This window comes from Streptomyces sp. NPDC006309 (assembly GCF_040613095.1).
Lineage (GTDB): Bacteria > Actinomycetota > Actinomycetes > Streptomycetales > Streptomycetaceae > Streptomyces.
This window is the reverse complement of the sequence record NZ_JBEXRO010000009.1, coordinates 114690-228901: the sequence shown is the minus strand read 5'-3', so window position 1 is coordinate 228901 and position 114212 is coordinate 114690. Positions and strand designations below refer to the sequence as shown.

The window sequence follows — 114212 nt, the reverse complement described above, 5'->3', positions numbered from 1 at the left end:
CCAGCTCCTCGCTGAGGTTGGCGTCCGTGCCCGGGATGCCCAGGTCGGAGGCGCGCTTGTCGGCCATCGCCAGCAGGCGGCGGATGCGGCCCGCGACCGCGTCCTTAGTCAGGGGCGGGTCGGCGAGCGCGCCCAGCTCCTCCAGGGAGGCCTGCTTGTGCTCCATGCGCAGCCGTCCGGCGGCGGCGAGGTGCTCCGGCACCTCGTCCCCGAGGATCTCCAGGGCGCGCTGTACCCGGGCCCCGGCGGCCACCGCGGCGCGGGCCGAACGGCGCAGATTGGCGTCGTCGAAGTTGGCGAGCCGGTTGGCGGTGGCCCGCACCTCCCGGCGCATCCGGCGCTCCTCCCAAGCCAGCACCGACTCGTGGGCGCCCAGACGGGTGAGGAGGGCGCCGATCGCGTCACCGTCCCGGACGACCACCCGGTCCACGCCGCGCACCTCCCGGGCCTTCGCGGCGATCGACAGTCTGCGGGCCGCGCCGACCAGCGCGAGCGCGGCCTCCGGACCCGGGCAGGTCACCTCCAGGGAGGAGGAGCGGCCGGGTTCGGTCAGCGAACCGTGCGCCAGGAAGGCCCCGCGCCAGGCCGCCTCCGCGTCGCAGGTGGCCCCGGAGACCACCTGCGGGGGCAGTCCGCGGATCGGGCGGCCCCGGCCGTCCACGAGCCCCGTCTGGCGGGCCAGCTGGTCCCCGCCCGCGACCACGCGCACCACGTACCGCGAGCCGCGGCGCAGCCCGCCGGGCGCCATCACGATCAGTTCGGAACTGTGGCCGAAGATCTCCAGGATGTCCCGCTTGAGCCGGCGCGCCGCCATCGCGGTGTCCAGCTCCGCCTCGATCACGATGCGCCCGCTCACCAGATGGAGGCCGCCGGCGAACCGCAGAACGGCGGAGACCTCTGCCTTCCTGCAGCAGGTCCGGGTGACGGGGAGCCGGGAGATCTCGTCCTTCACCGCTGCCGTCATCGCCATGGGCCGATCCTTCCATGCATCCGAAAAATACGGTCGTACGCGGCGGCCAACAGCTCCGGGTCGTGCCGGGGCGTTCCGTCGGTCCGGGCCACCGGCGCCAGCTCGACCGCGGCTCCCAGCCGCTTGGCGGCCTCGGTGAGCAAGTCGCGGTCGGGCACGGCGGCCTCGTCGGCCAGCACCACGTCCAGGGCGAGTTTAGGGGCGTGTCGCCCCAAAACCTCCAAATGACGCTGCGGTGAGAAGCCTTCGGTTTCTCCCGGCTGCGGCACGAGGTTCAGGGAGAGCACACGGCGGGCCTTGGTCTCGGTGAGGGCGTCGAGCAGCTCGGGGACGAGCAGGTGCGGGATCACCGAGGAGAACCACGAGCCGGGGCCGAGGACCACCCAGTCCGCGTCCAGGACCGCCGCGACGGCCTCCGGCACGGCCGGCGGGTCGTGCGGCACCACGTGCACCGACTGCACCTCGCCGGGCGTGAGGGCCACGGTCGCCTGCCCGCGGACGGTGTCCACGTCGTCCGGCCGCTCCGGGTCGTGCCCTCTGACCAGGGCCTGGAGTTCCAGCGGCACGGCCGACATGGGCAGGACCCGCCCGTGCGCCCCGAGCAGCCTGCCGACCAGGTCCAGCGCCTGGACATGGTCACCGAGCTGCTCCCACAGGGCCACGATCAGCAGGTTGCCGACCGCGTGGTCGTGCAGGTCGCCCTTGGAGTGGAAGCGGTGCTGGATGACCCGGGACCAGGTCTGCCCCCAGTCGTCGTCCCCGCACAGCGCGGCCAGCGCCTTGCGCAGGTCGCCGGGCGGCAGCACACCCAGCTCGTCCCGGAGCCGGCCGCTGGAACCGCCGTCGTCGGCCACGGTGACGACGGCGGTGAGATCGCCGGTGATCCGGCGCAGCGCCGCGAGCGACGCGGACAGGCCCATGCCGCCGCCGAGGGCGACCACCTTGGGCTGGGCGCCGCGCCGCCGGGCCCGGGCCCCGCGGACCTCGGCCGGGCGGCCGGCACGGGCCTCGGGCACCATCCGGCGCAGCCTGCCCAGCCGCGGTGTACGTTCCGTCATTCCCGTCCCATGTCCCGGTGTACGACCACCGTCTCCACGCCCTCGGCCGCGAGCCGCGCGGCGAGCTTCTCCGACATCGCGACCGAGCGGTGCTTGCCGCCGGTACAACCGATGGCGATGGTCACGTACCGCTTGCCCTCGCGGCGGTAGCCGGCCGCGATGAGCCGCAGCAGCTCGGCGTACCGGTCGAGGAACTCCTTCGCGCCGGGCTGGTTGAAGACGTAGGCGGCGACCTCCTCGTTGACGCCGGTGTACGGGCGCAGCTCCGGGACCCAGTGCGGGTTCGGCAGGAACCGCATGTCCGCGACCAGGTCGGCGTCGACCGGCAGGCCGTACTTGAAGCCGAAGGACATCACGGTGGCCCGCAGCTCGGGCTCCTCCTCGCCGGCGAACTGGGCGTCCATCTTGGCCCGCAGCTCGTGGACGTTCAGGCTGGAGGTGTCGATCACCAGATCGGCGTCGCCGCGCAGTTCGCGCAGCAGCTCCCGCTCGGCGGCGATGCCGTCCACGATGCGGCCGTCGCCCTGGAGGGGGTGCGGCCGGCGCACCGACTCGAAGCGGCGCACGAGTGCCTCGTCGGAGGACTCCAGGAAGACGATCCTGCGGGTGACGCCCCGGGTGTCCAGGTCGGCCAGCGACTCGCGCAGGTTGTCGAAGAAGCGCCGGCCGCGGACGTCCACGACGACCGCGATCCGCGCGACGTTGCCCTGGGACCGGGCGCCCAGCTCCACCATGGTGGGGATGAGCGCGGGCGGGAGGTTGTCCACGACGAACCAGCCGAGATCCTCCAGACACTTCGCGGCCGTGGATCTGCCCGCTCCGGACATGCCGGAGATGATCACCAGCTCGGGGATGGCCGCCTCGGGGGCCCCGGCTGTCTCGCTGCCCGTACTCACCTGTGCTCCGTTGTCCTCGCCCGCTCCCTGGCCGGCGTCCTGCCGGACGACATCGTCGCCCGTGTCGCCGTGCGCCTGTTCCCGCCGCGCTGTGGGCTGTGCGTCGTGCTCTGTGGGCTGTGCGTCGTGCTCTGTGGGCTGTGCGTCGTGCTCTGTGGGCTGTGCGTCGTGCTCGGTCATGTCTCCTGCCCCCGTCGTCCGTCCGGGGGACCCGTGGTCACGGGCTCCCCCGAGGAACCCCCCGTCGTGCCGGGTTCCTCGTCCTCAATAATCTCTCCGGTCGCCGTGTTCACGGCGGGTGCGGCCGGAGCCGCCCGGGCGAGGGCCACGGCGATGGTCTCGGCCGTCTTCCGGCCTATCCCGGGCACTTCCTGGATCTGCTCGATGGTGGCGGACCGCAGCTTCTTCACCGAGCCGAAATGCTTGATGAGCGCCTGCTTGCGGGTCTCGCCGAGCCCGGGCACGTCGTCCAGCGGGCCGGCCCGGAAGCGTTTGGCCCGCTTGGTCCGCTGGTAGGTGATCGCGAACCGGTGGGCCTCGTCACGGACCCGCTGGAGCAGGTAGAGGCCCTCGCTGGTGCGGGGCAGGACCACCGGGTCGTCCTCGCCGGGCACCCAGACCTCTTCCAGACGCTTGGCGAGACCGCAGACCGCGATGTCGTCGATGCCCAGCTCGTCCAGGGCGCGGCGGGCCGCCGCGACCTGCGGCTGACCGCCGTCGACGACGACCAGCTGCGGCGGGTACGCGAACTTCCTGGGACGCCCGTCGTCGTCCTTAAGGGAGTCCGTGACCACTTCCGTGCCGGTGAGCGCGCCGTCGCCGTCGGTGAGCACCTCCTCGGTGCCGGCGCCGTCGGCCCACTCCCCCGTCCTCTCCTTCTCGGCCAGGTAGCGCCTGAAGCGCCGGGTGATCACCTCGTGCATGGAGCGGACGTCGTCCTGGCCGGCGAAGCCCTTGATCTGGAAGCGGCGGTACTCGTTCTTGCGCTGGAGGCCGTCCTCGAAGACGACCATGGAGGCCACCACGTCGTCGCCCTGGAGGTGCGAGATGTCGTAGCACTCGATCCGCAGCGGGGCGCTGTCCAGGTCGAGGGCCCCGGCGATCTCCTCCAGCGCGCGCGAGCGGGTGGTCAGGTCGGAGGCGCGTTTCGTCTTGTGCAGGGCGAGGGACTGCTGGGCGTTGCGCTGCACGGTCTCCATGAGCGCCTTCTTGTCGCCGCGCTGCGGGATGCGCAGCGAGACGTTCGAGCCGCGGCGGGCGGCCAGCCACTCCTGGACCGGCTCGACCGGCTCGGGCAGGGCCGGGACCAGCACCTCCTTGGGGACCGCATCCCCGGTCTCCTCGCCGTACAGCTGCTGGAGGGCGTGCTCGACCAAGGCGCCGGTGGTGACCTCCTCGACCTTGTCGGTCACCCAGCCACGCTGGCCGCGGACCCGGCCGCCGCGGACGTGGAAGATCTGGACGGCCGCCTCCAGCTCGTCCTCGGCGACGGCGATGAGGTCGGCGTCGGTCGCGTCGGCGAGCACGACCGCGTTCTTCTCCATGGCCTTCTTCAGGGCCCCTATGTCGTCGCGCAGGCGGGCCGCCCGTTCGTACTCCATCTCCTCGGCCGCCTCCGTCATCTGCTTCTCCAGGCGGCGGAGGTAGGTGCCGGTGCGGCCGGTCATGAAGTCACAGAACTCGTCGGCCAGGTCCCAGTGCTCCTCGGGGGTGATCCGGCCGACACAGGGGGCGGAGCACTTGTCGATGTAGCCGAGCAGGCAGGGGCGGCCGGTACGGGCGGCGTTCTTGAAGACACCGGCCGAGCAGGTGCGCACCGGGAAGACCCGCAGCAGCAGGTCGACGGTGTCCCGGATCGCCCATGCGTGCGCGTACGGCCCGAAATACCGGACGCCCTTCTTCTTGTGACCGCGCATCACCTGCACGCGCGGGAACTGTTCGTTCATCGTCACCGCGAGGTACGGGTAGCTCTTGTCGTCGCGGTACTTGACGTTGAACCGGGGGTCGTACTCCTTGATCCAGGAGTACTCCAGCTGGAGCGCCTCCACCTCCGTGGACACCACGGTCCACTCCACGGACGCGGCGGTGGTCACCATCGTCCGGGTGCGCGGGTGCAGGTTCACCAGGTCCTGGAAGTAGTTCGCCAGGCGCTGGCGCAGGCTCTTCGCCTTCCCGACGTAGATCACCCGGCGGTGCTCGTCACGGAACCTGTACACCCCGGGAGAGTCCGGGATGTCTCCCGGCCTGGGGCGGTAGCTGGAGGGATCGGCCATGTCTCACACCCTACTGGCGAGCGCCGACACCGCGTCGCGCCTGTGGACAACGCCCGGCCCCGTCCGGCGCCCCGGGAGTGCGTCGGCGGCTCCCGCGCCGCGATGTCCGCCCGCCTGTCCACCGGCCCTCCTGACCGGCGCCCGACCGGCGCTCCCACCGCGCCCTCTCCCCCGCCGCACCCACCCGCACCCGGCCGCGAGACGGTGACGTCCGGCCAGTCGCCGGCATCGGCCGGACGCCAGGTGTTGTCGGGTTCTGGTCAACACGCTTCAATGCGGGGGAACTCGGGGCCGTGCACGCATGCACACGGACGCCGCGGAGTCCGGCCACGGGCGTCCGTGGCGCCCACGGGGGTGGCCCGCGGACTCGCACGGACGGTCTGACCAGCCGGAGTGACACCTCACAGAAAGGCCCCTCGGCATGCGGCATGCCACAGAGCACGCGGACGTCCCCACCGCGGAACTCGACACGGCCCTGCGCGGCGGCCCCTTCCACGTGGCGCTGCGCGCCGCGATCGCCGCACGCGGACTGCCGCTCCAGCGCGTGCAGCACCACCTGTCACGCCGCGGGGTCACGGTGGGCGTGACCAGCCTGAGCTACTGGCAGCAGGGCGCCCGCCGCCCGCAGCGCCCGGAGTCGCTGCGCGCCGTACGAGCGCTGGAGGAGATACTCCAGCTCCCGGACGAGTCACTGATCCGGCTGCTCGCCGAGGCCGACGAGCGCACGACGGCCGGCGGCCCGGGGGGCCGCACCTACCGTTCCCTGGTCGAGGCCTCGGACGTCCTGGACCGGCTCACGGCCGACCTGGGCTGGTCCATGGACGGCGGCCTGCACACCCTCGGCCACCACGAATGCGTCCGGATCGGCGCCCGGCGCGAGCTGGCCGGCCGCGAGGCCCACCACATCGTGCGGGCCCACCGCGACGGCGTCGACCGCTTCGTCGCCGTCCACCACGGCGACCGGGGCTGCGATCCGCGCCGGATGACCGTGCGCGCCCTGGAGAACTGCCGCACCGGGCGCCTCCGCTGCGACCAGGACACCGGCGTGCTGGTGGCAGAGCTGTTGTTCGACACCCGCCTGCGCTCCGGCGACACGTTCCTCTTCCGGTACGCCGTCGAGGACGGCACGGCCGGGGCCGCCCGCGAGCACCTCCAGCGGTTCGGCTCCCCCGGCGGTCAGTACGCGCTCCAGGTGCGCTTCGACCCGGCCGCCCTGCCGGTGCGCTGCCACCGCTTCGCCCAGCACTCGCCGGCGGCTCCGCGCAGCGGCCGGCAGGAACTCGCCGTGACCGGCCTGCACCACTGTGCCCACGTGGTCGAACCGCGCATCCGGCCGGGCATCGTGGGGATCGCCTGGGAGTGGGAGTGACGGCATCCTCCCCGCCCGTACCCCTCGTGCCCGGAACCATCCGACGGGCCGCCGCGCCGAGGGCGACCGGGGCCGGTGTGCTGCATGCTCGGCAGCGTTGCGCGATGGGGGGACGGGTTGACGGGTTGACGGGTTGACGGGTTGACGGAGTGGCGGCTGCGAGGGGCGGTCCGGGCGGCTCCGGGGGGCCGGGCATCTACAGGGGGGGACCGCCGGCCTGAGCGGTTCCGGGCGGGCGGGCCGAGGGCGGGCGAGCGGCTGGAGCCGGGTGAGCGGGCTTCGTGGGCCCGGGCGGCGCGCCTTCGACCGCTCCGGGTGACCGGCGGACGGCTCCGGGCGAGCGGCCTTCCTCACTCCGGGCGCGCGATCTGGAGCCGGGCCGACCGGGCCCCGTCCCTCCGGGCGACCGGCGGACGGCTCCGAACGAGCGGCTTTCCTGGCTCTGGGCGGAGGTCTGGGACCGGGCGCCCGGGCCGCGTCACTCCCGAACGCCGGTGGACGGCTTCCGGCCGGCCCTGGCGGCTCCGGGCGGCCCTTCGTCAGGCCGCCGGGCCAGCGATGATCCTGCCGTTCGCGGCCTTCACCGACAGTTCGCCCAGGGGCTCGGTGGCCGGCGCCTGGACCACCTTGCCCGTCAGGGCGTCGAACTCGCTGCCGTGGCACGGGCAGACCAGAGTCGTCCCCCGCAGTTTGTTGATGGGGCACCCGGCGTGCGTGCAGATCGTGCTGTACGCCTTCAGCGTGCCGTTCCGGTCGCGGCTGACCACCACGTTGTGGTCCTGGTAGAGCTGGGCGCCGCCCTTCGGGACCTCACTCTCGGCACCGAGATCGAACGGTGCGGTCGGCGTGGCCGCGGCCGCCCCGCTCCCGCCCGGTGCCGAGCACGCGGCCAGGCCGAGCCCGGCGACCGGGGCAGCGGCGGCCCCTCGAAGGACGGTACGGCGGCTTGCCGAGGAGCGGGCGGGCATCTGGGTCTCCACAGGTCAAAGGGTGTGCGGGCCGACGATACCCGGGGGAAGGAGGCGCGCCGGACCCCGGGGGCGGCGGGTGCTCACGCACCCGTTTACGCGGGATGGGACGGTGAGATACCGTCCCGGTTCGGCCGGCCCCAGACGCAGGCGCAGGCGCAGGCGCAGGCGCAGGCGCAGGCGCAGGCGCAGGCGCAGGCGCAGGCCGGGAAGGATCGGTCGGCGGCAGGGGGGCGGTTGCGTCCGCACCGCCTCTACAGGGAGCCGGCGGCGGGACCGGGCCGGCTCACGCCTCAGCCGGCGCAGGGACCGGGCCGCTCACTACTCGGGTCCGCCAAGGAGGGAACCACCTCATGATCGTCGTTGCCGGTGAGGCACTGATCGACCTCGTACCGCAGGGCCCCGGTGCCCTCGCGGTGCTGAAACCGGCCCTCGGCGGTGGCCCCTACAACACCGCCGTGGCCCTCGGGCGGCTCGGCTCCCGCACCGCCTTCTGCTCCCGGGTGTCGGACGACGCCTTCGGTGAGGCCCTGCTGGACGGGCTGCGGCGGGCCGGGGTGGACGTGTCCGGCGTGCAGCGCGGGCCGGAGCCGACGACCCTCGCGGTGGCGACGGTCGACACCGCCGGCTCGGCCGCCTACTCCTTCTATGTCGACGGCACCGCCGACCGTCTGTTCTCCGGCCCGGTGACTCTGCCCGCCGGTACGCGCGCGGTGTCCTTCGGTACCTGTTCGCTCGCCCTGGAGCCGGGAGCGAGCGCCTATGAGGATCTGATGCGTACCGATGCGGGACAAGGGCTCTTCACCGCTCTCGATCCCAACATCCGGGCGGGGCTGATCCCGGACGCGGACGCCTACCGGACGCGTTTCGAGAGCTGGCTGCCCTCGGTGACGCTGCTGAAGGTGTCCGAGGAGGATGCCGCGTGGCTCGGCGGCACCCCGCGCGCATGGCTGGCCGCGGGACCGTCGGCCGTGGTGGTCACCCGGGGCGGCGACGGCCTGACCGTGTTCACCCAGGACGGCGGGGAGCATTCCGTGCCCGGTGAGAAGGTCAGTGTCGTGGACACCATCGGCGCCGGTGACACGGTGAACGCGGCCTTGCTGCACGGACTGGCCGTGCGGGACGCGCTGACGCCGGAAGCGCTCGCCGCCCTCGGGACGGAGGGCTGGGCCCGGCTGCTGCGCTTCGCGGCCCGCGCGGCGGCGGTCACCTGCTCGCGGGCGGGGGCCGAGCCGCCGTACGCGGCCGAGCTGGGCGGGCCGGCCGCGTGGTGAGCGGTCCGTTCTCCCTGTGCTGTTGACAAGGTACGGCCGGCCCTGCGGTGTGCGGGGATCTGTCGGACCGCAGAACCGGGCCGGCTGTCGAGAGAACGAACAGCGCCCCACGAGGAGTTCCCGCGGGGCGCCGCATTTCTGATGTTGTGTCAGCCGGAGCCGGAAGGCGCTTCCGACCGCCTCCCACACCGGGACCGGCTCAGGCCTTGCGGGCCCGTGCGGCCTTCTTCGCGGGCGTCGCCTTTTTGGCCGTGGCCGTCTTGTTGGCCGGAGCGCTGTTGGCCTTGACCGTCACCGTCTTCTTCGCCGGTGACTTGGCGGCGGCCGTCTTCCGCGCCGTCGTGGCCCGCGGCGCCTTGACCGGTTCGGCGTCGCTGACGCGGTCGGCGCCGAGGACCTCGCGCAGGAACTTGCCGGTGTGGCTGGCCGGAACCCCGGCGACCTCCTCCGGCGTACCCTCCGCGACCACCAGGCCACCACCGGCGCCGCCCTCCGGACCCATGTCCACGATCCAGTCGGCGGTCTTGATCACATCGAGGTTGTGCTCGATGACGATGACCGTGTTGCCCTTGTCGACCAGCCCGCCGAGCACCGTGAGCAGCTTGCTGATGTCCTCGAAGTGCAGACCGGTGGTCGGCTCGTCCAGGACGTAGACCGTGCGTCCCGTGGACCGCTTCTGGAGTTCGCTGGCGAGCTTGACGCGCTGCGCCTCACCACCGGAGAGGGTGGTGGCCGACTGGCCGAGGCGGACGTAGCCGAGACCGACGTCGTTCAGCGTCCTCAGGTGCCGGGAGATCGCCGGGACCGCCTCGAAGAAGTGCATGGCCTCCTCGATCGGCATGTTGAGCACCTCGGCGATGGACTTGCCCTTGTAGTGGACCTCCAGGGTCTCCCGGTTGTACCGGGCGCCGTGGCAGACCTCGCACGGGACGTAGACGTCCGGCAGGAAGTTCATCTCGATCTTGATGGTGCCGTCACCGGAGCAGTTCTCGCAGCGGCCGCCCTTGACGTTGAAGGAGAAGCGCCCCGGCAGGTAGCCGCGGACCTTCGCCTCGGTGGTCTCGGCGAACAGCTTGCGGATGTGGTCGAAGACACCCGTGTACGTCGCCGGGTTGGACCGCGGGGTGCGGCCGATCGGCGACTGGTCGACGTGCACCACCTTGTCGACCAGGTCGTCGCCCGCCACGCGCGTGTGCCGTCCGGGGACGGTCCGGGCGCCGTTCAGCTCGCGGGCCAGGTGCGTGTAGAGGATGTCGTTGACCAGCGTCGACTTGCCGGACCCGGAGACGCCGGTGACGGCCGTGAACACACCGAGCGGGAAGGAGACGTCGATGTCCTGCAAGTTGTTCTCGCGGGCACCGTGCACGGTGAGCTGCCGCGACGGGTCGAGCGGGCGGCGCACGTCCGGAAGCGGGATCGACTTGCGGCCCGAGAGGTACGCGCCGGTCTGCGACTCGGTGTTGGCGAGCAGTTCCTTCACGGAACCGCTGTGCACGACCCTCCCGCCGTGCTCGCCGGCGCCGGGACCGATGTCCACGATCCAGTCGGCGACCTTGATGGTGTCCTCGTCGTGCTCGACGACGATGAGCGTGTTGCCCATGTCACGCAGCCGGACGAGGGTCTCGATCAGCCGGTGGTTGTCCCGCTGGTGCAGGCCGATGGAGGGCTCGTCCAGGACGTAGAGGACGCCGACGAGGCCGGAGCCGATCTGGGTGGCCAGACGGATGCGCTGGGCCTCGCCGCCGGAGAGGGTGCCGGCCGCGCGGTTGAGCGAGAGGTAGTCCAGGCCGACGTCGACCAGGAAGCGCAGCCGCTCGTTGACCTCCTTCAGGACTCGCTCGGCGATCTTCTTGTCGCGGGCGCTGAGCTTCAGTTCGCCCAGGAAGTCGGCGCAGTCGCTGATCGACATCGCGGAGATCTCGGCGATCGACCTGCCCATGATCGTGACCGCGAGGACGATCGGCTTAAGGCGCGTGCCCTCACAGGAGGGGCAGGGCACCTCGCGCATGTAGCCCTCGAAGCGCTCGCGGCTGGCGTCGCTCTCGGCCTCGCTGTGCCGGCGCTTCACGAACGGCACCGCGCCCTCGAAGGGCGTCGTGTAGACGCGCTCGCGGCCGTACCGGTTGCGGTACCGCACCTCGATCTGGGTCCTGTGACCCTGGAGCAGGGCCTTCTTGGCGCGCTGCGGCAGACCGGCGAAGGGGATGTCCGTGCGGAAGCCGAGGGCGTCCGCGAGAGCGCCGATCAGGCGGCTGAAGTAGTCCTTGGTGTGCCCGTGCGACCAGGGGTGGATGGCACCCTCGTCCAGGGACTTGTCGGGGTCCGGGACGATCAGCTCGGGGTCGACCTCCATGCGCGTGCCGATGCCGGTGCACTCGGGGCAGGCGCCGAAGGGCGAGTTGAAGGAGAAGGAGCGGGGCTCCAGCTCCTCGAAGGAGAGGTCGTCGTACGGACAGTAGAGGTGCTCCGAGTACATGCGCTCGCGCTCGGGGTCGTCCTCGGGGAGGTCCACGAAGTCGAGCACGACCATGCCGCCGGACAGACCGAGGGCCGTCTCCACGGAGTCGGTGAGGCGGCGCTTGGCGGAGTCCTTCACCGTGAGGCGGTCCACGACCACCTCGATGGTGTGCTTCTCCTGCTTCTTCAGGGTCGGCGGCTCGGAGAGCTGGACGGTCTGGCCGTCGACGCGCGCGCGGGAGTAACCCTTGGTCTGGAGGTCGGCGAAGAGATCGACGAACTCGCCCTTGCGCTCGCGCACCAGCGGGGACAGCACCTGGAAGCGGCTCCCCTCGGGGAGCTCCAGGACCCTGTCCACGATCGCCTGCGGCGACTGGCGCGAGATCGGGCGGCCACACTCGGGGCAGTGCGGCTTGCCGATGCGCGCGAAGAGCAGACGCAGGTAGTCGTAGACCTCGGTGATCGTGCCGACCGTCGAGCGGGGGTTGCGGGAGGTCGACTTCTGGTCGATGGAGACCGCCGGGGAGAGGCCCTCGATGAAGTCGACGTCGGGCTTGTCCATCTGCCCGAGGAACTGCCGTGCGTACGAGGAGAGCGACTCCACGTAACGGCGCTGGCCCTCGGCGAAGATGGTGTCGAAGGCCAGGGAGGACTTGCCCGACCCGGACAGGCCCGTGAAGACGATGAGCGAGTCACGAGGCAGGTCGAGCGACACGTTTTTCAGGTTGTGCTCGCGCGCGCCACGGACGATGAGACGGTCGGCCACGCCGGTCCGCACCTTTCTAGAGAAGTGACAGGGGCGGGGCCCCCGAGCTTTCTCAGACTAGGGGGAGCCACTGACAACGCCGGTCGGATTGCCCGGTTGCATAACAACCCCCGACCCTCCAGCATGCCCGACGCCACCTTCGACGATATAGCACGTGCTTTCGATTTGCGGGCGAGGTTCCTCACCTTCACCCGAAGGTGTGGCGGGACTAGGGTCAGCACCATGATTGATCACGCTCATGACCTGGCCCGTGTACGTGACGCGACCGGCCGGCTCCTCACCGCGGTCGCCGAACTGGACAACGCGTCACTCGCCCTGCCGTCACGGCTTCCCCGCTGGAGCCGTGGGCATGTACTCGCCCACATCGCCCGCAACGCCGACGCGCTCGTGAACGTCCTGGAGGGGCGTCCCATGTACGCGAGCGCCGAGCGGCGCGACGCCGACATCGACCACGGCGCCCCGCGTCCCGTGGCGGACCACCTCGCCGACCTGCGGGAGAGTGCGGCCCGCTTCCAGGCGGCCGGGGACACGCCCGCGGACTGGACGCGCACCGTGGAGCTGCGCAACGGGGTCACCGACTCGGCGGCCCGGATCCCGTTCCGGCGATGGGCGGAGGTGGAGCTGCATCACGTCGACCTCGGGACCGGGTACGAGCTGGAGCACCTTCCGGCGGAGTTCCTGGAGCGGGAGACCGGCTTCCTCGCACAGCGGTTCGCCGGACACGAAGACGTCCCCGCGACCCGGATCACGGACGGCACGCGCGCGTGGAGCACCGGCCGCGAGGCGGAGGTGGCCGAAATCACCGTCACCGGACAGCCGGCCGATCTGCTGGGCTGGCTCGCCGGGCGCCGCGACGGGGCGGCGCTGGAGGTGCGGGGCGGCGCGCTGCCGAAGCTGCCCCCGCTGTAGGACGGCAGCGTCCGCGGGCTTGCGCCGCTATAGGCTGGCCGTCATGACGTACTCCGGAGAGGTCAAGGTCGGCGGGCCGGCGGACGTGCACGAGCTGAAAGACCTGATGATCACCAAGATCGCGGTCGGCCCGATGGACAACAACGCCTATCTGCTGCGCTGCCGGGCCACCGACGAGCAGCTCCTGATCGATGCCGCCGACGAGGCGCGGACACTTCTGGGGATGATCGGTGACGACGGCATCGCGTCCGTCGTCACCACCCATCAGCACGGCGACCACTGGCGGGCGCTCGCCGAGGTCGTCGCCGGCACGGGCGCGCGTACCTATGCCGGCCGCGACGACGCCCCCGGCATCCCGGTGCCCACCGACGTCCTCGTCGACGACGGTGACGTCATCACGGTGGGCCAGGTACAGCTCACCGCGCGCCACCTGGTCGGGCACACGCCCGGTTCCATCGCGCTGATCTACGACGACCCGCACGGCCATCCGCACGTCTTCACCGGTGACTGTCTCTTCCCCGGCGGGGTCGGCAACACGCGCAAGGATCCGCAGGCGTTCGCCAGCCTGATCCACGACGTGGAGACGAAGATCTTCGGCGCGCTGCCGGACGAGACGTGGGTCTACCCCGGACACGGCGACGACACCACACTGGGCGCGGAACGGCCGCACCTGCCGGAGTGGCACGCGCGCGGGTGGTGAGCCGCACGCGGACGCTCACAGCGGCGCACGCCCCCTGCCTTCGCGCGGGGCGTGCGCCGTGCTCGTACGCCCGGCGTGCGGCACGTACACCGCGCCCCGTGTGAACATTTCGCACGCGCCCAACGCGCGTGCGCGCTCCCGTGACGCGGGTGTGAGGCGGTCAACTGGTGACAGCCCTCGCAGGATGACGGCTCGTGAGCGGCAGGGCCGCCGGTCTTCCACCCCGCCCTCGGCCGGCGGCCCAGCCTCCGGGCACGCGCGTGAGGGGCTGTATTCTCCCGCGTTCACACGGTGGCAACACCCGTTCCCAGTATGCGGACATCCACCGCCGTGACCTGGACATACGCGTCGTTCGCTGCCACTCTCCGGCCATGCATCCTGCTCCTCGCCTCCTGCGCCGCGCGGTAGCCGCCGCGACCACAGCTCTGCTCGCCACCGCTGTCGGCTGTGCGCCGCAGCCCGAGGACAACGCGTCGGCGGCCCCGTCCGGACCGGCCGCCGAGAGCTGCGCGAAGGGGGGCCTCGCCACCAAGACGCCGGGAAAGCTGACGGTCGCGACGGACGAACCGGCGTACGAGCCCTGGTTCAAGGACGGCAAGCCCGCCGACGGCAAGGGCTACGAGTCGGCGGTCGCCTACGCCGTGGCGAAACGGCTGGGGTACGGCAGGAGCGCGGTCGTATGGCAGAGCGTGCCGTTCAACAAGGCGTTCGCGCCAGGGGTGAAGACCTTCGACTTCGACATCAACCAGGTGTCGATCAGTGCCGAGCGCAGGAAGGCCGTGGACTTCTCCTCCGGCTACTACGACGTGCGTCAGGCCGTCATCGCGCTGAAGGACGGCAAGGCCGCCGGGGTGACGGACATCGCCGACCTGAAGAAGCTCAGGCTGGGCGCCCAGGTGGGCACGACGAGCCTGGACTACATCACCGACGTGGTGAAGCCGGCCCGGCAGCCCGCCGTCTACGCCAAGAACGACCAGGCCAAGTCCGCGCTGCGGAACGGGCAGGTGGACGCCATCGTCACCGACCTGCCGACCGCGTTCTACATCACCGCGGCCGAGGTGACGGAGGCGAGAATCGTCGGCCAGTTCGAGAACCAGGGCGGCACACCCGAGCAGTTCGGGCTCGTCCTGGACAAGGGCAGCGCACTGACCCCGTGCGTGACCCGCGCCGTCGACGCCCTGCGCAAGGACGGCACGCTGGCCCGGATCGAGAAGCAGTGGCTCTCGGACGCCGTCGACGCCCCGGTGCTCAAGTGACGGTCACCCGGGGCGAACCGGCGCGGGAGGGCGCGGACGACAAGGGCGACACGGCCGACGCCTCCGAAGACGGCGTTCCCGGTGCCGGCGCCCCGGCTGACGGCGTTCCCGGTGACGGTTACGTGCCCTCCGAGCGGCGCCGGGCGCGCGAGCGCCACCAGCGCGCGCGTGCCCGGCGCGCCACGGCCGTCGCGGCCCTCTCGACGCTCGTCACGGCCGCCGTGCTGTACCTGGTCGTAGTCGGCGCGCCGGGCTGGCCGCGCACCAAGGAGACCTTCTTCAGCGCACACTACGCACGCGAGGCGTTCCCGAAGGTCCTCGAAGGCCTGTGGCTGAACGTCCGCCTGCTGCTGATCTGCGGTGTCGCCGTGCTGGTCCTCGGCATGCTGATCGCCGTCGCCCGGACCCTGCGCGGCCCGGTCTTCTTCCCGCTCCGGGTGCTGGCGGCGGCGTACACCGACTTCTTCCGCGGCCTTCCGCTCATCATCAATCTGATGATCGTGGTCCTCGGCGTCCCCGCGCTGCGGCTCCAGGGCGTGACGGTCGACCCGGTCCTGCTCGGCGGTACGGCGCTGACCCTGACGTACTCGGCGTACGTCGCGGAGGTCTTCCGGGCGGGCATCGAGTCCGTCCACCCCTCACAGCGCGCGGCGGCCCGCTCGCTGGGCCTCACGAACCGGCAGGCGCTGCGCTACGTCGTCCTGCCCCAGGCGGTACGCCGGCAGGTGCCGCCGCTCCTCAACGACCTGGTGTCGTTGCAGAAGGACACCGGCCTGGTCTCGATCGGCGGCGCGGTGGACGCCGTCCGCGCGGCCGACATCATCGTGGGCCGCAGTCTGAACTACACGCCGTACATCGTCGCCGGGCTGGTGTTCGTGGCCCTGACCATCCCGATGACCCGTTTCACGGACTGGGTGACGGCCAGGACGGACAGGCAACGGGCTCAGGGAGGGTCCCTGTGAGTACCTGCGGAGGATCCCTGTGAGCACCACTGCGAGCATCCCGGACAGCGGCGCGCCCGTGCTGCGGATGGAGTCCGTCCGCAAGACCTTCGGCGGTTCGGTCGTCCTGCGGGACGTCGGCCTGGAGGTCGCCCCGCACACCGTGACCGCCCTCATCGGCGCCTCCGGGTCGGGCAAGTCCACGCTGCTGCGCTGCGCCAACCTCCTGGAGGAGATCGACGACGGCGCGATCTGGCTGGACGGTGAGGAGATCACCGACCCGCGGGCCGACCGGGACGCGGTGCGCCGCCGTATCGGCGTGGTCTTCCAGGCTTACAACCTCTTCCCGCACATGACCGTGCTCGACAACATCACGCTCGCGCCGCGCCGGGTGCACGGCGTCTGTCGGCAGGAGGCCGAGGAGCGGGCCAGGGGGCTGCTGGAGCGCCTCGGCCTGGCCGGCAAGGCGGATGCGTACCCGGACCGGCTCAGCGGCGGCCAGCAGCAGCGGGTGGCGATCGTGCGGGCTCTGGCCGTCCGGCCCCGGCTGTTGCTGCTGGACGAGGTCACGGCCGCGCTCGACCCCGAACTCGTGGGCGAGGTACTGGAGGTGGTGCGCGGCCTGAAGGACGAGGGCATGACCATGGTGCTGGCGACGCACGAGATGGGGTTCGCGCGGGACGTCGCCGACCAGGTCTGCTTCCTCGACGGCGGCGTGGTGCTGGAGCGCGGCACGGCAGAGCAGGTCTTCGGCGACCCGCGGCAGGAGCGCACCCGGCGCTTCCTGCGGCGGATCGTGGAGGCGGGCCGGCTGTAGCGCCCCCGCGCGGGGGCTAGGCGTCCGCCCGCGCCGCCCCCAGCAGGGCCGCGACCCGCTCCACGCCGAACACGTAGCCCTGCACCCCACAGCCGGCGATGACGCCGTCCGCGCGCAGCGACACGTAGGAGTGGTGCCGGAACGCTTCGCGCTGGTGGATGTTGGAGATGTGCACCTCCAGGACGGGCATGCCGTCGCAGGTGTTCAGCGCGTCCAGGATCGCCACCGACGTGTGCGAGTACGCCCCGGGGTTGATGACGATCCCGCAGTGGCCCAGCCGTGCCTCGTGGATCCAGTCGACCAGTTCGCCCTCGTGGTTGGACTGCCGGAAGTCCACCGTGCCGCCGTGCGCGGCCGCCGCCTCGGCACACCGCGCTTCCACGTCGGCCAGCGTGTCCCTGCCGTAGATCTCGGGCTGGCGCCGGCCGAGCAGGTTCAGGTTGGGCCCGTTGAGAATCATGATCGGGGCGTTGGCCAGGGTGCGGGGCACGGTTCCTCCGGGTCCGTTCGGGGCGGTGCGTCGACGACCGCTGCTCGCACCCGGTCTATCACGGTGGCCGGAGCGGACGGGGAGCCCTGCGCGCCGGTCACCACGGCGCGTGCCCCGGCTCCGCGCGGTGCTTCCGCACGCCCCGTGACTCCTGATCGTTCCAGGCGGTTGACGCGGTATGCACGAGGTACGCCGCGTCAGCACACCGTCCATGCCGCGGCTCGCCGCCGCCTCACTCGCCGGGACGGCGATCGAGTTCTACGACTTCTTCGTCTACGGCACCGCCGCCGCACTGGTCCTGGGACCACTGTTCTTCCCGACGTTCTCCCCGGCCGCGGGGACGCTGGCGGCGTTCGGGACGTTCGGGATCGGCTTCGTGGCCCGGCCACTGGGGGCGGTGGTCTTCGGGCACCTCGGGGACCGGCGCGGACGGCGGCCCGTGCTGGTCGTCTCCCTGCTGCTCACCGGCGCCTCGACGGTCGCCGTCGGCTGTGTGCCGTCGTACGGGGCCATCGGGGTCGCCGCACCCGTGCTGCTGCTCGTCCTGCGCTTCCTCCAGGGCCTGGGGCTCGGCGGGGAGTGGGGCGGGGCGGTGCTGCTGACCGCCGAGCACGCGCCCGCCGGACGGCGCGCCCTGTGGTCGAGTTTCCCGCAGGTGGGGCCGGCCCTCGGCTTCGTACTGGCCAACGGCATCGTGCTCGCGCTGTCGGCGACGCTGTCCGCCGCGGAGTTCGCGCGGTGGGGGTGGCGTGTGCCGTTCTGGGCGGCCGGCGCGCTGGCGCTGGCCGGTCTGTGGCTGCGTTCGTCGCTCACGGAGAGCCCGCGGTTCCTGGAGATCGACGACCACGCGCGCGTGCCGCTCATCGAGCTCCTACGGCACCACGGGCGGCTGGTGCTGCTGACGGCCGGGGCGCTGGCCGCCGGGTACGCGGTGTTCTACACGGTGACGACCTGGTCGCTGGCCTACGCCACGGAACGGCTCGGTGTGAGCCGCACGGTCATGCTGACGTGTGTCATGGCCGCGGTGCTCGTGATGGGCGCGCTCACACCGCTCGCGGCACTGCTCGGTGACCGCTACGGGCGCCGGCCGATGTGTCTGACCGGGTGTGCGGCCAGCGCGCTGTGGATGTTCCCGATGGTCGCACTGCTGGCGACCGGCGAGCCGCTGCTGATGTTCCTGGGCATCCTGGGCGCCCTGCTCGCCTTCATCACCATGTTCGCGGTGATCGCCGCCTACTTGCCGGAACTCTACGAGCCGCGGGTGCGCTGCACGGGCGCCGCCGTGGGCTACAACCTCGGCGGGGTGCTCGGCGGCGCGCTCACCCCCCTCGTGGCCACGACGCTCGCCGAGCGGGGCGGGCGTGTTCCCTGGGGGGTGGGCGCGTATCTGAGCGGCATGGCCCTGCTCAGCCTGGCGTGCTTCGCGCTGCTGCCGGAGACGCGGCCGGTGCCCGTGGCGGTGGCGGAACCGGTGACGAAGCCCGTGACGGGCTGACCGGACGCGCTGCGGGTGCCGGCGGGCGAGAGGTGGTGGGCCGGGCGCCGACGGGCCAGGGGAGATGCTGGGCTACGGGTGATGGCACGGGCTCATGGGTTGATCGCCAGCTCCAGGTAGGCCGCGAACAGCACCAGATGCACGCCGCCCTGGAGGGGCGTGGCCCGGCCCGGCACCACCGTCAGGGAACTGACGACCACGGTCAGCAGCAACAGCAGCATGTGGGTCGCGCCGAGGCCGAGGACGAGCGGCCCGGACAGCCAGACCGAGGCGAGCGCCACGGCCGGGATGGTCAGGCCGATGCTGGCCATCGCGGAGCCGAGCGCCAGATTGAGGCTGGTCTGCACCCGGTCGCGGCGGGCGGAGCGCAGGGCGGCGATGGTCTCGGGCAGCAGGACGAGCAGGGCGATGATCACACCGACGACGGCGGGCGGCAGGCCCGCCGCCGCCACACCCGACTCGATGGTGGGCGACACGCCCTTCGCCAGGCCCACCACGCCGACCAGCGCCAGCCCGAGCAGGGCGAGGCTGGTCCAGGCGGTGCGTGCGGACGGAGGGCCCGCGTGGTCCTCCCCGGTGATGACCTCGCCCTGACGGGTGATGGGCAGGAAGTAGTCGCGGTGGCGCACGGTCTGGGTGGTCACGAACAGGCCGTACAGGATCAGTGACGACAGCGCCGCGAACGTCAGCTGGACCGTGGAGAACTCCGGTCCGGGTTTGCTGGTCGTGAACGTCGGCAGCACCAGGCTGAGCGTGGCGAGCGTCGCCACGGTGGCCAGTGCCGCACCCGTGCCCTCGGGGTTGAAGACCGCCGTGCCGTGCCGCAGGGAGGCGACGAGCAGACAGATCCCGACGATGCCGTTGCAGGTGATCATCACGGCGGCGAAGACGGTGTCCCGGGCCAGGGTGGAACTCTTGGCACCGCCGTCGGCCATGAGGGTGACGATCAGGGCCACCTCGATGATCGTGACGGCGATGGCGAGCACCAGCGAACCGAAGGGTTCGCCCACCCGGTGGGCGACCACCTCGGCGTGGTGCACGGCCGCCAGGACGGCGCCGGCGAGAACGACGGTCGCCAGGGCGACGACCGCGCCGGGCAGGTGCCGGCCCCAGGTGAGGACCAGCAGGACGATCGCGAGCACCGGCACGAGGATCGTCCAATGCCGGGTGAGCGACCGCAGCCGAGTGGTCATGCGGCGATGCTCGCAGAGGCTTACAGGATTCGCATTCCGTTCTTTTCGGATCCTCTCGTCCCTTCCGGTGCGGGCCCGGTACCGGCGCGGCCGGGTGCCGCACCGGCCGGATCACCGGGCGGGATCGGGGCCCCACAGGGCCGTCAGCGCGGTCAGGCGTCGGCGTTCTCCCTCGGAGTGCCTTCGCCCACGTGTGCCGCTTCCACGGCCGCCTGCTTCCGCGAGGCCATCAGGCTCGTGATCGTGGTGACGGCGAGGACGGCGCAGATCACGCCGAGCGAGACCGGAATGCTGATCTCCGGCACGTGCACGCCGGACTCGTGCAGGGCGTGCAGCACCAGTTTGATCCCGATGAAGCCGAGGATGATCGACAGTCCGTACGACAGGTGGACCAGCTTCCTGAGCAGTCCGCCGATGAGGAAGTACAGCTGGCGCAGTCCCATCAGGGCGAAGGCGTTGGCGGTGAAGACGATGTACGGGTCCTGGGTCAGGCCGAAGATCGCGGGGATGGAGTCCAGGGCGAACAGCACGTCGGTGGTGCCGATGGCGAGCATCACGACCAGCATCGGGGTCATGACGCGCTTGCCGTTCTGCCGGATCCACAGCTTCGTGCCGTGGTACCGGTCGGCCACGCCGAACCTGCGCTCCGCGGCCTTCAGCAGCTTGTTCTCCTCGAACTCCTCGTCCTCCTGGTCCGCCCGGGCCTCCTGGACGAGCTTCCAGGCGGTCCAGATCAGGAAGGCGCCGAAGAGGTAGAACACCCAGGAGAAGCTGCCGAGGATCGCGGCTCCCGCGGCGATGAAGACGGCCCGCAGGACCAGGGCTATGAGGACGCCGACGAGCAGGACGCGCTGTTGGTACCGGGTGGGCACCGCGAACTTCGCCATGATCAGGACGAAGACGAAAAGGTTGTCGACGCTCAGCGACTTCTCGGTGATGAAGCCCGCGAAGAACTCGCCGGCCGGTCGCCCGCCGCCGAACACGAGGAGGCCGAGGCCGAACAGTCCGGCCAGGGTGATCCAGACGACGGTCCAGACACCCGCTTCCTTGACCGACACCTCATGGGGCTTGCGGCCGATGAAGAAGTCGACGGCGATCAGGGCGGCGAGGCCCACGATGGTGAGGACCCACAGGGTCAGGGTGACTTGCACTGCACCTCCGGCATTACGTCACGGCAAATACGTCAGCGTCGTCGCTGCCGGAGGTCTCTTCCACCCACGATGGGCCGGCGTCCCGGGACCGGAACCGGTCCGTATTGACGGGTGCGCCGCAGTCAGGGAGTACTCCCCTCCGCACAAGAGACAGTATCCCAATGACCAAGGGGAGGTAAAGAGAAATGTAAAGAATTCTCTAAAAGACCTGCTCACGAGGCTTTACTCGTACTTGGGCAGGGCGGCTCTGGCCACTCCTGCGAGCACCTCCGGCAGAATCCGGCTGCCGGCCGGGATCCGGCGGCGTCCTCCCGGTCCGCGACCAGCAGGAGGTGCACGCCGGCGGCCGGCCCCTCGTCGGCGAGACAACGCAGCCGGGTCACCGCCCGGTCGTCGAGCCCGTGCGGGAAGTCGTGGACGATCAGAAGTTGCTGCCCGGTGCCGACATCGGACGGCAGCGCCCCGGCCGCGCCGGCACGCACTGCCATCTCGACCAGGTCGACGCGCCGGGCGAGGTGCTCCAGCACTCGTGTGACCCCCGCCGCCCCGGCCGCGGGCGGCGCCGCCAGGGCTCCCGACCGCGTCAGCGGCACGTGGTGTCCCGCGTGCCGTGCCCGCGGTGGCCGGCCGGTCCTACAGGTGGGGCAGGATCGCCGGCATCAGGTCCTGGAAGGTGCGGCCGCTGGCCGGGGCGCCGATGGCGGTCATCGTCCAGCCGGCGCCGGCGCGGTGCACCTTGGCCATGATCTGGGCGGTGTAGTCGCCCCCGCCGGCCAGGGTGTAGCGGGCGAGTTCCTGGCCGTTGGTCTCGTCCACGAGACGGCAGAAGGCGTTCTGCACCTCCTGGAAGGTCTGGCCTGTGAAGGAGTTCACGGTGAAGACGATCTGGTCGACGTGGACCGGGACGCGCTGGAGGTCCACCAGGATCGCCTCGTCGTCCCCGCCCTGACCGGCGCCGCCGACGCGGTTGTCGCCGGTGTGGCGCACCGAACCGTCGTCGCTCACCAGGTGGCGGAAGAAGACGACGTCCATGGGTTCACCGCCGGCGAAGAGGACCGCCGAGGCGTCCAGGTCGATGTCGCGGGTGCGGGAGCCGAACAGGCCGCGCCGTTTCGCCGCCTGCCAGCCGAGGCCCATACGGACCGCGGTCAGGGTGCCCCCGTCCTGCTTCTCCAGGCTGATGGCCTGACCCTTGGACAAGTTCACGGACACGGCTGATTCCCCTCTCGACAGTCCCCTGTTGCCGCGCCGAAGTGCCACGCGGTTGTCAAGACCCTACGCAGCGGCGGCGACGGCGCCGAACCCCGAACCGCGCTTTGTGTCGGTGTTGCAACACTTGGCACGGGGAGCGGGGTCCGGCGCGGTGGCGGAGGTCAGGCGAGGCCTGCCTCCCGCATCTGGCGCAGCTCCTTCTTCATCTCGGAGACCTCGTCACGCAGCCGGGCCGCGATCTCGAACTGGAGCTCCGCGGCGGCGGCGCGCATCCGTTCGGTCATCTCTTCGATCTGTCCGGCGAGTTCGGCCGCGGGCCGGTCCGTCGGGACCGTCCTGCCCTTCGCGGCCTTGGCGTTCTTGCCGGCCTTCGCGCCCTTGGCCGCCTTGTCCCCGAGCGACGGGACGGGCGCCTTGGCGGCCTTGCCGTCCTTCGCCGCGCGGTAACCGGAGCCGAGGAGCTGTTCGGTGTCGACCTCTTCGCGGGCGATCTGCGCGACGATGTCGTTGATCTTCTTCCGCAGCGGCTGCGGGTCGATGCCTCGGGCCTTGTTGTAGGCGACCTGCTTCTCCCGGCGGCGGTTCGTCTCGTCGATGGCCTTCTCCATCGCCGGGGTGATCTTGTCGGCGTACATGTGGACCTGGCCGGAGACGTTTCGTGCGGCGCGGCCGATGGTCTGGATCAGTGAGGTGCCCGAGCGGAGGAAGCCCTCCTTGTCGGCGTCCAGGATCGCCACGAGGGACACCTCGGGCAGGTCGAGGCCTTCACGGAGCAGGTTGATGCCGACCAGGACGTCGTACTCACCGGAGCGCAGCTCGCGCAGCAGTTCGACGCGGCGCAGGGTGTCGACGTCGCTGTGCAGATAGCGGACCTGGATACCGAGTTCCAGGAAGTAGTCGGTGAGGTCCTCGGCCATCTTCTTGGTCAGCGTGGTGACGAGGACCCGCTCGTCCTTGTCGGTGCGCTTGCGGATCTCGTGCACCAGGTCGTCGATCTGGCCCTCGGTGGGCTTGACCACGACCTCCGGGTCGACCAGGCCGGTGGGGCGGATGATCTGCTCCACGACACCGTCCGAGCGGGACAGCTCGTAGGCTCCCGGGGTGGCCGACAGATAGACGGTCTGACCGACGCGCTCCTGGAACTCCTCCCACTTCAGGGGACGGTTGTCCAGGGCCGAGGGCAGGCGGAAGCCGTGGTCCACGAGGGTGCGCTTACGGGACGCGTCGCCCTCGTACATCGCGCCGATCTGCGGGACGGTGACGTGCGACTCGTCGATGACGAGCAGGAAGTCGTCCGGGAAGTAGTCCAGCAGGGTGTTGGGCGGGGAGCCGGGCAGGCGGCCGTCGAAGTGCATCGAGTAGTTCTCCACGCCGGAGCAGGTGCCGATCTGGCGGAGCATCTCGAGGTCGTACGTGGTGCGCATCCGCAGGCGCTGGGCCTCCAGGAGCTTGCCCTGCTTCTCCATCTCGGCGAGGCGCTCCCCCAGCTCCTTCTCGATGTCGTTGACGGCCCGCTCCATGCGCTCGGGTCCGGCGACGTAGTGGGAGGCGGGGAAGACGTACAGGTGCTGGTCCTCGCTGATGATCTCGCCGGTGAGCGGGTGGAGCGTGGACAGCGCCTCGATCTCGTCACCGAACATCTCGATGCGGACGGCCAGCTCCTCGTAGACCGGGAAGATCTCGATGGTGTCGCCGCGCACCCGGAAGGTGCCGCGGGTGAAGGCCATGTCGTTGCGGGTGTACTGGATGTCGACGAAACAGCGCAGCAGCTCGTCCCGGTCGACCTCGTCGCCGACCCTGAGCGGGACCATGCGGTCCACGTACTCCTGCGGCGTACCGAGGCCGTAGATGCAGGACACCGACGCGACCACGATGACGTCACGGCGGGTGAGCAGCGAGTTGGTGGCCGAGTGGCGCAGGCGCTCGACCTCCTCGTTGATGGAGGAGTCCTTCTCGATGTAGGTGTCCGACTGGGGGACGTAGGCCTCGGGCTGGTAGTAGTCGTAGTACGAGACGAAGTACTCGACGGCGTTGTTCGGGAGCAGCTCGCGGAATTCGTTGGCGAGCTGGGCGGCGAGTGTCTTGTTCGGCGCCATCACGAGCGTGGGGCGCTGAAGCTTCTCGATCATCCACGCGGTGGTGGCGGACTTGCCGGTGCCGGTCGCGCCCAGGAGGACGACGTCCTTCTCACCGGCCTCGATGCGCTTGGCCAGGTCGGCGATGGCCGCCGGCTGGTCGCCGCTGGGCTGGTAGGAGCTGACGACCTCGAAAGGCGCCACCGTGCGTTCGATGTGGGAAACGGGCCGCATGTCATCCACCGTACGACCCCCCACTGACAACGGGCCCCGGTCAGCGGTTCTGCGGGGTGCGGTGACCGTGGTGCTCGGGCCGGTGTCCCCCGTGGAGGGCGGGCCGGCGGTCGGTGTGGGAGGCGACGGCGGCGGCCGGCACGCCCGGCTTGTCCTCGACGGGCGTCCAGTCGGGGCGGCCGGTGACCATCAGCGGATCGAAGATCACGACGACGCCCGCGAGGAGCAGGAAGGCGAGCGGGCCGATCAGCATCGGCGCGAGCACGGACGCCTCGGGCGCGCCCGCGGTCGCGTGGGAGACAGCGTCGAGGTGAACGCCCAGAGCGGCCATCCCGGTGTAGTGCATGCCGCTGACCGCGAGTCCCATGACCAGGCTCGCGCCCACGCTCCACAGGAAGCCCCGGACGCGGCCGGCGGCCCACAGGGCGGCGGTGGCGGCGACGACCGCTATGACGACGGAGGCGGCGACGGTGAAGGTGTTGTAGGTGAACCGGCCGTTGAAGCGGACGCCCGCCATGCCGAGGTAGTGCATGGAGGCGACGCCCAGACCGGTGATCGTGCCGCCGGTGAAGAGCGGGGTACCGGTGGCGCCCCGGTAGCCGACGATGAAGATCCCGACACCGACCATGACGATGGCGAGAGCGAGACTCGCGTAGGTCATCGCCCCGTCGTAGTGGATCGGCGCCCCGTGGATGGAGAAGCCCATCATGGCCACGAAGTGCATGGTCCATATGCCGGAACCGATCGCGGCCGAGCCGAGGGCCAGCCAGGCGGGCCGCCTGGAGTGCGTGACCAGCAGGGATCTGGTGGTGCAGCGCAGGCCGAGGGCACCACCGAGGCAGGCCATCAGGTAGGCCGCCAACGGGGTAACCGCCCCGTAGCTGAATCCGTCGACCGTGCCTTGCATCGCGGCTGCCCTTCCGCCTTCTTACGTCCCGGAATGTCCTGAATGCGTCCCCGTCCCAGGACCGCGCGGCGGTCAGGGTTGTCGCAGAGAGTATGACCCCCACCGGAATGGTCGAACGATTTTGGACCAAAGAAACACGGCGTTGCCGCACTTGTGCGGCACCGGTGAGCGGTCGCGGAGATCCCCGTTCGGCCTGTGGTCATCGTGCGCCCGGGTGCCGTTGACCCTGTGCTGTCAGTCTGGTGCTGTCGGTATTCGCTCGACGCGAGGAGTACGCATGTACGCGCGCGTGGTCGCCGCCACCGTCGCCACGGTCCTGGGGACGGTGGCGGTCCTGCTGAGCCCCACCTCCGACGCCCGGGCGGGCGAGGACGGCCCACCCATGGTGATCGCCCATAGGGGCGCCTCCGCCTACGCCCCCGAGAACACCCTGGCCGCGATCGACAAGGCCGCCGAGCTGGGCTTCTGCTGGGTCGAGAACGACGTCCAGCGCACCAAGGACGGTGTGCTGATCGTCCTCCACGACGACAGCCTGGAACGCACGACGAACGTCGAGCAGGTCTTCCCCGGCCGCGCGCCGTGGAAGGTGAAGGACTTCACCGCCGCCGAGATCGCCCGGCTGGACGCGGGCAGCTGGTTCTCCCCCGCGTACGCGGGCACGCGCGTGCCGACGCTGGCGGAGTACATGCGGCGGCTGGAGCACAACCACGAGAAGCTGCTCCTGGAGATCAAGAACCCGGAGCTGTATCCGGGTCTCGAACAGCAGACCCTCAAGCTCCTCGCCAATGAGGGCTGGCTGGACGACCGGCATCTGGGGCGGCTGATCGTGCAGAGCTTCAGCGCGGAGAGCGTGCGGACCGTCCACGAGCTGAAGCCCGCGGTCACCACCGCCTACCTGGGGACGCCCACCGTGTCGGATCTGCCCAGGTTCGCGGACTTCGCCGACCTCGTGAATCCCTCGTACGACTCGCTGTCCCCGGGCTACGTCTCGGCCGCGCACACCGTCGACGGGCCGCACGGCAGGCCGCTCGGGCTGTTCGCCTGGACGGTGAACGACGCGGCCACCGCGCGCCGGGTCGCCGGCTACGGCGTCGACGGGGTCATCAGCAACAAGCCCGACGTGGTGCGGGCGGCACTGTCCTCGGACTGAACGGGACGGGCGTTGTCAGTGGTGGGTCGTACGGTGGGCGCATGGACAGCCATGGGCGGGATGAGCAGCGACTCGTGTGGGCCGTCATGGGCACGGACATCGGCCCGCTGATGCTGGCCGCGACCGGTGACGGCCTGGTGAACGTCGTCTTCCACGCGTCGGACGCCGTGCGCCTGCGGGCACTGGAGCGGCTTGCCGTCCGGCTGGGCCGCGAGCCCGTGGAGGATCCGGACGCGCCCTTGCTGGCGGAGGCCATACACCAGGTGCGGGCCTACCTGGCGGGTGAGCGGCACGCCTTCGACCTGCCGCTGGACTGGTCGCTGATATCTGGGTTCAACCGGCAGGTGCTGCGCGCACTGGCGTCCGGAGTGCCGTACGGCACCGTGGTCGGGTACGGCGATCTGGCGGGGCGGGTCGGGCAGCCCGGCGGTGCGCAGGCGGTCGGCGCCGCGATGGGCGCCAATCCGCTGCCGGTGGTCGTGCCGTGCCACCGAGTGGTGGAGAGCGGCGGTGGCATCGGCGGTTTCGGGGGCGGTCTGGAGACGAAGCGGAAGTTGCTCGCCCTGGAGGGCGTGCTGCCCGAGCCGCTGTTCTGACCGCCCCCGGACGCACGGCTAGTCGTCGTAGTGCCGGGCCTCGAATATGTTGCCGTCGGGGTCGCGGAAGTAGAAGCTGCGGGTGGCGTCGCCGCGGGCGCCGGACAGGCCGTGGTCGATGTCCGACACGGGGACTCGGTGTTCCTCGAGGCGGGCGCGCAGGGTGTCGAAGGCGTCGGCCGGCAGGGACAGGCAGACGTGGTTGACGGGGTGGCCCGCGCTGTCGGCCGAGCCGGGCAGCATCCTCATGCGTGCGGCGAAGGTGCGCGGGGCGAGGTCGAGGATGGTCTCCTCGTTGACACGTACGGAAGGAAAGGCCGCCTTTCCCTCGGTGAACTCGGTGAGCCTGATCGGCTCCAGGCCGACGGCCGTCTCGTAGAAGCCGGCTGCCGCGGCGGGATCGGTCACCCACAGGACGACGTGGTCGAGACGCGTGGTGTTGTTCGTCATGCGGCCCAGGCTGGTGGTGTCCCCCACAGGCCGCAAGCGTTTATCCGCTGGCGGCGCCCGCCAGGGATGAGGAGGGACCGACGGACTGGAGGCGGGCACATGGTGCTGGTGGTGTCGGAAGAAGTGCGGGAGGCGATCGACGCGCGGCGCCCGGTGGTGGCCCTGGAGTCCACCATCATCGCGCACGGCCTGCCCCGTCCGCGCAACCTGGAGGTCGCCCGGGAGCTGGAGGAGGCGGTGCGGCGGCAGGATGCCGTGCCGGCGACCGTCGCCGTGCTCGACGGGCAGCCCCGGGTCGGCCTGGACGAGCGGCAGCTGGAGCGGGTCGCGAACGAGGACGGCATCCGCAAGCTGGGCCACCGTGACCTGCCGCTCGCCGTCGCCGCGGGGGCGAGCGGGGCGACGACCGTGTCGGCGACGGCACAGCTGGCCGCGCTGGCGGGGATCCGGGTGTTCGCCACGGGTGGGCTGGGCGGTGTGCACCGGGAGTGGACGCTGACCCAGGACGAGTCCGCCGACCTGGGGCTGCTGGCGCGGACCCGGATCACGGTGGTGTGCGCGGGTGTGAAGTCGATCCTGGACGTGCCGGCGACGCTACAGCGGCTGGAGACGCTGGGCGTGGCCGTCGCCGGGTTCGGCACGGACCGGTTTCCCGGCTTCTACCTGTCGGACTCGGGGCATCCGGTCGACTGGACGCTGGACAGCCCGGAGCAGGTCGCCGCCGTCATGCGCGCCCAGGACGCCCTGGACGCGCCTCAGTCCGCGCTCATCGTCGCGAACCCCGTCCCCGAGGCGGAACAACTCGATCCCGGCCTGCACGCGCGCGTGCTCTCCGACGCGCTGCGCGCCTGCGCCGAGCGCGGTGTCACCGGGCAGGCGGTGACCCCGTTCCTGCTGGACCACCTGGTCCGTCACACGGACGGAGCCTCGCTCAGCGCCAACCTGGCGGCGGTGCGCGGCAACGTACGGCTGGCGGCGCGGATCGCCACGGCGTGGACCAGGGGGTGACCGCGGAGCGGAACGGGGCGCTGCTGGTCGTCGGGGACGTGGTCACCGACGTGGTGGCCCGGCATCGGGGACCGCTCGCGGCCGGCACCGACACGGCGGCCGTGATCCGGACCCTGCCGGGTGGTGCGGGCGCCAACGTGGCCTGCTGGGCCGCCCACGCGGGTTGCGCGGACGTACGGCTGCTGGGGCGGGTGGGCGCCGACGCCGCCGCGTGGCACGAGCGGGAGCTGGTGGCGGCCGGGGTGCGGCCCCGGCTGGTGGTGGATCCGCAGGCGGCGACCGGGACGGTGATCTGCCTGGTCGACACGGACGCGGCGGCCGAGCGGACGTTCCTGACGGACAGCGGGGCCTCTCTGCGGCTCGGCCCCGCCGACTGGTCGGACACCCTGCTCGACGGCGTGGCCCGGCTGCATCTGTCGGGCTATCTGCTGTTCACCGAGCCGAGCCGGGCACTGACGCGGAGGGCCATCACCGCGGCACGCGCGCGCAGGGTGCCGGTCAGCCTGGACCCGGCGTCGGCCGGCTTCCTGATGGAGCTGGGAGTGGACCGTTTCCCGGCGTTCGCGGAGGGGCTGGACCTGCTGCTGCCCAGCAGGGACGAGGCGTGCCTGCTGACCGGGGTGCCGGACCCGGTGGACGCGGCGGCCCGGTTGAGCCGTCTCGTGCCGCTGGTGGTGGCCAAGGCGGGCCCGGACGGGGCGCTGGTGGCCCGGTCCGGTGCCGTACCGGTGCGGGTCCCGGCCGTGCCCGCGGCGCCTCGGGACACCACGGGCGCCGGCGACGCCTTCACGGGCGCGTTCCTCGCCGCGCTGCTCGCGGGCGCGACACCGGAGGAGGCGGCGGCGTCGGGCTGCCGGGCGGGCGCGGAGGCGGTGGAACGGGTGGGCGGCAGACCACCGCGGCCCGGGCGCGTCGACTGACTCCCGCGAAGGCCTTCGGCGGCTGACTTCCGCGAAGGCCTTCGGCGGCGCCGGCGGCGGAATGGACCCGGGGGCGGCCGGCCCCGCTGCCTCGTCGTGCGCGCGGGGGAGTCCGGGAAACGGAGCTATGCCTTGCGGCCCCACGCCGAGATCATCGGCGCGGTGGCCAGGTCCATGCCGCCCGCCTCGACGTTGGCCAGGTGCTGGTCGATCTCCTCGTCGGTGGCCAGTCCGGCGGCGACCAGCCGGGCGCGGATCTGACGGACCGTAGCGGTCTCCAGGGCGGTGCAGGCGGGTGAGGTCACGGGGAAGTGCGCGTCGGCCTCCACGTCGTGCAGCCCGGCCTCCCGGAGCAACCGCGGGAGTCTGCGGCCGTACGACAGGTCGGCGCCGCGGTCGGCGAGCAGCTTGCGGAAGCCCTGGCGCAGCCGGTTGGCGAGCCGTTGCTCGGGGCCGTGTTCGTCGGGGCAGATCAGGGGCTGGAGGGCGGGGTCGGCGTCCTCGACCAGTAGTCGCCCGCCGGGCCGCAGAGCCTCGATCATGGAGCGCAACGCCCGGTCCCGGTCCGGGACATGGACGAGGACCAGCCGGGCGTGGACCAGGTCGAAGCCCTCCCCCGGGGGTCCGTCGGCGCCCACGTCGTGGACGTGGACCTCCACCGGTGGACGGGCCGCGGCGGTGAGCCGGGAGGTGTCGATGTCGGTGGCGACGACCTGACCGGCCGGGCCGACTCTCCCGGCGAGCCAGGACACGACGGAGGTGCCGCCGGCGCCGACTTCCCAGCAGCGCCAGCCGGACCGGACACCGAGTTCTTCGAGATGCCGGAAGGTCGTGGGATCGAAGAGGGTGGCGAAGGCGTCGAAGCGCTCGCCTGCCTCGTTCTGCTGGTTGTCCAGGAGGTATCCGTCGGGTCGGGTCATGCCGCGATCATCCCAGTCACCCGGTTTGTCCGGTCCGACCGACCTCTGTCCACAGGCGGGCACAAGCGGAACTTTGCGTTTCCACAGGCTTCCTCACGCTGTGTCCGGGACTGGCAGACTTGCCGGGCAAGGACACGGAAGCGCTGCGCGGAGATCCACGCGAGGAGACCCAGATGTCGATGGCAGGGAACCTGCGGAAGGTCGCGGGACTGGACAGGGTCGGCGGCCTGCGCAAGGTGGCGCGGCTGGCCCGGCGCCGGCCGCGCGTGGACCTGAGTCATCCCGCCAGATCGCCGCTGGGTTCGTCGGTGGTCAACTGCGTGACGTATCAGGACGGCGTGCGCGTGCCCGGATGCGGCGACCTGGAGGACGCGGTGCGGCTGGTCCGCAAGAGCGGCGAGGGCTTCGTCTGGCTGGGGCTGCACGAGCCGACGGAACGTGAGTTCGCGGGTGTGGCCGAGCTGTTCGCCCTGCATCCGCTGGCGGTGGAGGACGCGGTCGAGGCCCATCAGCGTCCCAAGCTGGAGCATTACGGGGACACCCTCTTCGCGGTGTTCAAAACCGTCTGCTACGTGGAGCACGAGCAGCTGACGGCGACCAGCGAGGTGGTGGACACGGGCGAGATCATGCTGTTCGTCGGCGAGGACTTCGTCATCACGGTACGGCACGGCCGGCACGGTTCACTGGGCCCGCTCCGTGAGGAGCTGGAGGCGAACCCGGATCAGCTCGTCAAGGGGCCGGCGGCGGTGCTGCACGCGATCGCCGACCATGTCGTCGACGACTATCTGAACGTCACGGACGCGGTGCAGGCCGACATCGACCAGGTGGAGGCGGAGGTGTTCTCGGCGAACGGCGCCTGCCTCGATCCGGGCCGCATCTACCAGATGAAGCGTGAACTGCTGGAGCTGAAGCGTGCGGTGGCGCCGTTGGGCCGCCCGGTGGAGGATCTGGCCACGCGGCCCATCCGGGTCGTCGCCCCGGAGATACAGGCGTACTTCCGGGATGTGTTCGACCATCTGATACGGGCGAAGGAGCAGATCGCCGCGTTCGACGAACTGCTCAACTCCATCCTCCAGGCGCATCTCGCGCAGGTGACCGTCGCGCAGAACGAGGACATGCGAAAGATCACCGCCTGGGCCGCGGTGGTCGCCGTACCGACAATGGTGTGCGGGGTGTACGGCATGAACTTCCAGCACATGCCGGAGCTGCACTGGCGGTTCGGCTATCCGCTGGTCATGGGCGTGATGGCGGCGGTGTGTCTGGCGCTGCACCGGGGCTTCCGGCGCAACGGCTGGCTCTAGACGGCGGGGCGCCGGCGTCGTGGCGGGACGCGCAGTCAGGACGGGTCCGTCGCCTGTGCAGGTACCTCGCCTGTGCGGGTCCTTGCCTGGGCGCGTACGCCGACCGGCCGCGTACGCCGACCGGGCGGCCACCTCGGCGGGGCGGGCGGGCCCGGTCCCGGTCCCGATGGTCGCGCGTCCGGATCAGGCGCTCCAGGCGGGATGGCGTGGGTCGTCGGTGCGTACGAGGACGTCCGCCGTCCCGGCCGGATCGGTCTCGGCCTCGTAGCGCGCGAAGGCGGGGAGGGTCCAGTGGTCGTTCTCGGGAGTGCGGCGGCGCAGGGCGCCCGGGGAGAGGAGGAGGTGCACGGACAGGTCGAAAGGGAACCAGTGGCGTAGCAGAAGGGGACCGTGGAGCAGCAGGATCGCGCGGGGCGGAAGGTGGACGTACGGGCTGCGGGTGGCCCGGTCGGTGACGGGGTCCCACAGGTCGGGCAGGATCCGCCCGCTGCCTCCGGGATCCAGCGGGCCGAAGACCTCCCGCCACAGGGCGCCCGTGTCGAACCATCCGCTGTAGTACGACTCCGCGTCCCGCCGCCCGTGCTCCAGCCGCAGCGAGGCAGGCCGCAGGAAACCCTCGGCGCCGACCACGAGCGAGGGCCGGCCGCGCAGCCGCAGCGCCTCCCCGACGCGTTCGGCGAGGTCGCCGGGCCGGGCGGCCGGGGCGCCGTCGAAGCCGACCCGCGGCCAGGCCCCTCCGTCGGCCGGCTCCAGGCCGGCCAGCCGGTCGGCGAGCAGCTCGGCGAGCCGGTCCCAGCTGATCGCTTCGAGTCGCACAGAGCCCATGATGCCGGGTGCCTCCGGAGACCGGTGAGGGCGCCGGCGTCGAGCGGTACCGCTCGGGCGGGTACGGACTCCCCGCGACCGCCCGCCTGGAGGGGCGACAGGGCCGCCTGAAGGACGAGAAGAAGCCGTGAAACCGGAAGGAGGGGGGAAGAAGGGGAAGGCCCGTGCGGGAGGCGCGGGCGGTGGGAGGGAACGTACCGCGTATGGCGTTTCCCGCGACCTCCCACTCCCCCGGCAGGCTGGTCGTCGTCCAGCCGCTGAAACGGAAGCGGTGCGCCGGCTGCCGGCGCGGTCCGCTGTCGCTGCTGGTGCTGGAGGAAGCAGCACCGCGGTGCCTGGACTGCGCCGACCTGGGGCACCTGGTGTTCCTGCCGCGCGGTGACACGGCGCTCACCCGCCGCGCGCGGGAGGAGAGTTCGCTGTCGGCGGTCGTGGTGCGGTACAACCGCCGCAGGAGCCGCTACGAACGCCAGGGCCTGCTCGTGGAGCCGGCGGCGCTGGACCGGGCCGAGGCCCGTTGTCTGGCGGACGCGGAGGCGCGGCGCCGGAGGCGGGCCCGGGACGCGCGGGGCAGGGCGGTGAAGGACCAGCGGTTCGCCGCGGCGTTCACAGCCGAGATCCTCCGGCTGTTCCCCGGTTGCCCGGGCGAGCGGGCCCGGGCGATCGCGGCCCATGCGTCGGTGCGGGGCAGCGGGCGGGTCGGACGCAGCGCGGCTGGGCGCGTGCTGTCCGAGGGGGCGGTGATATCGGCGGTGGTGGCGGCCGTGCGGCATGGTGACACGCCGTACGACCAGCTGCTGATGAGCGGAGTGGCGCGGTACGAGGCACGACGCCGGATCGCCCCGTCGGTGGAGAACGTGCTGCGGGCGTGGCGGGAGGCCGGGGAGGACACCGGCTGAGGAGGCAGGAGGGTTCTGCCGCAGGGTGGAAAGGGTGCCCTCCGGCCGTGGCCGGCACCGGTCGCGGGGCCGGCCACCGGCCGACGGGCTGTCGGAAGAGGGATGTGATGCCGATGCTCTGCCACCGGCTGGTCGCGTGCCGAGAAAAACCCGGCAGAAAGCCCTGTCCGCCACTCTGCGGGGTGGCCGGTGCGGACGTATCGTGGCCGGAAGAGCAGCGCCTGCCGAGGCACGGCCCGTCGTACATCCGGTGCCTTCGGTGCCCCGTACGCGAGGAAGACGCCCATGGCCGATCCCAAGGGGTTCATGACCACGCCGCGCCAGGAGTGGCCGCGGCGGCCCGTCGAGGAGCGGGTGCGGGACTGGGACGAGGTGTACGTCCCGGGAGCGCTGCTGCCCATCATCAGCAAGCAGGCCGACCGCTGCATGGACTGCGGCGTCCCGTTCTGCCACCACGCCTGTCCGCTGGGGAACCTCATCCCCGAGTGGAACGACCTGGTGTCCCGGGAGGACTGGCGGGACGCGAGTGACCGGCTGCACTCCACGAACAACTTCCCCGAGTTCACCGGGCGGTTGTGCCCGGCACCGTGCGAGGCGGGGTGTGTGCTGGCGATCAACCAGCCGGCCGTCACGATCAAGAACGTCGAGTGCGCGATCGCGGACCGGGCGTGGGAGGAGGGTTTCACCCCGGCCCGGCCGCCCGAGCGGCTGTCCGGGAAGACGGTCGCCGTCATCGGCTCCGGGCCCACGGGGCTGGCGGCGGCACAACAGCTGACCCGGGCCGGGCACACGGTGGCGGTGTACGAGAAGGATGACCGGATCGGTGGACTGATGCGGTACGGCATCCCCGCGTTCAAGATGGAGAAGCTGCATCTGGAGCGGCGGATCGAGCAGATGCGGGCCGAGGGGACGAGATTCCGTACGTCGACGGTGGTCGGGCGGGATGTTCCGGCGGCGGAGCTGCGGACCCGGTACGACGCGGTGGTGATCGCCACGGGTGCGACGGCGTGGCGGGAACTTTCCGTACCGGGCCGGGAGTTGAACGGGATACACCAGGCGATGGAGTATCTGCCGCTGGCCAACCGGGTGTGTGAGGGGGATCTGGAGGTCTCGCCGCTGTCGGCCTCCGGCAGGCATGTCGTGATCGTCGGTGGCGGGGACACCGGGGCGGACTGCCTGGGCACCGCGGTGCGGGAGGGGGCCGCGTCCGTGACCCAGCTGGACATCTACGCCCAGCCGGGTGCCGAGCGCGACGAGGACACCGAGCCGTGGCCGACGTACCCGAAGACCTACCGGCTGTCGGGCGCGCACGAGGAGGCGCGGGACCTGCGTACGGCGCCGGCGGCGGACGCGGACGCCCGGTTGTTCGCGGCGTCCACGCTCCGCTTCACCGGGGACGAGAGGGGGCGGGTGCGGTCGCTGCGTCTGGTGGAGGTCGACGAACGGCGGCTCGCGGTGCCGGACACCGAGCGGACGCTCCCCGCCGACCTCGTGCTGCTCGCCCTCGGATTCACCGGGCCGGACCGGGAGGACGGGCTCATCGAGCAGCTGGGGCTGGCACTGGAGCCGCGCGGCACGATCGCCCGGGACGACGGCTTCGCGACCCGGGTTCCCGGGGTGTTCGCAGCCGGTGACGCGGCGCGCGGACAGTCGCTCATCGTGTGGGCGATCGCGGAGGGACGGGCGGTCGCGGCGGCCGTCGACCGTTATCTGACGGGCCGTTCACGGCTTCCGGCGCCGATAGCACCCACCGACCGGCCGATGGTGGTCTGAGGCGGCGTTCGGCGGCCGAGCGGCACACCCGCGGCGGAGTGGCGCACCGGCGGTTCCGGCCGGTGCGGGACGGGCCGCGTCGTGCGGGAGTGGTCCAGCGCCGTCGCGGCGGTCGATGCGGCTCGCGCTCTCGAGGGGCGTGCAAGCCGGTGCGGAGTACCCCGGAGGCGCCCCTCCCGGAGGCGGCGGTCCGGGGGCCGGCGTGCTCGGAGCGAGCGGCACCGGCTCTCCGGCGGGACGGGGCGGGCCGGGCCGGCCGGGGTCTCGTGCGGACAGGGGCGCGGGGTGTCGGCGGTGCCTGCCAGCGGGGTTGAGCGGGGTCCGGTGCGTGTGACTGCGAGGCGGGGGTGCCCCGCGCGAGCGCGGCCGAGCGTGGAGGAACGTGGCGGAGTCGTCGACCGACGACGACGCCGTGGACGCGCGTGCCGGTCCCGCCGTCCGCGGCATGGGCCGAACGACAGGCACTAGCCGACGCGTTCGTCGCTGCCCGCCACCTTGCCCGTCGCCAGGGCCACCCGGTTCCACGTGTTGATCGTGAGGATTAGGGCGAGGACGTGGCCCAGTTCCTGGTCGTCGAAGTGGGCGGCGGCCTCGGCGTAGACGGTGTCGGGGACGCCTCCGCCGGCGATCCGGGTCACCGCGTCCGTCAGTGCGAGAGCGGCCTGTTCCCTCGGGGTGAAGAAGTGACGGGCCTCGCGCCAGACGGCGGTCATGTGCAGCCGGTCCTCGCTCTCGCCGGCCTTGCGGGCGTCGTTGGTGTGCATGTGCAGGCAGTAGGCGCAGTGGTTGAGGTGCGAGGCGCGGACCTGGATCAGTTCGACGAGGGACGGGTCGAGGCCTTCCCGGGCGGCGGCGTCGAAGCCGACGAGGGCGCGGAAGACCTTGGGCGCGGTCTTCGCGAGGTTCAGGCGGGGGCGGGGGGTCCCGGCGGCGGCGGTCTCGGTGGCGGGTGCGGGTGCGGGAGTGGCGGTCGTGTGCGTCGTCATGTGTTCAACCTATGGGCCCTAAAGACCGACGGTAAGGTGCATTTGCATGACGGAATCATGGGTCAATTCCGCCCGGCGCATCGGTGTCGACCTGCATCTGGAGCTGTCGGGGCCGGGCGGCCGGCGGGCAGCGCTCACGCGGGCGCTGCGGGACGCCGTGCGCAGCGGGCGGCTGGCTCCGGGGACGCGGCTGCCGCCGTACCGCTCGCTCGCCGCGGACCTGGGCGTGGCCCGTAACACGGTGGCCGACGCGTACGCGGAACTGGTGGCCGAGGGCTGGCTGACCGCCCGGCAGGGTTCCGGGACCAGGGTCGCCAGGGGTGTGGCCTCGGCGCGTTCCGGCCGGCACGAGAGCGCCGAGCCGCAGCGACACGCCGTGGCCCACGCGACCGAGGAGACACCTTCACACGCGCGTGGGCCACGGCACGACCTGCGGCAGGGCGCGCCGGATGCGTCGGCCTTCCCGCGTGCGGCCTGGGCGGCCTCCTACCGCCGGGCGCTGCTGGGGGCGCCGAGCGAGGCGTTCGGGCCGGGTGACCCCGCCGGGCGCCGGGAGCTGCGGGAGGCGCTGACGGAATACCTGGCTCGCGCGCGGGGGGTGCGCACCGAACCGGACCGGATCGTGATCTGCTCGGGCTTCGGGCATGCCCTTCGGCTGCTGTTCGCCGGGAACAGGCCGGGCACCCCGGACGGCCCGGACGGACCTGGCGGCCTTTCCAGGCCCGGCAGCCGGCCCGGCAGGCCGGGTGCCGGTGGCGTGCTGCGCGGGCCGCTCGGCGTGGAGGCATACGGGCTGGACTTCCACCGGGGTCTGCTCGCGGCGGCCGGCGTGCGCACCGTACCGCTGCCGCTGGACGCGGACGGGGCACGGGTCGAGACGCTCGGACGGGAGCGGGCCGTGCTGCTCACGCCCGCGCACCAGTTCCCGACCGGCGGCCCGCTGCACCCCGAACGCCGGGCAGCGGTGATCGACTGGGCACGCGCGCGGGACGCGGTGGTGCTGGAGGACGACTACGACGGCGAGTTCCGCTACGACCGCAGGCCCGTCGGTGCGCTCCAGGGCCTCGATCCGGAACGGGTGATCTACATCGGCTCGGTCAGCAAGAGCCTGTCACCTGCGCTGCGGCTGGGCTGGATGGTTCTGCCCCGGCGCTGTGTGGAGCCGGTGCTGGCGGCGAAGGGCGAGCGGGAGGGGTGGGCGAGCGCGCCGGACCAGCTCGCCCTCGCGGACTTCGTCGCCGGTGGGTCGTACGACCGTCATGTGCGGCGGATGCGGCAGAGGTACCGGCGCCGGCGGGACCGGCTCGTCGCCGCGCTAGCCGCGCACGCGCCGCACATCGAGGTGACCGGTATCGCGGCCGGGCTGCACGCGGTGCTGCGGCTGCCGCCCGGTACGGAGGGACCCACGGTGATCGCCGCCGCTCGGCAGGGCATCGCCCTCGACGGCCTCGCCGGTTTCCGGCACCCGGACGCGCAGAGGGATATGACCATGGGCGAGGGGCTGGTGGTGGGGTACGCGGCTCCCGCCGAACACGCCTACGGTGCGGCGCTGGAGGCGCTGTGCGGGGTGCTGCCGCGGGGATGACGTCCGGGGCGGGGACACCGGGTGCCCCCGAGCCGCCACCGAGTCCCGTCGGCGGCGCCGTCGGCGTCGGAGGTGCGGGGTTGCCTGGTCGGTCGTCTTGCGCGGTAGAGGGGCGGTGGCAACGTGGGCGCCTCACCGGAGGAGGCCGTGCGACGGGATCAGGACAGCAGGAAGTCGGCCGCCCCCGCCTTGGCACCCTCGATGAACGCGGTTATCTCGTCCGTCGTGTAGATCAGCGCGGGCCCGTCCGGGTCGGTGGACTGGCGTACCGCGACCCGGCCGTCGGCCAGCTTCATCGCCTCCAGGCAGTTGCCGCCGTTACCGCCGCTCCACGGCTTGTGCCACCCCTCGCTGCCCAGCTCCCGCGCGGGCATCCCGTTGTAGACGCGTCCGCGCGGCTTGATGCGGTCCATTCACAGCTCCTTGCGGAGATCCCGGAGGATCTCCTTCGTGCGTCGTGCCGTGGCGGCCTGCGCCGCCATGCGGTCCATGACCTCCAGGTGGGTCGCCACCTCGGTGCGGGCGTCCAGGTAGACGGCGCCGGTCAGGTACTCGCTGTAGACCATGTCGGGCAGTTCCGGCATGGCGAACCGGAACAGCACGAAGGGCCCGTACGTGCCCGGATGCGGCCCGTTGGCGAACGGGGCGACCTGGAGCGTCACATGGGGCAGCTTCGTGGCCTCGAGCAACTTGTCGATCTGCGCGCGCATCACCTCCGGGCCGCCGACCGGGCGGCGCAGGACCGTCTCGTCCATCACCGCCCAGAAACGGGGGGCGTCGGCACGGGTGAGCAGTTCCTGGCGTCGCATGCGCAGCGCGACGTGCCGCTCCATGTCGTCCGGGCTCGTCTGGCCCACGGCACCGGATTCCAGCACCGCGCGCGCGTAGTCCTCCGTCTGGAGCAGGCCGGGGACGAAGTGCGGATCGTAGGAGCGGATGAGGGCGGCCGCACCCTCCAGGCTGACGTACATCGAGAACCAGCCCGGCAGGATGTCGTGGAACCGCTGCCACCAGCCGGGTCTGTTGGCCTCCTCGGCCAGCTGTACGAAGGCGTCGGCCTCGTCGTCGGGGACGCCGTAGGCCTTCAGCAGCAGTTGCAGGTAGGGGATCTTCAGGCTGACCTCGGCCGTCTCCATGCGGCGGACGGTGGCGGGGGCGACGCGGAGGACGCGGGCGGCCTCCTCGCGTTTCATACCGGCGCGTTCCCGCAGGTCCAGGAGGCGCCGGCCGAGGACCACCTGGCCCACGGTCGGCGCGGACCGCGGTTCGCTCACGCTGCCACCTCCACCGAAGGCTCCGGAACTCCAGGGCTACGGGCTTCCGGAGCTCCCGAAAGCTCCACCGAAAGTTTCCTGACAGCCCTACGGCGCCATTCGAAAGTACATTCGAAGACCGGACCGGTTCTCCGACGACCTCAATTGGCGCCGCTCTTGGTGCTGTTGCGAGCAGTGTGCCACGACCTCTGACCGAGTCATACAGCACTCTGCAATTTTCAGAGTGACACTTGCCAAGTGTCCGCGGCAGGGCGATAGTGACAGGCGTGATTCCGTCCGCGCCTTTAGGAACAGACGCCGCCGCAGACCGCTCCGGTCTCGGTGCCGCGACGGGGGCACCCCTTCAGGGGGGCGCCGCCGAGCGCAGGTTCCGCTTCGAGCTGGCCGCCCATCCGGGTTCCGTCGCCCGGGCGAGACGCCTGACGCACGCCCGGTTGTCGGGGTGGTCGGTGTGCGCGGACACCTGCGACGACGCGGCCCTGGTCATGTCGGAGCTGGTCACGAACGCGGTTGTGCACACCGCCAGCAGCCGGGTCGTGTGTGAGTTGCACGAGCACGGCGACATGGTGCGCATAGCCGTGCACGACGAGGGCTGTGCCCCTGGTGAACCCCACCCGTCCGCGCAGCGGCCCGACGAGGAGCACGGGAGGGGGTTGCTTCTCGTCGACGCGCTGTGCCGGGCCTGGGGGGCCCAGGGGCACGGCCCCGGACTGCTGGTCTGGGCCGAGCTGACCCACCGGACCGACACGGCCCACGACACCGCCGAGCCGCGCGGCGACCTCGGCTGGGGCGCCCGCCCCAAGCCGGGCCGCCCGGACGACTCCGGCGACGACCAGCAGGCCGAGGCCGACGGGCACGGGCCGGAGCGGCACCGGCAGGGAGAGCCGGAACAGCACCGGGAGGGGCAGTCGCAGCCGCACCGGCAAGGGGTGCCGGAGCAGCCCGGTCCGGGAGTGTCGGAGCAGCAGCCGGAGGGGCAGCCGCACGGGCGCGGGATGGTGGAGCAGTTCGCTCCGGGAGTGCCGGAACAGCACCGTCCGGGGATACCGGAGCAGCTAGCTCTCGGAGCGTCGCAGCCGCACCGTCCGGGGATACCGGAGCAGCTAGCTCTCGGAGCGTCGCAGCCGCACCGTCCGGGGATGCCGGAGCAGCATCGGCATCCCGCCGCAGGTCAGCCGTTGCACCGCGCGGCCGACCAGCACCGGCACCCGGCGGCGGACGGGCATCAGCACGTGAGCGCGGACCAGCAGCACCGGCCGGGCAAGCATCCGGATCAGCACCGGTACGCGGCACCCGGCCAGCCCCTGCACCACACCCCCGGCCAGTACCGCCGCGGGGAGCGAGCGTGACCGGCCTCGGTGCGCTCGGCGGCTCCGGCCGGTCCGCCGGCACCGGTGCGGGCCACGAGGTCACCGTCGGTCTGGACTCCCTGGTGCGCATGCAGCGTCACCGGCCGGCCGTGGATCCGGTACGCCGGCTACAGCTGCCGGACGGCATGACGGTCCCGCTCGGCTGTGACGCGGTAGCCGTCCCCGACCGTCTCGGTCCGCTCGTCGTGCCCCTGCTGCCGCGGCTGGGGTGCGTGTACACCGACGGTTCCCACTGGTGGTGGATCGTCCCGTCGGACTCCGACTACGCCCTGCCGTGGCCGTACCCGGCGCACTACGCCACCGGCGCCCTGATCAACGGCACCGCCAGGCTCATCCACCGGCCGGAGGGTACGGTTCCGTACACCCCGCCGATCCCGCTCTATCTGGCGCTGTGCCGGGTGACGGGTACGGCCCCGGACTGGTCGCGGGTCGTACCGGCGTAACCGCGGCGCCGGTGTGCGCCACCAGCGTCGTCCCACGCACCGTATTCCCGTGCCCCCGCCGCGCCCCCCCGTACGTCGGTCCGCGCCCTGCCCAGTCGGTGCGCCGGCCGCGATAGTGGCCGTTCCGGTGGGAGCGGGAGGTCGTGGTGGGGAAGAGACGGGAGGCGGTCCAGCCCGCGGTGTCGGAGTCGGAGCGGCTGCTGTTCGGCGGGCCGCTCCGGTACGACATGGGCTGGAACGAACACGCGGACGCCTTCCTGGAGCTGGGCTTCCGGGCGATGATGACCCGGCTCCCGGGCATGCTGGCGTCGAGTCTGCGGCTGGCCCGGCAGGCCGACGCGCGGGCCGCCCGGGTGGTCCTGGCCGCGGAGCTGGGCCGGGGCGTGACCCAGGCGGTGAGCCTGCTGGCGGTGAACAACGCGCTCGGCAAGCTGCTCACCGGGCCGGACATCGGGCAGCGGCTGCACTCGGCGGCCCCCGCCCTGGTCGTACTGGCCGGCGTGCTGCTGCTGGCCGCACTCCTGCGGGCGGCGTCGATCTACGCCACCGGGCGGCTGGAGCCCAAGGTGGAGCGGGTGGCGACCGAGCTGTATCTGGAGCGGGCGGCGAACGTGGAGCTGGCCGCGATCGAGGACCACGCCTTCCACAAGCTGCTGGACAGGGCGCAGTACGGCGCCCGGTCCACCCGGCACATGATCGGCCACGGCACCCGGGTGATCAACTCGATCATCTCACTGTTCGCCGCGGCGGGCGTGCTCACCGTGCTGCATCCGGGGCTGCTGCCGCTGCTGGTCACCATGACCCTGCCCAGCGCCTGGAGCGCGCTGACCAACGCCCGGCGCCGCTACGAGTCCTTCCACACCTGGGTGCAGCACGCGCGGGCCGGCCAGCTGATCGGCAACCTGCTCACCGAGCCGGCCGCCGCCCCCGAGATCCGGGTGCACGGGATGGGACCGTTCCTGCTGCGCCACTTCCGGTGCATGTCGGAGACCGCCGAGGCGGAACAGGCGCGGCTGTCCCGGCTGGCCGCCCGCACCGGTCTGATCGCCGCGAGCTGGACGGGTCTGGCGACCCTCGCGACGTACGCGACGCTGGGCGCGTTGCTGCTGGCCGGCGCGATGGTCCTGTCGGTGGCGGGTACAGCGGTGATCGCGGTCCGTACGGGCGCGGCGAGCCTGGACACGCTGGTCCTGGCGGTCAACGAGCTGCACGAGGAGGCGCTGTTCGTGGGCGATCTCCAGCGGCTGTACGTCGAGGCGGCCGCGCGGGCCATTCCCGTGGGCGGGGAGCCGCTGCCGGAGCACCCGGAGGAGATCCGCTTCGAGAACGTCACCTTCGGCTACCCGCGCGACCCGCAGCCGCAGCCGCAGCCACGGACGCCGGGCGCGCACCCGGAGGACACCGGTGAGCGGAGCACCTCGCGTCCCGCTCTGGACGACGTCACCCTCACCCTGCCCCTGGGGCGGATCATCGCGCTCGTCGGCGAGAACGGCTCGGGCAAGACCACGCTGGTCAAGCTGCTCGCGGGCCTGTACACGCCGGACCGGGGCCGGATCCTGTGGGACGGCGTCGATGCCGCGCGCGCCGACCGGCGGTTGCTCGCCGAGCGCGTCGCGATGGTGGCACAGGACTTCAAGCGCTGGCCGTTCACCGCCCGGGTCAACGTGGCCGTCGGCCGCTCCGGCGCGCCCATGACGGAGGAACGGCTGGCCATGTCGGTCGCCGAGGCGGGGGCCGCGGACGTGGTCGCGGATCTGCCGCGCGGCCTGGACACCCTGCTGGCCCGGAACTTCAGCGGCGGTCACGAGCTGTCCGGCGGCCAGTGGCAGCGGCTCGGCATCGCCCGGGCCGCGTACCGGCGCGGGAGCATCCTGATCGTGGACGAGCCGACGGCGGCGCTGGACGCGCGGGCCGAGCTGGAGGTGTTCGAGAAGATCCGGGCGCTGGCTGGGGGCGGGCAGACGGTGGTCCTGATCACTCATCGGCTGGCGTCGGTCCGGCACGCCGACCTGGTGCACGTGCTGGAGCACGGCCGTCTGGTGGAGTCCGGCACTCCGGAGCAGTTGCTGGCCAGGGGCGGTGTGTACGCCGAGCTGTACAGGCTCCAGGCGGAGCAGTTCACGGCGAAGGCAGCGGCACCGCGGAAGGTGCCGGCGCCGAAGCCGGCCTGAACCGTTCCCACCCGAACCGCGCCGCCCTGAGCCGCGCCGCCCTGAGCCGCGCCGGCCCGAACCGCTCCGGTCCGAGCCGCTCCGGCCGGGGCCGGCGGGCGATCCGTCGCCGGCTCACCGGCTCACTCGCTGGCCTCGCTCCCCCGCACGATGACCAGGAACGTGTCCGTGGCGAGGTCCATGACGACCTCCGCGGCCAGCCCCTCCAGACGTCGTGCGTGCGCGAACTCCTCCGCGGGCCAGGATCCCCGCGGACCACCGGCGGTAAAGCGCTCGAGCACCGTTCGCCCGTTCACCATCTCGCACCTCCAGAAAGCGTCGTTCGTGTAGGAGTTAACGCTCTGGAGAGGGGAAACGCCTCGCTCAGTGACGCGACTGATACCTTCTCGACACCTGGTCGGCGCGGACCGTGAGGATCCGTTCACTTTGTGACACGAACAGGACCGTGAATGCCCGGTTCCGGGGACGTGGCGGGACCGTCCATGTCATCGGTCGGGCTCGTCGTCATCAGTTACTCGTCCTCACCAGCCGTGCTCGTGGTCATCAGTCGTACTCGTCGTGGAGGCGGAGGCGGTCGCTGCCGGCGGGGCTGCGGCCGAGCGCCGTCAGATCGAGCAGGCCGGTGGCGGTGCCCAGGCCGTCCAGTCCGTCGTCGTACACCGAGTACGTGTGGAAGACCCGGTCGTGCTCGCGGAGGAAGCAGCTGAGCCCGGGGCGCTCGACCAGCTCTCCGTCCGACTCGACGGTGGCCTCGAAGTCACGGTTGAAGTCGCGGCCGGGGTCGTGGCCGCAGTCCCCCGAGGAGTACCACGGCACCGCCCAGCCCATCCGGGCCTTGAACGGCAGGATCCGGGTGAACGGCGCCCGGGAGACGGCCGCGAAGGAGGTGTTCCGGGCGCGCAGGTGGGCGAGGTGGCCGACCTGGTCCAGGAAGGCCGCGCAGCACGGGCAGCCGCTCGTCCACTCCGGCGCGAACGCGAAGTGGTGGACGACGAGCTGGGTCCGCCCCTCGAAGAGGTCGAGGAGAGTGGCCTTGCCGTCGCCGCCCTCGAAGACGTACTCCGCGTCGACCTCGGTCATGGGCAGCCGCCGCCGCTCGGCGCCGAGAACCTCACGGGCCCGTCTGACCGCCTCCTCCTTGCGCAGCAACTCCTCGCGCGCCGCGCGCCACCGCTCACGCGAGACGATCTCCGGAAGCGACATGGGCCCTCCTGTCCGACGGTCGGTTCGGGGTGGTGACCGTCGGCGGGAGCGGAACTCATCGCCCGGTGCGGAGCGTTTTTCGGCCAGTCTCGTCCGGGCACCGGCGCGACCCGCACCGCCCGGAACCCCGCGGACCGGTCACGCCGCCAGGGGCAGCGGCGCCCGCCCCTGGTACGTCTCCAGCTCTTCCAGTGCCTCCCGCAGTCGCCGCGTGTGCCGGGGGCCGAGCCGACCGGTGTCGTCCAGCTGCACGGCGCAGGCCGTCGTCGTGTCCACCAGCCGTTCCAACACCTCGGCGACGGCGTCCGTGCCCTCGGTGTGCCGGGCGAGCGCGGGCAGTTCGGCGGCGGCCAGCGCGATGGCGGTGCGGGCCTCGGCGAGGGTGCGGTAGGCCTCCCGGCGCAGCGCCCACCGCTCGGCGCGGTCACCGGACTCGCCGAGGACGTGCAGGAGATAGGCGTGCGCGGCGTTCTCGGCCGCGGCCAGCCGGGACCTCACCCCGCCGCCGCGCTGCCCCGGCATCGGCAGGTGCCCGACGAGCAGCACGAGGACGCAGGCCAGCAGGGTCTCGCCGATCCGGCCGACGGAGGCCTGCGGTTCCCCGCCGGCCATGACCAGGGCGAGGACGAGGACGGTGACGACGGCGGTGAGCGCCGCGAAGTGCCGGGTGGCGACCGGTACGAGGGCGCCGCACACCGCGACCAGCGCGACCAGTCCGGCCGGACGGGGCAGGAACGCCGCGCAACCGGCGAACACCACAGCGCCCAGCACGGTGCCGGCGGCCCGGCACAGCACCCGGGAGGCGAGCGGGCCGAGATCGGGTTTGACGAGGAAGACGGCGGTGGCGGGCAGCCAGTACCAGTGCTCGTGCTGCCCGTACCAGCGGGCGTGGTGCAGGGCCTGGGCGATGGCGGCGCTGGCGCCGAAACTGAGGGCGACGCGCAGTCCGTACTCGCGGCCGCCGGCCCCCAGCGCGGCACGCAGCGCCCACCGGACACCGCGGCGCCGGCCGGACGGCCCGTGGTGGGCGCCCTCGCCCCGGTCGAAGACCTCGGCGGCACGCAGCAGGGCGTCGTCCAGGGCGCGCAGGGCGGGCGCCGACCGGTGCGGCGCGGGCAGCGGGCCGGGCCCGGTACCGGTACGGATCGCGGCGGCGAGCCGCCGCGGGCCCTGTGCCGTCCGCGCCGGCACCGGCTCCCCCGCCCAGTACAGGGCGGTGGCGGCCTCGGCGAGCGGCAGCGCCGCCACGAACCGGGCGTGCAGCCGGCGCTCGGCGGCGGAGCCGGCGTAGCGGCGCAGGCGGGGGCCGGCGAGGGCGTCCTGGGCGTGGTCGAGGGCGGCGGTGAGCGCGGCCCGCCGGGCGGTGGCGTGCTCCCCGCCCACGGCGTCGAGGAGCGCGGCGACCGCGTCGTACACCTCGGCGACCGCCGCCCGCTCCCCGTCGAACCGGAAGTCCCCGGGGAGCGAGCCGGGGGTGGGCAGGGCCAGCCGCAGCACGAGCAGCCAGCCGGCTCCGGCGAGGAAGGCCAGGGCGCGCTGCCAGCCGGGTTCGGCCGCCGGCATCCCGGCCCCGACGGCCGCGGCGACCAGCAGCTGGGTCCCGGCGGCGGAGGCGACGGGCCCGACCGCGCTGACGGCTCCGGCGACCAGTCCGAGCAGGGTGAGCGCCAGGGTCAGCGGTACGGCGGTCAGGCCGTGCCCGGCATACGTGCCCACCAGCAGCCCGAGGGCGCCGGCCAGCGCGGGCACCCCGAGCCGCTTCACCGAGACCCGCCGGCTGCCGGGCCGGTCGTTGATGCCGGCGAGCATCGCGGCGATGGCGGCGAGCACCCCGACGGCCGTCCGCCCGCCGAGCAGGCCGGCGAGCAGCAACGGCCCGGCGGCGAGCGCGCCCCGGGTCACGGCGCTCCAGGGAACGGGACCGCGCTGGGCACGGAAGGCGTGGGCGAGCCAGGGGGGTGCGGCGGGCCGGTGCACGGGACTCCTGTTCGTACGAGGGCGGGGTGGGCCTTCGGACGACGGCGGCCGGCGGACGTTCCCACCGTAGAGCGTCTTCCCGGTGCGAACGGTGTGCTCACGTTTCGCCCGTGTGAAAGGTGCCGGGCCGGCCGATTACTTTATGAACGCAATCGCGGGCCGCCCTCCCGCGGCACCCGGCGGCGGCCCGGCGCCCGCCCCGGGACGCGTAATTCGGATGCGGTCACGGGCGGAAGGGGACGATCATCGGGCAGTTGCCCGTGAACCGCCCCAGGAGTCGCTTCCATGATCCAGCGTGTCACCGTCCCCACTCTGTTCCCGCCGCCCACCTACTCCCACACCTCCGTCGTGGAGGCCGGCACCAGGCTCGCGTTCCTCGCCGGGGCGGTGCCGCTCACCGCCGACGGCGAACTGGTGGGCCCGGGGGACCCCGTACGCCAGGCCGAGCAGGTCATCGCCAACCTGCGGGAGCAACTGCACGCCGTCGGCAGCGACCTGGAGCATGTGCTCGACACGGAGGTGTACGTGGTCAGCAGCGAGACCGCGACACTGTCCGCCGTGTGGGAGGTGGTCGAGGCGTCCGGTCTGAGCCGGGGGCCGCACTCGTCCACGCTGCTCGGCGTCGCCTGCCTCGGATACACCGGACAGCTGGTGGAGATCACGGCCACGGCTGTGGTGCCGGAAGCACCTGACCGGACCTGACAGCGGTCCGCCGGCGGCCGTCACAGCAGCCCGGCCGTTCCCGCCGCCGTGCGCAGCACCTCGCGCAGCATCTCGGTGGTGAGACGGCCGGTGAAGGTGTTGCGCTGGCTGACGTGGAAGCAGCCGAACAGGTCGAGGCCGTCGAGCGCGACCCGGGTGCCGTGGGCGAAGGCCGGCCGGGGGCGGGGCACGGTCCAGCCCGCTTGCGCGAACGCCGGCAGCGCGGCCTGCCAGCCGAAGGCACCGAGGACGACCGCGGCCCGCAGCGTCGGGCGGAGCAGCGTCAGCTCCTGGACCAGCCAGGACCGGCAGGTGTCGCGCTCACCCGGGGTCGGCTTGTTGGCGGGCGGGGCGCAGTGCACGGGCGCGGTGACACGGACGCCGTACAGCTCCAGGCCGTCGTCGGCACGGACGGAGGTGGGCTGGGAGGCGAGCCCCACGTCGTACATCGCCTGGTAGAGCACGTCACCGGAGCGGTCGCCGGTGAACATGCGGCCGGTGCGGTTGCCGCCGTGCGCGGCCGGGGCCAGACCGATGATCACCAGCCGGGCGTCGGCGGGGCCGAAGCCGGGGACCGGCCGCCCCCAGTACGTCTCGTCGGCGAACGCGGCCCGCTTGGTACGGGCCACCTCCTCACGCCAGTCGACCAGCCGGGGGCAGGCCCGGCAGTCGGCGACGCGCCGGTCGAGACGGGCGAGGGCACTGCTGTCGTCCATACCGTCCCGAGTGCCCCGAGGTGCTCGGGCGAACGCGGCATCCGGCGCCCGAACGCGCAGATCAGCCCCTGCGGGCGCGGCCGGGCAGTCGGGGGCCACCCGAGCCACCGAAGCAGTCGGTCTCGCGACCGCGCGCGGCGCCGTCATCCGGGAACCCGCCACCACCGCTGCCCCAGTGGCTCACGTCCGGGCCCGATGGCATCGGCCGGCCCCCAGCCTGCCCGTAGGCGTCGGCGTCGGTGGACGACCTCAGGGCTGTCAGCTTCGGCGCAGCAGGCTCAGCAGGTCCCTGTTGTGCTGCCGACGGGCCCAGGCGATCAGGAGGAGCGGCACGACCAGGATCAGCGGGGTCGCCGCGTTCTCGCCGTCGAACGCGGTGAGCTGGACGATGAACGCGCCGACCATGAGCGCGCCGAGGGCGAGGGCGGCCACGGACTGGAGCAGCGGTATCAACAGCGCGACGGCTCCCGCGAGTTCGAGCGCGCCGATCGTGTACATGGCCCCGCTGCCCCAGCCCATTCTGTCGAAGGACTCGACGGCCGACGGGTGCGCGATGAGCTTGGGCAGGGCGCTCGCGATGCCGTAGAACAGGGCGAGCAGCACCTGGACGGTCCGCAGGGCGATCCGGAGCCCGCGTGCCCGGCCGGTGACGGGCGAGCCGGGGCCGCTGGTGGGTGTCGTGGTGCCGACGGGGGCGGTGGTGTGCGACATGGATGTCTCCTGGTGAGGCGGCGAAGCGGTACCGGTTGCTTTCACCGACGTAGACCGGCCGGATACCGGAAACTCATCGCCGCGGCCCCGGCCGCCGTCACGCCCTGGGCAGTGCCCCACCCATATACCGTCCGGGGTGAGATACGCGTCCACCTCCAGTCCCGCCTCCGCCGGCGCCGACTCGAACCGCTCCTTGGGCAGGGGCCGGGACAGGAACGTCTGGGTCCACACCGCGTCCGGGAACACATACGCACAGTGCACCAGGTTCGCCCTGTCCGACCGGTTCCGCCGAGACAATGCGCACGGTTCCCGCGCCACATCGCAGGGGTGGTCCTCGCCCTCGCCCTGGATGAGCGCACAGCCGCCCTCCGGGGGCGGGGCGTCGGTCCCGTACCCTCGTGTCCCTCACGCATGTCGACCCTCATGCCCGTACAACGGCCCGCCTGCGCACGCCCGTTCCCCTCCTCCCCCGATCCACCCGTTCGAGTCATTCAGCGCGGAACGGGAACCATCCGTGCCCGATGTACCAGTGGCCGCCCGCCCGCAGATGGTCACCGACCGCCCGCTCCACCGACGTGCGGCGAGGCAGCCCGGCCACCGGCAGGTCCGGGTCCCCGAACACGAACCGGACCGGCTCCGCGTCGGCCGGTGCCGTCTCGTCGCAGGCGATGCGGAACCGTTCCTGGAAGCGGACGATGCCGGATCCGGCGGGCAGGTGACGCCGTAACTGCGGGTCGAGGAGCCAGGAGTGGCACAGTACGGCGCCCGGCCGTTCCCCGGGGAAGTGCAGGGGGAAGAACGCGCGGGCGAGCGCCAGGGAGCGGTCGCAGGCGGACGGGGTCAGCGGGCCGTGGAAGTCGGGGATGTGCAGGTTCAGGCAGGGTGTGCCGGGTGCCGCGTCCAGTCCCGCCGCCGCCGTCACCCGGGCGTCGCGGTCCCCGAGCCGCGCCCGCTCGAACTGCAACCGGCCCAACTGGTACAGCTCCCCGCGGAAATGGCGGACCAGCCAGCGCCGCGACTGCACGCCCGTCCTGCCGTGCCGTCCGCGGTACGCGGCCATGTGCCGGCCCAGGTCGGCCAGGGTGCGCCGGGAAATCTCGGCCGGGATGCCGCGCGCCCGGTGATACGCCCGCGTGCGCGGGAGGGCGGCGAGGAAGACGTACACGGCGAAGACGTCGGCCAGTTCGGCCGGGGCCGCGGCGAACGGCTCGGCGAGGTCGGGCGTGCGGCCCGTGTCCCACGGTTCCCGGAGCAGTTCCTCGACGCAGTCCGTCAGGAGCCTGAGCGTGCCCGGGTCAGCGGTCACCCGGCGCCGGCGTGCGACGAGTTCGTTGATGTCCTCGTGCGGTACGGCGAGGTCGAGGAGGAGTTCGGGCAGGTCGTCGGCGTCCGGCAGCACGCGCGGTTCCCCCTTTCGGTTCCGGCGGACGGCGCCGCCGCGCGCGTCTCACCGAGCACGATCCGCGGTGGCCGGCTTCCGCTCTCCCGGCGCCGCCGGGGGTCGCCCCGCGCGCGTTGCCGCACGCCGAGTCGCCCTCCCTGTCCCGGTGCCGCCCGGCCGGCTCCCGCGACCCGTCACCCGTCACCCGTCACCCGTCACCCGTCACCCGTCACCCGTCACCCGTCACCCGTCACCCGTCACCCGTCACCCGTCGAGAGCCTGTCCAGCGCCCGGCCCACCCCACCGCACCGGACGCCGCTCCCCGTGCTCCGTCGGGCGTTGATGTGCGTCATCATCGAAGAGTACGGTGCGAAGAGGAGTGGAGTGGTGGCCCTATGCGTACCGGCAGTGAACCGAGAACCGCGCGCAGCCCCCTGCGGGCGCGGTTCTGGCTGAGCGTGTGGGGGCTGCTGTGGGCGGTCCTCGGCACGGCGGTGTTCGCGCTGGCCGGGCGCCCCGGCTGGGCGGTGGCCTGCGGGGTGCTGTCCCTGGTGGTCGCCGTCGACATGGCCATGATCCTCAGGCATCTGCGCCAGGGCCCGCACTACCAGCCGGGCCGTGACATCCCGCCGTACCAGCCGCCGGAAGCCGGACCGCCCCACCCACGGCCCCCCTACCCCCGGCCGCCCCGCCCCGGGCCGCCCAGGCACCGGCACCCGTGATCGACGGCAGGCGCGCACCGGCCGGCCGAGCAGCCGCCGGGGCGGTCCGCCGTCAGGCCTCGAAGCGCGCGGCCTTCAGATAGTCCGGGTTCGGGTCGAGCGCGGCGGCCAGCCGGAAGTGGCGCTTGGCCTGCTCGGGACGGTTCTGGCGCTGGTAGGTGCGGGCCAGCGCGAAGTGCGCGAAGGCGTTGTCCGGCTCGCGTTCCAGCACGATGGTGAACTCCAGCTCGGCCGGTCGCAGTTGCGCCGCGGCGAAGAAGGCTCGCGCGCGCAGCAGCCGGGCGGCGGTGTTCTCGGGGTGGGCGGCGATGACTCCGTCGAGCAGCTTCACCGCGCCCAGGGGGTCCCGCGCGTTGAGCAGCTGCTCGGCGGCACGGAAGTCGATCACGTGGGTTTCCGGCGTAGGTCCGATGGAACCGCTGGTCTCGGGCACGACTGAGTCCTTCCCTCACTCCACCGCTGCAACGCCCCGTGCCGGACCGCTATTCCGCGGCCGCACCACCCTCGCCCGGCGCCCGGTCCCCGCCCCGACGCGCCCGCCGTACGAGCTCGTCCCAGACCTCGGCGACGCGCTTCCTCAGCGCGTCCAGGGGTACGTCGTTGTCGATCAGGATGTCGGCGATCTCCCGGCGTTGCTCGCGGGTCGCCTGCGCGGCCATACGCGCGCGTGCGTCCTCCTCGGTCATCCCGCGCAGCCGGACCAGCCGGTCGAGCTGGGTCTGGGGGGCGGCGTCGACGACGATCACCACGTCGTAGAGCGGCGCGAGGCCGTTCTCGGTGAGCAGCGGCACGTCGTGGAGGACGACGGCGTCCTCGGCCGCGGCGCTCTCCAGCTCGCGGGACCGGGCGCCCACCAGGGGGTGCACGATCGAGTTGAGGACGGCGAGCTTCTCGGGGTCGGCGAAGACGATCGAGCCGAGCCGGGACCGGTCGAGGCTGCCGTCGGGGGCGAGGACGTCGGTGCCGAAGGCGTCGGCCACGGCGGCGAGGCCGGGGGTGCCGGGCGCCACGACCTCGCGTGCGATGCGGTCCGCGTCGATCAGCACGGCCCCGTGCCCCACGAGCAACCGCGACACCTCGCTCTTGCCGGCGCCGATCCCGCCGGTCAGGCCCACTGTCAGCATGAGCGGTAGCTTAGGCCCTGCCGTGGCCGGCGGAACCGGCGGCGGCCGGTCCGGAGAAGCCGGGGGTCAGCTCTCGCCTTCGCGCTCCGCCAGGAAGCGCTCGAACTGTTGACCGATCTCGTCGGCCGACGGAATGTCCACGGCCTCGGCGAGCATGTTGCCCCGGGTCTCGGCGCCCGCCGCGGCGTCGTACTGGTGCTCCAGGCCCTGCACGAGCGCGGTCAGCTCCTCGTCGCCCTCCTGGATCTGCCGGTCGATCTCGGTCTGTGTGCGGTGCGCGTCCGTGCGCAGCGCGTGCGCGACGCCGGGCAGGACCAGGCCGGTGGCGGCCGTGATGGCTTCCAGGACGGTCAGGGCCGCGTCCGGGTACGGGGAACGGGCGATGTAGTGCGGGACGTGCGCGGCGACACCCAGGACGTCGTGCCCGGCCTCCATGAGGCGGTACTCGACCAGCGACTCGGCGCTGCCGGGCACCTGGGCCTCCTCGAAGGGGCTGCGGTGGCCGGGGACGAGGTCGTTGCGGTTGCCGTGCGGGGTCAGGCCGACGGGGCGGGTGTGCGGGACGCCCATGGGGATGCCGTGGAAGTTCACGGACAGGCGGACGCCGAGCCGCTCCACCAGCTGCCGGACCGCCGCCGCGAACCGCTCCCACTCCACGTCCGGCTCCGGGCCCGACAGCAGCAGGAACGGGGCACCGGTGGTGTCCTGGACGAGGTGGACTTCGATGGCCGGGACCTCGTAGTCCGTCCAGCGGTCCCGCTTGAAGGTCAGCAGCGGCCGGCGGGCGCGGTAGTCCACGAGCCGGTCGTGGTCGAAGCGCGCCACGACCTGGTGGGGCAGCGAGTCGAGCAGCCGGTCCACGATCTGGTCGCCGGTCTCACCCGCGTCGATGTATCCGTCGAAGTGGTAGAGCATGACCAGGCCGGCCGACTCCTGGGCGAGCGCCATGTCGACCACGGCCAGGCCCTTCGGCTCCCATGCGTACAAACCCTGCGGATCAAGCACTGTGACCGCCCCTCCTCGTGTTCTCCTGCGACAACGCGCCCTGGAGCGGGGGAATTCCCATGACACGCCGCTGATCAGCGATCTCGCGCGCGACCTCTTGACGGCCCGTCACCTGGTCCGTACCTTCACGACGACCAGAATTCATGCTGGAGTCCGTCGTTCATGTAGGAGAACGTACGACAGGAGCACTCATGCGCGCACGCACGTCGCTCATCTCCCTGCTCGTCCCCACCCTCTCCGCCGGCGGACTGCTTCTCGCCGCCACCGGCCCGGCCTCGGCCGCCACCGTCGAGGTCGCGACCGCGGCCCAGCTGAAGACCGCCCTCGGCGCCGCCCGGCCCGGCGACACGATCCATCTGGCGGACGGCACCTACACCGGCAACTTCAAGGCCTTGACGCCGGCCACGGCTTCCGCGCGCATCACCCTCACCGGCTCGCCGCGGGCCGTACTGACAGCCGGCGGCGGCTACGGCCTGTACCTCAACGGCGCCTCGTACTGGACGGTCAGCGGCCTGACCGTGACCGGCGGCCAGAAGGGCATCATGATCGACGCGGCCGGGGGCGTCGTCGTGGACGGCGTCACGGTGCACGGCCTGGACATGGAGGGCGTGCACTTCCGCGACTCCAGCACGGACGGCGTGCTCAGGAACTCGAGGATCTACGACACCGGGAACGACGGCCGGGGCATGGGCGAGGGCGTGTACGTGGGCACCGCCAACACGCTCGCCGACCGGAGCGACCGCATCCAGATCCTGGGCAACACGATCGGCCCGGACGTGGGCGGCGAGAACGTCGACATCAAGGAAGGCACGACGGGTGCCCGGATCATCGGCAACACCTTCGACGGCAGCGGCCTGACAGGCGCGAACTACGACGACTCCTGGGTCGACGTGAAGGGCAACGACGTCCTCGTCCAGGACAACACGGGCAGCGCCACCACCAACGACGGCTACCAGACCCACACCCAGCAGTCCGGCTGGGGCTGCGGCACGGTCTTCAGGGGCAACCGGTCGACGCTGACCGGTGCGACCGGCGCGACGCGTCTGGCCATCGACGTCACCGGCGACAGCGCCACCTGCCGGACGACGGTCTACAGCACCAACACGGTGACCGGCGGCAACGGCCTGACCAACGTCCAGGTGACGCCGTAAGGGGGTCAGAAGCCCGCGCCCGGCGGCCCGGGGAACGCCTGAGGGGCCGTACCCCGAAAGGTACGGCCCCTCAGCCGACTATCGGCTAAGCCTCAGCGGCAGCGATCAGCTCTGGCCACCGGCCAGCTTCTCGCGCAGTGCGGCCAGCGCCTCGTCCGAGGCCAGGGCACCGGAGGTGTCCGCACCCTCGGAGGAGTACGAACCGCCACCGCCGCCACCGCCGGCGGACGCGGCCGGAGCCGCAGCCTCGCCACCCTCGGCCGCAGCGGCCTCGTCGGCCTCACGGGACTTGATGACCTGCTGCTGGTGCTGCTCGAAGCGGGACTGCGCCTCGGCGTACTGGTGCTCCCACGCCTCCCGCTGGGTCTCGTAGCCCTCGAGCCAGTCGTTGGTCTCGGGGTCGAAGCCCTCGGGGTAGATGTAGTTGCCCTGGTCGTCGTACGACGCGGCCATGCCGTACAGGGTCGGGTCGAACTCGACCGAGGCCGGGTCGCTGCCGAACGCCTCGTTGGCCTGCTTCAGCGAGAGGCTGATGCGACGACGCTCGAGGTCGATGTCGATGACCTTGACGAAGATCTCGTCGTTGACCTGGACGACCTGCTCCGGGATCTCCACGTGGCGCTCGGCCAGCTCGGAGATGTGGACCAGACCCTCGATGCCCTCGTCCACGCGGACGAACGCACCGAACGGAACCAGCTTCGTGACCTTGCCGGGCACGACCTGGCCGATCTGGTGGGTGCGGGCGAACTGCTGCCACGGGTCTTCCTGGGTCGCCTTCAGCGACAGGGAGACGCGCTCGCGGTCCATGTCCACGTCGAGAACCTCGACGGTGACCTCCTGGCCGACCTCGACAACCTCGGAGGGGTGGTCGATGTGCTTCCAGGACAGCTCGGACACGTGGACCAGACCGTCGACGCCACCCAGGTCCACGAAGGCACCGAAGTTGACGATCGAGGAGACCACGCCGGAGCGGACCTGACCCTTCTGGAGGGTCGTGAGGAAGGTCTGGCGGACCTCGGACTGGGTCTGCTCGAGCCAGGCACGGCGGGACAGGACCACGTTGTTGCGGTTCTTGTCCAGCTCGATGATCTTGGCCTCGAGCTCCTTGCCCACGTAGGGCTGGAGGTCGCGGACACGGCGCATCTCGACCAGCGAGGCCGGAAGGAAGCCGCGGAGGCCGATGTCGAGGATGAGACCACCCTTGACGACCTCGATGACGGTACCGGTGACGATCCCGTCCTCTTCCTTGATCTTCTCGATGGTGCCCCAGGCACGCTCGTACTGGGCGCGCTTCTTCGAGAGGATCAGGCGGCCTTCCTTGTCCTCCTTCTGGAGAACAAGGGCCTCGATCTCGTCACCGACGGCGACGACCTCGTTGGGGTCGACGTCGTGCTTGATCGAGAGCTCGCGGCTCGGGATCACACCTTCGGTCTTGTAACCGATGTCGAGCAGGACCTCGTCCCGGTCGACCTTCACGATGACGCCGTCGACGATGTCGCCGTCGTTGAAGTACTTGATCGTCTCGTCGATCGCGGCGAGGAAGGCTTCCTCGTTACCGATGTCGTTGACCGCTACCTGCGGGGTGGTGGCGGTGGTCTCGGTGCTGCTCGTCATGTGGGAAAGGGCTCCGGTACGGACATTGAAGTCGTAGGTACTGCTTACGCCGGGAGCCCGTTTCGCTCTGAAGAAGCCGGACAGCCAAGGAAGCGCCACATAAGCACCGGATGCCCGGTGGCGCCTCGACAACCGAGGGGACATACAACAGATGCGAGCGCAGCCTGCTACGTCTGAGGAGCGCAGGCCCGCAGCGCAACTTGTAGCATACGGGGGCAGCCGGGCAGGGTCAATGCGCGAAGGCGCACACCCGGGGCGGATCACCGCATACCCGGCGGAAGAAATGTCCCAGCGGGCCGCGCGGGCCCGCGGAAGTCCTTCCGTGGGGCCCCTGTGCGGGCTGGACGGAAGAGTACGACGAGGGAGCCGATCATCCAAGAGCCGGAAACATACGAACCCGAGGGCTCCGAGGGGTTCGAGCCGGAGGCCACACGACGTGACGCGGACGTCACGGAGAGCGCGCGGGCCAACCGCGGCTGGTGGGACCGCAACGCCGACGAGTACCAGAACGAGCACGGCACGTTCCTCGGCGACGACCGCTTCGTGTGGTGTCCGGAGGGCCTGGACGAGGTGGAGGCCGAGCTGCTCGGCCCCGCGGAGGAGCTGAAGGGCAAGTCGGTCCTGGAGATCGGCGCCGGCGCGGCGCAGTGCGCGCGCTGGCTGGCCGCGCAGGGCGCCCGCCCGGTGGCCCTGGACCTCTCGCACCGGCAGTTGCAGCACGCCCTGCGAATAGGCGGTTCGTTCCCGCTGGTCTGCGCCGACGCGGGCGCGCTGCCCTTCGCGGACGGGTCCTTCGACCTGGTCTGCTCCGCGTACGGCGCGCTGCCGTTCGTGGCCGATCCGCGACTGGTGCTGCGCGAGGTGCACCGGGTGCTGCGGCCGGGCGGCCGGTTCGTGTTCTCGGTGACCCATCCGATCCGCTGGGCGTTCCCGGACGAGCCGGGGCCCGAGGGTCTGTCGGTGGCCTCCTCCTACTTCGACCGCACGCCCTACGTGGAGCAGGACGAGGACGGCCGCGCGGTCTACGTGGAGCACCACAGGACGCTCGGCGACCGGGTGCGGGACATCGTGGCGTCGGGCTTCCGGCTGGTGGACCTGGTGGAGCCGGAGTGGCCGGCCTGGAACACCTCCGAGTGGGGCGGCTGGTCGCCGCTGCGCGGGAACCTGATCCCGGGCACGGCGGTCTTCGTGTGCGAGCGGGACCGGATCTCCTAGGCGGCGTCCGCTCGTCGCCGCGCACGCGCGCGTGGGGACGGTCCTCGGCGTCGTACGACACTGGGGGCGTGATCCGTGACGACGCCCTCGACGCGCTGCCCGTGCGCTCCGCCCTGCCGGCCCTGACCGACGCCCTGGAGGGTGGCGGCGCCGCCGTGCTGGTGGCGCCGCCCGGCACGGGGAAGACGACCCTGGTGCCGCTGGTGCTCGCGGGGCTGGTCGGCGGCGGTCCCGCGCGGCGGGTGGTGGTGGCCGAGCCGCGGCGGATCGCGGCCCGGGCGGCGGCCCGGCGCATGGCCTGGCTGCTCGGTGAGAAGCCGGGCGGCAGCATCGGCTTCACGGTGCGCGGTGAGCGGGCCGTGGGGCGGCACACGCGCGTGGAGGTCGTGACGACCGGTGTGCTGTTGCAGCGGCTCCAGCGCGATCAGGAGCTGGCCGGTACGGATGCCGTCGTCATCGACGAGTGCCACGAGCGGCATCTGGACGCCGACACGGTGGCCGCGTTCCTGTGGGACGTGCGGCAGGCGCTGCGGCCGGACCTGCGGCTGGTGGCGGCGTCGGCTACCACCGACGCCGGGGGGTGGGCGCGGCTGCTCGGCGGGGCGCCGGTGGTCGAGGCGACGGGCGTGGCGCATCCGGTGGACGTGGTGTGGGCTCCCCCGGCGCGTCCGGTACGGCCGCCGCACGGGATGCGGGTCGATCCCGCGCTGCTGGCCCATGTCACGGCGGTGGTGCGGCGGGCGCTGGCGGAGCGGGAGGGGGACGTGCTGTGCTTCCTGCCCGGCGTCGGCGAGATCGCGCGCGTGGCCGGACAGCTGGGGGACCTGGGCGCGGTGGACGTCCTCCAGGTGCACGGGCGGGCGCCGGCGGCGGTGCAGGACGCGGTGCTGGCGCCCGGGGAGAGGCGCCGGGTGGTGCTGGCGACGTCCGTGGCGGAGTCGTCGCTGACGGTGCCCGGGGTGCGGGTGGTGGTGGACTCCGGGCTGGCGCGGGAGCCAAGGGTGGACCACGCGCGCGGGCTGAGCGGGCTCACGACCGTGCGGGCGTCGCGGGCGGCCGGGCGGCAGCGGGCGGGGCGGGCCGGGCGGGAGGCGCCGGGGGCGGTGTACCGCTGCTGGGCGGAGGCCGAGGACGGCCGCCTGCCGGCTTTTCCGGCGCCGGAGATCAAGGTGGCCGATCTGACCGCGTTCGCCCTTCAGGCGGCCTGTTGGGGCGATCCGGACGCCTCCGGGCTGGCGTTGCTGGATCCGCCGCCGGGCGGAGCGATGGCCGCGGCGCGGGAGGTGCTGACGGCCGTGGGCGCGGTGGACTCCGCGGGGCGGGCCACGGAGCTGGGTGTCCGGCTGGGCCGGCTGGGGGTGCATCCGCGGCTGGGACGGGCACTGCTGGACACCGCGGGCGGGGGCGCGGAGGTCGTCGCCCTGCTCTCCGAGGAGGTGCCGAGGGAGTACGGCGACGATCTCGCGGCTGCTCTGCGGCGGGCCCGGCACGGGGGTGACGCCTACGCGGGGCGGTGGGCCGCGGAGGTGCGGCGGCTGCGGGCCGTCTCGGCGGAGTTCTCCGCTCCGCCCGCCGGGAAGGCGGGCCCGGGCGGCGCCGGCCGGGTCGGACCGGGCCTCGGCGACGACCGGCTCGCCGGGACCGTGGCGTCGCTGGCCTTCCCCGAGCGTGTCGCCAGGCTGGACGGCGGGTCGTACCTCATGGCCTCAGGGACGCGGGTCGAGCTGGGTGAGGGGTCCGCGCTGCGGGGGGCGCCCTGGATCGTGGTCGCGGTCGCCGGCCGGCCCGCCGGAACGGGGCACGCGCGTGTGCGGCTCGGGGCCGCCGTACCGGAGGACGTGGCACGGGACGCCGCGGCGACGCTCCTGGAGGAGCGCGAGGAGGTGCACTGGGCCGACGGGGACGTCGTGACCCGGCGCGTGGCGCGACTGGGGGCGATCGAGCTGGCCGTACGGCCCCTGCGGAACGCGCGTCCGGCCCTCGTACGCGCCGCCCTTCTGGAGGGGTTCCGCCAGGAGGGGCTGGGGCTGCTGCGCTGGTCATCCGGGGCGGAGCTGCTGCGGCAGCGGCTGGCGTTCCTGCGGACGCACCTCGGGGAGCCGTGGCCGGACGTGTCGGACGAGGCGCTGCACGCGCGCGTGGACGAGTGGCTGGAGCCGGAGCTGGGCCGGGCCCGGCGGCGGGCGGATCTCGGGCGGATCGACGCCGGGCAGGCGCTCGCGCGGCTGCTGCCCTGGGCGGGCGGGGAGGCCGCCCGGCTGGACGAGCTGGCGCCCGAGCGGATCACCGTGCCGAGTGGGTCCAGGATCCGGATCGACTACGGGAACCCGGAGCGGCCGGTGCTCGCGGTGAAGCTCCAGGAGCTGTTCGGGCTCCAGGAGACGCCGGCCGTGGCGGGAGTGCCGCTGCTCGTGCACCTGCTCTCCCCCGCCGGACGGCCCGCCGCCGTCACGGCCGACCTCGCCTCCTTCTGGCGGGACGGCTACCGGGCCGTGCGCGCGGAACTGCGCGGACGCTATCCCCGGCATCCGTGGCCCGAGGACCCGGCGACGGCTCGGGCGACCCGGCACACGAAGGCGCGGGCGGACCGGGCTTGACCACAGGCAAGCGCGGGGTGAGCGGTTCGAGGGCTCATAGGACTGATTCTCGACGGTTCATCAGTTCAGCGTCGTCGGCAATGCGTGGGTGCAGTGACGACAGTGGGCGCCCGCCCCGCCGGAGCGGAGAGGGCGCCCTGTCGGTCGTGCGCCGGGCTCAGGAGGAGGCGGACCCGGTCGGGGACGGCGTGGTCGGGTTCGGGGACGGGGCGCTCGGGGACTCGGCGGGGGCGACCTTCAGTTCGACGGTGAGCGTCGCGCCGCCGGTGGTGGTGATGCGGAGCAGGAAGGTGCCGGCGGTGTCGTCCGCGTACAGCTTCGGCAGGGTGAGCAGGCCCTTGTCGTCCGTCTCCAGGGTGGTGAGGGTGCGTACGGGTTTGCCGTCGGCGTCCTTGAAGTAGGGGCCCTTGTCGTTCTCGGTGGCGTCGGCCGCCGACTTGACCAGGGTGGCGGTGGCCGCGACCTTGTCCGCGACGGTGCCCAGGTACGTCGCCTTCACCTGGACCTGGCCGGCGAACTCGCCGCCCGGGGCACAGGTCAGCGGGGTGTCGCTGGTGCGGGCCAGGGTGTCGGCGGCGCGCGCGGTGACCGAGGCGGTGTAGTCGACGCCCTTGGCCGGGCGGCCCACGACGGACACGGTGACCTTGAAGTCGCCGGTCTTCTCACCGGCCTGGAGCGCCGGGGCCAGCGCGACGCCCTTGGCGTCGGTGGCGACCGTGGCCACGGTCTCGCCGCCGGTGAAGGTGGCGTCGGTGCCGCCGGTGATGGTGAACCGGAGCCTGACCTTGGCCACCGACTTGCCCACCTTGGTCTCGGCGCGGGCGCTGATCCGCTCGGTGAAGGCGTCGCCGGCCATCGCGGTGAGCTTCCCCGTGCCCGCGTCCTCCAGGTGGTCCACCAGGTCGGTGTTGGACGGCGGGGGCGTGGGCGGGACGGGCGGCGTCGGCGGCTTCGGATCGGGCGTCTCATGCCCGCCGTTGCCGTTGCCGTTCCCGCCGTTGCCGTTGCCGCCGTTGCCGTGGCCGCCCTTGCCGTCGTCCTTGCCGGGCTTGCCGGGCTTACCGGGCCTTTCGGGCTTCGGGGCGGGCTCGGTCGTCGTGGGGTGCGTGGGCAGCGGGGACATGGGGAGGCCGGAATCCGTGTCGCTGCGGTGCTCGGGCACCCCGCCGGTGCCGTCGGGGATGGAGTGGGTGCCCTTGCGGTAGTACTCCATCCAGTTCAGGACCAGATCGAGGTAGTCCTGCGAGTTGTTGTAGCTGAGGATCGCCCGGTGCAGGTCGGCCTCGTGGGACAGGTCCCAGCCGTTGCGGCACAGATAGTGGCCCGCGGCGAGCGCGGCGTCGTAGACGTTGTTGGGGTCCTTCTTGCCGTCGCCGTTGCCGTCGCGGCCGGCCCAGGCCCAGGTGGACGGGATGAACTGCATGGGGCCGATGGCCTGGTCGTACGCGCTGTTGCCGTCGTACGCGCCGCCGTCGGTGTCCGCGATGAGCGCGAAGCCGTTGCCGTCGAGCTGCGGGCCGAGGATCCGGCGCAGCGTGGTGCCGCCGGCGTCGACCTGGCCGCCGCGGGCCTGCCCCGACTCCACGTTGCCGATGGCGGCGAGCAGTTGCCAGGGCAGGTTGCAGCCGGGTACGGCGGTGCGCAGGTCGGCCTCGGCCTTCTTGTACGCGTCCAGGACCGTGGCCGGGATGCCGCCCTCGGCCCTGCTGACGGGACCGGAGGGGCCGGCGCTCGACGAGGGGCTCGGGCTGGGGCTGTTCAGCGGCGGCAGGTCCGTGTAGTACGGCGAGTTGCCGGTGGCGTTGCCGTCGGTGTCCGGCGCGGGTACGGCGGCACCGGCTGCCGTCTGTCTGCCGTGTTCCTCGCCGGCCGCTCCCGGAGCCTGGGACGCGGAGAGAGCCGCGACCGCCGCCGCGGCCACGGCGGTGGTCGCCGCTCCCTTGCGCAGTCGCCTGCCGAAATGCGCCGCCATGAAGTGAACCCCTCCCATGGACGTCCGTGCGTCCGTCTCCGCCTGACTGCCTCGCTCTGGTGTGACGGTTGACCCGGTGCTGTGGTTGCCCCTGTTCCGCATTTCCATGTGTGCGATATGCGTTCGACCGCGCGTCGGCACGGTGACGCAGGTGACCCTACGACAACTTGCTGTGAGCGGGCACCCGTTCGGGCCCGATTTCAGCGGCCGGCCGGCGGTCGTCGGCGGCAACGCGCCCGCACCGCGGTCCCGCATACTGGGCGGACTCGATCACCGGTGCCGTGTCCCGGCCCGGCGACCGCTCCAGGGGGTTGCGTTGCCGTTCACACTCAGCCACGCGGCAGCCGTGCTGCCCGCGGTCCGCCGGGACGGGAGCGGCCGGGGCCGGCTGGTGCCCGCGGTGCTCGTCACCGGCTCCTTCGCGCCCGACGTGCCCTACTACGCGGCCGGGATCCTGCCGGGCGGCATGGAGTCCGGCACGCTCACGCACTCGTTCACGGGTGTCGTCACCGTCGACGTCCTCATCGCCTGCGCGCTCACGGGACTGTGGCTGCTGGTCCGGGAACCGTTGCTCGCGCTGCTGCCGGCGGCCCGGCAGGCAGGGGCCGCCGCCCTGCTGCGCCTCGGTGCGCCACGCGCGCGCCCGGGCGTCTGCGCGGCGGGCCGGTGGTACGGCTCCGCGGTGCTCGGCGCGCTCACCCACGTGGTGTGGGACGCGTTCACGCATCACGGCCGGTGGGGGACGCGGCTGGTCCCGGCCATCGGGCGGGACCGTCCGGCGGGCATGCCGTTGTTCACGTGGCTTCAGTACGGGTCGTCCGTGGCGGGTGCCGTGGCGATCGCCCTGTTCCTGGTGCGCGCCCTGCGGCGGGCACCGGACGGGGTGCCGGCGGGGGTGCCCGTGCTGTCCGTACGGGACCGGTGGTGGGCGCTCGCGGTGATCGGCGGCTGCGCGCTGGCCGGGGCGGCGCAGCGGGCGGCGGGGTGGTGGGAGCAGCAGGGGGCGGCGGTGCGGCCGTGGGAGCTGGTGCCCACCCTGTGCTTCGGGGTGGGCGCCGGGGTGGTGCCGGGGCTGCTGCTGTACGCCGTCGGGGTCAGGTTCCGGCGTCCGGCCGCTGCTCCCGGGGCTCGTGGGGAGGCGGCCGGTGCCGGCCGGGAGCGGCCGGTCGCTCGGTGAGGGACGCCACGAAGACGGTGAGGGTGTGCCGGGGGCGTGCCCTCGGGATCTGGGTGAGCGCGAGGGCGAGGTAGCCGCGGGCCAGGTCGGCCCACAGGCGCCGGTCGGGGATGCGGGCCGTACGGCCGCCGAGCCGGCGCCGTAGGTTCCTGGCGGCCCTGCGGACGGTGACGGCCAGGTCCGCCGGGATGCGGGCGGTGCTTGCGTCGGCCGCGAGAACCGGGACCCGCGAGGGGGGCATGGCCTGCGCCGAGAAGGTGTCCGCCCGGTCCCGGGCCATTGCCTCGGGCGTCCGGCGGTGAAGCATGCGTATACCCATGCCCGCAGTGTTGCGGCCGTGGGGGGTGGCGGGCGTTCTGACGGGGGCCACGAGAGTGACGGCCGCTGCGCGAAACACCCGCCCCTGCCGCGCGGCTTCCGGCACCGCGCGCAGGTGGGAGGGGGTACCGAGCGTTTCGGCACCGCGGATTGCGCCGGAGGGGGCGTCGCAGCCCGCCGGCCGTGACGCCCCGGCCCCGTGGGTCGTGGTCTAGACCTCGTCGAACTCCCGCCTGCTCCACGACGCCGTGCACGCACTCTCGCCGCACCGGGCCCCGACCCGAGTACGTCCACCGCGCCGAGAGCACGCACCTGAGGCCGCAGAGCCCGCCCTCCGGGCGAACGGCGGGAGTTCGACGACAGGACCTAGTGGGCTGCCGATTCCCAGTCCGGGCCCACGCCCACGGAGACGTCCAGCGGCGCTCTCAGGTGGACGGCGTTCGCCATCTCGCGGCGGACGATCTCCTCCGCGGCCGCCCGTTCGCCGGGGGCGATCTCCAGGACGATCTCGTCGTGGACCTGGAGGAGCATGCGGGAGGTGAGGCCGGCTGCCCGCAGGGCGCTGTCCACCTTCAGCATGGCGAACTTGACGATGTCCGCTGCGGTGCCCTGGATGGGCGCGTTGAGGGCCATGCGTTCGGCCGCCTCGCGGCGCTGGCGGTTGTCGCTGTTGAGGTCGGGGAGGTAGCGGCGGCGCCCGAAGAGGGTCGCCGTGTAGCCCGTCGCCCGGGCCTCGTCGACCGCCCGGCGCAGATAGTCCCGGACCCCGCCGAAGCGCTCGAAGTAGGCGTCCATCAGGGCCCGGGCCTCGGCCGCCTCGATGTTCAGCTGCTGGGACAGGCCGAACGCCGACAGGCCGTAGGCCAGGCCGTACGACATGGCCTTGATCTTGCGCCGCATCTCCGCGTCGACCGCGTCGCGCTCGACGCCGAACACCTGGGAGGCGGCCGTGGTGTGCAGGTCCTCGCCGGAGGTGAACGCCTCGATCAGGCCCGCGTCCTCGGAGAGGTGGGCCATCACCCGCAGCTCGATCTGGCTGTAGTCGGCGGTCATCAGGGACTCGAAGCCCTCGCCGACCACGAAGCCCCGGCGGATCGCCCGGCCCTCGTCGGTGCGGACCGGGATGTTCTGGAGGTTCGGGTCCGTGGAGGAGAGCCGGCCGGTCGCGGCCACCGTCTGGTTGAAGGTGGTGTGGATGCGGCCGTCGCCCGCGATGGTCTTGATCAGGCCCTCGACGGTGACGCGGAGCTTGGCCTGCTCCCGGTGCCGGAGCATGATCACCGGCAGTTCGTTGTCGGTCTGGGTGGCGAGCCAGGCCAGGGCGTCGGCGTCGGTGGTGTAGCCGGTCTTGGTCTTCTTCGTCCTCGGCAGGGCCAGCTCGCCGAAGAGGACCTCCTGGAGCTGCTTGGGCGAGCCCAGGTTGAACTCGTGGCCGGCCGCCGCGTGCGCCTCCTTCACGGCCTGCTGCACCGCGCCGGCGAACATCTGCTCCATGGCCTCGAGGTGCGCGCGGTCGGCCGCGATGCCGTGCCGCTCCATGCGGGCGAGCAGCGCGGACGTGGGCAGCTCCATGTCGCGGAGCAGGTCGGCGGCGCCCACCTCCGCCAGGCGGCCCTCGAAGGCCTCGCCCAGGTCGAGGACCGCGCGGGCCTGGATCATCAGCGCCTCGGCCTCGGCGCCCTCGTCCGCGCCGAAGGCCAGCTGGCCGTCGGCCGCGGCGGCGGGGGCCAGCTCGCGGTGGAGGTACTCCATGGACAGCGCGTCCAGGTCGAAGGAGCGGCGGCCCGGCTTGACCAGGTACGCGGCCAGCGCGGTGTCCATGCGGACGCCCTCGACGCTCCAGCCGTGCTCGGCGAAGACGCGCATGGCGCCCTTGACGTTGTGGAACACCTTGGGGCGGCCGGCGTCGGCCAGCCAGGCCGCGAACGCGTTCTCGTCGGCCTCGTCCAGCTCGGACGGGTCGAACCAGACGGCCGCTCCCCCGGCCGTGGCGAGGGCGACCTCGGCGACCGAGCCGGCGCCCAGCGCCCAGGTGCCGACGGTGGCGACGCCCAGGGTGCCGGTTCCGTGCCCGGCGAGCCAGGGGGCCAGCTCGCCCGTGCTCAGGATGCTGCCGTCGATCTCGACGCCGTCGGCGGCGACCGGGGCAACCTCGGCCTCCTCCGTGCCGGGGTCGACGGCGAAGAGACGCTCACGCAGGGACGGGTTGCGGATCTCCAGGGTGTCCAGGACCATCGCGACGGCCTTGCGGTCGTACGGGGCCCGCTCCAGCTCGGTGACCGCCCTGGGCAGCTCGACCTGGCGCTCCAGTTCGGTGAGGAGGCGGTTGAGTTTGACCGATTCCAGGTGGTCGCGGAGATTCTGGCCGGCCTTGCCCTTGACCTCGTCGGCCCGCTCCACCAGCTCCGCGAACGAGCCGAACTGGTTGATCCACTTGGCGGCGGTCTTCTCGCCGACGCCGGGGATGCCGGGGAGGTTGTCGGACGGGTCGCCGCGCAGGGCGGCGAAGTCGGGGTACTGGGCGGGCGTCAAGCCGTACTTCTCGAGAACCTTCTCCGGGGTGAACCGGGTCAGCTCCGAGACGCCCTTCGTGGGGTAGAGCACCGTCGTGTGCTCGGTGACCAGCTGGAAGGAGTCGCGGTCGCCGGTGACGATCAGCACCTCGAAGCCCTCGGCCTCGGCCTGGGTGGCGAGGGTGGCGATGATGTCGTCCGCCTCGAAGCCCTCGACGGCGAAGCGCTGGGCGTGCATCGCGTCGAGCAGTTCGCCGATCAGCTCCACCTGCCCCTTGAACTCGTCCGGGGTCTTGGAGCGGTTCGCCTTGTACTCGGTGAACCGCTCGGAGCGCCAGGTCTTGCGCGAGACGTCGAAGGCCACCGCGAAGTGCGTGGGGGCCTCGTCACGCAGGGTGTTCGCCAGCATCGACGCGAAGCCGTAGATCGCGTTCGTGGGCTGGCCGGTCGCGGTGGTGAAGTTCTCCGCGGGCAGCGCGAAGAACGCGCGGTAGGCCAGCGAGTGCCCGTCCATGAGCATCAGCCGGGGGCGCTTGCCGCCGGGGGTGCTGTCGGTCTGCTTCGATGCTGTTTCTGCCACGTCCCCGATCCTGCCACGCCGCACTGACAGTCCGGACCGGGCGCCTCGGCCCCGCCTCCCCGCGGCCGGCCTGCCCGGCGGCGCTGTCAGTGGGCCGTGGGAGGATCGTCGGCGTACTTGTCACGCGCAGTCGAAGGGGAGCGTGCGATGGCGACGAAGCCGCCCAAGGGTGATCCGGTTCAGGACGCGCCGCAGGTCGGGGAGCCGAAGCACGCCGCGGCGGGGCTGCCGGCCATCGGGCACACGCTGCGGATCGCGCAGCAGCAGATGGGGGTGCGGCGCACCGCGCTGACGCTGCTGCGGGTGAACCAGAAGGACGGCTTCGACTGCCCGGGCTGTGCCTGGCCGGAGCCGGACCACCGGCACGCGGCGGAGTTCTGCGAGAACGGCGCGAAGGCCGTGGCCGAGGAGGCCACCCTGCGCCGGGTCACGCCCGAGTTCTTCGCCGCGCACCCGGTCGCGGACCTCGCCGGCCGCAGCGGCTACTGGCTGGGACAGCAGGGCCGGCTCACGCACCCCGTGTATCTCCCCGAGGGCGGCACGCACTACGAGCCGGTCGGCTGGGACCGCGCCTTCGACATCATCGCCGAGGAGATCGCCGCCCTCGGCTCCCCGGACGAGGCCGTCTTCTACACGTCGGGCCGCACCAGCAACGAGGCGGCGTTCCTGTACCAGCTCTTCGCGCGCGAGCTGGGCACGAACAACCTCCCCGACTGCTCGAACATGTGCCACGAGTCGTCGGGGTCCGCGCTCAACGAGACCATCGGCATCGGCAAGGGCAGCGTCCTGCTGGAGGATCTGTACCAGGCCGACCTGATCATCGTCGCGGGCCAGAACCCGGGCACGAACCATCCGCGCATGCTGTCCGCGCTGGAGAAGGCGAAGGCGAACGGCGCGCGCGTCATCAGCGTCAATCCGCTGCCGGAGGCGGGCCTGGAGCGCTTCAGGAACCCGCAGACCCCGCAGGGCCTCCTCAAGGGCGCCGCGCTCACCGACCTGTTCCTCCAGATCCGCATCGGCGGTGACCAGGCGCTCTTCCGGCTCCTCAACAAGCTGGTCCTGGAGACGGACGGCGCGGTCGACGAGGAGTTCGTCCGCGAACACACGCACGGGTTCGAGGAGTTCGCCGAGGCCGCGCGTGCCGCCGACTGGGACGAGACGCTCGCGGCGACCGGGCTCACGCGCGCGGAGATCGAGCAGGCGCTGGGCATGGTCCTCGCCTCGCGGCGGACCATCGTGTGCTGGGCCATGGGCCTCACCCAGCACAAGCACTCCGTCCCGACCATCCGCGAGGTGGTCAACTTCCTGCTGCTGCGCGGCAACATCGGCCGCCCGGGCGCGGGCGTGTGCCCGGTGCGCGGGCACAGCAACGTCCAGGGTGACCGCACCATGGGCATCTTCGAGCGCCCCGCCCCGGCCTTCCTGGACGCCCTGGAGAAGGAGTTCGGGTTCACGCCGCCGCGCGAGCACGGTCTCGACGTCGTACGGGCCATCCGCGCGTTGCGCGACGGGGAGGCGAAGGTCTTCTTCGCCATGGGCGGCAACTTCGTCTCGGCCTCCCCCGACACCGAGGTCACCGAGGCCGCGATGCGGCGTGCCCGGTTGACCGTGCACGTCTCCACGAAGCTGAACCGCTCGCACGTGGTCACCGGCGCGCGGGCGCTGATCCTGCCCACCCTGGGCCGCACCGAGCGTGATGTGCGCGAGAGCGGTGAGCAGTTCGTGACCGTCGAGGACTCGATGGGCATGGTGCACGCCTCGCGCGGGCGCCTGAAGCCCGCGAGCCCTCATCTGCGGTCCGAGCCGGCCATCGTCTGCGGCCTGGCGCGCCGGGTGCTCGGCGGGCGCAGCGTCGTACCGTGGGAAGAGTTCGCGAAGGACTACGCGGCGATCCGGGACCGCATCGCGCGCGTGATCCCCGGTTTCGAGGACTTCAACGCGCGCGTGGCCCGGCCCGGCGGTTTCGCGCTGCCGCACGCCCCGCGCGACGAGCGCCGTTTCCCGACCGCCACGGGCCGGGCGAACTTCACGGCGGCGCCGGTGGAGTACCCCGCGCTGCCCGAGGGCCGGCTGCTGTTGCAGACGCTGCGCTCGCACGACCAGTACAACACCACGATCTACGGGCTGGACGACCGCTACCGCGGTATCACGGGCGGGCGCCGGGTGGTGCTGGTGCGTCCCGAGGACGCGCGGGCGCTCGGGGTCGCCGAGGGCGCGTACGTCGACCTGGTGAGCGAGTGGCGGGACGGGGTGGAGCGGCGGGCGCCCGGTTTCCGGGTGGTGCTCTATCCGACGGCGCGCGGGTGCGCGGCGGCGTACTACCCCGAGACGAACGTGCTGGTGCCGCTGGACGCCACCGCCGACACCAGCAACACCCCCGCCAGCAAGTCCGTCGTCGTACGCCTCGAAGCCCACACCGGGGACGCGGGGAGCCGTCTGGAACAATCGGCGGCCGACTGAGCGTTTGCTCAGCAGCAGACAGGTGGACGAACGGAGCCGGCCGATGGGCGAGCAGCAGCGAGTGCAGTTCCCGCAGGAGATCCTCGACGAGTACGCGGCGCTCGGTGTCGACCTGCCGGCCCTGTTCTCGGCAGGTCATCTCGGCACGCGCATGGGCGTGGAGATCGTGGAGGCCTCGGCGGACCGGGTCGTCGGGACGATGCCGGTGGAGGGCAACACCCAGCCCTACGGCCTGCTGCACGGCGGTGCCTCCGCGGTGCTGGCGGAGACGCTGGGCTCGGTCGGCTCCATGCTGCACGGCGGCAGTTCGAAGATCGCGGTCGGTGTGGACCTCAACTGCACGCACCACCGGGGGGTCCGCTCGGGCCTGGTGACTGGCGTGGCCACGCCGGTGCACCGGGGCCGGTCGACGGCGACGTACGAGATCGTGATCAGCGACGAGGAGGACCGGCGGGTCTGCACCGCCCGGCTGACCTGTCTGCTGCGGGACGTCCAGCCGGGCGAGGGAACGCCCGCGCGGTCCGCCGAAAGCTGAGCCAGCCCCCGGCGGAGCGGCACCCCGGGCAGCAGGAGGGCGAAGCCCGGCCCGTCCCCGGCGGAGCGTCACCGCCCGCCCGGCCGGAGGCGGAAGCTCAGCCCATCCCCAGCGGAGCGTCACCCCCGCGCGGCCGGAGGCCGAAGCCCGGCCTGTCCCCAGCGGAGGGCCACCCCCGCGCGACCGGAAGCCGAAGGCCCGTCCCCGGCGGAGCGCCACCCCGCGCCGCCGGAGGCGTGAGCTGAGCCAGCCCCCGGCGGAGCGTCACCCCGCGCGGCAGGAGGGCGAAGCTCAGCCCGTCCCCGGCGGAGCGTCACCGTCCGCCCGGCCGGAGGCGGAAGCTCAGCCCGTCCCCCGGCGGAGCGTCACCCCCGCGCGGCCGGAAGCCGAAGGCCCGTCCCCGGCGGAGCGCCACCCCGCGCCGCCGGAGGCGTGAGCTGAGCCAGCCCCCGGCGGAGCGTCACCCCGCGCGGCAGGAGGGCGAAGCTCAGCCCGTCCCCGGCGGAGCGTCACCGTCCGCCCGCCCGGAGGCCGAAGCTCAGCCCATCCCCCGGCGGAGCGCCGCCCCCGCGCGGCCGGAGGGCGAAGCCCGGCCCGCCGGAGCGTTGCCCCCCGCCGTCCCTCCCCTTAGCTTCGGCACATGGGACGGCGAGGAGGCCCCCGGCCGGGGGTGAGGTTCCTGGTGTGCGGGCTGCTGGCGGTGCCGGTGTCGCTGTGCGCGACGGGCTGCGGCGGACCCGAGGGTTCCGCGCACCCACCCCCGGGCGTCACCGACCGCTCCGCGCAGGCAGCCTCCGGCGCCACCGGCCGCTCCACGCACCCACCCTCCGGCGGCACCGGACCCGCGTCCGCGTCCGCCCCGGCACCCGCATCGCCCTCTGCCGCCTCCGACACCGACCTGTGCACCAGGATCGTCGCGTACTGGTCACGCAGGGCGCTCGGCGACGACACCTACGGCGACTACCAGTCGATGGGCCTGTCCCATGGGCAGTACCAGATCCTGCGGGACGTCGTGGACGCGGCGCGCGTCACCCTGCGGCGCCAAGGACCCGTGGCAGCAGATCAGTTGATCGACCGTCAGACCCGCCGGGCGTGCACCGAACGCTACCGTCACGGGCCCCCGAGCGAAGGTCCCTGGACATGAGCGGCGTCGGCCCGCCGGAGCCCGGTGAGGGCACGCGCGCGTGGGACACCCGGCAGCCGCGGGGCCCCCGTCCGGCCGGCCGCACGCGCGCGGCCGTGGCCGCCCGGTACGCCCGCCACCGGCGGACGATCCTGGCGGTGGTCACCGCGACCGCCCTCCTCGGGGCCGGCGGCGCGCTCTACGCCACGCGGCCGCAGCAGCCGCAGCAGCCGCAGCAGCCGCCCCCGCGCCCCACGCGCCCGCACCCCGAGGTCCCGTACCCCTCGCAGGTGGTGGACGTGACCTACCTGGAGGACCGGCCCCCTCCGGCGGACGCCCGGCCGCGCAGCTTCAGCTTCTCGGTCCTGCTGAGCGTGGCCTCGGGGCCGCCGGTCACGGCGACGCGCGTGGCCCAGCCGTACGCGGGGCTGTCCCTGACGACACGGCCGCCCGCTCCGTGGCGGACAGTCGCGGGTGCGGCGCGCGAGATCACGGTCACCATGCACGTGACGAAATGCGGAGAAGTCCCCTGGCACGCCGGGCTCCCTTTCCTCGACGTAACTCTGCGTAATGCGCGCGCAATACAGGTACAGAGCTTCATCCTCGGGGGCCGATACGCGCAGCACCTCCCCCACGCCGTGGAAGTAGCCTGCGGCAACAGAGTTCGGTAATCAGCAAAACGCCTGAGACGCCTGGTTGGATCATGGCAGGTCCTGCGGGTTCTCAGAATGCGGACAGCGCGAATCCACCTGAATTCGTCCGTTCCCCCCACGTCGTACCGCTCTGCATTACGTCGTGTCATAACAAGAGCGTCACAGCCTTGGCCAGACACTCCTCCACGTTCCCCACACACGCCTAGAGTCACGGCCAGTCACCGCGCCATCGGAATCTCACTTCAGCGCGGCGCGCGACTCGGCCGTTTCCATGGGGAGGCGGTTGTGCCTGGGGAAAGGACTGATCGTGCGTCAAGGTTCGCTTATCGCCATCACCGCCGCGCTGGCGGCGGGAGCGCTCACTCTCACCGCCTGCGGCTCGCGCGACAGCGGCGACAAGGGCTCGGACTCCGGCAAGGGTGACGGCGGCAGCACCGTCGTCATCGGCGTCGACGCCCCGCTGACCGGCGACCTGTCCGCCATGGGCCTCGGCATCAAGAACTCGGCGGACCTCGCCGCCAGGAACGCCAACAAGCAGAACCTGGTCAAGGGCGTCACCTTCAAGGTCGAGGCCCTCGACGACCAGGCCCAGCCTTCGGCCGGCCAGCAGAACGCCTCCAAGTTCGTGTCGGAGCAGAACGTCCTCGGTGTCGTCGGCCCGCTGAACTCCTCGGTCGCCGAGTCGATGCAGAAGGTCTTCGACGACAACAAACTGGTCCAGGTCTCCCCGGCCAACACCGGCCCCGCCCTGACCCAGGGCACGGACTGGCAGAACAAGAAGGTCCGCCCGTACAAGGCGTACTTCCGCACCGCGACCACGGACGCCATCCAGGGCCCGTTCGCCGCCCAGTACGTCTACAACACCGCCAAGAAGACGAAGGTCTTCGTCATCGACGACAAGAAGACCTACGGCGCGGGCCTGGCCGCCACCTTCACCGACGAGTTCAAGAAGCTCGGCGGCAAGGTGGTCGGCACGGAGCACATCAACCCCGACGCCAAGGACTTCTCCGCGGTCGCCACCAAGGTGAAGAACTCCGGTGCCCAGGTCGTCTACTACGGCGGTGAGTACCCGCAGGCCGGCCCGCTGAGCAAGCAGATCAAGGCCGCCGGTGCCAAGGTCCCGCTCGTCGGCGGCGACGGCATCAAGGACGACACCTTCATGAAGCTGGCGGGCGCCGAGAGCACCGGCGACCTCGCCACCTCCGTCGGCGCCCCGGTCGAGGACCTGCCCTCGGCCAAGCAGTTCGTCAGTGACTACAAGTCCGCCGGCTACAAGGAGGAGTACTCGGCGTACGGCGGTTACTCCTACGACTCGGCCTGGGCGGTCATCGAGGCCGTGAAGAAGGTCGTCGACGCCAACGGCGGCAAGCTTCCCTCCGACGCCCGCGCGAAGGTCACCGCGGCCATGCAGGGCGTGTCCTTCGACGGTGTGACCGGCAAGGTCTCCTTCGACGAGTTCGGTGACGCCACCAACAAGCAGCTGACCGTCTACGCCGTGAAGAACGGTGCCTGGACGACGGTCAAGTCCGGTACCTTCACGGGCTGACCCCCGCCCGCACCACCTCAAAGAGCCGCGCGGGGCGCTGTTCCACTGGCGCCCCGCGCGGACTCGCATCCGGCCACATCCGTCGAACTTTCCGAACGCTCGGAGGACATGCGGTGCACGAACTGCCGCAGCAGCTGGTCAACGGCCTGCTACTAGGATCCATGTACGGGCTGGTCGCCATCGGCTACACAATGGTCTACGGCATTGTCCAGCTCATCAACTTCGCCCACGGCGAGATATTCATGACGGGAGCGTTCGGCGCTCTCACCGTGTGGCTCTGGCTTCCCGGCGGCACCACCATGTGGATCGCGCTGCCACTCATGATCATCGGTGCCGTCGTCGTCGCCGTCGCGATCGCGGTCGGGGCGGAACGATTCGCCTACCGTCCTCTCCGCAACGCCCCACGGCTCGCCCCGCTCATCACCGCCATCGGCCTCTCCCTCGCGCTCCAGCAGGCGGTGTGGGCCTGGTACCCGGAGGCGAAGTCCGCGCGCACCTTCCCGCAGATCCCGGGCGGCCCCTTCGAGATCGGCAGCGTCACCATTCAGACCGGTGACATCTTCCTGGTCGTCGCGGCCCCCCTCAGCATGGCCGTCCTCGCCTACTTCGTGATGAAGACCCGCACCGGCCGCGGTATGCAGGCCACCGCGCAGGACCCGGACACCGCCAAGCTGATGGGCGTCAACACCGACCGCATCATCGTGATCGCGTTCGCCCTGGGCGCCGCGTTCGCCGCGGTCGGAGCCGTCGCCTACGGCCTGAAGTACGGCGAGATCAACTTCCGGATGGGCTTCATCCTCGGTCTGAAGGCGTTCACCGCGGCCGTTCTCGGCGGCATCGGCAACATCTACGGCGCCATGATCGGCGGCGTGGTCCTCGGCGTGGCCGAGACCCTGGCCACCGCCTACATCGCCGACATCCCCGGCATGGACAAGTTCGGCAGCCAGTCCTGGGCCGACGTCTGGGCCTTCGTACTCCTCATCCTCGTACTGCTGTTCAGGCCACAGGGCCTGCTCGGCGAGCGCGTCGCGGACAGGGCGTGAGACCGATGACCACACAGACCACCGCACCCGACACCCCCGGCACCCCCGGCACCGCCGCGGCCCCCGCCCCGTCCGGGCTGCTGCCCCTGCCGGAGAAGGCCGGCCGCGCCCTCGCCCTCGGCGGCAGCGTGCTGACGGTCGTCTCCACCTTCCTCGCCTGGACGTGGACCTCGGACTTCCCCGGCGACCTCACCGTCTACGGCTACCCGGGCGGCCTCCAGGTCCTCGTCCTCATCGGCGCGCTCCTCGCCACCCTGTTCGCCCTGGCGGCCTACGGCGTCCGGGGCCTGGACCGGCTGACGCCCGCCGGGCCCGGCGCGGCCCTGCGCTTCGCCACCCTGACCGCCTTCGCCACCAGCTGGTACACGGTCCTCGCGATCAGCACCGAACTCGGCGGCCTCGTCAACCTCGAGCCCGGCGGCTTCCTCGTCGCCGTCGGCAGCCTCGCCGCCTTCGCGGGCGCCCTGGCCCTGCCGTTCCAGCGGCCCGAGCCGGAACCGGCCGACCCCGACGACAGCGGCCTCGAGAAGTTCAAGCACCGTCTGGCCCACCAGTGGGAGACGGTCAAGGCGGTCTTCGCCGCCGGTCCCGCGCGGCCCGTGGGCACCCTGCCGTCGTACGCCGAGATCCTGATCATCGTCGCGATCCTCGGGCTCGGCCTGACCGTCTTCACCTACGGCATCGGCACCGAGTACGACGAACTGTTCGTCGGCTTCCTGATCACCGCGGGGCTCGGCTTCGCCGCCCTGAACAAGGCGGGGCTGATCTCGCAGGCCTCGGAGATCACCTCCCGGCACCAGAACATCACCACCTGCGGCGCGTTCGTCGCGGCGGCGCTGTTCCCCTTCACCCAGACGAACGACCAGTACGCGACTCTCGGCGTCTACATCCTGATCTTCGCCACCGTCGCCCTGGGCCTGAACATCGTCGTCGGCCTCGCCGGCCTCCTCGACCTCGGTTACGTCGCCTTCCTCGGCGTCGGCGCCTACGCGGCGGCCCTGGTCTCCGGCTCCCCCAGCTCGCCGTTCCACGTCCACTTCCCGTTCTGGGCGGCCGTCCTCGTCGGCGCCGCCGCCTCGCTCGTGTTCGGCGTGCTGATCGGCGCCCCGACGCTGCGGCTGCGCGGCGACTACCTCGCCATCGTCACCCTCGGCTTCGGTGAGATCTTCCGGATCACGGCGAACAACCTCGACGGCACCTCCGGGCCCGACCTCACCAACGGCTCGAACGGCATCTCGTCGATCCCCAACCTCGACGTCCTCGGCTTCGACTTCGGCGCCCAGCACGCCATGGGCGGCTTCACCATCGGCCGGTTCGCCAACTACTTCTTCCTGATGCTGATCATCACCGCGGTCGTGGTGCTGGTCTTCCGGCGCAGCGGTGATTCCCGCATCGGACGCGCCTGGGTCGCCATCCGCGAGGACGAGACCGCCGCGCTCGCCATGGGCATCAACGGCTTCCGGGTCAAGCTGATCGCCTTCGCCGTCGGCGCCTCGCTCGCCGGTCTCGCGGGCACCGTCCAGGCCCACGTCACCTACACGGTGACGCCCGAGCAGTACCTGTTCGCCGGTCCCATCCCGCCCAACTCCGCGTTCCTGCTCGCCGCGGTCGTCCTCGGCGGCATGGGCACCATCAGCGGTCCGCTGATCGGCGCGGCCCTGCTCTTCCTCATCCCCAACAAGCTCCAGTTCCTCGGGAACTACCAGCTCTTCGCCTTCGGTCTCGCGCTGGTGCTGCTGATGCGGTTCCGCCCCGAGGGCCTCATCCCCAACCGCCGCCGCCAGCTCGAGTTCCACGAAGAGGCGGAAGCACCCACCCTCCTGACGAAGGCGGGGGCCTGACCACCATGACCACCGACACCACCACGAAGGACACCGCAGCCGGCGCCACCCGGCCCGGCGAGACCGTCCTCGACGCCCGCGGCGTGACCATGCGCTTCGGCGGTCTGACCGCCGTGCGCGGCGTCGACCTCACCGTCAACGCCGGCGAGATCGTCGGCCTGATCGGCCCCAACGGCGCCGGCAAGACGACCTTCTTCAACTGCCTGACCGGCCTGTACGTCCCCACCGAGGGCGAGGTCCGCTACAAGGGCGCCGTCCTGCCGCCCAAGTCCTTCAAGGTCACCGCGGCCGGCATCGCGCGGACGTTCCAGAACATCCGGCTGTTCGCCAACATGACGGTCCTGGAGAACGTGCTCGTCGGCCGGCACACCCGCACCAAGGAGGGCTTCTGGTCGGCGGTGCTGCGCGGGCCGGGCTTCCACCGGGCCGAGAAGGCCTCCCGGGAACGGGCCCTGGAACTGCTGCGGTTCGTGGGCCTGGAGAACAAGGCCGAGCACCTCGCCCGCAACCTGCCCTACGGCGAGCAGCGCAAGCTGGAGATCGCCCGCGCCCTGGCGAGCGAGCCCGGTCTGCTGCTGCTCGACGAGCCGACGGCCGGCATGAACCCGCAGGAGACCCGGGTCACCGAGGAACTGGTCTTCGCCATCCGGGACATGGGCATCGCCGTCCTCGTCATCGAGCACGACATGCGGTTCATCTTCAACCTGTGCGACCGCGTGGCCGTGCTCGTGCAGGGCGAGAAACTGATCGAGGGTGACAGCGCGACCGTCCAGGGCGACGAGCGCGTGATCGCGGCCTATCTCGGCGAGCCCTTCGAGGACGCGCCCGGCGCCGAGGAGGTGGCCGAGGTCGAGGCCGCCGAGGCGCACGCCGGGACCACGACGGACGCCGCGCCCGGCAAGGAGGACGACCGATGACCGCACTGCTGGAAGTAGAGGACCTGAGGGTCGCCTACGGCAAGATCGAGGCCGTCAAGGGGATCTCCTTCAAGGTCGAGGCCGGTCAGGTGGTCACCCTCATCGGCACCAACGGCGCCGGCAAGACCACCACGCTGCGCACGCTGTCCGGCCTGCTGAAGCCGGTCGGCGGACAGATCAGGTTCAACGGCAGGTCGCTGAAGAAGGTCCCGGCGCACCAGGTGGTGTCGCTGGGTCTCGCCCACTCCCCCGAGGGGCGGCACATCTTCCCGCGCATGAGCATCGAGGACAACCTGCGCCTCGGCGCGTTCCTGCGCAACGACAAGCCGGGCATCGAGAAGGACATCCAGCGCGCCTACGACCTGTTCCCCATCCTCGGGGAGCGCCGCAAGCAGGCCGCGGGCACCCTCTCGGGCGGTGAGCAGCAGATGCTGGCGATGGGCAGGGCGCTGATGTCCCGGCCGAAGCTGCTGATGCTGGACGAACCGTCGATGGGACTGTCGCCGATCATGATGCAGAAGATCATGTCGACGATCGCCGAACTGAAGTCCCAGGGCACGACGATCCTGCTGGTCGAGCAGAACGCCCAGGCGGCGCTCTCGCTCGCCGACCAGGGTCATGTCATGGAGGTCGGCAGCATCGCCCTGTCCGGCACGGGCCAGGACCTGCTGCACGACGAGTCGGTGCGCAAGGCCTATCTCGGCGAGGACTAGCTCGGCGAGGACCGGCTCCCGCGGCCGGTCGGCACAGTGCCCCGCGTCCCTTCCGGGCGCGGGGCACTCGTCGGTGGCGGGGCGGCGCCGGTCAGTCGGTCTTCGCGGACTTCTTCTCCTCGCTGTCCGCGATGACCGCCTCGGCGACCTGCTGCATCGACATGCGCCGGTCCATGGAGGTCTTCTGGATCCAGCGGAAGGCGGCCGGCTCGGTCAGGCCGTACTCCGTCTGGAGGATGGACTTCGCGCGGTCGACCAGCTTGCGGGTCTCCAGCCGCTGGGTGAGGTCGGCGACCTCCTGCTCCAGCTGCTTCAGCTCGGTGAACCGGGAGACGGCCATCTCGATCGCCGGGACGACGTCGCTCTTGCTGAACGGCTTCACCAGGTACGCCATGGCACCCGCGTCGCGGGCGCGCTCGACGAGGTCGCGCTGGGAGAACGCGGTGAGCATCAGGACCGGCGCGATCGACTCCTCGGCGATCTTCTCGGCCGCGGAGATGCCGTCCAGCTTGGGCATCTTCACGTCCAGGATGACCAGGTCCGGCTTGTGCTCGCGGGCCAGCTCGACGGCCTGCTCACCGTCCCCGGCCTCGCCGACGACGGTGTACCCCTCTTCCTCGAGCATCTCCTTGAGGTCCAGCCGGATCAAAGCCTCGTCCTCGGCGATGACGACGCGGGTCGTCAGCGGAGGCACGTGCGACTTGTCGTCGTCGGGCACGTCTACGGGCTGGGGCGACTCGGCGGTCACGGGGGCTCCTCGTTCGGGGCAGGGGCGCTGCTGACAAGAGCCTACCTAGCTACGGTATGGTGGACGCGCGGAGGGTCGGGGGGAACCTTCGATCCTGCGAGCCCCGGTAGCCCAATTGGCAGCAGGCAACGGATTCAAAACCCGTACAGTGTCGGTTCGAGTCCGACCCGGGGCACTTTTCCTTGGTTTCCAAGGTCAGCATTCGGTTTCCAAGGTCAGCATGGAAGAGGGCCCCTCGGGTGAGGGGCCCCTTGTCGTCCCCGGCCGTTACGGGGTCTGTTCCGGGCTGTCGTCCTCGCCGATGTGATGGACCCGGACCAGGTTGGTCGAGCCGGAGACGCCGGGCGGGGAGCCCGCCGTGATCACCACGACATCGCCCTTCCGGCACCGGCCGTACTTCAGCAGCAGCTCGTCCACCTGTTCGACCATGGCGTCCGTCGACTCGACGTGCGGGCCGAGGAAGGTCTCCGCGCCCCAGGTGAGGCTGAGCTGGGAACGGGTGGCCGGCTCGGGGGTGAAGGCGAGCAGCGGGATCGGCGAGCGGTAGCGGGAGAGCCGGCGGGCGGTGTCGCCCGACTGGGTGAACGCCACCAGGAACCTCGCGCCGAGGAAGTCACCCATCTCGGCGGCGGCCCGGGCGACCGCGCCGCCCTGGGTGCGCGGCTTGTTCTGCTCGGTCAGCGGCGGCAGGCCCTTGGCCAGCATGTCCTCCTCGGCCGCTTCGACGATCTTCGCCATGGTGCGCACGGTCTCGACCGGGTACTTGCCGACACTGGTCTCGCCGGAGAGCATGACCGCGTCCGTGCCGTCCAGCACCGCGTTGGCCACGTCGGAGGCCTCGGCGCGGGTCGGCCGCGAGTTGTCGATCATCGAGTCGAGCATCTGGGTGGCGACGATCACCGGCTTGGCGTTGCGCCTGGCCAGCTTGACCGCGCGCTTCTGCACGATCGGCACCTCCTCCAGCGGCATCTCCACGCCCAGGTCGCCGCGCGCGACCATCAGCGCGTCGAAGGCGGCCACGATGCCGTCGAGGTTCTCCACGGCCTGCGGCTTCTCGATCTTGGCGATCAGGGGCAGGCGGCGGCCCTCCTCCGCCATGATCCGGTGGACGTCCTCGGCGTCCCGGCCGCTGCGCACGAAGGAGAGGGCGATCAGGTCGAAGCCGGTGCGCAGCGCCCAGCGCAGATCGTCCTCGTCCTTCCCGGACAGGGCGGGGACGGAGACGGCGACACCGGGGAGGTTCAGCCCCTTGTGGTCGGAGACGACGCCGCCCTCGACCACCCGCGTGTGCACCTGGGGGCCGTCGACGGCGGTGACCTCCAGGCAGACCTTGCCGTCGTCGACGAGGATGCGCTCACCGGGGGCGACGTCGGCGGCGAGGCCCGCGTAGGTGGTGCCGCACCGGTGGCGGTCGCCCTCGACGCCGTCCTCCACGGTGACGGTGAAGAGGTCGCCGCGTTCAAGCAGTACCGGTCCTTCGGCGAAGCGGCCGAGCCGGATCTTCGGGCCCTGAAGGTCGGCGAGCATTCCGACGCTGCGGCCGGTCTCGTCCGCCGCTTTCCGCACCCGCTGATACCGCTCCTCGTGCTCGGCGTGGGTGCCGTGGCTGAGGTTGAACCGGGCGACGTCCATTCCGGCCTCGACCAGTGCCTTGATCTGGTCGTACGAGTCGGTGGCGGGCCCCAGAGTACAGACGATCTTTGCTCGGCGCATACGTCGAGCCTAGGGCTTACCCGCGGGTAGAGAATTGGCCCCGCGTGTCTACTCAACAGACTTTCGGCAAAGGGACATTGACAAGTGTTGAATTGAGTGCCGGTGCGCTCCGATGAGCGATGGTCATCAGATCGCAACCTGCCGGACCTGTTGACACAGGTCATGCTCAGGTCAGAATCTACGCGCGTCGTCGACCATGCGCCAAGGAGACCGAGAATGCCGCTGAACCGCCGGAAGTTCCTGAAGAAGTCCGCCGCCACCGGAGCGGGAGTGGCGGTCGCCGGCGCGGCGGCGGCTCCGGCGGCCCGGGCGGCGGACGGCACGAAGCCCCCGCACCCCGCCAAGCGGTACTCCCTGACCGTCATGGGCACCACCGACCTGCACGGCCACGTCTTCAACTGGGACTACTTCAAGGACGCGGAGTACGCCGACAAGGCGGGCAACGCCATGGGGCTCGCCCGTATCTCCACCCTGGTGGAGCAGGTCCGCGCCGAGAAGGGCCGCTGCAACACCCTGCTGCTGGACGCCGGTGACACCATCCAGGGCACTCCGCTGACCTACTACTACGCCAAGGTGGACCCGATCACCGCCGAGGGCGGCCCGGTGCACCCGATGGCCCGGGCGATGAACGCGATCGGGTACGACGCGGCGGCGCTCGGCAACCACGAGTTCAACTACGGCATCGAGACGCTGCGGAAGTTCGAGTCGCAGCTGCGCTTCCCGCTGCTCGGCGCCAACGCCGTGGACGCGAGGACGCTGCGGCCCGCCTTCGCGCCGTACGTCATGAAGACGTTCCACGTGCCGGGCGCCAGGCCGGTCAGGGTGGCCGTGCTCGGTCTGACCAACCCGGGCATCGCGATCTGGGACAAGGCGTACGTGCAGGGCAAGCTGGCGTTCCCGGGCCTGGTGGAGCAGGCCGCCGAGTGGGTGCCGAAGCTGAGGTCGATGGGCGCGGACGTGGTCGTCGTCTCGGCGCACTCGGGTACGTCGGGCACGTCGTCGTACGGCGACCAGGTGCCGTACGTGGAGAACGCGGCCGCCGACGTGGCCCGGCAGGTGCCCGGCATCGACGCGATCCTGGTCGGCCACGCGCACCTGGAGATCCCGGAGCTGAAGGTCGTCAACGAGAAGACGGGCCGGACCGTCGTCCTCTCCGAGCCCCTGTGCTACGCCGAGCGGCTCACCCTCTTCGACATCGAGCTGGTGTTCGGCAAGGGCCGCTGGGAGGTCGAGTCGGTCTCCGCCTCGCTGCGCGACTCCAGCTCCGTCGCCGACGACCCGAAGATCACCAAGCTGCTCACCGACGAGCACCAGAAGGTCGTCGCGTACGTCAACCAGGTCGTGGGCCGGGCCACCGAGACCCTGACCACGGTCGAGGCCCGCTACAAGGACGCCCCCATCATCGACCTGATCACCAAGGTCCAGGAGGACGTGGTCAAGGCGGCGCTCGCGGGCACCGCGTACGCCTCGCTGCCGGTGATCGCCCAGGCCTCGCCGTTCTCCAGGACCTCCGAGATCCCGGCCGGCGACGTCACCATCCGGGCCCTGTCCAGCCTGTACGTGTACGACAACACGCTGGTGGCCAAGCTGCTGACGGGTGCCCAGGTGCGCGCCTACCTGGAGTACTCGGCGGAGTACTACGTCCGGACGGCCGCCGACGCCACGGTGGACGTCGAGAAGCTGACCAACGCCGGTGGCCGCCCGGACTACAACTACGACTACGTCTCCGGCCTGTCGTACGACATCGACATCGCCCAGCCGGCCGGGTCGCGGATCAAGAACCTGACGTTCCAGGGGGCCGCGCTCGACGACGCCCAGCAGTTCGTGCTCGCGGTGAACAACTACCGCGCCAACGGCGGCGGCGCCTTCCCGTACGTCGCCACCGCCAAGGAGCTGTGGTCGGAGTCCACGGAGATCCGCACCCGGATCGCGGAGTGGGTCACCGCGAAGGGGATCCTGGACCCGAAGGACTTCGCGTCGGTGGACTGGAAGCTGGTGCGCAACGGCACGCCGGTGTTCTGAGCGACGTCAACGGCGTCGGTGCCCGCCCGCGCGGGTGCCGGCGCCGGGCCGTCGGGGCCTGCGCGGCGGGTCACCTGCCCTCGACCAGCGGGGTCAGCCGTCCGGCGGGTCTGCTCTGCGGGACCCGGCCCGCGGGTTCCCGGAGTCCGAAGCTGGTGAAGGCCGTGCGGGCGGGAAGCGGGTAGGCCTCCTTGCCGGTGAGCGAGTTGAGGATGGTGGCGCTGCGCCAGGCGGCCAGGCCGAGGTCGGGTGCGCCGACGCCGTGCGTGTGCAGCTCGGCGTTCTGGACGTGGACCGAGCCGGTGACCGAGGGGTCCAGGACGAGCCGGAACTCCTCGTCGATCCGCGGGCGTCCGCCGCTGTCCCGGCGGATGTAGGGGTCGAGCCCGGCCAGGATGCGGCCGAGGGGACGCTCGCGGTAGCCGGTGGCGAGGACGACGGCGTCGGTGGTGAGCCGGGACCGGCTGCCCTGCTGGAGGTGTTCCAGGTGGAGTTCCACCTGGGTGGTGGCGATCCGGCCGGCGGTGCGGACGCGGACACCGGGGGTGAGGACCGCGTCGGGCCAGCCGCCGTCCGGGCAGCGGCGGTACAGCTCGTCGTGGATGGCGGCGAGGGTGCCCGCGTCGATGCCCTTGTACAGCTGCCACTGGGCGGCGACGAGCCGGTCCCGGACGGGCTCGGCCAGGGCGTGGAAGTAGCGGGTGTAGTCGGGCGTGAAGTGCTCCAGACCCAGCTTGGAGTACTCCATCGGCGCGAACGCCTCGGTGCGGCCGATCCAGTGCAGCCCTTCCCGGCCGGCCGGGCGGTGGCGCAGCAGGTCGAGGAAGACCTCGGCGCCGGACTGTCCGGAGCCGACGACGGTGACGTGCCCGGCGGCGAGCACGGCGTCACGGTGGTCGAGGTAGTCGGCGGCGTGCAGGACGGGCACACCCGGCGTCTCCACCAGGGGTCTGAGGGGGTCGGGCACGTAGGGGGCGGTGCCGATGCCGAGGACGATGTTGCGGGTGTGCGTACGGCCGAGGGCCTCGGCCTCGCCGTCGGCGTCGAGCTGGGTGTGGTCGACCTCGAACACCTCCCGCTCGGGGTTCCAGCGGACGGCGTCGACCTGGTGGCGGAAGTGCAGCCCGGGCAGCTGCCGCGCGACCCAGCGGCAGTAGGCGTCGTACTCGGTGCGCTGGATGTGGAAGCGCTCGGTGAAGTAGAACGGGAAGAGCCGCTCGCGGCTCTTGAGGTAATTGAGGAAGCTCCAGGGGCTGGTGGGGTCGGCGAGGGTCACCAGGTCGGCGAGGAACGGCACCTGGACGGTGGCGCCGTCGATGAGCAGCCCGGGATGCCAGTCGAAGCCGGGACGCTGTTCGTAGAAGACCGCGTCGAGTTCGGCGAGCGGCTGGGCGAGCGCGGCCAGGGAGAGGTTGCAGGGGCCGATGCCGATGCCGACCAGGTCGCGCGGGGAGGCGGGGTCGCGGCGTGGGGGGTGGGTCATCCGGGGGTGCTTCCTTCGGCGAGTGCGGCGAGTTCGACGAGCGTGAGCAGGCGGGCCAGGTCGTCCGGCCCGGTGTGGGGGTTGAGGAAGGTGGCCTTGAGCCAGAGGCGGCCGTCGAGCCGGGCGCGGCCGAGGACGGCCCGGCCCTCGTACAGCAGCCTGCGGCGCGCGGTGGCCACGGCGGTGTCGTCGGCCTCGGCCGGGCGGAACAGGACGGTGCTGATGTCGGGCCGGTCGTACAGCGCGAAACCGGGGTGCTCGCGGACCAGCGCGGCGAACTCGCGGGCCAGGGCGCAGACCTGGTCGACCAGGGCGCCGAGGCCGCCGCGGCCCAGTGTTCTCAGGGTGACGGCGATCTTCAGGATGTCGGGGCGGCGCGTGGTGCGCAGGGAGCGGCCGAGGAGGTCGGGGAAGCCGGCGTCGGTGTCGTCGTCGGCGTTGAGGTAGCCGGCGCGCTGCTGGAGGGGGGCCAGTTCGTGGGGGTGGGCGACGGCGAGGAGGCCGGCGGCGACCGGCTGCCAGCCGAGTTTGTGCAGGTCGAGGGTGACGGTGTGGGCCGCGTCGAGCCCGGCGAGCTTGCCGCGGTGCCGGTCGCTGAAGAGGAGGCCCCCGCCGTAGGCCGCGTCGATGTGCAGCCGGACGCCGTGGGTGGCGCACAGGGCGGCGATCTCGGGGAGCGGATCGATCAGACCGGCGTCGGTGGTGCCGGCGGTGGCCGCCACCAGCAGGGGGCCGGAGAGCGCGCCCAGGGCTCCGTCCAGGGCGGCCGGGTCGAGGGTGCCGTCGGGTGCCGGGATGACGACCGGGTCGGGCAGGCCGAGCAGCCAGGCGGCGCGGGGCAGGGAGTGGTGGGCGCCCGCCCCGCAGACCAGCCGGACGCTGCCGCCGTGGGCCTCGCGGGCGAGCAGCAGGGCGAGCAGGTTGGACTCGGTGCCTCCGGTGGTGACGAGGGCGTCGGCGAGGCCGGCCGTGCGGGCGAGGGTGCGGGCGACCGTGGCTTCCAGGGCGGAGGCGGCCGGGGCCTGGTCCCAGGAGTCCAGGGAGGGGTTGAGGGCGCCGACGGCGAGGTCGGCGGCGGTGGCCACGGCGAGCGGCGGGCAGTGCAGGTGAGCGGCGCACAGCGGGTCGGCGGGGTCGGCGGCGCCCGCCGCGAGGGCCTGGACGAGGGTGCGCAGGGCGTCCGGGTCGCCGGTGTCCGGCAGGACGTCCCCGAGGGCGTCGGCGACGCGCGCGGCGACGGCGTCGGGTCCGCCGGCGGGCAGCGGTCCGCCGCGCCGGGCGGCGCCGGCCGCGAGAGCGTCCAGCACGGTGGTGAGCAGGGGCCGCAGGGCGTCGGTGCCGCCGGGCCCGGAGGCGAGCGGCGGCAGGTGCGGGGAGTGTCCTGCGCTCATGGGCTCTCCTGGCGGGCACGGGAACGTCCAGCGGGCTTCCGGCTTGTGGGTGGACTTCCAGCTTGTACCGGAAGGGTGCCCTGCGTCCCGGAAGCCCGGTCAACGGAACCCGAAAGTGTGTACTGCCGTCCCGGGAGACCCCGTGGGGAGGGTGGTCGCGCGCGCTCCCGCCGGTTACGCCCGGAAGTCCCCGGCGTGGTCGCGGGCCCACTCGTCGAAGGGGCGGGCGGGGGTGCCGGTGAGCTGCTCGACGGTGCCGGTGATCTCCGGGGGCACGCCGACGGTCTCGGCGAAGGTGCGCAGCAGGCGTTCGAGCATCTGCGGCGGCACGTGCGGGAAGAGTTCCGGGCCCGCGCCGGCCGGGTCCGTCTCCACGAACGTCAGCTTCCTGCCGAGCGCGGTGCCGATGGCCTCGACCTGGCCGGCGTTGCTGGTCGCCGCCGGTCCGGTCAGCCGGTACGCGGCGCCCTCGTGCCCGTCGTCGAGCAGGACGCGCTCGGCGACGGCCGCGATGTCGTCCTCGTGGATGGGCGCGGAGAGCCCGTCCGCGAAGACGCCGCGGACGGTGTCGCCGGCGCGGATCTGCGGTGCCCACTGGAGCGCGTTGGTGGCGAAGGCGTTGGGGCGCAGGAACGTCCAGGCGAGCCCGCTGTCCTGGATCTGCCGCTCGGCGGTGGCGTGCATGACGTGGATGGGGTGGGTCTCGTCGGCGCCCTCCTGGATGACGCCGCTGGAGAGCAGGACGACGTGGCGCACCCCGTGGGCGCGGGCCGCCGCCAGCAGCGGGGCGGTGCCGGCCTGCGCGTACAGGAAGAGCTTCGTCGCCCCGGTGAACAGGGCGGCGGGCTCGTCCGGCCGGAACGCCACCACCTCCGCGGGTGCGGGCAGCTCGGCCCGCTCCGGGTCGCGGGTCAGCGCGCGGACGGGCTGTCCCGCGGCGAGGAGACGGTCGACGAGGGCACGGCCTACGTTGCCGGTCGCGCCGGTCACTACGATCACGATGCCGCCTTTCGGGGGCTGGGCTGATCTCTGAAGCCCGAGCCTAGGGACGGCGGCCGGTCCCCGGCATCGTCGCCAGGTACCAGCCGTGCCCTACGTCGTCGGACCTACGCCCGCCCCCGGTCCCGCGCCTCGGGCCTACGCCGCCCGTCCCGCGCCTCGGGCCTACGCCCGGGCCTGCGCCTCCTGCGCCGCGGCCGGCGCGGTCTCCCGGGCCGGCCGCCCCTCGCGCACCCGCAGGGCGCGGGCCAGGTCGTCCAGGCGGTCGGCGAGGGTGCGGCGCAGGGCCGGGGTGAGGTCGGCGTCGCGCAGACAGGCCTCGCCGAGCCGCAGGTTCCCGGTGTCGACGGCGTGGGCCGGGAAGCACCAGCGGCCGGCGGCGACACCGATGGCGGGGCCGCGGCGGGCGGCGACGGCGACCGCGTCCTCGTAGAAGCGCGGCACGTACTCCCGGACCAGCTCGGCCTGTTCGGGCTGCCAGAAGCCCTGCGCGGTGGCCGTGAAGAGGTAGTTGGACAGCGAGTCGCCGGCGAACATCGCCTCCCAGGCGGCGCGCTTGGCCTCGGGGTCGGGCAGCGCGGCACGGCAGCGGGCGGCGCCCTCCTGGCCGGTGGCGCTCGGGTCGCGCTCCAGCTCGGCGGCGATGGCGGCCTCGTCGGTGGCGCCGAGCACGGCGAGCCGGGCGAGGACGCGCCAGCGCAGCTCGGGGTCGAGTTCCGGCCCGCCGGGCACCGTGCCGTCGGCGAGCCAGGCGGCGATGGTCTCCGGGCGGGCGGTCACGCCGATGAGGTGCCGTACGGCGATGAGGCGCAGGCCGGGGTGGTCGCCGTCCTCGGTGCGCCGCAGCAGGTCGCGGCAGAGGGACGTGAGGTCGGCCAGGGCGGCCGGTCGGTCCTCGGGCGCCAGGTACTGGTCGGCGATCTGGCCGGAGGCGAAGGCGAGGACGCCTTGGGCGACGGCCAGGTCGGTCTCGTACGGGAGGTGGGCGCGGGCCGTCTCCAGATAGGCGGCGGCCGGCAGCTCGCCGTCCCGGACGGCGTCCCGCAGGGCGTTCCAGACGACCGCGCGGGTGAGCGGTTCGGGCAGGCCGGACAGGTGGGTGCGGACCGTCTCGGCGGACGCGGCGTCGAAGCGGACCTTGGCGTAGGTGAGGTCACCGTCGTTGAGGAGGACGAACGCGGGGCGCGGGCCGGCGGTGCGCAGGCTCAGGCCGTCGGCGGCGGGCAGGTCGGCTTCCACCCGCCGGCGCAGGGTCAGCCGGCGCTCGTCGTGCAGGTCGCGGTCGTAGACGCCGAGGGTGACGCGGTGCGGGCGGGCGGCGCCGTCCCCGGCGGGGCCGGACCCGGCCGGGGCGCCGGCGCTGCCCAGGTGCCGGACGTCGAGGTGCCAGGTGCCGTTGTCGGCCGTGACGTCGGGCACGAGGGTGTCGACGCCGACGGTGCGCAGCCAGCTGTCGGCCCAGGCGTGGACATCGCGGTCGGTGGCCGAGGCGAGGGAATCGACGAAGTCGGCGAGGGTGGCGTTGGCGAACTTGTGCCGCGCGAAATGGGTGTTGATACCGGCCAGGAAGTCCTTCTCGCCGAGCCAGGCGGCCAGCTGGCGCAGCGCGGAGGCGCCCTTGGCGTAGGAGATGCCGTCGAAGTTGAGCAGCGCGGAGGCCGTGTCGTCGACGTCCTCGGGGGCGACCGGATGGGTGGTGGGCCGCTGGTCGGCGTCGTAGCCCCAGGACTTGCGGGTGACGGCGAACTCGGTCCAGGGGTCGGTGAACCGGGTGGCCTCGGCGGTGGTCCGGTAGCCCATGTACTCGGCGAAGGACTCGTTCAGCCAGATGTCGTCCCACCACTTGAGGGTGACGAGGTCGCCGAACCACATGTGGGCCATCTCGTGCGCGATGACCATGGCGCGGGTCTGCCGTTCGGTGTCGGTGACGGCGGAGCGGTAGACGAAGTCGTCGCGGAAGGTGACCAGGCCCGGGTTCTCCATGGCGCCCGCGTTGAACTCGGGGACGAACGCCTGGTCGTAGGAGTCGAAGGGGTAGGGCTCCTCGAACTTCTCGTGGTAGCGGTCGAAGCACGCGCGCGTGATGTCGAGGATCTCGTCGGCGTCGGCGTCCAGGTGGGGTGCGAGCGAGCGGCGGCAGTGGATGCCGAAGGGCAGTCCGCGGTGCTCGGTGCGCAGCGAGTGCCAGGGGCCGGCGGCGACGGCGGCGAGGTACGTGGAGATCAGCGGGGTGGGCGCGGCCTGCCAGACACCGTCGCCGCGCTGCTCGGTGACGCCGTTGGCGAGGACGCTCCAGCCCTCGGGCGCCCTGACGGAGATCTCGAAGACAGCCTTCAGGTCGGGCTGGTCGAAGGCGGCGAAGACCCGCTGGACGTCGTCCATGAACAGCTGCGTGTAGACGTACGTCTCGCCGTCGCTCGGATCGGTGAAGCGGTGCATGCCCTCGCCGGTACGGGAGTAGCGCATGACCGCGTCGACGCGCAGCTCGTGCTCGCCGGCGGTGAGGTTGCGCAGCGGCAGCCGGCCCTCGTGCAGCGACTCGGGGTCGAGCGGCCGTCCGTCCAGGGTGACGCCGCGCAGCTCGGCGGGCTTCAGCTCGACGAACGTCTCCCCCTCGGACCGGGCGGTGAACCGGATCGCGGTACGGGAGGCGAAGGTCTCGTCCCCGGTGGTGAGGTCCAGTTCGACCGTGTAGCGGTGGACGTCGAGGAACTGTGCTCGGAGCTGCGCTTCGTCGCGCGTGAGTACGGACATGCAGGCCATGCTGCCTGATGGGGCCGACAGCGCACAGGGGCGGATCGGTACACGGCTTATGTCCCTTGCGCGCCCCTGGTCGGCCCGTCGCCCGGCCGCGCTGCCGGTCCGCCGGTCAGACGGCGTCCGCGGCGTCCCCGTTGTGCGTGTCCTCGGCGATCCGCTCGTGGTGCCGGATCACCTCGGCGATGATGAAGTTCAGGAACTTCTCGGCGAACGCCGGGTCGAGTTTGGCGTTCTCGGCGAGGCGACGCAGCCGCTCGATCTGCCGGGACTCGCGGGCCGGGTCGGCGGGCGGCAGCTGATGCACCGCCTTGAGCCTGCCGACCTGCTGTGTGGCCTTGAAACGCTCGGCGAGCATGTGGACGACGGCCGCGTCGATGTTGTCGATGCTGTCGCGCAGCCGCTCCAGTTCGTGGCGGACCTCGGGGTCCACGGCACCCGTGCCGGTGTTGCTGGTCGTCATGGACGCCCACCCTATGTGCTGGACTCCCCGGAGCCACGAGGTGTCCGGGGAGTGGATCGCCGGCGGTCCCCGGGGCCCGGGGTCCGCCTACAGTGGAGGGGAGTTCCGGCGTCTGAAGGGGGTAAGGACGTGGCGAACGGCGGACCGGTCGAGCACGGCTACCCGCATCTGGAGACGGTCCGGGCCGCGGTCACCGCGCTGTACCGGCGGCTGTCCCACAACACCGTGCAGACGTTCTCGGCCAGCCTGGCCCCCGCCGACGTGGCCTTCTGCGACACCGACGACCTGCACCTGGGCGCGCAGCGCGTGGCCCGGGAGATCGTGCGGCACTTCCGGTTGCCGCAGGCGCGGCTGATCGTCGGCTTCCGGGAGATGACCCACGCGGCCGACGTCGAACTGGCGTCGGGCCCTGAGTACTTCGTCGAGCTGAACGACCGGTTCCGTACCCATCGCCGGGACATCGGCGCGGCGCTCGCCCACGAGGTGGCCCACGTCTACCTGCACCGCCTGGACCTCACGTTCCCCACCACCGCCGAGAACGAGATCCTGACGGACACCGTCACGACCTACCTGGGCGCGGGCTGGCTGCTGCTGGACGCCTACCGGGAGGACGGCGTCTCCTCCCAGAAGCTGGGCTATCTCACCCCGGAGGAGTTCGGTTACGTCCTGGCCAAGCGGGCCCTGCTCTTCCACGAGGACCCGTCCGTGTGGTTCACCAGCCCGCAGGCGCACACCGCCTACGTCAAGGGGCTGGCCCGGGCCCGCCGCGACGAGCAGCAGCCGCCGCTGACCGCGGCCGGCTGGGCGGGCCGGCGCCGCTACGCGCACGACCGCCGGCACGCCCCGGACGTGACCCCGGCGGGCCCGTACGCCTTCACCCCCGACGGCCTCGGCCGCCTCCAGGTGACCTTTCCCTGCCCGACCTGCCACCAGCGGATCAGGGTGCCGGTACGGGGACGGGTACGGGCGCGGTGCGGGTTGTGCCGGACGGTGCTGGAGTGCGACACGTAGGCCGTGCGCCGTGGCCGTCCGCCGGGCCGCGACGGCGCCTGGACGTGCGACGGCGCCTGCCCAGTCGTCCGGTCGGGGACAGGCGGGCAGGCGCCGTCAGTGTTCCGTACGCCTTTGTACGGGACGTCTTCGTGACCGCCGTCAGACCGCCAGGGCGCGGTCCGTCGGGCGGATCGGGGCCGGCAGGTCGCTGGCCCCGGTCAGGTAGCGGTCGACGCCGCGGGCGGCCGAGCGGCCCTCCGCGATCGCCCACACGATCAGGGACTGGCCGCGGCCGGCGTCACCGGCGACGAACACACCCGGCACGTTGGTCTGGAATTCGGCGTCGCGGGCGATGTTACCGCGTGCGTCCAGCTCCAGGCCGAACTGGTCGACCAGGCCGTTCTCCCGGTCGGTGCCGGTGAAGCCCATGGCGAGGGTGACCAGCTGGGCGGGGATCTTGCGCTCGGTGCCCGGCTTCTGGGTCAGCCGGCCGTCGACGAACTCGACCTCGGCGAGGTGCAGCCACTGCACGTTGCCTTCCTCGTCGCCCTCGAAGTGGGTGGTGGAGGCGGAGTAGATCCGCTCGCCGCCCTCCTCGTGCGCCGAGGTGACCTTGTAGAGGAGCGGGAAGGTCGGCCAGGGCTGGTCCGCCGGGTGCCGCTCGTCGTTCGGGCGGGGCATGATCTCCAGCTGGGTGACGGAGGCCGCGCCCTGGCGGTGGGCGGTGCCCACGCAGTCGGCGCCGGTGTCGCCGCCGCCGATGACGACGACGTGCTTGCCCTCGGCCGAGATCGGGGGGGTGACGTAGTCACCCTCCTGGACCTTGTTGGCCAGGGGCAGGTACTCCATCGCCTGGTAGATGCCCTTCAGCTCGCGGCCCGGCGCCGGCAGGTCGCGCGCGGTCGTGGCACCGGCGGCGATCACGATCGCGTCGTACCGCTTCTTCAGGTCGCGGGCGGTGATGTCGCGGCCGATCTCGACACCGGTGCGGAAGCGGGTGCCCTCCGCGCGCATCTGCTCGATACGGCGGTTGATGTGCCGCTTCTCCATCTTGAACTCGGGGATGCCGTACCGCAGGAGGCCCCCGACGCGGTCCGCGCGCTCGTAGACGGCGACCGTGTGGCCGGCCCGGGTCAGCTGCTGGGCGGCGGCCAGACCCGCCGGGCCGGAGCCGATGACCGCGACCGTCTTGCCGGACAGGCGCTCGGGGATCTGCGGGGCGACGTCCCCGGTCTCCCACGCCTTGTCGATGATCGAGACCTCGACGTTCTTGATGGTGACCGGCGGCTGGTTGATGCCGAGCACGCACGCCGACTCGCAGGGGGCCGGGCAGAGGCGGCCGGTGAACTCCGGGAAGTTGTTGGTCGCGTGCAGGCGCTCCTGGGCGGCGGCCCAGTCCTCGCGGTAGGCGTAGTCGTTCCACTCGGGGATCAGGTTCCCCAGCGGACAGCCGTTGTGGCAGAACGGGATGCCGCAGTCCATGCACCGGCTGGCCTGCTTGCTGATGATCGGCAGCAGGGAGCCGGGGACGTAGACCTCGTTCCAGTCCTTGACGCGCTCACCGACGGGACGGGTCTTGGCGACCTCGCGGCCGTGGTTCAGGAAGCCCTTCGGGTCAGCCATTGATCGCCGCCTCCATCATCTTCTCGGTGATCTCGGTCTCGGAGAGACCGGCTCGCTCGGCGGCGTCCTTGGCGGCGAGCACTGCCTTGTACGTGCTGGGGATGATCCTGCTGAACCGCTCCACGGCCGTGTCCCAGTCGGCGAGCAGCTTCGCGGCGACCGTCGAGGCGGTCTCCTCGGCGTGGCGGCGCACCACGTCGTGCAGCCACTGCTTGTCCGTGTCGTCCAGGGCCTCGACGGCACCGGCGTTGCCGGCGTTGACGTTGTCGCGGTCGAGGTCGATGACGTACGCGATGCCGCCGGACATGCCCGCCGCGAAGTTGCGGCCGGTCGGGCCGAGGACGACCGCGCGACCGCCGGTCATGTACTCGCAGCCGTGGTCGCCCACGCCCTCGGAGACGACCGTCGCGCCGGAGTTGCGGACGCAGAACCGCTCACCGCTGCGGCCGCGCAGGAACAGTTCGCCGCCGGTGGCGCCGTAGGCGATCGTGTTGCCCGCGATGGTCGAGTACTCGGCGAGGTGGTCGGCCGCGCGGTCCGGGCGGACGATGATCCGGCCGCCGGACAGGCCCTTGCCGACGTAGTCGTTGGCGTCGCCCTCCAGGCGCAGCGTGACGCCGCGCGGCAGGAACGCGCCGAAGGACTGGCCGGCGGAGCCGGTGAAGGTGATGTCGATGGTGTCGTCGGGCAGGCCAGCACCGCCGAACTTCTTCGTCACCTCGTGGCCGAGCATGGTGCCGACCGTGCGGTTGATGTTGCGGATGGCGACCTGGGCGCGCACCGGCTGCGCCTCGGTGGCGTCACCGGCCGCGAGGGCGTCGGCGGCGAGCTTGATCAGCTCATTGTCCAGGGCCTTCTCCAGGCCGTGGTCCTGGGCGATCAGCCGGTGGCGGGCGGCGCCCGCGGGCAGGTCGGGCACGTGGAACAGCGGCTCCAGGTTCAGGCCCTGTGCCTTCCAGTGGCCGACCGCGCGCTCGACGTCCAGCACCTCGGCGTGGCCGACGGCCTCCTCGATGGAGCGGAAGCCCAGCTCGGCCAGCAGCTCGCGGACCTCCTCGGCGATGAACCGGAAGAAGTTGACCACGTGTTCGGCCTTGCCGGCGAAGCGCTCGCGCAGCGCCGGGTTCTGGGTGGCGATGCCGACCGGGCAGGTGTCCAGGTGGCAGACGCGCATCATCACGCAGCCGGAGACGACGAGCGGCGCGGTCGCGAAACCGAACTCCTCGGCGCCGAGCAGCGCGGCGATGACCACGTCACGGCCGGTCTTCAGCTGGCCGTCCGTCTGGACCACGATCCGGTCGCGCAGACCGTTGAGCAGCAGGGTCTGCTGGGTCTCGGCGAGGCCCAGCTCCCAGGGGCCGCCCGCGTGCTTCAGCGACGTCAGCGGGGACGCGCCCGTACCGCCGTCGTGACCGGAGATCAGGACCACGTCCGCGTGCGCCTTGGACACACCCGCCGCGACCGTGCCGACGCCGACCTCGGATACCAGCTTCACGTGGATCCGCGCCTGCGGGTTCGCGTTCTTCAGGTCGTGGATCAGCTGGGCGAGGTCCTCGATGGAGTAGATGTCGTGGTGCGGCGGCGGGGAGATCAGGCCGACGCCCGGCGTCGAGTGACGTGTCTTGGCGACCCACGGGTACACCTTGTGGCCGGGCAGCTGGCCGCCCTCGCCGGGCTTGGCGCCCTGGGCCATCTTGATCTGGATGTCGTCCGCGTTGACCAGGTACTCGCTGGTGACACCGAAGCGGCCGGAGGCGACCTGCTTGATGGCGGACCGGCGGGCCGGGTCGTACAGGCGGTCGGCGTCCTCGCCGCCCTCACCGGTGTTGGACTTGCCGCCCAGCTGGTTCATGGCGATGGCGAGGGTCTCGTGCGCCTCCTTGGAGATGGAGCCGTACGACATCGCGCCGGTCGAGAACCGCTTGACGATCTCGGAGACCGGCTCGACCTCCTCGACGGGGATCGGGCCCCGGTCCGACTTGAAGCCGAACAGGCCGCGCAGCGTCATCAGGCGCTCGGACTGCTCGTTCACGCGGTCGGTGTACTTCTTGAAGATGTCGAAGCGGCCGGTGCGCGTGGAGTGCTGGAGGCGGAAGACCGTCTCCGGGTCGAACAGGTGCGGCTCGCCCTCGCGGCGCCACTGGTACTCGCCGCCGATGTCCAGCGCGCGGTGCGCGGGAGCGATGCCGGAGGCCGGGTAGGCCTTGGCGTGGCGGGCGGCGACCTCCCGGGCGATGACGTCGATGCCGACACCGCCGATCTTGGTGGCGGTGCCGTTGAAGTACGTCCGCACGAAGGTCTCGTCCAGGCCGACGGCCTCGAAGACCTGGGCGCCGCGGTAGGAGGCGACGGTGGAGATGCCCATCTTGGACATGACCTTCAGGACGCCCTTGCCCAGGGCGTAGATCAGGTTCTTGATGGCCTGCTCGGGCTCCAGGCCGTTGAGGAAGGTGCCGGCGCGCAGCAGGTCCTCGACGGACTCCATCGCCAGGTACGGGTTGACGGCGGCGGCGCCGTAGCCGATGAGCAGGGCGATGTGGTGGACCTCGCGGACGTCACCGGCCTCGACCAGCAGACCCACCTGGGTGCGCTGCTTGGTGCGGATGAGGTGGTGGTGGACGGCCGAGGTGAGCAGCAGCGACGGGATCGGCGCGTGCTCGGCGTCGGAGTGCCGGTCCGACAGGACGATCAGGCGGGCGCCGTTCTCGATGGCCGCGTCGGCCTCGGCGCAGATCTCCTCGATGCGCGCGGCGAGCGTCTCGCCGCCGCCGGAGACCCGGTACAGGCCGGAGAGGGTCGCGGCCTTGAAGCCCGGCATGTCGCCGTCGGCGTTGATGTGGATGAGCTTGGCCAGCTCGTCGTTGTCGATCACCGGGAAGGGCAGGGTGACCGTGCGGCACGAGGCGGCCGTCGGCTCCAGCAGGTTGCCCTCGGGGCCCAGCGACGAGCGCAGGGAGGTGACCAGCTCCTCGCGGATCGCGTCCAGCGGGGGGTTGGTGACCTGCGCGAAGAGCTGGGTGAAGTAGTCGAAGAGCAGCCGCGGGCGCTCGGACAGGGCCGCGATGGGCGAGTCCGTGCCCATGGAGCCGATCGGCTCGGTGCCGGTGCGGGCCATCGGCGCGAGGATGACGCGCAGCTCCTCCTCGGTGTACCCGAAGGTCTGCTGGCGGCGGGTGACCGAGGCGTGGGTGTGGATGATGTGCTCGCGCTCGGGCAGGTCGCCCAGCTCGATCTCGCCGGCCTCCAGCCACTCGGCGTACGGCTTCTCGGCGGCGAGGGCCGCCTTGATCTCGTCGTCCTCGATGATGCGGTGCTCGGCGGTGTCCACGAGGAACATGCGGCCGGGCTGGAGGCGGCCCTTGCGGACGACCTTGGCCGGGTCGATGTCGAGGACGCCGACCTCGGAGCCGAGGACGACGAGGCCGTCGTCGGTGACCCAGTAGCGGCCGGGGCGCAGGCCGTTGCGGTCGAGGACGGCGCCGACCTGGGTGCCGTCGGTGAAGGTGACACAGGCCGGGCCGTCCCAGGGCTCCATCATCGTGGCGTGGAACTGGTAGAAGGCGCGGCGGGCCGGGTCCATGGAGGCGTGGTTCTCCCATGCCTCCGGGATCATCATCAGCACGGAGTGCGGCAGCGAGCGGCCGCCCAGGTGCAGGAGCTCCAGGACCTCGTCGAAGGAGGCGGAGTCGGAGGCGTCCGGCGTACAGACCGGGAAGATCCGCTCGATGGCCTTCTCGTCCGAGCCGAACAGGCCGGAGACGAGCTGCGACTCGCGGGCCTGCATCCAGTTGCGGTTGCCCTTGACGGTGTTGATCTCACCGTTGTGGGCGACGAAGCGGTACGGGTGCGCCAGCGGCCACGACGGGAAGGTGTTCGTGGAGAACCGGGAGTGCACGAGCGCGATCGCGGAGGCGAAGCGGCGGTCGGACAGGTCCGGGAAGAAGGGCTCCAGCTGGCCGGTGGTCAGCATGCCCTTGTAGACGATCGTCCGGGCGGACAGGGACGGGAAGTAGACCCCGGCCTCGCGCTCGGCGCGCTTGCGCAGCACGAACGCCCTGCGGTCCAGCGCGATGCCCTCGCCGGCATGGTCGGTCACGAAGATCTGGCGGAAGAGCGGCATGGTGGAGCGGGCGGTGGCGCCGAGCAGCTCCGGGGCGACCGGGACCTCGCGCCAGCCGAGGACGGTCAGACCTTCCTCGGCGGCGATCGTCTCGACGTGCGAGACGGCGGCCTCGGCCCCGTCCTCCGGCAGGAAGGCGATGCCTACCGCGTAGGAGCCGGCCGCGGGAAGGTCGAAACCGGCCACCTCACGGAGGAAGGCGTCGGGAACCTGGGAGAGGATGCCCGCGCCGTCGCCCGAGTCGGGCTCGGAGCCGGTGGCACCGCGGTGCTCCAGGTTGCGCAGGACGGTGAGCGCCTGCTCGACCAGCGTGTGGGACGCCTCGCCGGTAAGAGTGGCGACGAAACCGACACCACAGGCGTCGTGTTCGTTGCGGGGGTCGTACATACCCTGCGCAGCAGGGCGAGCATCCATGAACGACCAGTTCTGGCCGTTCTCGGAATGCTGGGACGGCTGGCGCGGCGTACGCATCGGCTCTCCCGTCGTCGTCATATGGCATGTGGCAGGTGCCGAGGGACGACGTTGGCCCTCTGCGTCAGGTCAAAATTTCGTGCAGGTTACATGATGGAGCGGTTCTCGGGAACCGGATACTCCGTTCCAACATGCGGACGCCACGGTCGCGGCGGAGGTGCCGCGCGAACGCGGCGCGTGCCGTGGACGGCGGCGACTGCCGTGTGGTGACGGCGGGGGTGCCGCGCGGTGGCGGCGGGTGCCGCGCTGTGGCGGCGGGTGCCGCGCTGTGGCGGCGAACGGTGCGGGGGGCCGTCACGGACAGGATCGGTCGGATCCGCGTCCGTCGGGCCCGAGGGGCCGGGGGGAGCGTCATCGCCCACCCCGCGGGGGGTGCGGCAGGCGTCATTGCCCACAGTGCTTACGGGTCATGCCCGGTGGTCACGCCCGCGAAACCAGCGAGTAACGACTACTTATGCTGCCCATCGCATAGGTAGCGGTCGCGCTATCCTACGGCCGTTCCGAAGAGAGTGCCCAGGGCGTACGTCACACCGGCCGCCGCACCGCCGAGCGCCAGCTGCCGCAGACCGCTGAACCACCAGCTGCGCGCGGTCACCCTGGCCACGACGGCACCGCACCCGAAGAGCCCGGCGAGGGCGAGCAGCACGGCGGGCCAGAGCACGGTCGCGCCGAGCAGGTACGGCAGCAGCGGCAGCAGGGCGCCGAGCGCGAACGAGCCGAAGGAGGAAACGGCCGCGACCAGCGGCGAGGGCAGATCGCCGGGGTCTATGCCCAGCTCCTCGCGGGCGTGGATCTCCAGGGCCTGCTCCGGGTCCCGGGAGAGCTGCCGGGCGACCTGGCGGGCCAGCTCGGGCTCGACCCCGCGGGCCATGTACAGCGCCGCCAGCTCGTCCTCCTCGTCCTGCGGGTGCCTGCGCAGCTCACGGCGTTCGACGTCGAGTTCCGCCTCGACGAGTTCACGCTGGGAGGCGACCGAGGTGTACTCGCCGGCCGCCATGGAGAAGGCGCCGGCGGCGAGCCCCGCGAGTCCGGTGATGACAATGGTGTGCTGGCCCATGGACCCGCCGGCCACGCCCGTCATCAGGGCGAGATTGGAGACCAGGCCGTCCATCGCGCCGAAGACGGCGGGGCGCAGCCAGCCGCCGTTGACGTCGCGGTGGGTGTGGTTGTCACGGTGCGCCTCATGGAGCGCGGCCTCGGTTTCGATGATCGCCATGCGGGTCCCCCAGGGTAGCTAAGGCAAAGCTAAGTTTGGACGCGTTCTATTCTTCGACAACAGAGAATCTACCTCGCCCATTCCGCCCTCGCCACCAAGGAAAGGCTCCGCTAACCTGCGGTTTTCCCTCGTGTCCACCGGCGCCGCCCGGCCCGCTCCAGAGGATGATTTCGGGCATGACGCCTGAAATTCCGCGACACCTCGAAGACCCGGAGGTGATCCGCCCATGACCCACATCGTGGTCCTCGGCAGCACGAACATGGACCTCGTCACCTACGTCGCCAGGGCCCCGCAGCGCGGGGAGACCGTGACCGGGCGGGAGTTCCGTACGATCCCCGGCGGCAAGGGCGCCAACCAGGCGATCGCCGCCGCCCGCGCCGGCGCCACCGTCTCGATGATCGGCGCGGTCGGCAACGACGCCTTCGGACTGCGGCTGCGCGACACCCTCGAACACTCCGGGGTGGACACCGACTCCCTGCGCACGGTCGAGGGCCCCTCCGGCACCGCGCACATCGTGGTGGACGACGAGGGCGGCAACTCGATCGTCGTCATCCCGGGCGCCAACGGCACCGTCGACCACCTCTCCCCCGGCGACGAGGGGGTGATCGCCTCAGCCGACGCCCTGCTGCTGCAACTGGAGATCCCGCCGGCGGCGGTCGTCGCGGGTGCGCAGGCGGCGCACCGGCACGGGGTCCGTACAGTGCTCACCCCGTCCCCCGTCCGTCCGCTGCCGCCCGAACTCCTCGCCGCCACCGACCTGCTGGTGCCGAACGAGTACGAGGCGATCACCCTCACCGGGTGCACGGACCCGCGCGAGGCGGCGGCCGCCCTGCTGGACCTGGTGCCCCAGGTCGTCGTCACCCTGGGGGCGACGGGCTGTCTGTACCGGGCCCGGGGCACCGAACCGCTGGTGGTGCCCGCGCCCCGGGTGAGCGCCGTCGACTCCACCGGCGCGGGCGACACCTTCGCCGGCGCGCTCGCCGTGGCCCTCGCCGAGGAGAGACCGGTGCGCGAGGCCCTGTCCTGGGCGGCCGCCGCGGCGGCGATCTCCGTGCAGCGGGCGGGGGCGTCGGTGTCGATGCCGTACCGGCCGGAGATCGAGGCGCGGTACAGCGCGTGAGGACGGCGGCACCGGCCGCCCGCACGCGCGGAGGGCGCCCGGAGAGTCCCGGACGCCCTCGGTGCCGTACGACCGGCGGTCAGCTCTTCTCGGCCGACTCCGCCTCGTCCCTGCGCGGCTCACCGGAGCCCACGGTCTTCTCCCCGGCCCCGGCAACGGCCTCCGTACCGCCCTCGGAGTCCGTACCGCCGTCGGCTTCCTCGCCGGCCTCGGACGCTGTGCCGGCGCCGGCCGGGGTGCCGGGGGCACCCGGCTCCACGACGGCCTCCCGGCCCGGGCGCTTCTTCGACGACACGACGATGTACACCACCGCGAGCAGGAAGACGACCAGCGCCGTCCAGTCGTTGAGGCGCAGACCCAGGATGTGGTGGGCGTCGTCCACCCGCATGTACTCGATCCAGCCGCGGCCCACGCAGTACGCGGCGACGTACAGCCCGAACGCCCGGCCGTGGCCCAGCTCGAAGCGGCGGTCGGCCCAGATGACCAGGAAGGCGACGCCGACGCACCACAAGGACTCGTAGAGGAAGGTCGGGTGGTAGTAGCCCGGGACCCGGCCGCCCTCGGCGGAGGTGATGTGCAGTGCCCACGGAACATGCGTCTCGCGGCCGTACAGCTCCTGGTTGAACCAGTTGCCCCAGCGGCCGATGGCCTGCGCGATCGCGATGCCGGGTGCGACGGCGTCGGCGTAGGCCGGCATCGGGACGCCCCGGCGACGTGCGCCGATCCACGCGCCGAGCGCGCCGAGGGCGATCGCGCCCCAGATGCCCAGGCCGCCCTCCCACACCTTGAAGGCGTCCACCCAGTCACGGCCCTTGCTGAAGTACAGCTCGTAGTCCGTGATCACGTGGTAGAGCCGGCCGCCGACCAGGCCGAACGGGACGGCCCAGACGGCGATGTCGGCGACCGTGCCGGGCTGCCCGCCGCGGGCGATCCAGCGCTTGTTGCCGAGCCAGACGGCGACGAAGACGCCGATGATGATGCAGAAGGCGTAGCCGCGCAGCGGGATGGGGCCGAGGTACAGCACCCCGTGCGACGGGCTGGGAATGTAGGCAAGTTCCATGGCAGGTCCGACGCTACCGTGCCGGGCCGTTGGGACGGCAGGCAGCCCGGCTACGGGTCCATAACGGGGACGTGCGGGACGCGCTCACCCCTGGCCGGCCGTTTCCACGAGCTGCTTGAGCCTGGCCGGGGTCATCGTCCGGTCCTCGATGATGTTCTTGCCGCCGAGCAGGACGGTCGGCGTGCCGGTGTAGCCGGCGGCGCCCATGGCCTGGTGGGACTTGTTCACCCAGGTGGTGTGGGTGCCGTTCTTGACGCAGGCGCGGAACGCGGGGGTGTCCAGGCCCCGCACCTTGCCGGCCAGCTTGAGCAGCGTGCCGTTGTCCCCGAAGGTGTCGGTGCTCTCCTCGGGCTGGTTGTCGTACAGCACGTCGTGGTACTCGCGGAACTTTCCGGCGTCCTGGGCGCAGGCCGCGGCGTTGGCGGCGCGCAGGGAGCCGGCGCCGCCGAGGTTGCCGTCGATCAGCCGGACGAGGTGGTAGTCGATTCTGAGCCTGCCGGCGTCGGTCAGCTGGTGGAGGGTCGGCCGGTACACCGTCTCGAAGGCCCGGCAGGCCGGGCAGCGGAAGTCCTCCCAGACGGTGAGTGTCGGCCTGGCGCCGTCCTTGCCGACCGGGATCGCGAGACTGTCCTTGCCCTGCGCGCCCGAGGGCGCCACGACCGGGCCCGCGCTGCTGCCCTTGTCCTTGCCGGCATGGGCGGCGATCACGCCGATCACCGCCGCGAGGCCGAGGACACAGACCACGCTCGCGCCCACGATCAGCGTGCGCCGCCGCTTGTCCACGGCCTTCTGCTTCTCGCGCTCGACCGCCAGCCGCTCCCGGGCGGTGCGCTTTCCGTCACGGTTCTTCTCGCTCACACCCCCAGAACGAACCGGGGAGGCGCAGCGCGCCTCCCCGGCCCGAGGTCCACCCGTTCGAGTGACCGCCCCCCCTCGGAAGGGGACCTCACGTGCGGTTACGCCTGTCCGCGGACGCCCTTCGCCAGCTCGCCGGCCAGTTCGCGGACCGCCGCGAGGCCGGAGGCGTGGTCCGGGGCGTCCAGCATCCGCTTCACGAACGCGGAGCCGACGATGACCCCGTCGGCGAAGCCGGCGACCTCGGCGGACTGGGCCGCGTCGGAGACACCCAGCCCCACGCAGACGGGCAGGCCGGTGCCGGTGGCGCGGGTGCGCTCGACCAGCTCGTGGGCCTGCGCGCCGACGGACGCGCGGGTGCCGGTGACGCCCATGAGGGAGGCGGCGTAGACGAAGCCGCTGCCCGCCGCGGTGATCCGGGCGAGCCGCTCGTCCCTGCTGCTCGGCGCCACGACGAAGACCGTCGCCAGGCCGTGCTTCTCGGCGTGCTCGCGCCACAGCGCGGACTCCTGCACGGGCAGGTCGGGCAGGATGCAGCCCGCGCCGCCCGCCTCGGCCAGCTCGGCGGTGAAGCGCTCGACGCCGTACCGGTCGATCGGGTTCCAGTACGTCATGACCAGCACCGGCTTGCCGGTGGCCGCGTGGGCCTCCCCGACCGTGCGCATGACGTCCGCGATCTTCACCCCGCCGCGCAGGGCGATGTCGTCGGCGGTCTGGATGACCGGGCCGTCCAGGACCGGGTCGCTGTGCGGCAGGCCGACCTCGACGATGTCGGCGCCGCCGTCGAGGACGGCCTTGACCGCCTCGATGCCGCCGTCCACGGTCGGGAAGCCGGCCGGGAGGTAGGCGATGAGCGCGGCGCGGCCCTCGGCCTTCGCGGCGGCGAGGGTGTCCGACAGCAGCTGGATGGTGCCGCTCACTTGGCGTCCCCCTCGATCTCGGCGGTGTCGGCCTCGTCGGCGGCCACCTCGGCGTCGGTGTCGTACAGCCCGAAGTAGCGGGCGGCGGTGTCCATGTCCTTGTCGCCGCGGCCGGAGAGGTTGACGACGATCAGGCCGTCGGGACCCAGCTCCCTGCCGACCTCCAGGGCGCCGGCGAGGGCGTGGGCGCTCTCGATGGCCGGGATGATGCCCTCGGTCCGCGACAGCAGGCGCAGGGCCTGCATGGCGGCGTCGTCGGTGATCGCGCGGTACTCGCCGCGGCCGGAGGTCTTCAGATAGGCGTGCTCGGGGCCGACGCCCGGGTAGTCCAGGCCGGCCGAGATCGAGTACGGCTCGGTGATCTGGCCCTCCTCGTCCTGGAGGACGTAGGAGCGGGAGCCGTGCAGGATGCCGGGCTCGCCGGCGGTGAGGGTGGCCGCGTGCTCGCCGCTCTCGATGCCGTGGCCCGCGGGCTCACAGCCGATCAGGCGGACGCCCTCGTCGGGGATGAAGGCGTGGAAGAGGCCGATGGCGTTCGAGCCGCCGCCGACGCAGGCGACGGCCGCGTCCGGGAGGCGCCCGGCACGCTCCAGCAGCTGGCGGCGGGCCTCCACACCGATCACCCGGTGGAAGTCGCGCACCATGGCCGGGAAGGGGTGCGGGCCGGCGACGGTACCGAACAGGTAGTGGGTGTGGTCGACGTTGGCGACCCAGTCCCGGAACGCCTCGTTGATGGCGTCCTTGAGGGTGCGGCTGCCGGACTTCACGGCGACGACCTCGGCGCCGAGCATGCGCATCCGGGCCACGTTGAGGGCCTGGCGCTCGGTGTCGATCTCACCCATGTAGATCGTGCAGTCGAGGCCGAACAGCGCGCAGGCGGTGGCGGTCGCGACACCGTGCTGGCCGGCGCCGGTCTCGGCGATGACCCGGGTCTTGCCCATGCGCCGGGTCAGCAGGGCCTGGCCGAGCACGTTGTTGATCTTGTGGGAGCCGGTGTGGTTGAGGTCCTCGCGCTTGAGGAACACCCGGGCGCCGCCGGCGTGCCCGGCGAACCGGGGGACCTCGGTGAGGGCGCTGGGGCGGCCGGTGTAGTGCGCGAGCAGGTCGTCGAGTTCGCGGGCGAACCCGGGGTCCGCCTTCGCCTTGTCGTACTCGACGGCGACCTCGTCCACGGCGGCGACGAGGGCCTCCGGGATGAACGTACCGCCGAACGCGCCGAAGTAGCCTTGCGCGCTGGGAACCTGCCCCTCGGGGTCAGGGATGAAGAACTGGCTGGGCATGCGGATACCTCACGGTGAGTGTGATGAGAAGACACTGATCGCCGTGGGGTGCGGGGCTCGTCGGTCGGCCTCAGCTCGTCTGTGGCGTGTCGCGCAGTTCCCCGCGCCCCTGAGGGGCGCGGTGCCATCGACGCCCGTTCACCTGCCCGGGTTCGTCGCCGATGACGTACCGCACGCGACGGCCGTGGACGCGCCGGGCCGGGGCACGGCAGCCTCGCGGGCGGCAGCCGCGCGCCAGGCGGGCGTACCGGTCCACGGTCGTCACGGTGAGAGTCATCGGGACCAAGCCTAGCGGGAGGTCAGCCGCGCCCGTGCCGCAGTGCCGGGTGCTCGCCCGCCGCCACCAGGTCGGCCACCGCCGCCTTCGGGTCGCGGCCGGTCACCAGGGACTCGCCGACCAGGACCGCGTCGGCGCCGGCGTTGGCGTAGGCGATCAGGTCGTGCGGCCCGCGCACGCCGGACTCGGCCACCTTGACCACGCTGTCCGGGATCTCCGGGGCGATCCGCTCGAAGGTGCCGCGGTCGACCTCCAGCGTCTTCAGGTCGCGCGCGTTGACGCCGATGACCCGGGCGCCCGCGTCCACCGCCCGCTCGACCTCGTCCTCGTCGTGCACCTCGACGATGGGCGTCAGGCCGATGGACACCGCCCGCTCGATCAGCGACTCCAGGGCCGGCTGGTCCAGCGCGGCCACGATCAGCAGGGCGAGGTCGGCGCCGTACGCGCGGGCCTCCCACAGCTGGTACGACGTGACGATGAAGTCCTTGCGCAGCACCGGGATGTCCACGCGCGCGCGGACGGTCTCCAGGTCGGCGAGGGAGCCGCCGAAGCGGCGCTGTTCGGTGAGCACGGAGATCACGGCGGCGCCGCCGGCCTCGTAGTCCGCCGCGAGTGCGGCCGGGTCGGCGATCGCGGCCAGCGCGCCCTTGGACGGGCTGGAGCGTTTGACCTCGCAGATCACCTTGACGCCGTCGCCCTTGAGCGCGGCCACTCCGTCCTTGGCGGCCGGGGCCTTCGCCGCACGCTCCTTGAGCTCGTCGAGGCTGACGCGTGCCTGCCGCTCCGCGAGGTCGGCACGGACTCCGTCGATGATCTCGTCGAGCACACTCACGCGAGCGGCCCCCTTCCAGGACGGTGGTTCCTTCGAGTTCTGAAAACCCGTGGTCACTGCGATGGTATCCGCAGGAGGGCCGAGGCTTCGCATCCAGTTGTGGGCGGTCCCACTACCTGGACGTTCGCCGTTCGATCAAGGGTGTAGCCAGCCACCGAACGGCAGGTTCCGGACGACGGTGAACACCAGCAGCAACGCGCCGAGCGCCCACAGCTGTGCCGGCCCGGGGTCGATCCGCAGCGGCCGGCCGCGCGCCGTGCGGACCACCCAGACGGCCCACAACACGGCGAGGCCCAGGCAGGCGGCCACTCCCAGCGCGTTGTCGCGCAGGGCGGTGAGCAGCTCACCGTGGACGAGGGCGTGCGCGCCGCGCAGCCCGCCGCAGCCGGGGCAGTACAGGCCGGTGAACCGGTACAGCGGGCAGGCTGGGTAGTGGCCGGGCTCGTTCGGGTCGACGGCGCCGACGTAGGCCAAGGCCCCGCCGACGGCGGCGAGCAGCCCCACCGCGACGGCGAGCCGGCGCCGCGGTGGCACGGGCGGAGCGGGGCGCGGAAGGCTCCGCGGAGCCCACGGCGGGGCCGGTCGGCTGTCGGCGTTCACCCGGGCAGTCTCCCCCGCGGCCGGGGCACGCGCGCGCGGAACGCGTCCGGCCGGGGGGCCGCACATCCCGGCCGGGAGGCTCGGGTCGGGGCCGGGTACCGCCGGCCCCGAAGGCGCCGGGAACGGTGAAGGGCGGCCGGGTTCCCTCCTGGGGTGCCGGGCCGCCCTCTCGTGGAAGCGTTGCGCGCGCTGGTCAGCTCTCGGCGCCGGCCGGCTCGCGGGTCGCGGCGGGGGCGGTGCGCGGGACGGGGCGCGAGGCCTTCGGCTGGCCGAGGCCCATGGCACGCATGATGGCGCCGACGACGCCACCGAGCACCACGACCACCATGCCGGCCCAGAAGCCGACCGGCCGGGCCATCACCATGAAGGCGCCCGAGACGCAGAAACCGATGAAGGCGATGATGACACCGGTCCAGGCGGCCGGGGTGTGACCGTGGCTGCTGCCCGCCATGACTTGCTCCTCGTTGCTGTGTACGTGTGCGTCGTAGTACGCGTCGTACGTCGTGTCCGTACGGTTGCGAGCCCGCCCGTCACTGTCCGAGCCGGACGCTCACCGCCCATTGTCCCGTACGCGTGTGGCCGCCGGACGCGGGGGTGGCGTCTGTTTCACCACACCGGGCCGCATCCGCCCGCGCCCGCGGCTCCGGCTCAGGCGCCGGTCGGGTCCTCGCCCCGGTCCAGGGCCTTCCAGATCTCCTCCGGCCGCTCCGGGTCGGCGGGCCGGGCCGTGCGACGGGGGCGGGGCGTGCCGCGCTCGTAGCGGCCGGACATCGCGGGCCACAGCCGGCCGTAGCGCAGGGCGAGCAGCCCGGCGAGCAGGATCAGCAGGCCGCCGGCGACGGCGACGTAGGGCCAGGCGGTGTGGGTGAGCGCGCCGACCGTGGCGGAGGTGTCGCCGCTGGCCCTGGCGGCCTTCTCGTCCAGGGCGGAGCCGTCGGAGGCGGCCACGAGGGCGGCGGCCGCGATTCCGGCACCGGACAGCGCGAGCAGCCCGGAGACGGCGAGGCGGCCGGCCCGGCGGACGGCGAAGACGGCGACGAGCGCGGCGAGGCCCACTATGGCGAGGGCCGCGGGGACGCCCGTGACGTCGCTGCCTCTGGCGGTCAGCGGGAACGCGCCGCCGGCCACCGTCGCGGTGCCCTCCGCCCAGCGCTGCCGGGTCGCGAGCAGCGTCACGGCCGCGCCGAGCGCACCGCACAGGAGGGCCACGGCGAGGCTGCGCCGGCCGGACCGGGCGGGTGCGGCGGCTTCGGAACGGGGGTGAGGAACGGCAGTCACGTACTCCACTATCGCCTGAACCCCGGGCGAACCGTCACCCGGGGCTCCTGTGACGGGCGCCCTACCGGCTCAGCCGGTTCGCCGTGTGGACCGCCCGCAGCACCGCCGCGGCCTTGTTGCGGCACTCCAGGTCCTCGGCGGCCGGGTCGGAGTCGGCGACGATCCCGGCGCCGGCCTGGACGTACGCGGTGCCGTCGCGGAGCAGGGCCGTACGGATGGCGATCGCGGTGTCGGAGTCACCGGCGAAGTCGAGGTAGCCGACGCAGCCGCCGTACAGTCCGCGCCGGGACGGTTCCACCTCGTCGATGATCTGCATCGCCCGGGGCTTGGGGGCGCCGGAGAGGGTGCCCGCCGGGAAGCAGGCGGTGAGCACGTCGAAGGCGGTTCGGCCCGGGGCCACCTTGCCGGTGACGGTCGAGACGATGTGCATCACGTGCGAGTAGCGCTCGACGGACATGAAGTCGACCACCTCGACCGAGCCGGGCTCGCAGACCCGGCCGAGGTCGTTGCGGCCGAGGTCGACGAGCATCAGGTGCTCGGCGCGCTCCTTGGGGTCGGCGAGCAGCTCCTCGGCGAGGGCCTGATCCTCCTGCGGGGTGGCCCCGCGGTGCCGGGTGCCGGCGATGGGGTGGACCATCGCGCGCCCGTCCTCCACCTTCACCAGGGCCTCCGGGGACGAGCCGACCACGTCGAACCCGTCGAGGCGGAAGAGGTACATGTACGGCGAGGGGTTGGTGGCCCGCAGGACCCGGTAGACGTCCAGGGCGCTCGCCGTGCACGGCGTCTCGAAGCGCTGGGAGGGCACGACCTGGAAGGCCTCGCCCGCGCGGATGCGCTCCTTGATGTCCTCGACGGCCCGCCGGAAGTCGGGGCCGCCCCACAGGGCGGTGTGGTCGGGCAGCTCGGAGGGCGGCAGAACGGCCGGGGGCTGGGCGACCGCGCGCGTGAGGTCGGCCTCCATGGCGTCGAGACGGGCGACGGCGTCCGCGTACGCCTCGTCCACGCCGGTGTCGAGGTCGTTGTGGTTGATCGCGTTGGCGATCAGCAGGACCGAGCCCTCCCAGTGGTCCATCACGGCGAGGTCGCTGGTCAGCAGCATGGTCAGCTCGGGAAGCCGCAGGTCGTCGCGTTCGCCGGGGCCGATGTTCTCCAGGCGGCGGACGATGTCGTAGCCCAGGTAGCCGACCATGCCGCCGGTGAAGGGCGGCAGGCCCTCCTGGTGCGGGGTGTGCAGGGTCTCCAGGGTGGCGCGCAGGGCCACGAGGGGGTCGCCGTCCACGGGGACGCCGACCGGCGGGGTGCCGAGCCAGTGGGCCCGGCCGTCGCGTGCGGTGAGCGTGGCGGCGCTGCGGACCCCGACGAAGGAGTAGCGGGACCAGGATCGGCCGTTCTCCGCCGACTCCAGCAGGAAGGTGCCGGGGCGCTCGGCGGCGAGCTTGCGGTAGAGCGCGACCGGGGTGTCGCCGTCGGCGAGGAGCTTGCGCGTGACCGGGATGACACGCCGGTCGGCGGCCAGCTTGCGGAAGGTCTCGAGGTCCATGGCCGCTGACCTTACTGAGCGGAGGCGGTCGGGCCGGAATCGGCGGCTTCGAGGAGGACGTCCGCGTCGAAGCAGGTGCGGGCGCCGGTGTGGCAGGCGGCGCCCACCTGGTCCACCTTGACCAGCAGCGTGTCGGCGTCGCAGTCCAGCGCGACCGACCTCACCCACTGGAAGTGGCCCGAGGTGTCGCCCTTGACCCAGTACTCCCCGCGGCTGCGGGACCAGTAGGTGCAGCGGCCGGTGGTCAGCGTCCGGTGCAGTGCCTCGTCGTCCATCCAGCCGAGCATGAGCACCTCACCGGTGTCGTACTGCTGGGCGATGGCGGGGACGAGCCCGTCGGTGCTGCGCTTGAGCCGCGCGGCGATCTCCGGGTCGAGGCTGCTGGGCCGGGGCGTACCGGTCGTACTGGTCATGGGTGCCATTGTGCCGCGCGGGGCCGGGCGGGCGGCCGGGGCGTCCGGGGAATGGTCACGGCGCCGGCGCCCTTCCGGCGAGGGTGGTGGCCGGGTGGCGGCTGGGAGGACCGGCGGCGGGGCCGTAGGCTGGCTGCATGTCGACCTTCGCCAAGCGTGAACGGCTTCTGCTCGCCGACCTCTTGGAAACCGTCGGCCCGGCCGCGGAGACACTCTGCGAGGGCTGGCGGACCCGGGACCTGGCCGCGCACCTGGTCGTGCGCGAGCGCCGCCCCGACGCGGCGGGGGGCACGCTGGTCAAACAGCTCGCGCCGCGTCTCGAGAAGGTGATGGCCGAGTACGCCGCCAAGCCGTACGAGGAGCTGATCCGGCTGATCCGGACCGGCCCGCCCCGCTTCTCACCCTTCCAGCTCAAACAGGTCGACGAGGCCGCCAACATCATCGAGTTCTACGTCCACACCGAGGACGTCCGCCGCGCCCAGCCGGGCTGGACTCCGCGGGAGCTGGACGCGGTCTTCCAGGACGCGCTGTGGTCCCGTCTGGAGCGGGCCGCGCGGCTGATGGGACGGGGCGTGCCGACGGGACTGGTGCTGCGCCGCCCGGACGGGCAGACGGTGGTGGCGCACCGGGGCACTCCGGTGGTGACGGTGACCGGTGAGCCGTCGGAGCTGCTGATGTTCGCGTTCGGCCGGCAGAGCGCGGCCCGGGTGGACCTGGAGGGTGACGCCGACGCGATCACCACGCTGCACGAGTCCCGGCAGCTGGGCATCTGAGAGGGGCGCCCCCGTGATCAAGGTGGCGATGACCGGCGTCTACGTGGACGACGTGGCTCGGGCGCACACCTTCTACACGCAGGTCCTCGGCTTCGAGACCCGGCTCCACATGGACCTCGGCGGCGGCACGCTGTTCGTCACCGTCGGAGCGCCCGAAGGGGCCCAGCCGGACCTCCAGCTGCTGCTGGAGCCCGGCGAGGGACCGGTCGCGGAGCCGTACCGCAGGGCGCTGCACGAGATGGGTCTGCCGTGCATCGTCTTCTCCGTGGACGACATCCGGGCCGAGTACGAGCGGCTGCGGGGGCTCGGGGTCCGGTTCACGCATCCCCCGCGGGACCAGGGGCCGGTGCTGGCGGCGGTGTTCGACGACACCGTCGGCAATCTGGTGCAGCTGGTGCAGCCGAAGGAGTGAGGCGCCGTCAGCCGGGGATCTCCGCGCGGCGCAGGTCCGGCACGAGGAGGGCGACGGCCCCGCCGAGGCCGCAGACGACCGCGCTGACCACGAAGACCGGCCCGAGGCCCCAGACGCCGATCGCGGCGGCGGCGAACGGCATGCTCAGCGGGGCGAGGCCGAGCCCGACCAGGCCGGCCACGGCGGTGACCCGGCCGAGGTAGGCGGGGTCGGCCCGGGTCTGGAGCAGGGCTCCGCACAGGGCGCCGCTGAGCCCGGCGAGCAGGCCGACGAGCAGGGCCACCCCGACGGCGGCGGCGAGCGCGGGCACGAAGGCGAGGGCGCCGATGGCGACGGAGCCCGCGACGCACGCGCACCCGGTGACCAGCCCCGCGCGGGGCACCCGGCCGCGCACGGCCAGCAGCAGCGAGGCGGCACCCGCGCCGGCGCCGAACCCGGCGAGCACCCAGCCCATGCCCTCACCCCGGATACGAAAGAGAAGTTGCGCAACGAACATTGCGCAACTTCTCTTTTCTATCCGCTCCGGGGCTCCGGGGCTCCGGGGTGTCACCGCACCGGGTGCCCGGCCTCACGGAGGGCCCGCTTCACCTCGCCGATCCGCAGGTCGCCGAAGTGGAACACCGACGCGGCCAGCACCGCGTCCGCGCCCGCCTCGACGGCCGGCGGGAAGTCGGCCAGGGCGCCGGCGCCGCCGGACGCGATCACCGGGACGGTCACGTGCTTGCGGACCGCCGCGATCATCTCCAGGTCGTAGCCGTCCTTCGTGCCGTCCGCGTCCATGGAGTTCAGCAGGATCTCCCCCGCGCCCAGCTCGGCCGCCCGGTGCGCCCACTCCACGGCGTCGATGCCGGTGCCGCGCCGGCCGCCGTGGGTGGTCACCTCGAAGGTGCCGCCGGGGGTGCGCCGCGCGTCCACCGAGAGGACCAGCACCTGGCGCCCGAACCGTTCGGCGATCTCGCGGATCAGTTCCGGACGCGCGATCGCCGCGGTGTTGACGCCCACCTTGTCGGCGCCCGCCCGCAGCAGCTTGTCCACGTCCTCCGCCGTGCGGACACCGCCGCCGACCGTCAGCGGGATGAACACCTGCTCGGCGGTGCGGCGCACCACGTCATAGGTCGTCTCCCGGTTGCCGGAGGAGGCGGTGATGTCCAGGAAGGTCAGCTCGTCGGCGCCCTCGGTGTCGTACACCTTGGCCATCTCGACGGGGTCGCCCGCGTCGCGCAGGTTCTGGAAGTTGACGCCCTTGACGACCCGGCCGTTGTCCACGTCCAGGCAGGGGATGACTCGTACGGCCAGGGTCATGCGGGCACTCCGGGTTCTCCGCCGGAGCGGAACGCCTCGACCTCGACCTCGACGACCAGACTGGGATCGACGAGGCCCGAGACGATGATCATGGACGCGGCGGGCCGGACGCTGTCGAACAGCTCCTTGTGGGCACGGCCGACCTCCTCCACGTCCCGGGCGTGTGTGAGGTACATGCGGGTGCGCACCACGTCCTCCCGGCCGAGCCCCACCTTCTCCAGTGCGGTCAGCGCCACGTCGAAGGCGTTGACCGCCTGCTCGTACGGGCCGCCCCCGGCGATCTGGCCGTCCACGATGGAGGTGCAGCCCGAGACCAGCACCAGGCCGTTGGGGAGCGCCACCGCGCGGGCGTAGCCGAACTGCTCCTCCCAGGGCGCACCCGTCGTCACACGCCGTACGTCAGTCATCGGGCCACCGCCTGAAGAGCCTCTTCCAGGGTGAACGCCTTCGCGTACAGCGCCTTGCCGACGATGGCGCCCTCGACGCCGAGGGGCACCAGCCCCGCGATGGCGCGCAGGTCGTCCAGGGACGACACGCCGCCGGAGGCGACGACCGGGCGGTCGGTGGCGGCGCACACGTTCTTCAGCAGTTCCAGGTTGGGGCCCTGGAGGGTGCCGTCCTTGGCGATGTCGGTGACGACGTAACGGGCGCAGCCCTCCTTGTCGAGGCGCTCCAGCGTCTCGTACAGGTCGCCGCCGTCGCGGGTCCAGCCGCGGCCCCGCAGGGTCGTGCCCCGCACGTCCAGGCCGACGGCGATCCGGTCGCCGTGCTCGGCGATGACCCGGGCGACCCACTCGGGGGTCTCCAGGGCGGCCGTGCCGAGGTTCACCCGGGTGCAGCCGGTGGCGAGGGCGGCGGCGAGGGTGTCGTCGTCACGGATGCCGCCCGACAGCTCCACCTTGATGTCCATCGCACCGGTGACCTCGGCGACCAGGGCGCGGTTGTCGCCGGTGCCGAACGCGGCGTCCAGGTCGACCAGGTGCAGCCACTCGGCGCCGGAGCGCTGCCAGGCGAGGGCGGCCTCCAGCGGGGAGCCGTAGGACGTCTCGGTCCCGGACTCGCCGTGGACGAGGCGTACGGCCTGGCCGTCGCGTACGTCGACGGCGGGGAGGAGTTCGAGCTTGGCCATGGTCTACAGGGTTCCGATCCAGTTGGTGAGGAGCTGGGCACCGGCGTCGCCGGACTTCTCGGGGTGGAACTGGGTCGCCCGCAGGGCGCCGTTCTCCACGGCGGCCACGAACGGCTTGCCGTGCGTCGACCAGGTGACCCTGGGCGCCTCGATCACCGGGTTGTGGCTCTCCAGGGTCCACTCGTGGACGGCGTAGGAGTGCACGAAGTAGAAGCGGGCGCCGGCGTCGAGGCCGGCGAACAGCTCGGAGCCGGCGGGCGCGTCGACGGTGTTCCAGCCCATGTGGGGCACCACGTCGGCCTGGAGGGGCTCGACGGTGCCGGGCCACTCGTCCAGGCCCTCGGCCCGGACCCCGTTCTCGATGCCGCGCGCGAAGAGGATCTGCATGCCGACGCAGATGCCCATGACGGGACGCCCGCCGGACAGCCGGCGGTCCACGATCCAGTCGCCGCGGGCGGCGCGCAGGCCGTCCATGCAGGCCGCGAACGCGCCGACACCCGGCACCAGCAGCCCGTCGGCGTTCATCGCCCGGTCGAAGTCACGCGTGATCTCGACGTCGGCGCCCACGCGCGCGAGGGCGCGCTCCGCGGACCGGACGTTGCCGAAGCCGTAGTCGAAGACGACGACCTTCTTGGTGCTCAATTCCACACCTCCAGCCGCACGACGCCCGCGACGAGGCACAGGGCCGCCCCGATGGAGAGCAGCACGATGAGGCTCGCGGGCATCTTCTGCTTGACGAAGGAGATGATCCCGCCGGCCAGGAAGAGGCCGACGACGATCAGGAGGGCCGACAGACCGGTCATGGGTTAGAGCGCGCCCTTCGTGGAGGGGAGGATGCCGGCCGCGCGCGGGTCGCGCTCGCTGGCGTAGCGGAGCGCCCGGGCGAGCGCCTTGAACTGGCACTCCACGATGTGGTGCGCGTTGCGCCCGTACGGCACGTGCACGTGCAGCGCGATCTGCGCCTGGGCGACGAACGACTCCAGGATGTGCCGGGTCATCGTCGTGTCGTACGCGCCGATCATGGGCGCCATGTTCTCGGGCTCGGTGTGCACGAGGTACGGGCGGCCGGACAGGTCGACGGTGACCTGGGCGAGGGACTCGTCCAGCGGGACCGTGCAGTTGCCGAAGCGGTAGATGCCCACCTTGTCGCCGAGCGCCTGCTTGAAGGCGGCGCCCAGCGCGAGGGCGGTGTCCTCGATGGTGTGGTGGGAGTCGATGTGGAGGTCGCCGTCGGTCTTCACGGTCAGGTCGAACAGACCGTGCCGGCCGAGCTGGTCGAGCATGTGGTCGTAGAAGCCGACGCCGGTGGCGATGTCGGTCCGTCCGGTGCCGTCGAGGTCGATCTCGACCAGGACCGCGGTCTCCTTGGTGGTGCGCTCCACGCGTCCTATGCGGCTCATGCCTCAAACTCCTTCTTCAAGTCCCGTACCGCGTCGAGGAACGCGTCGTTCTCCTGCGGGGTGCCGGCGGACACCCGCAGCCGTCCCGGTACGCCGTTGTCCCGGACCAGGACGCCCCTCTCGAGGATCCGCCGCCAGGCGTCGTGGGCGTTCTCGAAGCGGCCGAACTGCACGAAGTTCGCGTCGGACTCGGTGACCTCGTAACCCATCGCACGCAGTTCGGTGACCAGCCGGTCCCGTTCCGCCTTGAGCTGCTCGACGTAGCCCAGCAGCGTGTCGGTGTGCTCCAGGGCGGCCAAGGCCGTCGCCTGAGTGATCGCCGACAGGTGGTAGGGCAGGCGTACGAGCTGGACGGCGTCGACGACCGCGGGGTGCGCGGCGAGATAGCCCAGGCGCAGCCCGGCGGCGCCGAACGCCTTCGACATGGTGCGCGAGACGACCAGGTGGGGGCGGTCCGCCAGCAGCGGCAGCAGCGACTCGCCGTGGCTGAACTCGACGTAGGCCTCGTCCACGACGACCATCGACGGCTTCGCCCGCTGGGCCGCCTCGTACAGGGCGACGACGGTCGACGCCGGCACGGCGTTGCCGGTGGGGTTGTTGGGGGTGGTGATGAAGACGACGTCCGGCCGGTGCGTGGCGATCGCCCGCTCCGCGGCGGCGGGGTCGAGGGTGAAGTCCTCGTTGCGCGGGCCGGGGATCCAGCCGGTGTTGGTGCCGCGTGCGATGAGGGCGTGCATGGAGTACGACGGCTCGAAGCCGAGGGCCGTACGGCCCGGTCCCCCGAAGGCCTGGAGCAGCTGCTGGATGACCTCGTTGGAGCCGTTGGCGGCCCAGACGTTCTCGGTGCCGAGCGGGTGCCCGCCGGTCCTCGTCAGATACCTCGCCAGCTCGGTGCGCAGCTCGACCGCGTCCCGGTCGGGGTAGCGGTTCAGGTCGCGGGCCGCCTCCCGCACCCGTTCCGCGATCCGCTCGACCAGCGGGCCGGGCAGCGGGTAGGGGCTCTCGTTGGTGTTCAGCCGTACCGGCACGTCCAGCTGGGGCGCGCCGTAGGGGGACTTGCCGCGCAGCTCGTCCCGTACGGGGAGGTCGTCGATGCCGAAGCTCACTTGTCCGCCGGAACCTTCCATCCGAACCGCGCCTTGACCGCCGCGCCGTGCGCCGGCAGGTCCTCCGCCTCCGCCAGCGTCACCACGTGATGGGCGACCTCGGCGAGCGCCTCCCTGGTGTAGTCCACGATGTGGATGCCGCGCAGGAACGACTGGACGGACAGGCCCGAGGAGTGGCAGGCGCAGCCGCCGGTGGGCAGGACGTGGTTGGACCCGGCGGCGTAGTCGCCGAGCGAGACGGGGGCCCAGGGGCCGATGAAGACCGCGCCCGCGTTCTTGACCCGGTCGGCCACCTCGGCGGCCCGGGCGGTCTGGATCTCCAGGTGTTCGGCGCCGTACGCGTCGACCACCCGCAGGCCTTCCTCGACGCCGTCGACGAGGACGATCGCGGACTGCCGGCCCTTCAGCGCGGGCACGATCCGGTCCTCGATGTGCTTGGTGGCCGCGACCTGCGGCTCCAGCTCCTTCTCCACCGCGTCCGCCAGCTCGGCGGAGTCGGTGACGAGGACGGCCGCCGCGAGCGGGTCGTGCTCGGCCTGGCTGATCAGGTCCGAGGCGACGTGCACCGGGTCGGCGGTGGAGTCCGCGAGGATCGCGATCTCCGTCGGGCCGGCCTCGGCGTCGATGCCGATCCTGCCGGTGAAGTAGCGCTTGGCGGCGGCGACCCAGATGTTGCCGGGGCCGGTGACCATGTTGGCGGGCGGGCAGGACTCGGTGCCGTACGCGAACATCGCGACGGCGGTGGCGCCGCCCGCGGCGTACACCTCGTCCACGCCGAGCAGGGCGCAGGCGGCGAGGATCGTCGGGTGCGGGAGGCCGCCGAACTCCGCCTGCGGCGGGGAGGCGAGCGCGATGGACCCGACGCCGGCCTCCTGCGCCGGGACGGCGTTCATGATCACGGAGGAGGGGTAGACGGACCGGCCGCCGGGCGCGTACAGCCCGACGCGTTCGACCGGCACCCACTTCTCGGTCACCGAGCCGCCGGGCACCACCTGGGTGGTGTGCGTGGTCCGGCGCTGCGCGCGGTGGACCAGGCGGGCGCGGCGGACGGACTCCTCCAGGGCGGCGCGCACGGCCGGGTCGAGGCCGTCGAGCGCGTCGGTGAGCGCCCGGGCCGGGACACGGACGGATTCCAGCCGTACTCCGTCGAACTTCTCGGCGAAGTCGATCAGCGCCGCGTCGCCACGATGATGCACGGCCTCGCAGATGGGACGCACCTTCTCCAGGGCGGCCGCGACGTCGAAGTCGGCTCGGGGCAGCAGGTCGCGCAGGGCGGGGCCCTCGGGAAGGGCGTCGCCGCGCAGATCGATTCGGGAGATCACAGT

The 114212-nt window shown here is 72.3% G+C and carries 97 protein-coding genes, 1 tRNA gene and 4 pseudogenes (1 of these 102 only partly in view); 40 read left to right on the top strand and 62 right to left on the bottom strand.

What is annotated here, in order from left to right; genetic code table 11:
* The 4 genes in view from whiA to uvrC are tightly spaced (each overlapping or abutting the next) and all read right to left on the bottom strand, a layout consistent with a single transcriptional unit that may run on beyond the window.
* Positions 1-970: the 5' portion of a DNA-binding protein WhiA gene (gene whiA, locus ABZ117_RS15470; protein WP_356820968.1), read on the bottom strand. The gene continues 20 nt to the left of window position 1, outside the view; 970 of the gene's 990 nt are visible here — the first part of the coding sequence; its start codon is at positions 968-970; the stop codon falls past the left edge of the window.
* Entirely contained in the window at positions 961-2028 is a 1068-nt protein-coding gene (yvcK, locus tag ABZ117_RS15465) for a uridine diphosphate-N-acetylglucosamine-binding protein YvcK (protein WP_356820966.1), read from the bottom strand. Before yvcK ends, whiA begins: the two co-directional genes overlap by 10 nt.
* Entirely contained in the window at positions 2025-3104 is a 1080-nt protein-coding gene (rapZ, locus tag ABZ117_RS15460; protein ID WP_356820964.1) for an RNase adapter RapZ, read from the bottom strand. Before rapZ ends, yvcK begins: the two co-directional genes overlap by 4 nt.
* Positions 3101-5197: an excinuclease ABC subunit UvrC gene (gene uvrC / locus ABZ117_RS15455; RefSeq protein ID WP_356820962.1), complete on the bottom strand. Its 2097-nt coding sequence runs from the start codon at positions 5195-5197 to the stop codon at positions 3101-3103. Before uvrC ends, rapZ begins: the two co-directional genes overlap by 4 nt.
* A 421-nt stretch (positions 5198-5618) precedes the next feature.
* Here uvrC and ABZ117_RS15450 point away from each other — a divergent pair, with 421 nt between their 5' ends.
* Complete coding sequence (locus ABZ117_RS15450) at positions 5619-6566, top strand: hypothetical protein (RefSeq protein WP_356820960.1); 948 nt, start codon at positions 5619-5621, stop codon at positions 6564-6566.
* A gap of 539 nt (positions 6567-7105) precedes the next feature.
* Here the strand turns inward: ABZ117_RS15450 and ABZ117_RS15445 are convergent.
* On the bottom strand, positions 7106-7534 hold the full coding sequence (locus ABZ117_RS15445; protein ID WP_356820991.1) for a Rieske (2Fe-2S) protein: 429 nt from the start codon (positions 7532-7534) through the stop codon (positions 7106-7108).
* A gap of 353 nt (positions 7535-7887) precedes the next feature.
* On the opposite strand from ABZ117_RS15445, the gene ABZ117_RS15440 reads away from it, so the two are divergent.
* Positions 7888-8808 (top strand): carbohydrate kinase, encoded by a 921-nt coding sequence (locus tag ABZ117_RS15440; protein WP_356820959.1) that lies wholly within the window; start codon positions 7888-7890, stop codon positions 8806-8808.
* A 199-nt stretch (positions 8809-9007) separates the two neighbouring features.
* Here the strand turns inward: ABZ117_RS15440 and uvrA are convergent, their stop codons facing one another.
* The gene (gene uvrA, locus ABZ117_RS15435; RefSeq protein WP_356820957.1) at positions 9008-12031 is read right to left on the bottom strand and encodes an excinuclease ABC subunit UvrA; all 3024 of its coding nucleotides are present in this window, start codon (positions 12029-12031) and stop codon (positions 9008-9010) included.
* A 222-nt stretch (positions 12032-12253) separates the two neighbouring features.
* Between uvrA and ABZ117_RS15430 the strand changes: the two genes are divergently transcribed.
* The 5 genes from ABZ117_RS15430 (at position 12254) to ABZ117_RS15410 (ending at position 16654) form a co-directional block, all read left to right on the top strand.
* A complete protein-coding gene (locus tag ABZ117_RS15430) occupies positions 12254-12940 on the top strand; it encodes a maleylpyruvate isomerase family mycothiol-dependent enzyme (protein WP_356820955.1) in 687 nt (228 codons plus the stop codon).
* Between the two features lie 43 nt (positions 12941-12983).
* Positions 12984-13640: an MBL fold metallo-hydrolase gene (locus ABZ117_RS15425; protein WP_356820953.1), complete on the top strand. Its 657-nt coding sequence runs from the start codon at positions 12984-12986 to the stop codon at positions 13638-13640.
* Positions 13641-14011: 371 nt separating this feature from the next.
* A complete protein-coding gene (locus ABZ117_RS15420) occupies positions 14012-14896 on the top strand; it encodes an ABC transporter substrate-binding protein (RefSeq protein WP_356820951.1) in 885 nt (294 codons plus the stop codon).
* Positions 14893-15858, top strand: coding sequence for an amino acid ABC transporter permease (locus ABZ117_RS15415; protein ID WP_356820949.1), 966 nt, complete (start codon positions 14893-14895; stop codon positions 15856-15858). The genes ABZ117_RS15420 and ABZ117_RS15415 overlap by 4 nt, the downstream gene beginning before the upstream one ends.
* 67 nt (positions 15859-15925) lie before the next feature.
* Positions 15926-16654, top strand: coding sequence for an amino acid ABC transporter ATP-binding protein (locus tag ABZ117_RS15410; protein WP_356820989.1), 729 nt, complete (start codon positions 15926-15928; stop codon positions 16652-16654).
* A gap of 16 nt (positions 16655-16670) precedes the next feature.
* Here ABZ117_RS15410 and aroQ read toward each other — a convergent pair whose 3' ends face one another.
* A complete protein-coding gene (gene aroQ / locus ABZ117_RS15405; RefSeq protein WP_356820947.1) occupies positions 16671-17144 on the bottom strand; it encodes a type II 3-dehydroquinate dehydratase in 474 nt (157 codons plus the stop codon).
* Between the two features lie 211 nt (positions 17145-17355).
* On the opposite strand from aroQ, the gene ABZ117_RS15400 reads away from it, so the two are divergent.
* Positions 17356-18639 (top strand): MFS transporter, encoded by a 1284-nt coding sequence (locus tag ABZ117_RS15400; protein ID WP_356820987.1) that lies wholly within the window; start codon positions 17356-17358, stop codon positions 18637-18639.
* Positions 18640-18731: 92 nt separating this feature from the next.
* Here ABZ117_RS15400 and ABZ117_RS15395 read toward each other — a convergent pair whose 3' ends face one another.
* The 6 genes and pseudogenes from ABZ117_RS15395 to ABZ117_RS15370 all read right to left on the bottom strand — a co-directional run bounded on the left by ABZ117_RS15395 (position 18732) and on the right by ABZ117_RS15370 (position 25411).
* Complete coding sequence (locus ABZ117_RS15395) at positions 18732-19832, bottom strand: ionic transporter y4hA (RefSeq protein WP_356820946.1); 1101 nt, start codon at positions 19830-19832, stop codon at positions 18732-18734.
* A gap of 152 nt (positions 19833-19984) precedes the next feature.
* Positions 19985-20983: a TerC family protein gene (locus ABZ117_RS15390; protein ID WP_356820944.1), complete on the bottom strand. Its 999-nt coding sequence runs from the start codon at positions 20981-20983 to the stop codon at positions 19985-19987.
* Positions 20984-21285: 302 nt separating this feature from the next.
* Positions 21286-21573, bottom strand: a pseudogene (locus ABZ117_RS15385) (export associated protein); the annotation flags it as partial.
* A gap of 43 nt (positions 21574-21616) precedes the next feature.
* On the bottom strand, positions 21617-22195 hold the full coding sequence (locus ABZ117_RS15380; RefSeq protein WP_356820942.1) for a TerD family protein: 579 nt from the start codon (positions 22193-22195) through the stop codon (positions 21617-21619).
* 161 nt (positions 22196-22356) lie between these two features.
* Positions 22357-24504 (bottom strand): excinuclease ABC subunit UvrB, encoded by a 2148-nt coding sequence (gene uvrB, locus ABZ117_RS15375; protein WP_356820940.1) that lies wholly within the window; start codon positions 24502-24504, stop codon positions 22357-22359.
* 40 nt (positions 24505-24544) lie between these two features.
* Positions 24545-25411, bottom strand: a complete 867-nt coding sequence (locus ABZ117_RS15370) for an MHYT domain-containing protein (RefSeq protein WP_356820938.1) — start codon at positions 25409-25411, stop codon at positions 24545-24547.
* 277 nt (positions 25412-25688) lie between these two features.
* Between ABZ117_RS15370 and ABZ117_RS15365 the strand changes: the two genes are divergently transcribed.
* Positions 25689-26561: a glycerophosphodiester phosphodiesterase family protein gene (locus ABZ117_RS15365; protein WP_356820936.1), complete on the top strand. Its 873-nt coding sequence runs from the start codon at positions 25689-25691 to the stop codon at positions 26559-26561.
* A gap of 41 nt (positions 26562-26602) precedes the next feature.
* Positions 26603-27157 carry a methylated-DNA--[protein]-cysteine S-methyltransferase gene (locus ABZ117_RS15360; RefSeq protein ID WP_356820934.1) on the top strand — a complete coding sequence of 185 codons (555 nt, stop codon included), beginning with the start codon at positions 26603-26605 and terminating at the stop codon, positions 27155-27157.
* Positions 27158-27175: 18 nt separating this feature from the next.
* Here the strand turns inward: ABZ117_RS15360 and ABZ117_RS15355 are convergent, their stop codons facing one another.
* Positions 27176-27607: a VOC family protein gene (locus ABZ117_RS15355; protein WP_356820932.1), complete on the bottom strand. Its 432-nt coding sequence runs from the start codon at positions 27605-27607 to the stop codon at positions 27176-27178.
* 99 nt (positions 27608-27706) lie between these two features.
* Between ABZ117_RS15355 and ABZ117_RS15350 the strand changes: the two genes are divergently transcribed.
* Both ABZ117_RS15350 and ABZ117_RS15345 read left to right on the top strand, forming a co-directional pair.
* Complete coding sequence (locus ABZ117_RS15350; RefSeq protein ID WP_356820930.1) at positions 27707-28615, top strand: pseudouridine-5'-phosphate glycosidase; 909 nt, start codon at positions 27707-27709, stop codon at positions 28613-28615.
* Complete coding sequence (locus tag ABZ117_RS15345) at positions 28612-29535, top strand: PfkB family carbohydrate kinase (RefSeq protein WP_356820928.1); 924 nt, start codon at positions 28612-28614, stop codon at positions 29533-29535. The genes ABZ117_RS15350 and ABZ117_RS15345 overlap by 4 nt, the downstream gene beginning before the upstream one ends.
* Before the next feature lie 125 nt (positions 29536-29660).
* On the opposite strand, the gene ABZ117_RS15340 is transcribed toward ABZ117_RS15345, so the two are convergent.
* Positions 29661-30455, bottom strand: a complete 795-nt coding sequence (locus ABZ117_RS15340) for a methyltransferase domain-containing protein (RefSeq protein ID WP_356820926.1) — start codon at positions 30453-30455, stop codon at positions 29661-29663.
* A gap of 173 nt (positions 30456-30628) precedes the next feature.
* Here ABZ117_RS15340 and corA point away from each other — a divergent pair, with 173 nt between their 5' ends.
* Positions 30629-31756: a magnesium/cobalt transporter CorA gene (corA, locus tag ABZ117_RS15335; protein WP_356820924.1), complete on the top strand. Its 1128-nt coding sequence runs from the start codon at positions 30629-30631 to the stop codon at positions 31754-31756.
* A 183-nt stretch (positions 31757-31939) separates the two neighbouring features.
* Here the strand turns inward: corA and ABZ117_RS15330 are convergent, their stop codons facing one another.
* Entirely contained in the window at positions 31940-32572 is a 633-nt protein-coding gene (locus tag ABZ117_RS15330) for a uridine kinase (protein WP_356820922.1), read from the bottom strand.
* 17 nt (positions 32573-32589) lie between these two features.
* Between ABZ117_RS15330 and ABZ117_RS15325 the strand changes: the two genes are divergently transcribed.
* The 3 genes from ABZ117_RS15325 (at position 32590) to ABZ117_RS15315 (ending at position 35253) form a co-directional block, all read left to right on the top strand.
* On the top strand, positions 32590-32712 hold the full coding sequence (locus ABZ117_RS15325) for a hypothetical protein (RefSeq protein ID WP_356820920.1): 123 nt from the start codon (positions 32590-32592) through the stop codon (positions 32710-32712).
* A gap of 72 nt (positions 32713-32784) precedes the next feature.
* Positions 32785-33480, top strand: coding sequence for a DUF2293 domain-containing protein (locus ABZ117_RS15320; protein ID WP_356820918.1), 696 nt, complete (start codon positions 32785-32787; stop codon positions 33478-33480).
* A gap of 285 nt (positions 33481-33765) precedes the next feature.
* The gene (locus tag ABZ117_RS15315) at positions 33766-35253 is read left to right on the top strand and encodes a glutamate synthase subunit beta (protein ID WP_356820916.1); all 1488 of its coding nucleotides are present in this window, start codon (positions 33766-33768) and stop codon (positions 35251-35253) included.
* 464 nt (positions 35254-35717) lie between these two features.
* On the opposite strand, the gene ABZ117_RS15310 is transcribed toward ABZ117_RS15315, so the two are convergent.
* Positions 35718-36239, bottom strand: a complete 522-nt coding sequence (locus ABZ117_RS15310; RefSeq protein ID WP_356820914.1) for a carboxymuconolactone decarboxylase family protein — start codon at positions 36237-36239, stop codon at positions 35718-35720.
* 46 nt (positions 36240-36285) lie between these two features.
* Between ABZ117_RS15310 and ABZ117_RS15305 the strand changes: the two genes are divergently transcribed.
* Positions 36286-37824, top strand: a complete 1539-nt coding sequence (locus ABZ117_RS15305; protein ID WP_356820912.1) for a PLP-dependent aminotransferase family protein — start codon at positions 36286-36288, stop codon at positions 37822-37824.
* Between the two features lie 158 nt (positions 37825-37982).
* Here the strand turns inward: ABZ117_RS15305 and ABZ117_RS15300 are convergent, their stop codons facing one another.
* The gene (locus tag ABZ117_RS15300) at positions 37983-38237 is read right to left on the bottom strand and encodes a DUF397 domain-containing protein (protein WP_356820910.1); all 255 of its coding nucleotides are present in this window, start codon (positions 38235-38237) and stop codon (positions 37983-37985) included.
* Positions 38238-39098, bottom strand: a complete 861-nt coding sequence (locus ABZ117_RS15295) for a helix-turn-helix transcriptional regulator (RefSeq protein WP_356820908.1) — start codon at positions 39096-39098, stop codon at positions 38238-38240.
* Positions 39099-39355: 257 nt separating this feature from the next.
* Here ABZ117_RS15295 and ABZ117_RS15290 point away from each other — a divergent pair.
* From ABZ117_RS15290 to ABZ117_RS15280, 3 genes and pseudogenes are all read left to right on the top strand, one after another.
* Positions 39356-39934 (top strand): annotated as a pseudogene (locus tag ABZ117_RS15290) (ATP-binding protein); the annotation flags it as partial.
* A 602-nt stretch (positions 39935-40536) separates the two neighbouring features.
* The gene (locus tag ABZ117_RS15285; RefSeq protein WP_356820985.1) at positions 40537-40911 is read left to right on the top strand and encodes a hypothetical protein; all 375 of its coding nucleotides are present in this window, start codon (positions 40537-40539) and stop codon (positions 40909-40911) included.
* A 146-nt stretch (positions 40912-41057) separates the two neighbouring features.
* Entirely contained in the window at positions 41058-43082 is a 2025-nt protein-coding gene (locus tag ABZ117_RS15280) for an ABC transporter ATP-binding protein (RefSeq protein ID WP_356820906.1), read from the top strand.
* A 122-nt stretch (positions 43083-43204) separates the two neighbouring features.
* Here ABZ117_RS15280 and ABZ117_RS15275 read toward each other — a convergent pair whose 3' ends face one another.
* From ABZ117_RS15275 to ABZ117_RS15265, 3 genes are all read right to left on the bottom strand, one after another.
* The gene (locus ABZ117_RS15275) at positions 43205-43363 is read right to left on the bottom strand and encodes a hypothetical protein (protein ID WP_356820993.1); all 159 of its coding nucleotides are present in this window, start codon (positions 43361-43363) and stop codon (positions 43205-43207) included.
* A 262-nt stretch (positions 43364-43625) separates the two neighbouring features.
* Positions 43626-44285, bottom strand: a complete 660-nt coding sequence (locus ABZ117_RS15270; RefSeq protein WP_356820904.1) for a DUF899 domain-containing protein — start codon at positions 44283-44285, stop codon at positions 43626-43628.
* Between the two features lie 138 nt (positions 44286-44423).
* Positions 44424-46262 (bottom strand): FUSC family protein, encoded by a 1839-nt coding sequence (locus ABZ117_RS15265; RefSeq protein WP_356820902.1) that lies wholly within the window; start codon positions 46260-46262, stop codon positions 44424-44426.
* 285 nt (positions 46263-46547) lie between these two features.
* Between ABZ117_RS15265 and ABZ117_RS15260 the strand changes: the two genes are divergently transcribed.
* A complete protein-coding gene (locus tag ABZ117_RS15260; RefSeq protein ID WP_356820900.1) occupies positions 46548-46964 on the top strand; it encodes a RidA family protein in 417 nt (138 codons plus the stop codon).
* Between the two features lie 20 nt (positions 46965-46984).
* Here the strand turns inward: ABZ117_RS15260 and ABZ117_RS15255 are convergent, their stop codons facing one another.
* The 3 genes from ABZ117_RS15255 to ABZ117_RS15245 form a co-directional block, all read right to left on the bottom strand.
* Positions 46985-47680 carry a uracil-DNA glycosylase gene (locus tag ABZ117_RS15255; protein WP_356820898.1) on the bottom strand — a complete coding sequence of 232 codons (696 nt, stop codon included), beginning with the start codon at positions 47678-47680 and terminating at the stop codon, positions 46985-46987.
* 258 nt (positions 47681-47938) lie between these two features.
* On the bottom strand, positions 47939-48391 hold the full coding sequence (locus ABZ117_RS15250) for a DoxX family protein (RefSeq protein WP_356820896.1): 453 nt from the start codon (positions 48389-48391) through the stop codon (positions 47939-47941).
* Between the two features lie 487 nt (positions 48392-48878).
* The gene (locus ABZ117_RS15245; protein ID WP_356820894.1) at positions 48879-49790 is read right to left on the bottom strand and encodes an acyltransferase domain-containing protein; all 912 of its coding nucleotides are present in this window, start codon (positions 49788-49790) and stop codon (positions 48879-48881) included.
* 377 nt (positions 49791-50167) lie between these two features.
* On the opposite strand from ABZ117_RS15245, the gene ABZ117_RS15240 reads away from it, so the two are divergent.
* Positions 50168-50494 carry a DUF6343 family protein gene (locus ABZ117_RS15240; RefSeq protein ID WP_356820892.1) on the top strand — a complete coding sequence of 109 codons (327 nt, stop codon included), beginning with the start codon at positions 50168-50170 and terminating at the stop codon, positions 50492-50494.
* A gap of 52 nt (positions 50495-50546) precedes the next feature.
* On the opposite strand, the gene ABZ117_RS15235 is transcribed toward ABZ117_RS15240, so the two are convergent.
* The 3 genes from ABZ117_RS15235 to ABZ117_RS15225 form a co-directional block, all read right to left on the bottom strand.
* Entirely contained in the window at positions 50547-50927 is a 381-nt protein-coding gene (locus ABZ117_RS15235) for a tetratricopeptide repeat protein (protein WP_356820891.1), read from the bottom strand.
* Positions 50928-50976: 49 nt separating this feature from the next.
* A complete protein-coding gene (coaE, locus tag ABZ117_RS15230; protein WP_356820889.1) occupies positions 50977-51618 on the bottom strand; it encodes a dephospho-CoA kinase in 642 nt (213 codons plus the stop codon).
* A 66-nt stretch (positions 51619-51684) separates the two neighbouring features.
* Positions 51685-52623, bottom strand: coding sequence for a PAC2 family protein (locus tag ABZ117_RS15225; RefSeq protein WP_356820887.1), 939 nt, complete (start codon positions 52621-52623; stop codon positions 51685-51687).
* 191 nt (positions 52624-52814) lie between these two features.
* On the opposite strand from ABZ117_RS15225, the gene ABZ117_RS15220 reads away from it, so the two are divergent.
* Complete coding sequence (locus ABZ117_RS15220; RefSeq protein WP_356820885.1) at positions 52815-53774, top strand: right-handed parallel beta-helix repeat-containing protein; 960 nt, start codon at positions 52815-52817, stop codon at positions 53772-53774.
* 105 nt (positions 53775-53879) lie between these two features.
* Here the strand turns inward: ABZ117_RS15220 and rpsA are convergent, their stop codons facing one another.
* Positions 53880-55388 carry a 30S ribosomal protein S1 gene (gene rpsA / locus ABZ117_RS15215; protein ID WP_356820883.1) on the bottom strand — a complete coding sequence of 503 codons (1509 nt, stop codon included), beginning with the start codon at positions 55386-55388 and terminating at the stop codon, positions 53880-53882.
* A 333-nt stretch (positions 55389-55721) separates the two neighbouring features.
* Here rpsA and ABZ117_RS15210 point away from each other — a divergent pair, with 333 nt between their 5' ends.
* On the top strand, positions 55722-56603 hold the full coding sequence (locus ABZ117_RS15210; RefSeq protein WP_356820882.1) for a class I SAM-dependent methyltransferase: 882 nt from the start codon (positions 55722-55724) through the stop codon (positions 56601-56603).
* Positions 56604-56671: 68 nt separating this feature from the next.
* Positions 56672-59200, top strand: coding sequence for an ATP-dependent helicase HrpB (hrpB, locus tag ABZ117_RS15205; protein ID WP_356820880.1), 2529 nt, complete (start codon positions 56672-56674; stop codon positions 59198-59200).
* 157 nt (positions 59201-59357) lie between these two features.
* On the opposite strand, the gene ABZ117_RS15200 is transcribed toward hrpB, so the two are convergent.
* Entirely contained in the window at positions 59358-61172 is a 1815-nt protein-coding gene (locus ABZ117_RS15200; RefSeq protein WP_356820878.1) for a lytic transglycosylase domain-containing protein, read from the bottom strand.
* A gap of 316 nt (positions 61173-61488) precedes the next feature.
* On the opposite strand from ABZ117_RS15200, the gene ABZ117_RS15195 reads away from it, so the two are divergent.
* Entirely contained in the window at positions 61489-62349 is an 861-nt protein-coding gene (locus ABZ117_RS15195; RefSeq protein ID WP_356820876.1) for a DUF4184 family protein, read from the top strand.
* Here ABZ117_RS15195 and ABZ117_RS15190 read toward each other — a convergent pair.
* Both ABZ117_RS15190 and polA read right to left on the bottom strand, forming a co-directional pair.
* Positions 62267-62668, bottom strand: coding sequence for a hypothetical protein (locus tag ABZ117_RS15190; RefSeq protein WP_356820874.1), 402 nt, complete (start codon positions 62666-62668; stop codon positions 62267-62269). The genes ABZ117_RS15195 and ABZ117_RS15190 overlap by 83 nt on opposite strands.
* A gap of 365 nt (positions 62669-63033) precedes the next feature.
* Positions 63034-65760, bottom strand: coding sequence for a DNA polymerase I (gene polA, locus ABZ117_RS15185; protein WP_356820872.1), 2727 nt, complete (start codon positions 65758-65760; stop codon positions 63034-63036).
* Positions 65761-65907: 147 nt separating this feature from the next.
* On the opposite strand from polA, the gene ABZ117_RS15180 reads away from it, so the two are divergent.
* The 3 genes from ABZ117_RS15180 to ABZ117_RS15170 all read left to right on the top strand — a co-directional run bounded on the left by ABZ117_RS15180 (position 65908) and on the right by ABZ117_RS15170 (position 69899).
* A complete protein-coding gene (locus ABZ117_RS15180) occupies positions 65908-68220 on the top strand; it encodes an FdhF/YdeP family oxidoreductase (protein WP_356820870.1) in 2313 nt (770 codons plus the stop codon).
* Positions 68221-68263: 43 nt separating this feature from the next.
* Positions 68264-68755 carry a hotdog fold thioesterase gene (locus ABZ117_RS15175; RefSeq protein ID WP_356820868.1) on the top strand — a complete coding sequence of 164 codons (492 nt, stop codon included), beginning with the start codon at positions 68264-68266 and terminating at the stop codon, positions 68753-68755.
* Positions 68756-69395: 640 nt separating this feature from the next.
* On the top strand, positions 69396-69899 hold the full coding sequence (locus tag ABZ117_RS15170) for a hypothetical protein (protein ID WP_356820866.1): 504 nt from the start codon (positions 69396-69398) through the stop codon (positions 69897-69899).
* 283 nt (positions 69900-70182) lie between these two features.
* On the opposite strand, the gene ABZ117_RS15165 is transcribed toward ABZ117_RS15170, so the two are convergent.
* Positions 70183-70380, bottom strand: coding sequence for a hypothetical protein (locus tag ABZ117_RS15165; RefSeq protein ID WP_356820865.1), 198 nt, complete (start codon positions 70378-70380; stop codon positions 70183-70185).
* A gap of 458 nt (positions 70381-70838) precedes the next feature.
* Between ABZ117_RS15165 and ABZ117_RS15160 the strand changes: the two genes are divergently transcribed.
* From ABZ117_RS15160 to ABZ117_RS15140, 5 genes are all read left to right on the top strand, one after another.
* Positions 70839-72077 carry a branched-chain amino acid ABC transporter substrate-binding protein gene (locus tag ABZ117_RS15160; RefSeq protein WP_356820863.1) on the top strand — a complete coding sequence of 413 codons (1239 nt, stop codon included), beginning with the start codon at positions 70839-70841 and terminating at the stop codon, positions 72075-72077.
* 113 nt (positions 72078-72190) lie between these two features.
* On the top strand, positions 72191-73120 hold the full coding sequence (locus ABZ117_RS15155) for a branched-chain amino acid ABC transporter permease (protein ID WP_356820861.1): 930 nt from the start codon (positions 72191-72193) through the stop codon (positions 73118-73120).
* 5 nt (positions 73121-73125) lie between these two features.
* On the top strand, positions 73126-74961 hold the full coding sequence (locus ABZ117_RS15150) for a branched-chain amino acid ABC transporter permease (protein WP_356820859.1): 1836 nt from the start codon (positions 73126-73128) through the stop codon (positions 74959-74961).
* Between the two features lie 5 nt (positions 74962-74966).
* Positions 74967-75878, top strand: coding sequence for an ABC transporter ATP-binding protein (locus ABZ117_RS15145; RefSeq protein WP_356820856.1), 912 nt, complete (start codon positions 74967-74969; stop codon positions 75876-75878).
* Entirely contained in the window at positions 75875-76591 is a 717-nt protein-coding gene (locus tag ABZ117_RS15140; protein ID WP_356820854.1) for an ABC transporter ATP-binding protein, read from the top strand. Before ABZ117_RS15145 ends, ABZ117_RS15140 begins: the two co-directional genes overlap by 4 nt.
* Positions 76592-76682: 91 nt before the next feature.
* On the opposite strand, the gene ABZ117_RS15135 is transcribed toward ABZ117_RS15140, so the two are convergent.
* Positions 76683-77339, bottom strand: a complete 657-nt coding sequence (locus ABZ117_RS15135) for a response regulator (protein WP_356820852.1) — start codon at positions 77337-77339, stop codon at positions 76683-76685.
* Positions 77340-77439: 100 nt separating this feature from the next.
* Here ABZ117_RS15135 and ABZ117_RS15130 point away from each other — a divergent pair.
* A tRNA-Leu gene (locus ABZ117_RS15130) sits at positions 77440-77514 on the top strand.
* Positions 77515-77606: 92 nt separating this feature from the next.
* On the opposite strand, the gene pyk is transcribed toward ABZ117_RS15130, so the two are convergent.
* Positions 77607-79052, bottom strand: coding sequence for a pyruvate kinase (pyk, locus tag ABZ117_RS15125; RefSeq protein WP_356820850.1), 1446 nt, complete (start codon positions 79050-79052; stop codon positions 77607-77609).
* A 216-nt stretch (positions 79053-79268) separates the two neighbouring features.
* On the opposite strand from pyk, the gene ABZ117_RS15120 reads away from it, so the two are divergent.
* Positions 79269-81074, top strand: coding sequence for a 5'-nucleotidase C-terminal domain-containing protein (locus ABZ117_RS15120; protein WP_356820848.1), 1806 nt, complete (start codon positions 79269-79271; stop codon positions 81072-81074).
* A 70-nt stretch (positions 81075-81144) separates the two neighbouring features.
* Here the strand turns inward: ABZ117_RS15120 and ABZ117_RS15115 are convergent, their stop codons facing one another.
* The 5 genes from ABZ117_RS15115 to ABZ117_RS15095 all read right to left on the bottom strand — a co-directional run bounded on the left by ABZ117_RS15115 (position 81145) and on the right by ABZ117_RS15095 (position 88167).
* Positions 81145-82557, bottom strand: coding sequence for a SidA/IucD/PvdA family monooxygenase (locus ABZ117_RS15115; protein WP_356820846.1), 1413 nt, complete (start codon positions 82555-82557; stop codon positions 81145-81147).
* Complete coding sequence (locus tag ABZ117_RS15110; protein WP_356820844.1) at positions 82554-83948, bottom strand: pyridoxal-dependent decarboxylase; 1395 nt, start codon at positions 83946-83948, stop codon at positions 82554-82556. The genes ABZ117_RS15115 and ABZ117_RS15110 overlap by 4 nt, the downstream gene beginning before the upstream one ends.
* A gap of 174 nt (positions 83949-84122) precedes the next feature.
* The gene (locus ABZ117_RS15105) at positions 84123-84947 is read right to left on the bottom strand and encodes an NAD(P)H-binding protein (protein ID WP_356820842.1); all 825 of its coding nucleotides are present in this window, start codon (positions 84945-84947) and stop codon (positions 84123-84125) included.
* A 165-nt stretch (positions 84948-85112) separates the two neighbouring features.
* Positions 85113-87710 carry an aminopeptidase N gene (gene pepN / locus ABZ117_RS15100; RefSeq protein ID WP_356820841.1) on the bottom strand — a complete coding sequence of 866 codons (2598 nt, stop codon included), beginning with the start codon at positions 87708-87710 and terminating at the stop codon, positions 85113-85115.
* Positions 87711-87816: 106 nt separating this feature from the next.
* Positions 87817-88167 carry a chorismate mutase gene (locus tag ABZ117_RS15095; protein WP_356820839.1) on the bottom strand — a complete coding sequence of 117 codons (351 nt, stop codon included), beginning with the start codon at positions 88165-88167 and terminating at the stop codon, positions 87817-87819.
* Positions 88168-88296: 129 nt separating this feature from the next.
* Between ABZ117_RS15095 and ABZ117_RS15090 the strand changes: the two genes are divergently transcribed.
* Positions 88297-89178 (top strand): hypothetical protein, encoded by an 882-nt coding sequence (locus ABZ117_RS15090; protein ID WP_356820837.1) that lies wholly within the window; start codon positions 88297-88299, stop codon positions 89176-89178.
* 141 nt (positions 89179-89319) lie between these two features.
* On the opposite strand, the gene ABZ117_RS15085 is transcribed toward ABZ117_RS15090, so the two are convergent.
* The 3 genes from ABZ117_RS15085 to ABZ117_RS15075 all read right to left on the bottom strand — a co-directional run bounded on the left by ABZ117_RS15085 (position 89320) and on the right by ABZ117_RS15075 (position 96590).
* Positions 89320-90783 (bottom strand): glutamate synthase subunit beta, encoded by a 1464-nt coding sequence (locus tag ABZ117_RS15085; protein ID WP_356820835.1) that lies wholly within the window; start codon positions 90781-90783, stop codon positions 89320-89322.
* Positions 90776-95290, bottom strand: a complete 4515-nt coding sequence (gene gltB / locus ABZ117_RS15080) for a glutamate synthase large subunit (RefSeq protein ID WP_356820984.1) — start codon at positions 95288-95290, stop codon at positions 90776-90778. Before gltB ends, ABZ117_RS15085 begins: the two co-directional genes overlap by 8 nt.
* Positions 95291-95858: 568 nt before the next feature.
* Complete coding sequence (locus ABZ117_RS15075; protein ID WP_356820833.1) at positions 95859-96590, bottom strand: VIT1/CCC1 transporter family protein; 732 nt, start codon at positions 96588-96590, stop codon at positions 95859-95861.
* A 226-nt stretch (positions 96591-96816) separates the two neighbouring features.
* Between ABZ117_RS15075 and rbsK the strand changes: the two genes are divergently transcribed.
* The gene (gene rbsK / locus ABZ117_RS15070) at positions 96817-97710 is read left to right on the top strand and encodes a ribokinase (protein ID WP_356820831.1); all 894 of its coding nucleotides are present in this window, start codon (positions 96817-96819) and stop codon (positions 97708-97710) included.
* A gap of 244 nt (positions 97711-97954) precedes the next feature.
* Here rbsK and lgt read toward each other — a convergent pair.
* From lgt to hisI, 10 genes and pseudogenes are all read right to left on the bottom strand, one after another.
* Positions 97955-98770 (bottom strand): annotated as a pseudogene (lgt, locus tag ABZ117_RS15065) (prolipoprotein diacylglyceryl transferase); the annotation flags it as partial.
* An 84-nt stretch (positions 98771-98854) separates the two neighbouring features.
* Complete coding sequence (locus tag ABZ117_RS15060) at positions 98855-99628, bottom strand: thioredoxin domain-containing protein (protein WP_356820830.1); 774 nt, start codon at positions 99626-99628, stop codon at positions 98855-98857.
* 98 nt (positions 99629-99726) lie between these two features.
* Complete coding sequence (gene trpA, locus ABZ117_RS15055) at positions 99727-100545, bottom strand: tryptophan synthase subunit alpha (RefSeq protein ID WP_356820828.1); 819 nt, start codon at positions 100543-100545, stop codon at positions 99727-99729.
* Positions 100542-101825 carry a tryptophan synthase subunit beta gene (gene trpB, locus ABZ117_RS15050; protein ID WP_356820826.1) on the bottom strand — a complete coding sequence of 428 codons (1284 nt, stop codon included), beginning with the start codon at positions 101823-101825 and terminating at the stop codon, positions 100542-100544. The genes trpA and trpB overlap by 4 nt, the downstream gene beginning before the upstream one ends.
* 299 nt (positions 101826-102124) lie before the next feature.
* Complete coding sequence (gene trpC / locus ABZ117_RS15045; RefSeq protein ID WP_356820824.1) at positions 102125-102934, bottom strand: indole-3-glycerol phosphate synthase TrpC; 810 nt, start codon at positions 102932-102934, stop codon at positions 102125-102127.
* Positions 102935-103069: 135 nt separating this feature from the next.
* Positions 103070-103468 carry a DUF2752 domain-containing protein gene (locus ABZ117_RS15040; RefSeq protein WP_356820822.1) on the bottom strand — a complete coding sequence of 133 codons (399 nt, stop codon included), beginning with the start codon at positions 103466-103468 and terminating at the stop codon, positions 103070-103072.
* A gap of 259 nt (positions 103469-103727) precedes the next feature.
* Complete coding sequence (locus ABZ117_RS15035) at positions 103728-103985, bottom strand: HGxxPAAW family protein (protein ID WP_356820820.1); 258 nt, start codon at positions 103983-103985, stop codon at positions 103728-103730.
* A gap of 197 nt (positions 103986-104182) precedes the next feature.
* Complete coding sequence (locus ABZ117_RS15030) at positions 104183-104821, bottom strand: TIGR02234 family membrane protein (RefSeq protein ID WP_356820818.1); 639 nt, start codon at positions 104819-104821, stop codon at positions 104183-104185.
* A gap of 52 nt (positions 104822-104873) precedes the next feature.
* Positions 104874-106352 (bottom strand): anthranilate synthase component I, encoded by a 1479-nt coding sequence (locus tag ABZ117_RS15025; RefSeq protein WP_356820816.1) that lies wholly within the window; start codon positions 106350-106352, stop codon positions 104874-104876.
* Between the two features lie 11 nt (positions 106353-106363).
* Positions 106364-106765, bottom strand: a complete 402-nt coding sequence (gene hisI / locus ABZ117_RS15020; RefSeq protein WP_356820814.1) for a phosphoribosyl-AMP cyclohydrolase — start codon at positions 106763-106765, stop codon at positions 106364-106366.
* Between the two features lie 137 nt (positions 106766-106902).
* Here hisI and ABZ117_RS15015 point away from each other — a divergent pair, with 137 nt between their 5' ends.
* Both ABZ117_RS15015 and ABZ117_RS15010 read left to right on the top strand, forming a co-directional pair.
* Positions 106903-107538: a TIGR03085 family metal-binding protein gene (locus ABZ117_RS15015; RefSeq protein ID WP_356820812.1), complete on the top strand. Its 636-nt coding sequence runs from the start codon at positions 106903-106905 to the stop codon at positions 107536-107538.
* A gap of 13 nt (positions 107539-107551) precedes the next feature.
* Positions 107552-107950 (top strand): VOC family protein, encoded by a 399-nt coding sequence (locus ABZ117_RS15010; RefSeq protein WP_356820810.1) that lies wholly within the window; start codon positions 107552-107554, stop codon positions 107948-107950.
* A gap of 7 nt (positions 107951-107957) precedes the next feature.
* Here the strand turns inward: ABZ117_RS15010 and ABZ117_RS15005 are convergent.
* The 9 genes and pseudogenes from ABZ117_RS15005 to hisD all read right to left on the bottom strand — a co-directional run.
* Positions 107958-108407: pseudogene (locus tag ABZ117_RS15005) on the bottom strand (MFS transporter); the annotation flags it as partial.
* An 89-nt stretch (positions 108408-108496) separates the two neighbouring features.
* Positions 108497-109252: an imidazole glycerol phosphate synthase subunit HisF gene (hisF, locus tag ABZ117_RS15000; protein WP_356820808.1), complete on the bottom strand. Its 756-nt coding sequence runs from the start codon at positions 109250-109252 to the stop codon at positions 108497-108499.
* The gene (locus ABZ117_RS14995) at positions 109249-109659 is read right to left on the bottom strand and encodes a RidA family protein (RefSeq protein WP_356820806.1); all 411 of its coding nucleotides are present in this window, start codon (positions 109657-109659) and stop codon (positions 109249-109251) included. Before ABZ117_RS14995 ends, hisF begins: the two co-directional genes overlap by 4 nt.
* A complete protein-coding gene (priA, locus tag ABZ117_RS14990) occupies positions 109656-110381 on the bottom strand; it encodes a bifunctional 1-(5-phosphoribosyl)-5-((5-phosphoribosylamino)methylideneamino)imidazole-4-carboxamide isomerase/phosphoribosylanthranilate isomerase PriA (protein WP_356820805.1) in 726 nt (241 codons plus the stop codon). The genes ABZ117_RS14995 and priA overlap by 4 nt, the downstream gene beginning before the upstream one ends.
* Before the next feature lie 3 nt (positions 110382-110384).
* The gene (gene hisH, locus ABZ117_RS14985; protein WP_356820804.1) at positions 110385-111029 is read right to left on the bottom strand and encodes an imidazole glycerol phosphate synthase subunit HisH; all 645 of its coding nucleotides are present in this window, start codon (positions 111027-111029) and stop codon (positions 110385-110387) included.
* Positions 111020-111184, bottom strand: coding sequence for a hypothetical protein (locus ABZ117_RS14980; RefSeq protein WP_356820802.1), 165 nt, complete (start codon positions 111182-111184; stop codon positions 111020-111022). The genes hisH and ABZ117_RS14980 overlap by 10 nt, the downstream gene beginning before the upstream one ends.
* A gap of 3 nt (positions 111185-111187) precedes the next feature.
* The gene (gene hisB / locus ABZ117_RS14975; RefSeq protein ID WP_356820800.1) at positions 111188-111781 is read right to left on the bottom strand and encodes an imidazoleglycerol-phosphate dehydratase HisB; all 594 of its coding nucleotides are present in this window, start codon (positions 111779-111781) and stop codon (positions 111188-111190) included.
* On the bottom strand, positions 111778-112887 hold the full coding sequence (locus ABZ117_RS14970; protein WP_356820798.1) for a histidinol-phosphate transaminase: 1110 nt from the start codon (positions 112885-112887) through the stop codon (positions 111778-111780). The genes hisB and ABZ117_RS14970 overlap by 4 nt, the downstream gene beginning before the upstream one ends.
* A complete protein-coding gene (gene hisD / locus ABZ117_RS14965; protein ID WP_356820796.1) occupies positions 112884-114209 on the bottom strand; it encodes a histidinol dehydrogenase in 1326 nt (441 codons plus the stop codon). The genes ABZ117_RS14970 and hisD overlap by 4 nt, the downstream gene beginning before the upstream one ends.
* Positions 114210-114212 lie beyond the last annotated feature (3 nt).

Bases quoted from the DNA above. Each gene is read 5' to 3' on its own strand.
- yvcK (WP_356820966.1), bottom strand. From the start codon at position 2,028: ATGACGGAACGTACACCGCGGCTGGGCAGGCTGCGCCGGATGGTGCCC.
- rapZ (WP_356820964.1), bottom strand. From the start codon at position 3,104: ATGACCGAGCACGACGCACAGCCCACAGAGCACGACGCACAGCCCACA.
- uvrC (WP_356820962.1), bottom strand. From the start codon at position 5,197: ATGGCCGATCCCTCCAGCTACCGCCCCAGGCCGGGAGACATCCCGGAC.
- ABZ117_RS15450 (WP_356820960.1), top strand. From the start codon at position 5,619: ATGCGGCATGCCACAGAGCACGCGGACGTCCCCACCGCGGAACTCGAC.
- ABZ117_RS15445 (WP_356820991.1), bottom strand. From the start codon at position 7,534: ATGCCCGCCCGCTCCTCGGCAAGCCGCCGTACCGTCCTTCGAGGGGCC.
- ABZ117_RS15440 (WP_356820959.1), top strand. From the start codon at position 7,888: ATGATCGTCGTTGCCGGTGAGGCACTGATCGACCTCGTACCGCAGGGC.
- ABZ117_RS15430 (WP_356820955.1), top strand. From the start codon at position 12,254: ATGATTGATCACGCTCATGACCTGGCCCGTGTACGTGACGCGACCGGC.
- ABZ117_RS15425 (WP_356820953.1), top strand. From the start codon at position 12,984: ATGACGTACTCCGGAGAGGTCAAGGTCGGCGGGCCGGCGGACGTGCAC.
- ABZ117_RS15420 (WP_356820951.1), top strand. From the start codon at position 14,012: ATGCATCCTGCTCCTCGCCTCCTGCGCCGCGCGGTAGCCGCCGCGACC.
- ABZ117_RS15410 (WP_356820989.1), top strand. From the start codon at position 15,926: ATGGAGTCCGTCCGCAAGACCTTCGGCGGTTCGGTCGTCCTGCGGGAC.
- ABZ117_RS15400 (WP_356820987.1), top strand. From the start codon at position 17,356: ATGCCGCGGCTCGCCGCCGCCTCACTCGCCGGGACGGCGATCGAGTTC.
- ABZ117_RS15395 (WP_356820946.1), bottom strand. From the start codon at position 19,832: ATGACCACTCGGCTGCGGTCGCTCACCCGGCATTGGACGATCCTCGTG.
- uvrB (WP_356820940.1), bottom strand. From the start codon at position 24,504: ATGCGGCCCGTTTCCCACATCGAACGCACGGTGGCGCCTTTCGAGGTC.
- ABZ117_RS15370 (WP_356820938.1), bottom strand. From the start codon at position 25,411: ATGCAAGGCACGGTCGACGGATTCAGCTACGGGGCGGTTACCCCGTTG.
- ABZ117_RS15365 (WP_356820936.1), top strand. From the start codon at position 25,689: ATGTACGCGCGCGTGGTCGCCGCCACCGTCGCCACGGTCCTGGGGACG.
- ABZ117_RS15360 (WP_356820934.1), top strand. From the start codon at position 26,603: ATGGACAGCCATGGGCGGGATGAGCAGCGACTCGTGTGGGCCGTCATG.
- ABZ117_RS15355 (WP_356820932.1), bottom strand. From the start codon at position 27,607: ATGACGAACAACACCACGCGTCTCGACCACGTCGTCCTGTGGGTGACC.
- ABZ117_RS15350 (WP_356820930.1), top strand. From the start codon at position 27,707: ATGGTGCTGGTGGTGTCGGAAGAAGTGCGGGAGGCGATCGACGCGCGG.
- ABZ117_RS15340 (WP_356820926.1), bottom strand. From the start codon at position 30,455: ATGACCCGACCCGACGGATACCTCCTGGACAACCAGCAGAACGAGGCA.
- corA (WP_356820924.1), top strand. From the start codon at position 30,629: ATGTCGATGGCAGGGAACCTGCGGAAGGTCGCGGGACTGGACAGGGTC.
- ABZ117_RS15320 (WP_356820918.1), top strand. From the start codon at position 32,785: ATGGCGTTTCCCGCGACCTCCCACTCCCCCGGCAGGCTGGTCGTCGTC.
- ABZ117_RS15315 (WP_356820916.1), top strand. From the start codon at position 33,766: ATGGCCGATCCCAAGGGGTTCATGACCACGCCGCGCCAGGAGTGGCCG.
- ABZ117_RS15310 (WP_356820914.1), bottom strand. From the start codon at position 36,239: ATGACGACGCACACGACCGCCACTCCCGCACCCGCACCCGCCACCGAG.
- ABZ117_RS15305 (WP_356820912.1), top strand. From the start codon at position 36,286: ATGACGGAATCATGGGTCAATTCCGCCCGGCGCATCGGTGTCGACCTG.
- ABZ117_RS15300 (WP_356820910.1), bottom strand. From the start codon at position 38,237: ATGGACCGCATCAAGCCGCGCGGACGCGTCTACAACGGGATGCCCGCG.
- ABZ117_RS15285 (WP_356820985.1), top strand. From the start codon at position 40,537: ATGCAGCGTCACCGGCCGGCCGTGGATCCGGTACGCCGGCTACAGCTG.
- ABZ117_RS15270 (WP_356820904.1), bottom strand. From the start codon at position 44,285: ATGTCGCTTCCGGAGATCGTCTCGCGTGAGCGGTGGCGCGCGGCGCGC.
- ABZ117_RS15260 (WP_356820900.1), top strand. From the start codon at position 46,548: ATGATCCAGCGTGTCACCGTCCCCACTCTGTTCCCGCCGCCCACCTAC.
- ABZ117_RS15255 (WP_356820898.1), bottom strand. From the start codon at position 47,680: ATGGACGACAGCAGTGCCCTCGCCCGTCTCGACCGGCGCGTCGCCGAC.
- ABZ117_RS15250 (WP_356820896.1), bottom strand. From the start codon at position 48,391: ATGTCGCACACCACCGCCCCCGTCGGCACCACGACACCCACCAGCGGC.
- ABZ117_RS15240 (WP_356820892.1), top strand. From the start codon at position 50,168: ATGCGTACCGGCAGTGAACCGAGAACCGCGCGCAGCCCCCTGCGGGCG.
- coaE (WP_356820889.1), bottom strand. From the start codon at position 51,618: ATGCTGACAGTGGGCCTGACCGGCGGGATCGGCGCCGGCAAGAGCGAG.
- ABZ117_RS15220 (WP_356820885.1), top strand. From the start codon at position 52,815: ATGCGCGCACGCACGTCGCTCATCTCCCTGCTCGTCCCCACCCTCTCC.
- rpsA (WP_356820883.1), bottom strand. From the start codon at position 55,388: ATGACGAGCAGCACCGAGACCACCGCCACCACCCCGCAGGTAGCGGTC.
- ABZ117_RS15200 (WP_356820878.1), bottom strand. From the start codon at position 61,172: ATGGCGGCGCATTTCGGCAGGCGACTGCGCAAGGGAGCGGCGACCACC.
- ABZ117_RS15190 (WP_356820874.1), bottom strand. From the start codon at position 62,668: ATGGGTATACGCATGCTTCACCGCCGGACGCCCGAGGCAATGGCCCGG.
- ABZ117_RS15180 (WP_356820870.1), top strand. From the start codon at position 65,908: ATGGCGACGAAGCCGCCCAAGGGTGATCCGGTTCAGGACGCGCCGCAG.
- ABZ117_RS15175 (WP_356820868.1), top strand. From the start codon at position 68,264: ATGGGCGAGCAGCAGCGAGTGCAGTTCCCGCAGGAGATCCTCGACGAG.
- ABZ117_RS15170 (WP_356820866.1), top strand. From the start codon at position 69,396: ATGGGACGGCGAGGAGGCCCCCGGCCGGGGGTGAGGTTCCTGGTGTGC.
- ABZ117_RS15165 (WP_356820865.1), bottom strand. From the start codon at position 70,380: ATGGTGACCGTGATCTCGCGCGCCGCACCCGCGACTGTCCGCCACGGA.
- ABZ117_RS15150 (WP_356820859.1), top strand. From the start codon at position 73,126: ATGACCACACAGACCACCGCACCCGACACCCCCGGCACCCCCGGCACC.
- ABZ117_RS15145 (WP_356820856.1), top strand. From the start codon at position 74,967: ATGACCACCGACACCACCACGAAGGACACCGCAGCCGGCGCCACCCGG.
- ABZ117_RS15140 (WP_356820854.1), top strand. From the start codon at position 75,875: ATGACCGCACTGCTGGAAGTAGAGGACCTGAGGGTCGCCTACGGCAAG.
- pyk (WP_356820850.1), bottom strand. From the start codon at position 79,052: ATGCGCCGAGCAAAGATCGTCTGTACTCTGGGGCCCGCCACCGACTCG.
- ABZ117_RS15120 (WP_356820848.1), top strand. From the start codon at position 79,269: ATGCCGCTGAACCGCCGGAAGTTCCTGAAGAAGTCCGCCGCCACCGGA.
- ABZ117_RS15115 (WP_356820846.1), bottom strand. From the start codon at position 82,557: ATGACCCACCCCCCACGCCGCGACCCCGCCTCCCCGCGCGACCTGGTC.
- ABZ117_RS15110 (WP_356820844.1), bottom strand. From the start codon at position 83,948: ATGAGCGCAGGACACTCCCCGCACCTGCCGCCGCTCGCCTCCGGGCCC.
- pepN (WP_356820841.1), bottom strand. From the start codon at position 87,710: ATGGCCTGCATGTCCGTACTCACGCGCGACGAAGCGCAGCTCCGAGCA.
- ABZ117_RS15095 (WP_356820839.1), bottom strand. From the start codon at position 88,167: ATGACGACCAGCAACACCGGCACGGGTGCCGTGGACCCCGAGGTCCGC.
- ABZ117_RS15085 (WP_356820835.1), bottom strand. From the start codon at position 90,783: ATGGCTGACCCGAAGGGCTTCCTGAACCACGGCCGCGAGGTCGCCAAG.
- gltB (WP_356820984.1), bottom strand. From the start codon at position 95,290: ATGTACGACCCCCGCAACGAACACGACGCCTGTGGTGTCGGTTTCGTC.
- ABZ117_RS15075 (WP_356820833.1), bottom strand. From the start codon at position 96,590: ATGGCGATCATCGAAACCGAGGCCGCGCTCCATGAGGCGCACCGTGAC.
- rbsK (WP_356820831.1), top strand. From the start codon at position 96,817: ATGACCCACATCGTGGTCCTCGGCAGCACGAACATGGACCTCGTCACC.
- trpB (WP_356820826.1), bottom strand. From the start codon at position 101,825: ATGCCCAGCCAGTTCTTCATCCCTGACCCCGAGGGGCAGGTTCCCAGC.
- ABZ117_RS15035 (WP_356820820.1), bottom strand. From the start codon at position 103,985: ATGGCGGGCAGCAGCCACGGTCACACCCCGGCCGCCTGGACCGGTGTC.
- ABZ117_RS15025 (WP_356820816.1), bottom strand. From the start codon at position 106,352: ATGGACCTCGAGACCTTCCGCAAGCTGGCCGCCGACCGGCGTGTCATC.
- hisI (WP_356820814.1), bottom strand. From the start codon at position 106,765: ATGACCAGTACGACCGGTACGCCCCGGCCCAGCAGCCTCGACCCGGAG.
- ABZ117_RS15015 (WP_356820812.1), top strand. From the start codon at position 106,903: ATGTCGACCTTCGCCAAGCGTGAACGGCTTCTGCTCGCCGACCTCTTG.
- hisF (WP_356820808.1), bottom strand. From the start codon at position 109,252: ATGACCCTGGCCGTACGAGTCATCCCCTGCCTGGACGTGGACAACGGC.
- ABZ117_RS14995 (WP_356820806.1), bottom strand. From the start codon at position 109,659: ATGACTGACGTACGGCGTGTGACGACGGGTGCGCCCTGGGAGGAGCAG.
- priA (WP_356820805.1), bottom strand. From the start codon at position 110,381: ATGGCCAAGCTCGAACTCCTCCCCGCCGTCGACGTACGCGACGGCCAG.
- ABZ117_RS14980 (WP_356820802.1), bottom strand. From the start codon at position 111,184: ATGACCGGTCTGTCGGCCCTCCTGATCGTCGTCGGCCTCTTCCTGGCC.
- hisB (WP_356820800.1), bottom strand. From the start codon at position 111,781: ATGAGCCGCATAGGACGCGTGGAGCGCACCACCAAGGAGACCGCGGTC.